102 protein-coding genes, 4 tRNA genes, 2 pseudogenes and 1 riboswitch (1 of these 109 running past the window's edge) are annotated in these 115,343 nt (G+C 35.0%); of the genes and pseudogenes, 37 read left to right on the top strand and 71 right to left on the bottom strand.

Going from position 1 to position 115,343, the window contains the following annotated elements; translation table 11 throughout:
- The 3 genes from FH036_RS17780 to FH036_RS17770 all read left to right on the top strand — a co-directional run.
- Window positions 1-1,171, top strand: partial view of a purine/pyrimidine permease gene (locus FH036_RS17780; RefSeq protein ID WP_044791896.1) — the 3' portion only. The gene continues 113 nt to the left of window position 1, outside the view; 1,171 of the gene's 1,284 nt are visible here — the last part of the coding sequence; its start codon lies off the left edge, out of view; it ends in the stop codon at window positions 1,169-1,171.
- A 236-nt stretch (window positions 1,172-1,407) separates the two neighbouring features.
- Window positions 1,408-2,229: a Cof-type HAD-IIB family hydrolase gene (locus FH036_RS17775; protein WP_000221384.1), complete on the top strand. Its 822-nt coding sequence runs from the start codon at window positions 1,408-1,410 to the stop codon at window positions 2,227-2,229.
- Between the two features lie 211 nt (window positions 2,230-2,440).
- Window positions 2,441-2,734 (top strand): DUF3817 domain-containing protein, encoded by a 294-nt coding sequence (locus FH036_RS17770; protein ID WP_138320654.1) that lies wholly within the window; start codon window positions 2,441-2,443, stop codon window positions 2,732-2,734.
- 38 nt (window positions 2,735-2,772) lie between these two features.
- Here the strand turns inward: FH036_RS17770 and FH036_RS17765 are convergent, their stop codons facing one another.
- The 5 genes from FH036_RS17765 to FH036_RS17745 are packed head-to-tail and all read right to left on the bottom strand — an operon-like array spanning window position 2,773 to window position 7,238.
- Window positions 2,773-3,450, bottom strand: a complete 678-nt coding sequence (locus FH036_RS17765; protein ID WP_000432535.1) for a uracil-DNA glycosylase — start codon at window positions 3,448-3,450, stop codon at window positions 2,773-2,775.
- A gap of 19 nt (window positions 3,451-3,469) precedes the next feature.
- Window positions 3,470-4,462, bottom strand: a complete 993-nt coding sequence (locus tag FH036_RS17760) for an ABC transporter permease subunit (RefSeq protein ID WP_001206495.1) — start codon at window positions 4,460-4,462, stop codon at window positions 3,470-3,472.
- Window positions 4,455-5,372, bottom strand: coding sequence for an ABC transporter ATP-binding protein (locus FH036_RS17755; protein ID WP_000207715.1), 918 nt, complete (start codon window positions 5,370-5,372; stop codon window positions 4,455-4,457). Before FH036_RS17755 ends, FH036_RS17760 begins: the two co-directional genes overlap by 8 nt.
- On the bottom strand, window positions 5,369-6,250 hold the full coding sequence (locus FH036_RS17750; protein ID WP_130983674.1) for an SGNH/GDSL hydrolase family protein: 882 nt from the start codon (window positions 6,248-6,250) through the stop codon (window positions 5,369-5,371). Before FH036_RS17750 ends, FH036_RS17755 begins: the two co-directional genes overlap by 4 nt.
- 10 nt (window positions 6,251-6,260) lie before the next feature.
- Window positions 6,261-7,238 carry a LacI family DNA-binding transcriptional regulator gene (locus FH036_RS17745; protein ID WP_139896036.1) on the bottom strand — a complete coding sequence of 326 codons (978 nt, stop codon included), beginning with the start codon at window positions 7,236-7,238 and terminating at the stop codon, window positions 6,261-6,263.
- Between the two features lie 97 nt (window positions 7,239-7,335).
- On the opposite strand from FH036_RS17745, the gene FH036_RS17740 reads away from it, so the two are divergent.
- Entirely contained in the window at window positions 7,336-7,962 is a 627-nt protein-coding gene (locus FH036_RS17740; RefSeq protein ID WP_044791891.1) for a YczE/YyaS/YitT family protein, read from the top strand.
- A 23-nt stretch (window positions 7,963-7,985) separates the two neighbouring features.
- On the opposite strand, the gene FH036_RS17735 is transcribed toward FH036_RS17740, so the two are convergent.
- The 3 genes from FH036_RS17735 to FH036_RS17725 all read right to left on the bottom strand — a co-directional run bounded on the left by FH036_RS17735 (window position 7,986) and on the right by FH036_RS17725 (window position 11,610).
- Entirely contained in the window at window positions 7,986-9,281 is a 1,296-nt protein-coding gene (locus tag FH036_RS17735; protein ID WP_000659112.1) for a homoserine dehydrogenase, read from the bottom strand.
- Window positions 9,282-9,422: 141 nt separating this feature from the next.
- Window positions 9,423-10,328, bottom strand: a complete 906-nt coding sequence (metA, locus tag FH036_RS17730; protein WP_001121522.1) for a homoserine O-acetyltransferase MetA — start codon at window positions 10,326-10,328, stop codon at window positions 9,423-9,425.
- Entirely contained in the window at window positions 10,312-11,610 is a 1,299-nt protein-coding gene (locus FH036_RS17725) for a bifunctional O-acetylhomoserine aminocarboxypropyltransferase/cysteine synthase (RefSeq protein ID WP_000504758.1), read from the bottom strand. The genes metA and FH036_RS17725 overlap by 17 nt, the downstream gene beginning before the upstream one ends.
- A 92-nt stretch (window positions 11,611-11,702) precedes the next feature.
- A riboswitch (SAM riboswitch) is annotated at window positions 11,703-11,807 on the bottom strand.
- Window positions 11,808-12,122: 315 nt separating this feature from the next.
- Between FH036_RS17725 and FH036_RS17720 the strand changes: the two genes are divergently transcribed.
- Complete coding sequence (locus FH036_RS17720; protein WP_070807248.1) at window positions 12,123-13,355, top strand: chloride channel protein; 1,233 nt, start codon at window positions 12,123-12,125, stop codon at window positions 13,353-13,355.
- Window positions 13,356-13,395: 40 nt separating this feature from the next.
- On the opposite strand, the gene FH036_RS17715 is transcribed toward FH036_RS17720, so the two are convergent.
- Window positions 13,396-14,091, bottom strand: coding sequence for a YjjG family noncanonical pyrimidine nucleotidase (locus FH036_RS17715; protein WP_070807249.1), 696 nt, complete (start codon window positions 14,089-14,091; stop codon window positions 13,396-13,398).
- 106 nt (window positions 14,092-14,197) lie between these two features.
- Here FH036_RS17715 and FH036_RS17710 point away from each other — a divergent pair, with 106 nt between their 5' ends.
- The gene (locus FH036_RS17710; protein ID WP_138320650.1) at window positions 14,198-14,869 is read left to right on the top strand and encodes a transcriptional regulator YeiL; all 672 of its coding nucleotides are present in this window, start codon (window positions 14,198-14,200) and stop codon (window positions 14,867-14,869) included.
- A 61-nt stretch (window positions 14,870-14,930) separates the two neighbouring features.
- On the opposite strand, the gene FH036_RS17705 is transcribed toward FH036_RS17710, so the two are convergent.
- The 3 genes from FH036_RS17705 to FH036_RS17695 all read right to left on the bottom strand — a co-directional run bounded on the left by FH036_RS17705 (window position 14,931) and on the right by FH036_RS17695 (window position 17,988).
- Entirely contained in the window at window positions 14,931-15,557 is a 627-nt protein-coding gene (locus FH036_RS17705; protein WP_000170050.1) for an FMN-dependent NADH-azoreductase, read from the bottom strand.
- 191 nt (window positions 15,558-15,748) lie between these two features.
- Entirely contained in the window at window positions 15,749-16,396 is a 648-nt protein-coding gene (locus FH036_RS17700) for a response regulator (RefSeq protein WP_000695783.1), read from the bottom strand.
- Between the two features lie 20 nt (window positions 16,397-16,416).
- The gene (locus FH036_RS17695; protein ID WP_000485103.1) at window positions 16,417-17,988 is read right to left on the bottom strand and encodes a GAF domain-containing sensor histidine kinase; all 1,572 of its coding nucleotides are present in this window, start codon (window positions 17,986-17,988) and stop codon (window positions 16,417-16,419) included.
- A gap of 135 nt (window positions 17,989-18,123) precedes the next feature.
- On the opposite strand from FH036_RS17695, the gene pdxK reads away from it, so the two are divergent.
- On the top strand, window positions 18,124-18,948 hold the full coding sequence (gene pdxK, locus FH036_RS17690) for a pyridoxine/pyridoxal/pyridoxamine kinase (protein WP_000174249.1): 825 nt from the start codon (window positions 18,124-18,126) through the stop codon (window positions 18,946-18,948).
- 84 nt (window positions 18,949-19,032) lie between these two features.
- On the opposite strand, the gene FH036_RS17685 is transcribed toward pdxK, so the two are convergent.
- The 8 genes from FH036_RS17685 to FH036_RS17645 all read right to left on the bottom strand — a co-directional run bounded on the left by FH036_RS17685 (window position 19,033) and on the right by FH036_RS17645 (window position 28,541).
- Window positions 19,033-20,088, bottom strand: coding sequence for a GGDEF domain-containing protein (locus tag FH036_RS17685; RefSeq protein ID WP_139896035.1), 1,056 nt, complete (start codon window positions 20,086-20,088; stop codon window positions 19,033-19,035).
- Window positions 20,089-20,234: 146 nt separating this feature from the next.
- Window positions 20,235-20,438: a YbdD/YjiX family protein gene (locus tag FH036_RS17680; RefSeq protein WP_000919824.1), complete on the bottom strand. Its 204-nt coding sequence runs from the start codon at window positions 20,436-20,438 to the stop codon at window positions 20,235-20,237.
- Window positions 20,431-22,506, bottom strand: coding sequence for a carbon starvation protein CstA (cstA, locus tag FH036_RS17675; protein WP_076869383.1), 2,076 nt, complete (start codon window positions 22,504-22,506; stop codon window positions 20,431-20,433). Before cstA ends, FH036_RS17680 begins: the two co-directional genes overlap by 8 nt.
- A 121-nt stretch (window positions 22,507-22,627) precedes the next feature.
- Entirely contained in the window at window positions 22,628-23,344 is a 717-nt protein-coding gene (locus tag FH036_RS17670; RefSeq protein ID WP_000698252.1) for a LytR/AlgR family response regulator transcription factor, read from the bottom strand.
- Window positions 23,345-23,609: 265 nt separating this feature from the next.
- On the bottom strand, window positions 23,610-24,809 hold the full coding sequence (locus tag FH036_RS17665) for an MFS transporter (protein ID WP_000521096.1): 1,200 nt from the start codon (window positions 24,807-24,809) through the stop codon (window positions 23,610-23,612).
- Window positions 24,810-25,101: 292 nt separating this feature from the next.
- On the bottom strand, window positions 25,102-25,842 hold the full coding sequence (locus FH036_RS17655; protein ID WP_000290759.1) for a WecB/TagA/CpsF family glycosyltransferase: 741 nt from the start codon (window positions 25,840-25,842) through the stop codon (window positions 25,102-25,104).
- Between the two features lie 21 nt (window positions 25,843-25,863).
- The gene (locus FH036_RS17650; protein WP_001221233.1) at window positions 25,864-26,973 is read right to left on the bottom strand and encodes a glycosyltransferase family 4 protein; all 1,110 of its coding nucleotides are present in this window, start codon (window positions 26,971-26,973) and stop codon (window positions 25,864-25,866) included.
- A 95-nt stretch (window positions 26,974-27,068) separates the two neighbouring features.
- The gene (locus tag FH036_RS17645) at window positions 27,069-28,541 is read right to left on the bottom strand and encodes an O-antigen ligase family protein (protein WP_000880770.1); all 1,473 of its coding nucleotides are present in this window, start codon (window positions 28,539-28,541) and stop codon (window positions 27,069-27,071) included.
- 494 nt (window positions 28,542-29,035) lie between these two features.
- Between FH036_RS17645 and FH036_RS17640 the strand changes: the two genes are divergently transcribed.
- From FH036_RS17640 to FH036_RS27650, 3 genes and pseudogenes are all read left to right on the top strand, one after another.
- Window positions 29,036-29,668, top strand: a complete 633-nt coding sequence (locus FH036_RS17640; protein WP_000924376.1) for a trimeric intracellular cation channel family protein — start codon at window positions 29,036-29,038, stop codon at window positions 29,666-29,668.
- 130 nt (window positions 29,669-29,798) lie between these two features.
- A pseudogene (locus tag FH036_RS27655) lies at window positions 29,799-30,296 on the top strand (protoglobin family protein); the annotation flags it as partial.
- Window positions 30,297-30,359: 63 nt separating this feature from the next.
- Window positions 30,360-31,100, top strand: coding sequence for a methyl-accepting chemotaxis protein (locus tag FH036_RS27650; RefSeq protein WP_370530095.1), 741 nt, complete (start codon window positions 30,360-30,362; stop codon window positions 31,098-31,100).
- 86 nt (window positions 31,101-31,186) lie between these two features.
- Here FH036_RS27650 and FH036_RS17630 read toward each other — a convergent pair whose 3' ends face one another.
- Window positions 31,187-32,500, bottom strand: a complete 1,314-nt coding sequence (locus FH036_RS17630; RefSeq protein ID WP_001015643.1) for an ArnT family glycosyltransferase — start codon at window positions 32,498-32,500, stop codon at window positions 31,187-31,189.
- Window positions 32,501-32,798: 298 nt separating this feature from the next.
- Between FH036_RS17630 and FH036_RS17625 the strand changes: the two genes are divergently transcribed.
- From FH036_RS17625 to FH036_RS17605, 5 genes are all read left to right on the top strand, one after another.
- On the top strand, window positions 32,799-33,311 hold the full coding sequence (locus tag FH036_RS17625; protein WP_139896034.1) for an acyl-CoA thioesterase: 513 nt from the start codon (window positions 32,799-32,801) through the stop codon (window positions 33,309-33,311).
- Window positions 33,312-33,523: 212 nt separating this feature from the next.
- Window positions 33,524-34,252, top strand: a complete 729-nt coding sequence (locus FH036_RS17620) for a glycosyltransferase family 2 protein (protein ID WP_000151537.1) — start codon at window positions 33,524-33,526, stop codon at window positions 34,250-34,252.
- 6 nt (window positions 34,253-34,258) lie between these two features.
- The gene (locus FH036_RS17615; RefSeq protein ID WP_001121772.1) at window positions 34,259-34,609 is read left to right on the top strand and encodes a DUF2304 domain-containing protein; all 351 of its coding nucleotides are present in this window, start codon (window positions 34,259-34,261) and stop codon (window positions 34,607-34,609) included.
- 343 nt (window positions 34,610-34,952) lie between these two features.
- Window positions 34,953-35,933, top strand: coding sequence for a glycosyltransferase family 2 protein (locus FH036_RS17610; RefSeq protein ID WP_000970533.1), 981 nt, complete (start codon window positions 34,953-34,955; stop codon window positions 35,931-35,933).
- A gap of 95 nt (window positions 35,934-36,028) precedes the next feature.
- Entirely contained in the window at window positions 36,029-37,441 is a 1,413-nt protein-coding gene (locus FH036_RS17605) for an oligosaccharide flippase family protein (RefSeq protein WP_016719048.1), read from the top strand.
- Here the strand turns inward: FH036_RS17605 and FH036_RS27460 are convergent.
- Window positions 37,430-37,962, bottom strand: a pseudogene (locus tag FH036_RS27460) (Rossmann-fold NAD(P)-binding domain-containing protein); the annotation flags it as partial. The gene FH036_RS17605 and the pseudogene FH036_RS27460 sit on opposite strands and share 12 nt — an antisense overlap.
- A gap of 97 nt (window positions 37,963-38,059) precedes the next feature.
- Here FH036_RS27460 and FH036_RS17595 point away from each other — a divergent pair.
- The 4 genes from FH036_RS17595 to FH036_RS17580 all read left to right on the top strand — a co-directional run bounded on the left by FH036_RS17595 (window position 38,060) and on the right by FH036_RS17580 (window position 42,749).
- Window positions 38,060-39,613, top strand: coding sequence for an ABC-F family ATP-binding cassette domain-containing protein (locus FH036_RS17595; RefSeq protein ID WP_014481802.1), 1,554 nt, complete (start codon window positions 38,060-38,062; stop codon window positions 39,611-39,613).
- Window positions 39,614-39,705: 92 nt separating this feature from the next.
- The gene (locus FH036_RS17590; RefSeq protein ID WP_000446227.1) at window positions 39,706-41,157 is read left to right on the top strand and encodes an ArnT family glycosyltransferase; all 1,452 of its coding nucleotides are present in this window, start codon (window positions 39,706-39,708) and stop codon (window positions 41,155-41,157) included.
- A 200-nt stretch (window positions 41,158-41,357) separates the two neighbouring features.
- Window positions 41,358-41,741, top strand: a complete 384-nt coding sequence (locus FH036_RS17585) for a GtrA family protein (protein WP_000413286.1) — start codon at window positions 41,358-41,360, stop codon at window positions 41,739-41,741.
- Window positions 41,742-41,777: 36 nt separating this feature from the next.
- On the top strand, window positions 41,778-42,749 hold the full coding sequence (locus FH036_RS17580; RefSeq protein ID WP_001170717.1) for a glycosyltransferase family 2 protein: 972 nt from the start codon (window positions 41,778-41,780) through the stop codon (window positions 42,747-42,749).
- 29 nt (window positions 42,750-42,778) lie between these two features.
- On the opposite strand, the gene FH036_RS17575 is transcribed toward FH036_RS17580, so the two are convergent.
- A complete protein-coding gene (locus FH036_RS17575; RefSeq protein WP_044791879.1) occupies window positions 42,779-43,651 on the bottom strand; it encodes a TetR/AcrR family transcriptional regulator in 873 nt (290 codons plus the stop codon).
- A 142-nt stretch (window positions 43,652-43,793) separates the two neighbouring features.
- On the opposite strand from FH036_RS17575, the gene FH036_RS17570 reads away from it, so the two are divergent.
- Entirely contained in the window at window positions 43,794-46,910 is a 3,117-nt protein-coding gene (locus FH036_RS17570) for an efflux RND transporter permease subunit (RefSeq protein WP_001033533.1), read from the top strand.
- A 28-nt stretch (window positions 46,911-46,938) separates the two neighbouring features.
- On the opposite strand, the gene msrB is transcribed toward FH036_RS17570, so the two are convergent.
- The 6 genes from msrB to lytS all read right to left on the bottom strand — a co-directional run bounded on the left by msrB (window position 46,939) and on the right by lytS (window position 53,142).
- The gene (msrB, locus tag FH036_RS17565; RefSeq protein ID WP_000290160.1) at window positions 46,939-47,904 is read right to left on the bottom strand and encodes a peptide-methionine (R)-S-oxide reductase MsrB; all 966 of its coding nucleotides are present in this window, start codon (window positions 47,902-47,904) and stop codon (window positions 46,939-46,941) included.
- A gap of 99 nt (window positions 47,905-48,003) precedes the next feature.
- Window positions 48,004-49,038, bottom strand: coding sequence for an AI-2E family transporter (locus FH036_RS17560; protein WP_001166015.1), 1,035 nt, complete (start codon window positions 49,036-49,038; stop codon window positions 48,004-48,006).
- A 325-nt stretch (window positions 49,039-49,363) separates the two neighbouring features.
- On the bottom strand, window positions 49,364-50,056 hold the full coding sequence (gene lrgB, locus FH036_RS17555; RefSeq protein ID WP_000168869.1) for an antiholin-like protein LrgB: 693 nt from the start codon (window positions 50,054-50,056) through the stop codon (window positions 49,364-49,366).
- Between the two features lie 34 nt (window positions 50,057-50,090).
- Complete coding sequence (gene lrgA, locus FH036_RS17550) at window positions 50,091-50,522, bottom strand: antiholin-like murein hydrolase modulator LrgA (protein ID WP_000104902.1); 432 nt, start codon at window positions 50,520-50,522, stop codon at window positions 50,091-50,093.
- Window positions 50,523-50,654: 132 nt separating this feature from the next.
- Window positions 50,655-51,395, bottom strand: a complete 741-nt coding sequence (locus FH036_RS17545) for a LytR/AlgR family response regulator transcription factor (protein WP_000921834.1) — start codon at window positions 51,393-51,395, stop codon at window positions 50,655-50,657.
- On the bottom strand, window positions 51,373-53,142 hold the full coding sequence (gene lytS, locus FH036_RS17540) for a two-component system sensor histidine kinase LytS (RefSeq protein ID WP_000933578.1): 1,770 nt from the start codon (window positions 53,140-53,142) through the stop codon (window positions 51,373-51,375). Before lytS ends, FH036_RS17545 begins: the two co-directional genes overlap by 23 nt.
- Before the next feature lie 328 nt (window positions 53,143-53,470).
- Here lytS and FH036_RS17535 point away from each other — a divergent pair, with 328 nt between their 5' ends.
- Window positions 53,471-54,769 (top strand): MFS transporter, encoded by a 1,299-nt coding sequence (locus FH036_RS17535; RefSeq protein WP_001103428.1) that lies wholly within the window; start codon window positions 53,471-53,473, stop codon window positions 54,767-54,769.
- Between the two features lie 95 nt (window positions 54,770-54,864).
- Here FH036_RS17535 and FH036_RS17530 read toward each other — a convergent pair whose 3' ends face one another.
- Together FH036_RS17530 and FH036_RS17525 are read right to left on the bottom strand one after the other, a co-directional pair.
- On the bottom strand, window positions 54,865-56,433 hold the full coding sequence (locus tag FH036_RS17530) for a BCCT family transporter (protein ID WP_139896033.1): 1,569 nt from the start codon (window positions 56,431-56,433) through the stop codon (window positions 54,865-54,867).
- 364 nt (window positions 56,434-56,797) lie between these two features.
- Window positions 56,798-57,868 carry a nitric oxide synthase oxygenase gene (locus tag FH036_RS17525; RefSeq protein ID WP_139896032.1) on the bottom strand — a complete coding sequence of 357 codons (1,071 nt, stop codon included), beginning with the start codon at window positions 57,866-57,868 and terminating at the stop codon, window positions 56,798-56,800.
- Window positions 57,869-58,083: 215 nt separating this feature from the next.
- On the opposite strand from FH036_RS17525, the gene sodA reads away from it, so the two are divergent.
- The gene (sodA, locus tag FH036_RS17515; RefSeq protein ID WP_139896031.1) at window positions 58,084-58,710 is read left to right on the top strand and encodes a superoxide dismutase [Mn]; all 627 of its coding nucleotides are present in this window, start codon (window positions 58,084-58,086) and stop codon (window positions 58,708-58,710) included.
- Between the two features lie 88 nt (window positions 58,711-58,798).
- On the opposite strand, the gene FH036_RS17510 is transcribed toward sodA, so the two are convergent.
- The 3 genes from FH036_RS17510 to FH036_RS17500 form a co-directional block, all read right to left on the bottom strand.
- On the bottom strand, window positions 58,799-59,680 hold the full coding sequence (locus FH036_RS17510) for an NAD-dependent epimerase/dehydratase family protein (RefSeq protein WP_070807340.1): 882 nt from the start codon (window positions 59,678-59,680) through the stop codon (window positions 58,799-58,801).
- A gap of 105 nt (window positions 59,681-59,785) precedes the next feature.
- A complete protein-coding gene (locus FH036_RS17505) occupies window positions 59,786-60,376 on the bottom strand; it encodes an AmiS/UreI family transporter (RefSeq protein ID WP_000542569.1) in 591 nt (196 codons plus the stop codon).
- A gap of 435 nt (window positions 60,377-60,811) precedes the next feature.
- Window positions 60,812-61,630, bottom strand: a complete 819-nt coding sequence (locus FH036_RS17500; protein ID WP_000454995.1) for an endo alpha-1,4 polygalactosaminidase — start codon at window positions 61,628-61,630, stop codon at window positions 60,812-60,814.
- Between the two features lie 290 nt (window positions 61,631-61,920).
- Here FH036_RS17500 and FH036_RS17495 point away from each other — a divergent pair, with 290 nt between their 5' ends.
- Genes FH036_RS17495 through pelG form a run of 5 tightly spaced genes read left to right on the top strand, consistent with a single transcriptional unit; the run spans window position 61,921 to window position 68,747 of the window.
- Entirely contained in the window at window positions 61,921-63,144 is a 1,224-nt protein-coding gene (locus FH036_RS17495) for a GAF domain-containing protein (RefSeq protein ID WP_139896030.1), read from the top strand.
- A complete protein-coding gene (locus FH036_RS17490; protein WP_044791870.1) occupies window positions 63,144-64,064 on the top strand; it encodes a tetratricopeptide repeat protein in 921 nt (306 codons plus the stop codon). Before FH036_RS17495 ends, FH036_RS17490 begins: the two co-directional genes overlap by 1 nt.
- The gene (locus tag FH036_RS17485) at window positions 64,048-65,880 is read left to right on the top strand and encodes a DUF2194 domain-containing protein (protein ID WP_139896029.1); all 1,833 of its coding nucleotides are present in this window, start codon (window positions 64,048-64,050) and stop codon (window positions 65,878-65,880) included. The genes FH036_RS17490 and FH036_RS17485 overlap by 17 nt, the downstream gene beginning before the upstream one ends.
- Before the next feature lie 3 nt (window positions 65,881-65,883).
- Window positions 65,884-67,305: a GT4 family glycosyltransferase PelF gene (pelF, locus tag FH036_RS17480; RefSeq protein ID WP_044791866.1), complete on the top strand. Its 1,422-nt coding sequence runs from the start codon at window positions 65,884-65,886 to the stop codon at window positions 67,303-67,305.
- Complete coding sequence (gene pelG / locus FH036_RS17475) at window positions 67,293-68,747, top strand: exopolysaccharide Pel transporter PelG (protein ID WP_070807265.1); 1,455 nt, start codon at window positions 67,293-67,295, stop codon at window positions 68,745-68,747. Before pelF ends, pelG begins: the two co-directional genes overlap by 13 nt.
- 50 nt (window positions 68,748-68,797) lie before the next feature.
- Here pelG and galE read toward each other — a convergent pair whose 3' ends face one another.
- Both galE and trhA read right to left on the bottom strand, forming a co-directional pair.
- Complete coding sequence (galE, locus tag FH036_RS17470) at window positions 68,798-69,814, bottom strand: UDP-glucose 4-epimerase GalE (RefSeq protein ID WP_000996533.1); 1,017 nt, start codon at window positions 69,812-69,814, stop codon at window positions 68,798-68,800.
- A gap of 186 nt (window positions 69,815-70,000) precedes the next feature.
- Window positions 70,001-70,648: a PAQR family membrane homeostasis protein TrhA gene (gene trhA / locus FH036_RS17465; RefSeq protein ID WP_001099729.1), complete on the bottom strand. Its 648-nt coding sequence runs from the start codon at window positions 70,646-70,648 to the stop codon at window positions 70,001-70,003.
- Window positions 70,649-70,812: 164 nt separating this feature from the next.
- Between trhA and FH036_RS17460 the strand changes: the two genes are divergently transcribed.
- Window positions 70,813-71,373: a DUF1836 domain-containing protein gene (locus FH036_RS17460; protein ID WP_000427879.1), complete on the top strand. Its 561-nt coding sequence runs from the start codon at window positions 70,813-70,815 to the stop codon at window positions 71,371-71,373.
- A 39-nt stretch (window positions 71,374-71,412) separates the two neighbouring features.
- Here the strand turns inward: FH036_RS17460 and FH036_RS17455 are convergent, their stop codons facing one another.
- A complete protein-coding gene (locus FH036_RS17455; protein ID WP_000015592.1) occupies window positions 71,413-72,858 on the bottom strand; it encodes a DEAD/DEAH box helicase in 1,446 nt (481 codons plus the stop codon).
- Window positions 72,859-73,335: 477 nt separating this feature from the next.
- On the opposite strand from FH036_RS17455, the gene guaC reads away from it, so the two are divergent.
- Window positions 73,336-74,319 (top strand): GMP reductase, encoded by a 984-nt coding sequence (gene guaC / locus FH036_RS17450; RefSeq protein ID WP_000432434.1) that lies wholly within the window; start codon window positions 73,336-73,338, stop codon window positions 74,317-74,319.
- A 137-nt stretch (window positions 74,320-74,456) separates the two neighbouring features.
- A complete protein-coding gene (pepF, locus tag FH036_RS17445) occupies window positions 74,457-76,274 on the top strand; it encodes an oligoendopeptidase F (RefSeq protein ID WP_139896028.1) in 1,818 nt (605 codons plus the stop codon).
- A 190-nt stretch (window positions 76,275-76,464) separates the two neighbouring features.
- Here pepF and FH036_RS17440 read toward each other — a convergent pair whose 3' ends face one another.
- From FH036_RS17440 to FH036_RS17325, 24 genes are all read right to left on the bottom strand, one after another.
- Window positions 76,465-77,343, bottom strand: a complete 879-nt coding sequence (locus FH036_RS17440) for a radical SAM/SPASM domain-containing protein (protein ID WP_000713634.1) — start codon at window positions 77,341-77,343, stop codon at window positions 76,465-76,467.
- Between the two features lie 136 nt (window positions 77,344-77,479).
- The gene (gene rlmH, locus FH036_RS17435; protein ID WP_001027003.1) at window positions 77,480-77,959 is read right to left on the bottom strand and encodes a 23S rRNA (pseudouridine(1915)-N(3))-methyltransferase RlmH; all 480 of its coding nucleotides are present in this window, start codon (window positions 77,957-77,959) and stop codon (window positions 77,480-77,482) included.
- A gap of 59 nt (window positions 77,960-78,018) precedes the next feature.
- Entirely contained in the window at window positions 78,019-78,204 is a 186-nt protein-coding gene (locus FH036_RS17430) for a CxxH/CxxC protein (RefSeq protein WP_001052827.1), read from the bottom strand.
- A gap of 53 nt (window positions 78,205-78,257) precedes the next feature.
- The gene (locus FH036_RS17425) at window positions 78,258-79,433 is read right to left on the bottom strand and encodes a S1C family serine protease (RefSeq protein WP_000008038.1); all 1,176 of its coding nucleotides are present in this window, start codon (window positions 79,431-79,433) and stop codon (window positions 78,258-78,260) included.
- Window positions 79,434-79,496: 63 nt separating this feature from the next.
- On the bottom strand, window positions 79,497-80,291 hold the full coding sequence (locus FH036_RS17420; protein WP_000522836.1) for an MBL fold metallo-hydrolase: 795 nt from the start codon (window positions 80,289-80,291) through the stop codon (window positions 79,497-79,499).
- Window positions 80,275-81,117: a two-component system regulatory protein YycI gene (locus FH036_RS17415; protein ID WP_000383723.1), complete on the bottom strand. Its 843-nt coding sequence runs from the start codon at window positions 81,115-81,117 to the stop codon at window positions 80,275-80,277. The genes FH036_RS17420 and FH036_RS17415 overlap by 17 nt, the downstream gene beginning before the upstream one ends.
- The gene (locus FH036_RS17410; RefSeq protein WP_014481804.1) at window positions 81,098-82,414 is read right to left on the bottom strand and encodes a YycH family regulatory protein; all 1,317 of its coding nucleotides are present in this window, start codon (window positions 82,412-82,414) and stop codon (window positions 81,098-81,100) included. The genes FH036_RS17415 and FH036_RS17410 overlap by 20 nt, the downstream gene beginning before the upstream one ends.
- Entirely contained in the window at window positions 82,411-84,252 is a 1,842-nt protein-coding gene (gene walK, locus FH036_RS17405) for a cell wall metabolism sensor histidine kinase WalK (protein ID WP_000755380.1), read from the bottom strand. The genes FH036_RS17410 and walK overlap by 4 nt, the downstream gene beginning before the upstream one ends.
- 3 nt (window positions 84,253-84,255) lie before the next feature.
- Window positions 84,256-84,963: a cell wall metabolism DNA-binding response regulator WalR gene (gene walR, locus FH036_RS17400; RefSeq protein ID WP_000971872.1), complete on the bottom strand. Its 708-nt coding sequence runs from the start codon at window positions 84,961-84,963 to the stop codon at window positions 84,256-84,258.
- A gap of 403 nt (window positions 84,964-85,366) precedes the next feature.
- Window positions 85,367-85,439: transfer RNA gene (locus FH036_RS17395), tRNA-Phe, on the bottom strand.
- Window positions 85,440-85,480: 41 nt separating this feature from the next.
- Window positions 85,481-85,556: transfer RNA gene (locus tag FH036_RS17390), tRNA-Asp, on the bottom strand.
- 21 nt (window positions 85,557-85,577) lie between these two features.
- Window positions 85,578-85,649 (bottom strand) — tRNA-Glu (locus FH036_RS17385).
- Between the two features lie 13 nt (window positions 85,650-85,662).
- Window positions 85,663-85,738, bottom strand: a tRNA-Lys gene (locus FH036_RS17380).
- A 140-nt stretch (window positions 85,739-85,878) separates the two neighbouring features.
- A complete protein-coding gene (locus tag FH036_RS17375) occupies window positions 85,879-87,168 on the bottom strand; it encodes an adenylosuccinate synthase (RefSeq protein ID WP_000100224.1) in 1,290 nt (429 codons plus the stop codon).
- 215 nt (window positions 87,169-87,383) lie between these two features.
- Window positions 87,384-88,745 carry a replicative DNA helicase gene (dnaB, locus tag FH036_RS17370; RefSeq protein WP_001286244.1) on the bottom strand — a complete coding sequence of 454 codons (1,362 nt, stop codon included), beginning with the start codon at window positions 88,743-88,745 and terminating at the stop codon, window positions 87,384-87,386.
- Between the two features lie 27 nt (window positions 88,746-88,772).
- Window positions 88,773-89,219 carry a 50S ribosomal protein L9 gene (rplI, locus tag FH036_RS17365; protein WP_000864231.1) on the bottom strand — a complete coding sequence of 149 codons (447 nt, stop codon included), beginning with the start codon at window positions 89,217-89,219 and terminating at the stop codon, window positions 88,773-88,775.
- A complete protein-coding gene (locus tag FH036_RS17360) occupies window positions 89,216-91,189 on the bottom strand; it encodes a DHH family phosphoesterase (protein ID WP_001113897.1) in 1,974 nt (657 codons plus the stop codon). Before FH036_RS17360 ends, rplI begins: the two co-directional genes overlap by 4 nt.
- A gap of 78 nt (window positions 91,190-91,267) precedes the next feature.
- On the bottom strand, window positions 91,268-92,203 hold the full coding sequence (locus FH036_RS17355) for a YybS family protein (RefSeq protein WP_000806428.1): 936 nt from the start codon (window positions 92,201-92,203) through the stop codon (window positions 91,268-91,270).
- 80 nt (window positions 92,204-92,283) lie between these two features.
- On the bottom strand, window positions 92,284-92,517 hold the full coding sequence (rpsR, locus tag FH036_RS17350; RefSeq protein WP_000918873.1) for a 30S ribosomal protein S18: 234 nt from the start codon (window positions 92,515-92,517) through the stop codon (window positions 92,284-92,286).
- A gap of 45 nt (window positions 92,518-92,562) precedes the next feature.
- Window positions 92,563-93,075 carry a single-stranded DNA-binding protein gene (ssb, locus tag FH036_RS17345; protein WP_000981966.1) on the bottom strand — a complete coding sequence of 171 codons (513 nt, stop codon included), beginning with the start codon at window positions 93,073-93,075 and terminating at the stop codon, window positions 92,563-92,565.
- Window positions 93,076-93,101: 26 nt separating this feature from the next.
- A complete protein-coding gene (gene rpsF, locus FH036_RS17340) occupies window positions 93,102-93,392 on the bottom strand; it encodes a 30S ribosomal protein S6 (protein WP_001233778.1) in 291 nt (96 codons plus the stop codon).
- A gap of 191 nt (window positions 93,393-93,583) precedes the next feature.
- Window positions 93,584-94,684: a redox-regulated ATPase YchF gene (gene ychF / locus FH036_RS17335; RefSeq protein ID WP_000524669.1), complete on the bottom strand. Its 1,101-nt coding sequence runs from the start codon at window positions 94,682-94,684 to the stop codon at window positions 93,584-93,586.
- A gap of 115 nt (window positions 94,685-94,799) precedes the next feature.
- The gene (locus FH036_RS17330) at window positions 94,800-94,997 is read right to left on the bottom strand and encodes a DUF951 domain-containing protein (protein WP_000436051.1); all 198 of its coding nucleotides are present in this window, start codon (window positions 94,995-94,997) and stop codon (window positions 94,800-94,802) included.
- Between the two features lie 20 nt (window positions 94,998-95,017).
- On the bottom strand, window positions 95,018-95,899 hold the full coding sequence (locus FH036_RS17325; RefSeq protein ID WP_000365107.1) for a mechanosensitive ion channel family protein: 882 nt from the start codon (window positions 95,897-95,899) through the stop codon (window positions 95,018-95,020).
- 259 nt (window positions 95,900-96,158) lie between these two features.
- Here FH036_RS17325 and yyaC point away from each other — a divergent pair, with 259 nt between their 5' ends.
- Complete coding sequence (yyaC, locus tag FH036_RS17320; RefSeq protein ID WP_001020728.1) at window positions 96,159-96,755, top strand: spore protease YyaC; 597 nt, start codon at window positions 96,159-96,161, stop codon at window positions 96,753-96,755.
- 20 nt (window positions 96,756-96,775) lie between these two features.
- On the opposite strand, the gene spo0J is transcribed toward yyaC, so the two are convergent.
- The 10 genes from spo0J to rpmH form a co-directional block, all read right to left on the bottom strand.
- Window positions 96,776-97,627 carry a stage 0 sporulation protein Spo0J gene (gene spo0J / locus FH036_RS17315; RefSeq protein ID WP_001051838.1) on the bottom strand — a complete coding sequence of 284 codons (852 nt, stop codon included), beginning with the start codon at window positions 97,625-97,627 and terminating at the stop codon, window positions 96,776-96,778.
- A complete protein-coding gene (gene soj / locus FH036_RS17310; protein ID WP_000516114.1) occupies window positions 97,620-98,381 on the bottom strand; it encodes a sporulation initiation inhibitor protein Soj in 762 nt (253 codons plus the stop codon). Before soj ends, spo0J begins: the two co-directional genes overlap by 8 nt.
- Window positions 98,382-98,570: 189 nt before the next feature.
- Complete coding sequence (noc, locus tag FH036_RS17305; protein ID WP_000799023.1) at window positions 98,571-99,443, bottom strand: nucleoid occlusion protein; 873 nt, start codon at window positions 99,441-99,443, stop codon at window positions 98,571-98,573.
- Window positions 99,444-99,547: 104 nt separating this feature from the next.
- The gene (gene rsmG / locus FH036_RS17300; protein WP_001019621.1) at window positions 99,548-100,267 is read right to left on the bottom strand and encodes a 16S rRNA (guanine(527)-N(7))-methyltransferase RsmG; all 720 of its coding nucleotides are present in this window, start codon (window positions 100,265-100,267) and stop codon (window positions 99,548-99,550) included.
- Window positions 100,268-100,288: 21 nt separating this feature from the next.
- Window positions 100,289-102,178 carry a tRNA uridine-5-carboxymethylaminomethyl(34) synthesis enzyme MnmG gene (gene mnmG, locus FH036_RS17295; protein WP_000541033.1) on the bottom strand — a complete coding sequence of 630 codons (1,890 nt, stop codon included), beginning with the start codon at window positions 102,176-102,178 and terminating at the stop codon, window positions 100,289-100,291.
- Window positions 102,179-102,224: 46 nt separating this feature from the next.
- Complete coding sequence (mnmE, locus tag FH036_RS17290) at window positions 102,225-103,601, bottom strand: tRNA uridine-5-carboxymethylaminomethyl(34) synthesis GTPase MnmE (protein ID WP_000393772.1); 1,377 nt, start codon at window positions 103,599-103,601, stop codon at window positions 102,225-102,227.
- A gap of 225 nt (window positions 103,602-103,826) precedes the next feature.
- Window positions 103,827-104,444 (bottom strand): RNA-binding cell elongation regulator Jag/EloR, encoded by a 618-nt coding sequence (jag, locus tag FH036_RS17285; RefSeq protein ID WP_139896027.1) that lies wholly within the window; start codon window positions 104,442-104,444, stop codon window positions 103,827-103,829.
- On the bottom strand, window positions 104,441-105,208 hold the full coding sequence (gene spoIIIJ / locus FH036_RS17280; protein WP_000727745.1) for a YidC family membrane integrase SpoIIIJ: 768 nt from the start codon (window positions 105,206-105,208) through the stop codon (window positions 104,441-104,443). Before spoIIIJ ends, jag begins: the two co-directional genes overlap by 4 nt.
- A gap of 52 nt (window positions 105,209-105,260) precedes the next feature.
- Window positions 105,261-105,608, bottom strand: coding sequence for a ribonuclease P protein component (gene rnpA, locus FH036_RS17275; protein WP_000726629.1), 348 nt, complete (start codon window positions 105,606-105,608; stop codon window positions 105,261-105,263).
- A 76-nt stretch (window positions 105,609-105,684) separates the two neighbouring features.
- Window positions 105,685-105,819 carry a 50S ribosomal protein L34 gene (gene rpmH, locus FH036_RS17270; protein ID WP_000831901.1) on the bottom strand — a complete coding sequence of 45 codons (135 nt, stop codon included), beginning with the start codon at window positions 105,817-105,819 and terminating at the stop codon, window positions 105,685-105,687.
- 565 nt (window positions 105,820-106,384) lie between these two features.
- Here rpmH and dnaA point away from each other — a divergent pair.
- The 6 genes from dnaA (at window position 106,385) to gyrA (ending at window position 115,044) form a co-directional block, all read left to right on the top strand.
- The gene (gene dnaA, locus FH036_RS17265; protein WP_000428025.1) at window positions 106,385-107,725 is read left to right on the top strand and encodes a chromosomal replication initiator protein DnaA; all 1,341 of its coding nucleotides are present in this window, start codon (window positions 106,385-106,387) and stop codon (window positions 107,723-107,725) included.
- Between the two features lie 178 nt (window positions 107,726-107,903).
- Window positions 107,904-109,043, top strand: coding sequence for a DNA polymerase III subunit beta (dnaN, locus tag FH036_RS17260; RefSeq protein WP_001212896.1), 1,140 nt, complete (start codon window positions 107,904-107,906; stop codon window positions 109,041-109,043).
- Window positions 109,044-109,170: 127 nt separating this feature from the next.
- Window positions 109,171-109,383, top strand: a complete 213-nt coding sequence (gene yaaA / locus FH036_RS17255; RefSeq protein WP_000821367.1) for a S4 domain-containing protein YaaA — start codon at window positions 109,171-109,173, stop codon at window positions 109,381-109,383.
- A 12-nt stretch (window positions 109,384-109,395) separates the two neighbouring features.
- On the top strand, window positions 109,396-110,523 hold the full coding sequence (gene recF / locus FH036_RS17250) for a DNA replication/repair protein RecF (protein WP_000470750.1): 1,128 nt from the start codon (window positions 109,396-109,398) through the stop codon (window positions 110,521-110,523).
- A gap of 38 nt (window positions 110,524-110,561) precedes the next feature.
- Complete coding sequence (gene gyrB / locus FH036_RS17245; protein WP_000435991.1) at window positions 110,562-112,484, top strand: DNA topoisomerase (ATP-hydrolyzing) subunit B; 1,923 nt, start codon at window positions 110,562-110,564, stop codon at window positions 112,482-112,484.
- A gap of 88 nt (window positions 112,485-112,572) precedes the next feature.
- A complete protein-coding gene (gene gyrA, locus FH036_RS17240; RefSeq protein ID WP_001282850.1) occupies window positions 112,573-115,044 on the top strand; it encodes a DNA gyrase subunit A in 2,472 nt (823 codons plus the stop codon).
- Window positions 115,045-115,343 lie beyond the last annotated feature (299 nt).

The following is a 115,343-nucleotide window of genomic DNA, read 5'->3' as shown; positions in this document are numbered from 1 at the left end:
ATTCGTACAAAGAACATTATTTGTTCTAGGCTTTGCTGGTCTACTGCAAGCTATATTTGGGCATAAACTTCCTATTCAAGAAGGTCCTGCTGGCCTTTGGTGGGGAATTTTCTCCCTATATGCAAGTTTAGGTGTCGTATTATTTGGATCAAACAATGAGACACTTAAAGTTCTTCAATATGCTTTCTTATTAAGCGGTATCATTTGTATTATTCTTAGCGTTTTTGGACTTATTGATAAACTCGTTCGCTATTTTACACCGACAGTCATTGGAACGTACTTATTTCTTCTTGTTGCACAACTTAGTGGTTCCTTCTTAAAAGGAATGTTCGGCCTGGATGGAAAACATACAGAAGTACAACCTAACGTATTTATTCTTTCACTCATTGTTATTTTACTATCCTTTTTCATCATGAAGCTACCTATTATCGGACAATATTCTGTTCTTTTCAGTATCGTCTGTGGCTGGATATTATTCGCATGCTTCGGATTATCTAATCCAATAACACCAGTGACAGATATAATCCGTTTTCCATCCCTATTTGTTTTCGGAATGCCTCGTGTTGAATGGAACATGGTAATTACGGTCATTTTCGTTACACTCTTACTTCTAACAAATATGTTAGCAAGTATTCGCGTTGTACAAAAGGTTGTCTCTAAATATGAAGAAAATGCTGCATCAGATCGTTTTAAACAGGCCGGTATTATAACAGGAATCAATCAATTACTAGGGGGCCTGTTTTCGGCTATCGGACCTGTCGCTATTTCTGGATCAGCAGGTTTTATTGCAACGACTAATATTTATAAACGCCTCCCATTTATATTAGGGTCAAGCTTTATTATTGTCGTTAGTATATTCCCAAAGATCACTTCATTCTTTGCGGCAATCCCAGTTGCAGTTGGTTATGCTGCCATTTATCCTGTATTTGCAAGCATGATCGGTCTCGCCTTTCGAGAATACGAAACGGTACAGGATAAAGAACGATTATTTAAAGTAGCAGGTCTGTCAATCTTCACAGGAATTGGGGTTATGTTCGTTCCAGCAGAAGCATATTCCACGCTTCCACCATTTCTAGCTTCATTCCTAAGTAATGGTCTCGTTCTTGGGGCTGTAATGGCAATCTTACTAGAAATACTATTTTCTCGTTCGACAACAAAACAAGTATCGTAAATTGGAAAACTTCCATTATTGCACTCTATCTTTAGAGTTGTTACGATAATGGTAAAGTGAAAACTAATTAGGCATTAGCGGTATAAATTATCATGGGCAGCACGCTCATGGTAATTTATACTATCAATATAGAACTTCTCCTAATTTCACATAAAGAAGTTCGATGTCTTACTATATATTCCCCAATATCTTCATAAAACTTTATTTCTATTTCAACAAAGAGAGGAATTTTCAATATGACTTATAAAATGATTGTTTTAGATTTAGATGATACTTTATTACGTGACGACCATACTATTTCACCTCGTACGAAAGAAGCACTAATGACTGCACAAGAACAAGGTGTAAAAGTTGTACTTGCTTCCGGACGTCCAACGTTTGGTATGCGCAATGTAGCGAAAGAACTTCGTTTAGAAGAATACGGCAGTTTCATTCTATCTTTTAATGGCGCAAAAATTATTAACTGTAAAACAAACGAAGAAATCTTTAGTAGTACGCTATCTCCTGAAATCGTTCACAACCTATTTGAAATTAGTAAAACTGAAGATGTATGGATTCATACTTATATGGGCGATGATATCGTAACAGAAGAAAATAATCCTTATACTGAAATTGAGGGCGATATTACTGGTATGCCAATTGTTGTAGTAGATGACTTTAAAGCTGCTGTTAAAGAGCCTGTAGTAAAAGTATTAATGAATAAAGAAGCTGAACGCCTTGTTGAAGTAGAAAAGAAATTACAAAAACAACTAGAAGGACAATTAAGCGTTATGCGTTCTAAACCATTCTTCTTAGAATTTACTGAAGCCGGTGTTACAAAAGGAACGAGCTTAAACCAATTAATCCAAAAACTTGGCATTAAGCGCGAAGAAGTTATCGCAATGGGCGATAGCTATAACGATCAGGCGATGATTGAATTCGCCGGTCTTGGTGTTGCAATGGGCAATGCACCTGATGATATTAAGGAAATTGCAAACTATGTAACAGATACAAATATGAACGATGGTGTAGCAAAGGTTGTAGAGAAGTTCGTACTAAAAAAAGAAGCACTTGTTTAATATTTCCACTCATAAAACCTATTTGAAGTCAAACACTTCAAATAGGTTTTTATTTAAATTACCATGCTTTTGTGACTATATTTTGAACTTTACACTATTCTCGTAGTGTAAAGTTTCTTTTTGTATATAATGAAACAAAATAGACTATTTTATTTTAAAAAAGAATACAAATTTACTATAAACAAGCATACGTTAAGGGAGGCTATTTTACATGTTATCTACACCAATCGGACGATTAAGAGCAATTGGACTTATTGAGGGGATTTCTTTTCTACTACTATTATTTGTAGCAATGCCATTAAAATATTTCGCAGGATTTGCAGCAGCTGTTAAAATTACAGGCATGGCTCACGGTGTTTTATTTATTTTATTTATCTTCGCAGTAATTCAAGTAACAATCGTACACCGTAAATCAATTTTATGGGCACTTGGGGCATTCGTTTCATCAGTTATCCCATTTGGCACGTTTGTACTAGATGCAAAATTAAAGAACGAGCAACAATAATGAAAAGGTAGTTAACGACTGTTAACTACCTTTTTTATTTACAAATTTGGAATTTCCCAATCAATTTCCCTCTCGCCCATATTAGCTAAAATCGTATTTACTTTAGAGTATGGCTTACTTCCGAAGAAACCACGTCTTGCTGATAGTGGGCTTGGATGTACAGATTCGATAATGTGGTGCTTCGTATTTGTAATTAATTTTTTCTTCGCCTGTGCATGGCGTCCCCACAATATGAAAATAACTGGCTTTTCACGTTCATTTAATAGCTCAATTACGCGATCTGTGAAATGCTCCCATCCTTTTCCCTTATGAGAATTTGCTTCACCTTGTCGAACTGTTAATACAGTATTTAATAATAAAACGCCTTGCTCTGCCCACTTTACTAAATAACCGTTATTTGGAATATCATACCCATATTCATCTCGAAGTTCTTTATACATATTTAACAACGACGGTGGCGTTTTAATACCGGGTTGCACAGAAAAGCTTAAACCATGCGCTTGATTCGGTCCATGATATGGATCTTGTCCTAAAATAACGACCTTTGTATTTTCATAACTTGTATACTCTAGAGCGTTAAAAATATCTTCTTTCTTTGGGTAAACAACATGTGTACTGTACTCTTCTTTCAAAAAATCAGCTAGCTTACGATAATATTCTTTCTCAAATTCTGGTGCCAATAATGGCCCCCAATCATTTTTTAAAACATTTTCCATGCTTTCACTTCCCGTCTAATTAATTCACCATATCCTGTTTTGTAAATACTACAAATGAAATGATAAGGGAAACAACTGCCCAAACCGTTAAATTCATTAAAGAAAACTCCATCGATAAACCTTGTAATGCAGGTAGTTTTCCTGATAGATAATCTGTTAATGATAAATTCACACTAAAAATATATTTCGCACCTTCCCAAGATGTTGCGAACGAGCTTAAAATACCGCCTGCAATTAATGCAGCTAGCATAACGCCCATACCAGCTGGTGTATTACGAATTAAAACAGAGACCATAAATGATATAGTTCCGACAACGATAGCAACAAACCAGGCTAGTCCATACGCCATTAGGATGTATTGCCACTGCGGAATAAGATGTACAAAATTCGTATTTAACGTTTCCTTATCAATAACAAATCCAGTTAAAACAGGTAAATTCCATCCCGAGTATCCAAATACAAGCCCTGATAATACGTAAGCAAACACACCTACAAGGAGCAGTATGAGCGAAATGAAAAATAACATCGTTACGTATTTACTAAGGAGTATTTTCCAGCGCCGAATCGGCCGCGTAAGTAACATCTTCATCGTTCCATCACTTCGTTCTCCTGAAACAATATCAATGGCGACAATCATTACGAGAAGTGGAATAAATAATGTAATTCCTTGCTCAATAAACGCCCTTACAAAAGTTGGTGCGCCCGGTGCCATCGGGTTAATATCATGATCTAAATAATATTGTTGCTGCTCAACTCTTACCTTTAACCAATCACGCCATTCTTCTGGCAACCTAGAATTGTTCAAACGGTTTTGAGAATCAACGATTTGTTGCTGCAGCGAAACTTTCCAATCCGTTGTACCTAGCCTTTTTTGTGTTGTTTCTATTTCACGATACTGCGCATACACGAAGAGCGGGATTAAGATTGCTAAAATAAGCATAACAACAAAAATACGCTTCTTACGATAAATCTTCTCCGATTCGTTTAAAACTAGATTCGCAAATTCACGCATGCTGCTCACCCCTTGTGAGTTCAATAAATAAATCTTCTAGCGTAAATACAAGTTCCTTAACACTATGTACATCTATCCCGTTTTCTACAAAATGTTTATTCCAATTACTTATAGATGCGATATTCATGCGGCATAGTAATCGATCACCTTCTATACTCACTTCTCTTACTTCCTCAGCATCTTCTAGCATATCTTTTGCCTTCCCAATCGGCGTAACAATCCATTCTACGCGGTCACTTGCTGTTTTAATTAATTCTTCAACCTTGGCAACTGTTATCATCTTTCCTTTATGAATAATAGCAACGCGATCGCATATCATTTGCACTTCACTTAGCAAATGACTTGAAATAAACACGCTCATATTTTCTTCTTTCACAAGCTTATGTATAAATTCCCTAAGTTCCCTAATCCCTGCTGGATCTAAACCATTCGTTGGCTCATCTAATATGAGCAATTTTGGATTCCCAAGGAGCGCCTGCGCAATTCCAAGTCGTTGTTTCATACCAAGTGAGTACGTTTTTACCTTGTCATGAATTCTTTCATCCAAATGAACCATTTCAGCAATTTCAATAATACGTTCATCTGATATATCACCTAACATACGAGCAAATTGCTTTAAATTTTCCCATCCCGTTAAATATGTATACAACTCTGGGTTTTCAACGATACTCCCAATTTGACGCATCGCTTCTCTAAAATTTTCCTTAATCGAATAACCACCGATAGAAATCGTACCTTCTGTCGCCTTAATCAATCCGACTAACATTCGAATGGTAGTCGTCTTTCCAGCACCATTTGGTCCTAAGAACCCGAACACTTCTCCTTGCTTTACATCAAAGGAAATATTCTCTACAAGAGTCTTCTTTCCAATTACCTTCTTCAAGTCTCGTACGGAAAGTATCGTCGTCATTTTACCCCTCCTTGTTCTAGTTTTAATTTACTTGCTACATTTTGAACTAATCGGTCCGCCATATATGTATACCCTACTTCATTCGGATGAAAATGATCGGAGTATAATAAATCTTTCCCACGGTTTTGGAATAAATCAAATGTCGGTGTAATATACACATTTTTATTATTTATCGCCAATTTTTCTAAAGATGCATTCCAGTCTACAACAATGTTTGAAGACCCTTTTAAATCTTCTACATCTTCAAAAGGATTATATAAACCTAGCCAAAAAATTGGGCTATCTGTATTTAACTTACGAACTTCTTCTATAATTTTCTTCGCTTCATTTTGGAATGTTTCTGTATCAGGACGGTATGTTTCTAAATCTATCTTTCCAAGCGAGTCCCAACCTGGAAATAAATCATTTCCTCCAATCGTTAAAACGATTACATCTGCTTGCTTAATTGAATATTGAGCGCCACTACTCTCAATTTGTTTTAATAAGTCAGGCATTTTCGCACCACTAACCGCTAAGTTAGTTAAAGCAACCTTTTGCTTATAATCTTTTTGTAAATCTTCTTTCATCCGTCCAACATAACCAATTCCTTCTTTATCACCAACACCGCGTGTTAATGAATCACCTAAACTAACGATTTGTAATGTTCCCGTTTTCTTTTTCTCTTTTGCCACTACATCGGTCTTTTTAATTAAATTTGAAGCTTTCGGATTTAATACATCATTTACACCTGAAACAAAGCCATATGCAAATAAACAGAAAGATGCAATTGTAATGAGTAGAATTACTTTTACTACTTTTGATCTCATATCAAAACCCCTTTTAGTCCCCATAGATTGTCCATAATTATACCAAACGCAATTTTGAAAAGCGATTTTCATACCTTATCTATTATGTTGTTTCCCTTTGTACGAATTCTGGCAATAACTCTACGTGCTTTACATCTATTTGCTCATCATTAATCTTTTCATATAATAATTCAAATGCCTTCACGCCAACATTTTTACTAGAATATGAAATCGTCGTAATACCTAAAATGTCTGCTACATCTTGATCATCACAACTGATAATCGTAACATCTTCTGGAATACGAATTCTTTGTTTTTTCGCCTCCGTTACCATTCCCGCTGCAATATGGTTACAAGATACAAGAAACGCAGTTGGCTTTACTGACATACAGGCCCATTCCCTAATTACATTACGCCCATCTTCCACCGTAAAACAGCCTTTAAACTTCCAGTCCTCTATTGGTGTTACAGCAATTGTTTGAAGCGCATCCTCATATGCTTGTTTTCTTCTCTGGCTATTAATGCTATTACTTCTTCCAATGCAATACCCAATACTTGTATGACCGGCATCTATTAAGCTTTTCATCCCTTGTGAAAACACTTTATAGTAATCAACATGTACACTTGAAATGTAGTTTGAATCTATTTCCTCACACATAATAATTGGACCAAATTTCGTATATTCTTCAAGCTTTTCCTTACTATTTGTTCGGGAACATATAATAACCCCATCAAGCTTTTTCATTTTTAACATATTCAAAATTTCTAATTCTCTTTCCTCGCTATAATTCGTCTGACAAAGCATCATATTATAATTATTCTTTGCTGTTTCCTTTGATATTCCTTCAATAATAGCGCTATAATATTGATCATTTACGTGTGGTAATAAAACGCCAATTACATTCGTTTTTCCTTTCACTAAATGAATTGCATTCACATTTTGCGTATAATTTAACTCTTCTATAATCGCTAAAATTTCTTTTCGCTTCTGTTCATTCACATATGGATGATTATTTAGTACACGTGAAACAGTTGAAATAGATACTCCAGCGAGTTCCGCAATCTTTCTTATATTCGTCATCTCATTTTCCCCTTCTCACAAAAATTCTCCCTTGACCTGGTAAGCTTTCCACAATATATCCTTTCCTAGCAAATACATTTTGAAAGGATATACAACTATGGTTCGCCTCAAATTAGAACATATATTTTTCATTAGCGGTCTACTTATTCTCGCCATCGGCATTAATATGATGACGACAATTACTTCCTTTGGACTTAGTCCTTATGATTCCTTCTTTATTGCACTATATCAAAACTTTGGGATAAGTATCGGTTTTTGGATTTTCATGATTAACTTTGCTTTTACCCTTATCGTACTCTTTTGGAATAAAAAACAAATTACGATCGGTACAATTGTAACAATGGTTCTTATTTCTCTTTTTGTTGATTGGATCGGTTCCATTACAACTATTATGGACGCTATCCGTTCTCTTCCAAAATATATAACACTTATTTGCGGAAATCTATTCGTTGGAGCTGGAATTGGTCTTTACGTCTCTACAAATCTTTGCGCAGCACCTCAAGAAGCCTTCGTTTTAACAGTTGCTGAGAAAAAGAAATGGACATTTAGAAGAACGGAAATTTCGTTAGCATTCTTATTTTTAACATTAAGCTTCTTATTAGATGGACCTATCTATTTTGGGACAATCATTTTATCCTTTACAACAGGCTGGATTATACAAGCATTTATTCAAGTTGGTACGCACATTTTAAATAGAAAAAAACCTATTAAGCAAGCCGCTTAATAGGTTTTTTATTAGTGGAGATACTACTTTGCATCCCCTTCAATTCGATAGTTTGCTTTCAAACAATCTATTTCTTCATAACCTTGCAACGTATGTAGAATATAATCATAATCAGCAAGAGAAGCACGATGCGTTACAATTACAATTTCAGCTTTTCCTTTCTCTTCAAGTGGCATTTGAATAATTTTTTCAAAGCTAACACCACGCTCAGAGAATAACGAAGTAATTTTTGCAAATACACCAATTTCATCTTTCACATGAAGTCTTAAAAATTTCTTCACAACAATTTCGTCTGGCTCTTTTAATACTTTTTGATATTGCGGGACTACAGCACTATTTCCTGTTACCCCTAATCTAATATTTTGCATTACAGCTACTAAATCAGAAACAACAGCGGTTGCTGTCGGTAAACTTCCTGCACCTGGTCCATAAAACATCGTTTCTCCAACTGCTTCACCATACACATATACAGCGTTATATTCATTTTGCACGGCCGCAAGAGGATGTGTATTTGGAAGTAAAGTCGGTTCAACTGTAACCTCTAATTTTTCACCATCTCGCTTCGCAAGACCGATTAGTTTAATCGTGTAACCTAAACTCTTACTGTATTCGATATCTTCCTCTGTAATAGAAGTAATCCCTTTTACCTTGACATCTCCAAGCTCTACATTTGTAGAGAAACCAAGGGTAGCCAAAATTGTCATTTTTCTTGCTGCATCTAAACCTTCTACATCTGATGTTGGATCCGCTTCTGCAAATCCAAGTTGCTGGGCTTCTTTTAACACGTCGTTATATGCTCTCCCTTCATCTGACATTTTCGTCAAAATAAAATTTGTCGTTCCATTTACAATTCCCATTACTTTCGTAATAAGATCTGAAGAAAGTCCCTCTACAATACTTCGTAAAATCGGAATCCCTCCGGCTACACTTGCTTCATAAAACAAATCTGCTTTATTATCTTTTGCTACCGCTAATAGTTCCGCTCCATGTAACGCCATTAAATCTTTATTAGCAGTCACAACATGCTTCCCGCTTTGTAAAGCTTGCAAAATATATGCTTTTGCATCATCAATGCCACCCATTACTTCGATGACAACGTCGATGTTTGGATTGTCTAAAATTTCATTTGCATTTTGCGTTAATAGAGTAGAAGGTACCTCTACTTCTCTCTCTTTTTCAATATTTTGTACTAGCACTTTCGTTACTTTTACAGGACAACCTACTTGGTGTATAAGTCGCTCTTGGTGATCTGTAATGATACGAACTACACCGCTACCAACTGTCCCAAGACCTAATAAGCCAACTTGAATTTCTTTCATAATACTGTCCACCCCTCAAAAATTGTGTTTAGATGAAATTATATGAGCAAAAAATCTGAAAAACAATGTTTTTAGAACATTCGGAAAAATAAAAGTTAATCTTTACAAAGAAAACGTTGCCACGTGCGACACAATCTTTTTTTATAATACATAAGGGGTTTCTTGATACACGTAATAATTTAGCCAATTAGAGAATAATAGATTTCCATGGCTTCTCCACCTTACAAGCGGCTTCTCATTTGGATTATCATGCTTAAAATAGTTTTTCGGCACATCAATATTTAACCCTTTGTCACGATCTCGTTCGTATTCTTGCTTTAACGTATCACAACTATATTCACTATGACCGAGCGCAAACACTTGTCTTCCTTCCTGCCCAATAACAAGATGAACGCCCGCTTCCTCAGAGTTGGCTAATAACGTTAACTCCTTCACTTCTCTAATGTCACTCTCTCGTACTTCCGTATGACGAGAATGCGGGGCAAAAAATAACTCATCAAACCCTTGTAACAATTTCACATGTTGCTCACGAACTTCATGTTCAAATACACCAAACATTTTTTCCTTAAGAGGATACTTTTGAACGCCATAATGATGATACAAACCAGCCTGTGCCCCCCAGCAAATATGAAGCGTAGATGTTACATTCGTTTTTGAATACTCCATAATACGTTTAAGCTCTTCCCAATAATCTACCTCTTCAAAAGAAAGGGTTTCAACTGGTGCTCCTGTAATAATGAGTCCATCAAATTTCTCATTCTCAATATCACGGAATGTTTTATAGAAACTCGTTAAATGTTCCTGTGCAACATTACGAGACAAATGCGATTCCATATGAAGTAAATGAACATCTAATTGCAACGGTGTATTTCCAATTAAACGAAGTAATTGCGCTTCTGTTTCTTGCTTTGTAGGCATTAAATTTAATATAGCAATTTTCAATGCCCGGATATCTTGTGTTTCTGCTCGCTCTTTTGTCATTACAAAAATATTTTCCTCCTGCAACACTTTGCGAGCTGGCAAATCTTTATCAATTATGATCGGCATGTTGTTTGCCTCCGACTAACGCTGCTTCTAAATCGGCAATAATATCCGAAACATCTTCTATACCAACCGATAAACGAATTAAATCTGATGTGACGCCAGCTAAGCGCTGATCTTCAGCACTTAATTGTCTATGCGTTGTACTAGCGGGATGTATAACGCAAGTTCGCGCATCAGCTACATGTGTTACGAGAGTTGCTAGTTTTACATTTGCGATAAATTCTTTCGCTGCTTCTAATCCTCCCTTAATGCCGAATGTTAAAACACCACTAGCACCTTTCTTCAAATACTTTTGTGCTAACGAATAATTTTCATTACTATCTAATCCCGGATAATTCACCCATTCAATACGATCGTGGTTAGCAAGCCACTTAGCAACTGCAAGAGCATTTTCACTATGACGCTCCATTCGTAAATGCAATGTTTCTAAGCCGATATTGCTAATATACGCATTAAATGGGCTCATACAGTTTCCGTAGTCCCTTAATAATTGAACACGTGCCTTCACAATATAAGCTGCTGCACCAAAATTTTGAACGTAACTTACGCCGTGATAACTTGGATCCGGTTCAACTAGTTCAGGATATTTACCGTTTGTCCAATCGAAGTTCCCTCCGTCAATTACAATGCCACCTAACGAACTTGCATGACCATCAATATATTTCGTCGTAGAATGAACGATAATATTTGCTCCATGTTCAAATGCTTGGCATAAATAAGGAGTTGCTAATGTATTATCCACGATAAAAGGTACTTCCAACTCTTTCGCTGCATCTGAAAGTTCTTTGAAATTTAAAACGTTCATCGCCGGATTTCCTAGCGATTCTGCATAAACGAGTTTCGTCTTATCATTAGCAAGGGCCACAATTTCATCAGCAGTTAAATTCGGATTAAAGAATGTAACATCGATACCAAGTTTACGCAAACTCACTCCAAATAAATTAAACGTCCCGCCATAAACTGTGGAAGAACAAAGCAAGTGGTCTCCGCTACTACAAATATTTAAAACAGCAAGCATAATAGCAGCCTGCCCAGAGGCCGTTGCAACAGCTCCTACACCGCCTTCTAAATCCGCCAGCTTTTGCTCAAATGCAGCTAAAGTAGGATTACCAATACGCGTATATATATATCCTTCTGCCTCTAAATTAAATAACGCTGCTAAATCATCCGAAGTATCGTATTTATACGTTGTACTTTGATAAAGCGGTAAAACACGCGGTTCTCCATTCTTTGGCGTATAGCCACCTTGCACACAAATCGTTCCTTTCCCCCATGATTCTCCCATTTCTCATTCTCCTTTCTTTTATACAAAATAAAAAACTGCCCCTTTCCTGAAAACAAGAAAGGAGCAGTTTGAAAACACGCTCTAAAGGCTCTTTCTTATCTTTCAGGATTATTACCTGCAGGATTTGGCACAATTCCGTTATACGGCTGTTGCCAAGGTTTCATCGGGCCTGTCCCTCCACCTTTTCTTGATAAGACTATGCAATTACCGTTGATTTTATAGCAATAATTTCCTAATGTCAATTAGTTTTTCTGAATGTTCTAAATTAAATACAAAGAATTTGACATGCATAACAAAAGAAATATATTCCATATCCATTTGAAAAAGACCTTTTAAAACCTACGATTACTATATAGAATTAAGTAAGTGGTTTAACTGTATACATTTCAAATTCTCACGAGACCCCAATATATTGAATAAGCCAACCTCTCAAAAAGATACTATACATATTCATTTCACAGTAGCATATTTAATCCTTTCGACATTACAACTTACATTAACGGAGGTATAACATGACAAACATAAAGGACATGCACTATATACTCGTCCTATACGGCATTCTTTTAGGCTCTATAGTAGGAGCAACAGTCTGGTTATTTTTAGTTACAATAAATATCGGCATTCACTTTATTTGGGAATACTTACCTACTATTTTCGCTTCTCCCCCTTACTACACTATTTGCGTCACAACTATCGGTGGTATTCTCGTTGGTTTAACTCAAAAGTATTTCGGTACATATCCACGTCTTATGCCAGAAGTGATGGGTGAATATAAAAAAACAGGTAGAATTGAATACCGCTTTGTACATAAAGCTACTTTAACTGCGATTATCGTTTTAATCTTTGGAGCCAGTTTAGGTCCCGAGGCAGCACTTGTTGGCATTATCGGTGGACTTTGTACATGGGTAGGGGATCGTTTTACATTCGCATTAAAGGGGATGAATGAACTAACAGAGGTTGGAATTGGTGCTACTTTAAGCGTAATTTTTAACGCGCCATTATTCGGTTATTTAGCTCCAAATGAAAATGAGGGTGACCAAATTAACGAATTTTCTAAAGGAAAAAAAGCAATTGTATATTTAGCTACTACTTTCGCTGGTTTTTCCATTTATTTATTACTTAGTAAATTCGATAATCGCGGATCCTTTATCGTTGATTTCGGAGAAGGTTCTCTTTCTCTTAACGAATGGATTGCCTTTCTCCCACTTGCTAGTATTGGCGCTATAGTTGGATTCTTTTATTTCAAATTAGAATTCACATTAGAGAAATTACTCCATCCCTTAAAAGAATACAAACTATCACTTGGTATTATCGGTGGTATTTTATTAGGAATTACAGGAACTTTTCTCCCGTACACGTTATTTTCAGGAGAACACCAATTAAAAGATTTAGTTGTTGAATGGAACCACTTATCCTTCTGGGTATTACTTCTTTCAGGAGTTTTAAAATTATGCATTACTGCCGTTTGTTTAAATACAGGTTGGCGCGGCGGACATATTTTCCCAATCATATTTGCTGGATCTAGTATCGGATATGCTATAGCTTCCATTATCCCGATAGATCCAATCGCTTCGGTAGCCATCGTAACGACAGCAATTTCAAGCTATGCATTAAGAAAACCAATTGCTATAACATTACTATTACTCATGTTTTTCCCGCTCAATTTACTATTACCGATGCTTGGAGCGGCAGCGATTGGTAATGCATTTCCACTTCCTAAAAACAACGAAGCTACAAACGAATAAAAATAGGCAGTAGGGACAAAAGTTCCACTGCCTATTTTTATTACACATGTTGCTTCAATAGTGCGTGTAATTCCTCAAAATTTTGCACTTCATACGTTGGCACAATCTCGCTATGATTGGATTTTTTTTCTGGATTAAACCAACAAGTATCAATTCCCGCTACATATCCACCTTTCATATCAGCGCTTAACGAATCCCCAATAATGAGCCCTTCTTCAGGAGCAAAATTAGGAATCCTTTCAAAAACATAATCAAAATACTCTTTCATCGGCTTTTGATAACCTGTATCTTCAGAAACGAAAATATCTTGAAACAAGGCATGTAACCCTGCATTACGTAATCGTTTATCTTGCGTCTTAGAAATACCGTTTGTCACTATATATAAATCGTACTCACTTTGAATTTGATTTATAAATTGTAAAGCACCTTCCATGAGCTGATTTCCTTCTTCTAAGTAACTGCGATAATTATTTTCGAATAATATCCCATCTACTTCTTCCCCGTATTCTTTAAACAAAATTGAAAATCGTGTATTTACAACTTCATCACGATTTATTTCACCTTCTTCAAAAGCAGTCCAAAGACTTTTATTAATTTTTTTATATTGCGCTTCAATCTCGCTAGTTAGAGACATCCCTTTCTCTTCAAAAAGCATACGTAATGCCGATTTTTCTGCCTTTTGAAAATCCAACAATGTATCATCTACATCGAATAATAATGTTTTATATTTTTTCATAAGCCCTTCACACTCTCTTTTCTACAAAAACAAATTTACGTAAATCGTATCATTCTTTCTTGTAAAAATAATAGGAGATATCTCATACTAAATATGAGGTGAAAACATGAAAGTCAGCAGAAATAGCGAAGAAATCTCTCATTACATACAAACTTACAAATTCCATACTCTTTTTTCTTTTGATATCTTACCGTATGCTGAACTACATTCCTTTCAGAAGAGAGAAAAGATATGTAATGAAGGGGTCGATGTTCCTTATCTTTATTACTTAATTTCTGGGAAAGCAAAAATATATATGAGTCACAAAAACGGAAAGGTCTCCTTGATTAACTTTATTCAGGCACCTTCGTTCATTGGGGAATTAGGATTAATTGGCGTAGAATCTGTTACGAAAACGGTGGAAGTAATTGAAGAGTGTATATGCTTAGCGCTTCCTCTTAAAGATTGTCAGCATCTTTTGTTACAAGATGCTACCTTTCTACAGAAACTATGCAAATTTATCGGTGAGAAAACCATTACCCGAACAGAAAGTTATGCTAAAAATAATAGTTATCCGTTCGAAAATCGATTAGCGGCGTTTATTCTATTAACAGAACAAAATAACAGTTATATAGAAAAACATACTGAGGTTTCGGAATACTTAAATGTTAGCTACCGTCACCTTTTATATGTATTAAACCAATTTTGCCAACAAAATTACTTAAAGAAAGATGGAAGAACCTATTACATACAAGATCGAATTCAGTTAGAAAAACTAGCTGACGAACTTAAAATATAAAAAAGTAGCATTAACGTTTATCTGTTAATGCTACTTTTTTGAGTGACGATTCTATTTTCAATTAAAATTTACTTGCTACTTTAGCTGCTTCTTCAAGACCAGCTGTAATGATTTCTTCTGCTTTATCTGGGAATTGGTTATGTCCTTCAATAACTACTGTTTCCATGTTTGTTGCGCCGAAGAAGCCCATCATGCTTGCTACATATTTAACAGCCATTTCTACTTCTGCTGCTGGACCTTCAGAATATACACCGCCGCGCGCGTTTAATAATGCAATCTTCTTATCTCCAATTAGACCAACTGGACCTTCTGGCGTATATTTAAATGTTTTACCAGCACGGTTTAAATAATCAATATATGTGTGTAGTACAGCTGGAATCGTTAAGTTCCATAATGGGAAACCGAAAACGACTTTATCAGCTTCTAGGAATTGATTTAAATACTTATCAGCAACTGCTACTGCTTTTGCTTCCTCTTCAGTTAAATCAAACCCTTTACCAGCTTTGAATGTACCATTAATCATATCTACGCCTACATATGGTAATTCTTCTTTATATAAATCAAGTTCTACTACTGTATCGTTTGGATGCGCTTCTTTGTAACTTGCTAAAAACGCTTCATATAATTTTACACTAACTGCTTGTTCCGCTGGACGGTTGTTTGCTTTTACGAATAAAACTTTTGTCATTATGTTTTCCTCCTAGTACTAACTCTTCTGTTGTTATATGCTTTCAAAAAAGGTATCCCTTGTAATTGTTGTTTTGTTGCTTACAAACATATTTTATCTTTATATCAAGACAATTTCGTCCTCACATAGACGTATTTTTCCATAAAAAAAGTCCACCTTCTAAAGGCGAACTAGGTCTTACGACTTTCGTCTTATACAATTCCATTTTTTACTGCATATAATGCCGCTTGCGTGCGATCAGATAAATGCAACTTACTCAAAATACTACTTACATGAGCTTTTACTGTTTTTTCTGTAATAACTAAAACAGAAGCGATTTCTTTATTACTCATCCCTTTCGCTAATAGCTGCAATACTTCATTTTCTCTCGCTGTTAACACATCCACTTGAATAGAAGGCTCTTCTTCCTTTTCTTCTACAGGTAATGTTTGAGAGAGAAGAGCATTTGCTATATCAGGATGTAATTGAATATTACCTTTATATGCACTTCGAATAGCCTCAACAAGCTGATCCGGTTCTACATCTTTTAAAATATACCCGCTTGCTCCAGCCCTTAATGCTGGTAACACATGCGCCTGATCAGAAAAGCTAGTTAATACAATTACTTTCACATCCGGATATTCTTTTTTAATACACGCTGTCGCCTCAACACCATCCATTTCGGGCATATATAAATCCATTAGTACAACATCAGGATTCGTCTCCCCTACTTTCATTAGTGCCTCTTTCCCATTACTTGCTTCTCCAACTAACTCTATATCTTCCTGTGTACTTAAGAAAAATGCTAATCCTTTTAAAACGACTGTATGATCATCAACTAACAATACTTTTATTTTCACAAACTTCCCTCATTTTCACATCATAATGGTACGTTTACTTTTACACTTGTCCTTTTCTTATCACTTACAATTTTAATTGTTCCACCGACTAATTCTACTCTTTCTCGCATCGTAGTCATGCCAAGTGATTTCTTCTCTTTTATATCCTTTTCTACGAAGCCGGTTCCTTGATCGACTATTTCTAATGATACATTCTTCTCCGTCACTTTGAAATAAATCGTCGCTTCTCTAACATTTGCATGCTTACTTACATTATTTAAAGCTTCTTGTCCAATTCTCCATAGCGCTTCCTCTACTACGCGTGGCAAATCACGGACACCTGTAACTTGTTCTCGAATTTTCAATCCCAAACTTTCACCATATTGCTTTAAAGCTGGTAATAATCCTTTCTCCAAACCCGCTGGACGTAATTGCCAAATTAACGTCCTCATTTCTTTTAAAGCTCCTTGTGCTAGTTCACGCATGTCATGCAAAGATCGATCCACTTTTTCGTTTTGACCTTTTAAAACCGCCTCAGCGCCTTTGGTCATAAAGGTTAACGAAAATAACTTTTGTGAAACAGAGTCATGTAAGTCCCTTGCTAATCGATTTCTTTCTTCCATTCGTACGAGTTCACGTCGTTGCTCATTTAACCTTAAATTTTCTATCACGAAAGAAATATGATTTGTTATTGCTTGAAGTACATCTAACGTATTTACATCAAATTCACCATTATTTGAACTAACACATAAAACACCAAATATGTGAGTTTGAATCTGTATTGGGGTGGCGATAACCGTCCTATTAGAGGCAATCTTATGACTGATTTGATCGTTTAATAAAATAGGTTCACCTTTTTCTAACGCTTCTTTCGCTGCTTCTTTTATATCCTCCTGCCATTCTTCCTGGCAATAAGATGCCCGCAAGGATAATTCTTTCTCTTCCCTAATAAAGAACGCGACTTGATTCCACTGAAACACTTCACCTAATTGATCTACAACTTTTTCAGGTAATATATTAAATTGATGAATCGTTCTTAAAACTTGAATAAATCGTTCTAATTTCACATAATAATGCGCTCTTCGCTTTTCATTTTCATATAACTTTGCTCGTTTTAAAGCCGTTCCAATTTGGAAGGCAACTGATTGAAGCAATACTAATTCTTCTTCTGAAAAATGTGTTTTACCTGGGCTTGCCACATTTAACAAACCAAATTTCTCTCCCCCAGCCTTTAAAGGAACAGTAGCATGATGAAGAATTCCTTCTGTATCTCCCCAATTATATTCAATTGCATTATTAATTCTTTTACATTCAATAATATTAACAGCTCGCTCTAGTTTTCCTTCCACAAAGCCACGTAAACACCAACATTCCCCTTCACACATCGGGCGTTTGTTTTCATATGTAAGTGCCTCTGGTAATTGATAATCAATTAATTTTGTATATCTACCATTTTCATCAGCAAGAAATATCCATCCTGTCGTTAAACCTGTTACACTAAGTAATTTTTCTAGCACTGCTTGCAATACATGGTATGTATCATTTGATGTATTTAGCGTTTCTGCAATTTCTTTTAATATAACTAATTCATTTGTACGATTCTCTTGAAACATAATTCGTCTCCTACATACAAGATTTTACATAGTTCCTAACATAAATCATCTACTTTTCACTTTGTACTTATTCATAACATTGATATAATGGTGAAAACATAGTTTTCATTATATCACCTGAGGGGGCTTTTCATAATGACATTAAATAAAGCACTTACTATAGCTGGTTCTGACACAAGTGGCGGTGCTGGTATACAAGCAGATTTAAAAACATTCCAAGAACTTGGTGTATACGGAATGACATCACTTACGACAATCGTAACGATGGATCCACATAACGGTTGGGCCCATAACGTATTCCCAATCCCAGCTTCTACATTAAAACCACAATTAGAAACGACAATTGAGGGCGTTGGCGTAGATGCTTTAAAAACAGGTATGCTTGGATCGGTAGAAATTATTGAAATGGTTGCAGAAACAATCGAAAAACATAATTTCAAAAATGTAGTAGTTGACCCTGTTATGGTATGTAAAGGTGCTGATGAAGCATTACACCCTGAAACGAATGATTGCTTACGTGACGTTCTTGTTCCAAAGGCATTAGTTGTAACACCAAACTTATTTGAAGCTTACCAATTAAGTGGCGTAAAGATTAATTCTCTTGAAGACATGAAAGAAGCAGCGAAAAAGATCCACGCTTTAGGTGCGAAATACGTCCTAATTAAAGGCGGTAGCAAGCTTGGTACCGAAACTGCAATCGACGTCCTATATGATGGAGAGACATTCGACATTCTAGAATCAGAAAAAATTGATACGACAAATACACACGGCGCAGGTTGCACATATTCTGCTGCAATTACAGCAGAACTTGCAAAAGGAAAACCTGTGAAAGAAGCAGTAAAAACTGCTAAAGAATTTATCACAGCTGCTATCCGTTATTCATTCAAGATCAACGAATACGTAGGCCCAACACATCACGGTGCATATCGTAAATTCGTTGTATCAAAAGAGCTTGTCTAACCTATAAATAAAAACACCCACAGAGTGTGTATTTTCCCTCCCTGTGGGTGTTTTTATTTATAAGCTCTTCTGGTCATCTTATCTTTAAGATGCAGAACTAACCTGATTTCTACCATTTCTTTTGGAGTAATATAATGCATCATCAGCAGCTTGAATAAATTGCTCTGGTGATTGTTCATATACTGAAATCCCTACTGAAACTGTAATTTTTATTTTTGTTCCATCTAACAATTGGAATGAATGTTTTTCAACAGCTGCGCGAACTTTTTCCCCCATACGCATTCCGTAAGCTAATCCCTTCTGCGGTATAAGAAGCGCGAACTCCTCTCCACCCTTTCGAAAAGCCAAATCTGGAAACGTTGAAACTTCTCGTAAAATACGCCCTATTTGTTTTAATACTTCATCTCCTGCAGGATGCCCGTACGTATCGTTTACAGACTTAAAATGATCAATATCTATAAGTAGTAAACAAAGTGAATCATTTTTCATGCGCTTATTACCAATATGATGATTCATTTCTAAATCAAACTGCCTTACGTTTCCTAACCCTGTCAATGCATCTATCGTTGCATATTGCTTCATCTTTTGAAATAACTCATTGGATTGCAATACATAATTCGCGCTTATAAATGTGATATATGCTGCAACACTACTACAAACTAAATATAATGCTACTATAGACATATCCTTAAACAGCATAGAAAGTGGCACCGCTAAAATAAATAAACTATATACATTAAACCAGGTCCATCTTGTAAACATAGAAACTTTCATCCGCCAAATGAAAGTAACCCCAATACCTATCAATACAATAGTATAACAAGCCAATTCAGAGGCTAAAGAGTACTCTGTTAAAAATAATCGGGTAATTAAAATAATCGTAACTGTTATACTACTAGCTATCGGCCCTCCGATTATAATTGCCAAAATAACTGCTAAATAACGTAGATCCAACATAATATTTTCAATATGTACACCAAAATACATCAACAGTACACTTAATATTCCAGTAAGAATACCTACTACACATTTCTGCCAAAAAGAGAACCCTTCTTCTAACGGTTTATCTCTTAAAAGCTGACCTCCAATAAAAATAAAGGAAAGAATAATGGTTGTGTTTACAAATAAGTCCCTTAACATAAAATAATCTCCCTACTTTTCTATCTATCCCTTTCCTTATTTTATTGTATACGAAATACCTATAATTCCCAAAGCTTTTTATTTATTTTTTGCTGTTCCACGTGAAACAGCAAAAAAATAAAAAGGACGAAAATTCGTCCTTTTCACTAACAACAGCGCGAGATTTTTCCGCCCTTTGCATTAAATCTTGCTTCTTGCGCTTCTGCAAAAAATTGTTTTTGACATACAACTTCTTCTTCTGGATGATGCTTTTTCATATGCTCTACATATGTTTCATAGCTTGGTACCCCAACAAGTAAGCTAATAAAGTGTTTCCTTTGTCCCCATACTTGCCGTAGTCTTTTAAGCATAGTTCCTCGACTCACTTTCATCTTTAGGGATATATGGTGCCTCTTTTAGCGGCATCGGCTTATTTCTTAATACTTGAATCCAAATTCGAATTGCAGAAATTAATACAGCGATTACAACGATCATAAAAATTCCACAAAGTGCCGCATCAATATAATCATTGAAAATAATTTGCTTCATTTGGGCAACATTTTTAGCTGGCGCTAACACTTTCCCTTCATCTAACGCTCCTTGAAACACCTTTGCGTGGGATAGAAATCCTATTTTTGGGTTTTCATGAAATAGCTTTTGATACCCCGCTGTCATCGTTACAATAAGCAATCCGACAGTTGGAATAAGCGTCACCCAAACATATGCCTTTTTTCCCATTTTGAATAAAATTGTCGTTCCAAGTAATAATGCAATACCTGCTAACATTTGATTTGCAATACCGAAAAGTGGCCATAATGTATTAATTCCACCAAGCGGATCAACTACCCCTTGATATAAGAAATAACCCCATCCTAACACACATAACGTTGTAGCTATTACATTCGCTAATGTAGAATCCGTTTTCCCAAATGGCTTATATACATGCCCTAAAATATCTTGAATCATAAATCGGCCGACACGCGTTCCAGCATCAATTGTTGTTAAAATGAATAGTGCTTCAAAGAGAATCGCAAAATGATACCAAAATGCCATCATGGCCGTTCCACCTATTACTTGTGAGAAAATATATGCCATACCTATCGCTAACGTTGGCGCACCACCTGTACGTGATAAAATCGTTTGCTCTCCAACGTTTACAGCGAGATCTTTTAGTTCATTTGGTGTAATAGCAAATCCCCATGAGGAAATAACTTGAGCTGCCTGCGAGACATCTGTACCGATAAGTGCTGCAGGACTATTAATTGCAAAATACGTTCCCGGTGTTAATACACAAGCTGCAATCATCGCCATGGCTGCTACAAACGACTCCATTAACATTGCTCCATAACCGATTGGCTGTGCGTGTCCCTCTTGCTCAATCATCTTCGGCGTCGTACCTGATGAAACAAGAGCATGGAATCCAGACACTGCACCACAAGCAATAGTAATAAATAAGAACGGGAATAAGTTTCCAGAGAACACAGGACCAGTTCCATCAATAAATTTTGAAACTGCTGGCATTTGTAAATCTGGTGCTACAATTAAAATACCGATTGCTAATCCTACAATTGTTCCGACTTTTAAAAATGTACTTAAATAATCACGTGGTGCTAAAAGCATCCAAACTGGTAATGCCGATGCGATAAATCCATATACAATAAGCATTATAGCAATTGTTTCTCCGCTAAACGTGAACATGCTTGCAAGCGCTGGATTTTCCGCTACATACTGCCCTCCAATAAGAGACAGTATAAGTAGGATAATTCCAATTACTGACCCTTCACCAACCCGTCCAGGCCTAATGTAGCGCATATATACTCCCATTAAAATAGCAATAGGAATCGTTGCTGCTATCGTAAACATTCCCCAAGGGCTTCCGACAAGCGCCTTTACTACTACTAATGCTAATACTGCTAATAAAATAATCATAATGCCTAAAATACCAATCATTGCAATAAGTCCTGTAACAGGACCAATCTCATCTTTAATCATTTCACCGAGAGATTTACCATTACGTCTCATCGAAGCAAATAAAATGACAAAATCTTGCACAGCTCCAGCGACAACTACCCCTACAATAATCCATATTGTCCCTGGCAAATATCCCATTTGTGCCGCCAAAATCGGTCCTACTAAAGGACCAGCCCCAGCGATTGCTGCAAAATGATGCCCAAATAATACCCATTTATTTGTCGGAACATAATCTTTTCCATCATTTAATGTATGAGCTGGCGTTTGTCGATTATTATCTAAACCGAATACCTTTCTCGCTATAAATCTACTATAAAAGCGATAAGCAACTGCATACACACATACCGCAGCAACTAAGAGCCATACAGCATTAATAGTTTCACCTTGTGATAAAGCTATTACACCAAAAGCCCCGGCTCCTACTGCTGCAATAACTCCCCAAAGTAAAATCGACTTCAATGTTCTCACATACAATCCCCCCAATACTATTTCTTAGTGGGATTGTACTAAATTTTCTGAATATTTAACTTGAATCCTCCCTATCATGAAGGATTTTTAGTTTATCATGTTAAAAAATTCGCATTATCTGCTATAATTCAATTTTATTTCGAAGTCGTTTCACATAATTACGACTTACTGGAATCGGTTGCTCATCATATTTATCTAAATACAGATTATATGTGCCATTATAGTAAGGCTTTAACTCTTGTACATATGACATATTAATTAAATAACTTTTATGCACACGTAAAAAATCATATGCATTTAGCTTATTTTCTAGCTCCTGGAGTGTATATGTTGAAATATACTGATTATTTGTTGTATAAATTGAAACTGTTTTGTTTTCCTTATTTTTGCTTACATATACAATATCTTCAGGGAAAATATACCGAATCCCCTCTTGACCTTCTATCGGTAGTTTACGCAAATAGCTCTTTGCTTTCTCACCTTGCTCTTTAGCCATTCTATATAAAAGGAATTGCAAATCTTCCTCGCGAAATGGGCGTAGTAAATAATAAACCGCTTGAAAACGAAATGCTGTAATGGACTCTTCTATATCTTCACCCATAAAAATAAATTTCGTATAACAATTTACTTCCCGTAATAAACTCGCATATTCAAAACCCGTTCCATCTAGTAATTTTGAATTTAAAAAAACAAAATCTGGTGTATGCTTCTTCATCATAAATAATGATTCTGTTCCTGTATTTGCTTCAAAACATTCTACATTCCTTATATTTTCAGTAAATTTTTCAACTAAACTTCTTCGCTCTTCTGCATCTTCCATGATCAGTAAAATTTTCATTTCTTCAACCACCTAATTCTTTTGTCCGTATGTCCTGTTGTATACATTCGCTTTTATAAGGAACATTCCCTTTTTCTTACTATACCATTATTTATCTAAAAAAACAGAAAAAAGGGAACCATCATGGTTCCCCCTGCCCTTTTTTCCGTTATTTGTAGGCAGTAAAACCCACTGAATGAGAAAACATGGGCTCTTAGTTTTACTACTCTAAAACATAATTGGTACGGACCAATAATTGAGATCACTTACCGATTAAAGTTTTACCTTATACTAATTCTCGTTGTTTCGTTTCTTGCCCAAGTATAATTACAGCAAATACGCCTATTAAAATTGATCCACAGAAAATCGTAAATATTAGTGATAGTGAAGCCTGTAAAGCAACTAAATATCCTACTAATAGCGGTCCAAGAATACCACCAATACGACCGAATGCTGCCGCCATCCCTGCACCTGTACCACGAATAACTGTTGGGTATTGTTCAGGTGTATAAGCATATAATGCACCCCAAGCACCTAAATTAAAGAATGATAGTAACATGCCTGCTACGATTAATACCGTTAATGACTCTGCCACTCCAAATAAGTAAGCACTGCAAGCTGTACCAATTAAATACGTAACTAAAACAAACTTACGACCAAGACGTTCAATAAACCAAGCAGCTGTGAAATAACCTGGTAATTGAGCTAACGTCATAATAAGTACGTATTGGAAACTTTTTATTAAACTAAATCCTTTTAATACCATTACACTAGGTAACCAAAGGAACATGCCATAATAGGAGAAGACAACAGAAAACCATAAAATCCATAACATAATTGTTGCCTTACGATATTCCCCAGACCAAACTGACTTTATATTTTCGATAACGGATGGCCTTTTTTCAACCTTTTGGAATCTTGGAGAATCCGGTAAATTCCATCTTAAATATAAAGCATATAGCGCCGGAACCGCACTCAATATCATCGCAACTTCCCAACCATATTTCGGTATAACAAAATACGAGATAAGAGCTGCGATTAGCCATCCACCTGCCCAAAAACTTTCTAATAGCACAACTATTTTGCCACGTTCATGTGCTTCAACACTCTCCGATACTAATGTAGAAGCAACTGGAAGTTCTCCACCAAGCCCCATACCAATTAAAAATCGTAAAACAAGGAACATAGCAAGTGTCGTCGTTAAAGCCGTTAAACCACTACCGATAGAAAATAATAATAATGTAATAATAAAGACTGATTTCCGCCCTATTTTATCTGATAGTATTCCAAAAACGAGCGCCCCGACCGCCATACCAATTGAATTAATGCTGCCTATCCAGCCCATTTCTTGGGTACTTAATCCCCAATCTTTTTGCAGCGCTACCATTACAAATGAAAGCATTCCAACATCCATTGCATCAAATAACCATCCAAGCCCCGCTATACCAAGTAGCTTTCGCTTCGAAATTTCTTTCACCTTGCCCACAAGAAGTCCTCCTTACACAGCTGTCTTTACACATCATTTTACATGTGTGAATTGTATAAGTAAAATACTTTCGTGTAAAAAATTCTCCTTCATCATTCCCAAAAAGTAAAATACTTATCCGACTATTTGAGGGCAGTAAGACCCCTCACCTCAAAATTCAGCTGAAGCAAAAAGAGATAGATAAAAAAACATGGCCATTAAACGCCCGATTAGTGAGTGTCCGCAATCGGTAGTAGATGAATAAAAACGCACTTTATTAAAAATGGACAAATAAAAAAGTAGCGATAGAACGCTACTTTTTTGAACGCATGACTTCTTTTAAAAATTCCGCTAATACTAACTGACGACGCCAACGCGTTGGATTGCTACACAATCTATAAAACCACTCTAAATGGATCGCTTGAATCCATTTTGGTGCACGTTTTACCTCTCCAGCCCATACATCTAAACTTCCGCCTACTCCAACGGCCATTTTCGTTTCTAAACGATGCTTATTCGTTTGGATAAAGTTCTCTTGTCTCGGGAAACCAAGTGCAACAAGCAATAAGTCTGGTTTTGCCTTTTGAATACGAGAAACAATATTCTCTTCTTCTTCTTGTTTAAAATATCCATCTTGTATACCCACAATAGATACAGCTGAATACGTCTTCGTTAAATGATCTGCTGCAGCTTGTACAACATGCGGTTTTGCACCTAATAAGAAAACTGATACTGGTTTATTGTCTTCTGATAACGCCGCAAGTAAATTACACATTAAATCAAAACCTGCTACACGTTCCTTTACAGGTGTACCTAACATACCACTTGCTTTTACGACTCCAATACCATCAGGTGTAATTAAATCTGCATTTAATAATGTTTGATGGAATGCTTCATCCTTTTTTGCACACATAACAATTTCAGGATTTGCTGTTACTACCTGAAAAGTATGTGTTCGCTCCACTTCTAGTTGTTCTTTTAAATATTGGACCGTTTCATCCATTGTCATTGTAGAAAAAGGAACGCCTAGAATATCAACTGTTTGTACTGCCATAGTTAACTATCCTCTCTATCATTACAAGTTTTTCGCTATTAATTGCTTATATGTTTCCTTTGTATCTTCATATAGTTTTTGAAGTGAGAAGTTCATAATAGCATGCTCATAAATATGTTTCCCCATTGCTGCTAATTCTCCAGTTTTCCACTTATCATACGCTTCTTCTAAAGCTAATGCTAATGCCCTTCCATCATCTGTTGGCACAATCCATCCATACGTTTCATCTACAATTAATGGTTCAATCTCTCCAGCCCTAGTCACAATTGATGGTACGCGTTGATTTGCCGCTTCTAATAAAACTAGTGGGAACCCTTCACTATGGGAGGTTAATAAATTCACATGTGACGACGCAAATAATTGTTTTACATCTTGACGATGCCCTAAAAACTCAACTTTATTATTAATCCCTTTTTCAGTAGCCAATGACTTTAGATTTTCTTCTAACGGGCCATCGCCAACTAACAATACTTTAATTTTCTCTAATTTTGTTCGTTGTAACGCATCAAATAGAACTTCATGTCCTTTCACAGGATGCAATCGTGCTACTTGGATTGCCGTAAATACATCTTCATCAATATTGAACATTTCTTTTTTATTATAGCCTTCTGCTTTTTCCTTATCGTATTCAATTCCATTATAAATAACATGCATCTTTTCATTAGAAATACCTAAAGCAGCTAAACTTTTCTTTAATCTATTTGTTACAACAAAAAATAAATCTATATTTTTTAAGGCTTTCAAATTCAATTTCGTAAAAATCCAACCTTTTAAGCCTTGTTTAGTAAAGTCTTCAAATGGATCACTATGAATAGTCGTTACCCATTTTGCCGTTATTCTCTTTTTCATTAAAGAAACATAGAAATTAGCCCTAGGACCATGCGTATGAACTATATCAAATTTTTCATTATTAATGAATTCGCTTATATTCTTTAAAATAGATAAATCATAGCGGGATTTTTGTGAAAACACATGGACTTTTATCCCTAACTCTCTTGCTTCTTTCGCAACAATTCCATCTTCAAATACCGCTAATTCTACTTCACCAGTTGGAAACTGATCGAGAAGTGAAATAATATGTGTTTTCCCTCCCCCATCTTCTGCTCCTGCATTCATATGCAATATCCTCATATTTTTTCCTCCTTTAAATCCTCGCCACATTTCCATCTATCTTTATTTTACTGTACTAAAAAATAAAAGCTAACAAAAGTTAGCTTTTATTTTAATCATTCAATTTCTAAGTCTACAATTAGATAAGCTAACACCACTACAAAGTAGATCCCAACTCCTGGTGCTGTTAAAATATGTCCTGCAATATAAGCAATACCTAATGCTAACAATAAGCTTGCTGCAATCATTCCATATTTTATATTAAATATCTCTTTAAACCTTGTAATAAATACTAGTAGGATTCTTAAGCCGTAATAAATAAATGGAATCATTAGTAATGCAAAACCAATAATCCCAAAGTCATAAAACCAATCATGGAAGTCCATTTCAATTAGCTTTGGATCTGGCTGCTTTTGTTCATTATATTTAAAATTACCTGCATAACCCATTCCTAATAACTTTTGTGACGTTGGCGCTTCTTTAAAGAACTGCTTATGTCTTTCTTCATATACTTGACGTCCGCTGAAAATAAGATTTTCTTGATTTTCTTTCTTTTGCTCTTTCTCAAGCTCTTTCTTAACTTCCTCTTCTATCTTTGCCTTTTCTTCTGGCTTTTCAACTTTATGATGTTTTTCTTCTTTTGCTTTAAGTTCTTGCTCTTTTTTCAGCTTCTCTTTAATTTCTTTTTCTTTTTGACCTTGCTGTGCCACATTTTGCTCTGATAAATAGTTATTGTGAATGCCCATATTTTGTGCTAATGGCGTTTGTTTAAACGTTCCAACTACACCAGCTAATAGGACAATAGCAATTACTGCATTAAGCGCAAGGGATTTTTTGTTCGGATTTTTTCTATCAAATAATAATTGTAGTACAATGATCCCGATTGCTGCCGCTAACGTAGCACCAATTGAGCCCATTCCTACTTTCGTACCGACCTGAATTAATGAGTAAATCATTAAAAGCGATGGAATCCAATATAAAACGTGTTTCCAGCTCTTTGTTTTTTGAATAGAATATAGTACCACAATAGGGAAAATAATAGCTAAGATTGAACCTAGTTCATTCCCTGCATAGAACCAACCTCGAGAACCTACCTTCATCCATTCATAACTACCAAAGTCAGTAGATGTTGAAATAGAAATAACCATAATTGCGTTAATGATTAATGTAGAATATACAATACTATTTCGAACCTTATCACTAATATTAACTTTCTTTTTCAATGATTTTAAAGCTAAAATGTATGACCCCAGCATGATATATATATATAATGCTTTCGCAACGAATTTAACTTCTTCACCAAGTACAATAGGATTCTTAACTAGTTTGTTATTAATAAATCCTACCCCTAAAACTCCGGCTAATAATATAAGATAAATTAAAAACTTTCTATTTTCCTTCTCTTTTGCCTGAATTAAAATATAAATACCACCAACAGCCATAATAAGGAATCTTACTAAAATTCCAACGGTAGCACTTGACTTTAATAAAGTGATGCTAAGAGACGTTAATAAATCTAAAACAGGCTGTAAAATAATAAAAAAGAGCAAAAACCGCTCAAATCTAACCCTAGCTTGATTTGCTAACATTCCAAGACCTCCATACAAAATCTTAACATTATCTTTTAATCATAATTTTTTATCATTCAAACATACCTAGCAATTATAACATAACTCATATTCAAATCGAGAACTATTTTTCCAGCTAAAACTAGCCAGGACAAGTATTAATCAGTAATAGAAATTACTGTCCTTTCGCTATACTCCCTATTTTTACAAAAACTATCTAACAACCATCCCCTTATTTTTGTCAGTATATACATATTTTTTTATCATTTTATACAGATGTAAACAACATACCTAACATTGTAACATTTTACCAACTAGGTAACACCAAAAAAATGTAAAATTAATCTTTTCATATCTTTTTCAAATTACTTTATAGCTATTTTCCAAACATTTTCAAACGCTTTCTTTATGAATTTTATCCGTTTTTCTACATGTAGCGAAAAGTAATTGTTATTTCCAATACTTTAGTGTATATTTTTTCTCTGGAACATCTTTAAGAGGAAGGGATTAAGGCCATGTTATTAATCGATATATTTACGTTTCTTGGCATTATCGCCGCTGCCATTTCTGGTACATTAGTTGGTTTAAAAAAAGATTTAGATTTATTCGGTGTCCTTTGTTTAGCTGTAGCTACTGCGCTCGGCGGCGGTATTATTCGTGATATTATGATCGGTAACCTGCCTCCCGTCGCATTTGTTAAACCCATTTACTTTTTCGTAAGCGTATTATCAGCATTATTTACTTGTATGTTTTTTGAGCGTATCAATAAACTTCAAGTTGTTATTATGCTTTCTGACGCTGTTGGCTTAGGCGTTTTTACAGCTATTGGTGCAAATGCGGCAATGTCACATCATGTTGACGCCTCATTTTTAGTTGTTTCAATGGGAGTCATTACAGGTATTGGAGGCGGTATTTTGCGTGACATTTGCGCTCAAGATATCCCCTACGTCTTCCGAAAAGAAATTTACGCCATCGCTTCTATTTTAGGGGCAATTAGTTTCCTAATCACATATGCAATGGGGGCACACGTATTGGCTTTCTATGTTTGTTTATTAGTAACATTCATTATTCGTGTTGTCACTGTCATATATAATGTACATTTCCCAGTTTTCTTTAAAACACATGCTAAAATTAATAAAGGTCATTAAGAGAATTCTATATGGAATTCTCTTAATTTATATACTATTCTACACACTAACATAGAGTAATTGCATATAAAAATATATAATTATATTAGAACCAAAAAATGAAAACGCTTTACAAACAGGGGGAAGAACGATGCTTGGGGTTTTTAAAAAACATAACAATAAAACAAACGTAAGTATACTTGAATTAAGTAAGAATCAACAAATCACTTTTAACGTTCCTACTAATTCTGAACTGAAAATTCAAATGGATATGCTACATATTTCAAAAGAAGATTTACAAATCGTAAAGGTACTACAGCCTTTTATTTATGAAGAAATTGATTGGATTACTGAAAAATTCTATTCCAATATTACAAAACAGCCTAATTTAATTACGATTATCGAACGTTATAGCTCTATTCCAAAACTAAAGCAAACTTTAAAAACACATATAAAAGAATTATTTAGTGGAGATATGCATGAAGACTTTATTGAACAACGTGTTAGAATTGCAAAAAGACATGTACAAATTGGGTTACATAGAAAATGGTATACTGCCGCTTATCAAGAATTATTCCGCTCTATCATGAAGATTTTAAAAACGAAAATTACAACAATTGACGATTTTTCTTATTCTATAAACGTAATAAACAAATTACTTACTCTTGAACAAGAACTCGTTATTGCGTCTTATGAATCTGAATATGAAAGAATGCAAAAAGAACTTGAAAAAGAAAAAGAAATAACAGCTATGACCATTACACACATTGCAACAGAACTAGCATCTGTATCTGAAAAAACAAGCGCTTCTATTCAGCAGTTAACCGCTAAATCTGAAACGATTGTAGAAATTGCTAAAACAGGTACGTCATTAGCTACAACATCAGAAGAAAAAGCAAATAAAGGTAAAGAACAATTAAATGAGCAAAATAAACGAATGGAATACATTCAAACGAACATGGAAACGATTATTACAGATACACATGAACTTCTAGATATTTCCAACAAAATTAACGAAATTATAGATATTGTAAAATCAATTGCCGAGCAAACAAATTTACTTGCACTAAACGCTGCAATTGAATCTGCGCGTGCTGGGGAATTTGGCAAAGGCTTTTCTGTTGTAGCTGGAGAAATTAGAAAGTTATCAGAGCAAACGAAAGAATCTATATTTAACGTTACAAAGCTCGTTGAAAAAACAAATGAACAGATTGTTCGTGTCTCTTCTTCCGTGAAACAAATTAGCTCTCTCGTATCTGAAGGAACTGATAGTATGTCTGCAACGGATCAATACTTCCAAGAAATCGTAAAAGACATGTCTAACTCAAAAGAACAGAATAAAAAAATTGAAAATGAGTTAGAAACCATTTCACAAGTAATGAAAGGAATTCAAGATGATTCCTCAAAAATGGCTCTAACAGCTGATAGTTTACAACTAGAACTGAACCGATAGAGCGATTATGTCAGTAGAGATTCTTTATCTCTACTAGCTCTTAGTATTCATCTTCCATCAAAAAAAGAATCCAAATTGGATTCTTTTTATTTTCTAAAGAATATTTTTTGACAATACACATAACTCATATAAACACCAAAGCTTTGCAAAATAAACAATGCTGGCACAATAAGATTGTAATAGGTCATATCTACTTGGAAAAGTCTTAACAATACGTATCCGCTAATTAACAATAAGAACAACATATATCCCTCATTTTGTTGTTTCTTAATAAGAAAGTGTAATAGAGCTATAGTCATAAACAATGTTACCGCTATATATATCAGTTTTTCACATTTGAAAAGAGTAGAATTTATCCCCTCATCTGAAAACTGATTTATCACCGGTTCTAAAAGTTTAAATCTTTCTCCCTCAATCTCTTTTAACTTCTGATCAATATGCTCTGTTACACTTTGATTTTTCGATACTTTTTCCTCACGTTGCGCTTTTCCAATTAAGACAGATTGAACATACGTCTCATTCGAAATCGTATATTGGGACAGTCCCATTGTCTGAATTCCATAATTCACACTAAAATGAGCACTATAAAATAGAATAAGTATCCCTATCATCTTTAGTAACACTTTTTGTTTCGTTGCTGATTGAAACACTTCAATTAATAATACATATATCGTGATAAAAATAGGAAGAAATAGTCCCATTGGGAAAATCATATTACTACATGCAAATAAAACCGCTGAAAACACCCACATATAAGGATGATCTAATCCTTTATATAAAAGTATGTAGCAAGCAAAATAAAATAAAAATATTGCAAGTGACTCAGGAGTTAATACGGAACTCATGAATATATTTGGAATATACAGAGCATAAAATGTGGAAGCAATACGACCGCATTCTTCTCCAAAAACCATTGCCGCAATACGATAAATAAAAAATGCAGTTCCTGCGCAAAATAACACATTAAATAGTTGTAAAGCGAATAATGAATCACCAAATATACGAATAATTACCGACTCATATATAAGAAAAGGCAAATGAGTTACAGTCCCTATATTATTACCAATTGCAATCTCCTTTGCAGACTCATACATCACTTTCATATCACCAATTATTGGAGCATCTACAAATAACAGCATACTAAGTCTCACAACTATAGATATACTTATAAGAAAAATAAGAAATTGTTTGTCTGTAAAACGATATTGTAGAATTGATGCCACTAACAAAATGAGTATGACGAAAATTGCCAATATGATTGTTACACTTGTTGTACTTCCCCCAAAAAATTGCTTACTTGTCTCAAATGCTGTCCAACAACTATAAACAAAAAATGCAAGCATCGCACCAATCGTAATTTTATTGAAGAAAGATGAAAAATTTGTTTGTATATGATTCATATGTCCATTGCACCTCTATTTCCATTCATAACAAAACGATTCTATCATGAATGGGTACACGGCTGATAGGGAATTTCTATGACAAATACATAGTCATTACTTTTTGCTTGCAATGTAAGCGAATCCTCTTTTACACTACATTTTAGATAAAATAAATTTTCTTTCAGTTACATGAATACAAATACAAAAGTTTAAATAATCCTCTTTTGGAATACGCTTTACTTTATTAAATATCTAATATGAGTAATCCACTTACACATATTATTCTGATTGAAAACAGACTATAGGGGCTGAATATATGGAAAAGAAATTCATGCGAGAATCAAAAGCAATTAAAACAACACGTGTTTTTCCTAACGATTTAAATAATCACCAAACACTTTTTGGAGGGAAATTATTAGCAGAAATTGATAGTATTGCTTCAATTGCGGCTGCAAGACATAGTCGTAAACATTGCGTAACAGCATCTATTGATTCAGTTGATTTTTTAACTCCAATTCACCAAGCTGATTCTGTTTGTTATGAAGCATTTGTATGTTATACAGGGAAATCTTCAATGGAAGTTTTCGTAAAAGTAATCGCAGAAAATTTATTAACAGGCGAGCGTAGAATTGCCGCCACTTGCTTCATTACATTTGTGGCAATAAAAGATGGAAAACCTTCGTCCGTACCACAAGTACTTCCTGAAACTGAAGAAGAACATTGGTTACACACAACCGGTTCAGAACGCGCGGAAAATAGAAAAAAAGGACGTTTAAAAAGTAAAGAAATGGCTGAGGTTTTAACTTTAAATAAACCTTGGAATATTTAATACGATACTCTTCCATATACATGCATAGGTTCTTTCTTCCTTGCATGTATTTTTTATGCAAAATATTCCCTCTTATCCTTTTATTCTCAATCTGTCCTCTTAAATCATGCACCAGCTTTTCCTTTATTTTGTTATACTGTTAATGGTATATTAAAGAAAGTTCGTTTAAAAATAACCATAATATGATTAAGTATATAAGGGATGGTGCGGTAATGACTATTGAAGTACCAATTTCAATACCAAAAACGTTAATTATTATTCCAGCGTATAACGAGGAAGAGGCAATTGCAGATACATTAACAAGATTATTAAAACTAAAACAGCATTTTACTGGATTAAGCATTTGCGTTATTAATGATGGATCACACGATAAAACAGCTCAAATCGTAAAAGAATTTCCTGTTCACCTTGTGAATTTACCGTATAATCTAGGTATTGGCTCAGCTGTACAAACTGGATATAAATACGCATATGAGAATGGATATGATATTGCGATTCAGTTCGATGCTGATGGACAACATAACCCAGATGATTTATATAAAATTATAAAGCCTATCGCTGAAGATGAATGCGATATGGTACTAGGGTCACGTTTTACAGAAAAAACAGCATATAAAGGTAGTATTTCCAGAAGAATCGGTATTTTTTATTTTACTGCCCTATTGAAAGTACTAACAAAACAAACATTTATGGATCCAACTTCTGGATATCGTGCTATCAATCGAGAAGTAATTAAAATTTTTGCACACAATTATCCAAAAGATTATCCAGAACCAGAAGTTCTTATTCATTTAAAAAAGAAAAAACTTCGCATTAATGAAATATCTGTAAATATGCAAGAGCGACAAGGTGGACAATCTTCTATCACACCTTTTAAATCTGCATATTACATGATTAAGGTAAGTCTTGCTATATTGATGCAAAAAATCGTGAAAGGTTGATAATAAATGCCTATAATTACCTTTTCATTCATCTTTATTTTATTATTATTATTATTAATTATTAATTCTATTCGTCGCGGAACTTTAGAAACGAAATATGCTGTTTTGTGGATTTTTGTTTGTATTGCAATGGCTATTTTAAGTTCTACCGATAAAATTATAAACTGGATTGGAAAACTATTAAAAGTAGAATATCCCCCTTCCATTTTATTTTTATTTGGATTATTATTCTGTTTCATCTTAATTTTTGATCTAACAAGAAAAATTTCTAAACAACATCATCAACTTGTAACATTAACGCAAGATTATGCGTTACTAAAGCAAAAATTACATGCAACTGAGCCAGACAAAGATTAACCTAATAGTTCAAAACCAATATAAAAAACCTCTTAATTTATTTCAAAAATTAAGAGGTTTTTTATTCTCAATAATAATTTATTCCCCTTCACAATCGTTACGATAAATATATCCTACTTACTAACTAAGTAAAAATAGTATAAATAAGAATTTATATGCAATAAACATATTAAAGCCGTTTGAAATACGAGAATTAACCATAAGCCACCACCTTTTTAATAGAAAGTTGATTTACAAAGTTTATATGCGTTAAAATTATACAGATGTTCTTGTAATCTTCTTCCTTTCAAAAGGCTTGTATATATGGTGCAAGACATAAAAAACTTGAGGAGATAAAAATTCTATGATGGAACAAAAACAACTTGTTTCTGTTGTCATACCTCTGTATAACACGGAAAAATATATTGAAGAAACGATGCAGTCAATATTAGATCAAACATATAAAAATATCGAAATTGTAATTGTAGATGATGGGAGTAAAGATCAGTCACCTTCTATCGTAAAAAATCTTGCTGAAAAATACCCAGGGCAAGTAAAATACGTTCATCAAAAAAACCAAGGCGTTTCAGTAGCCCGTAATACAGGTATGGAAAATGCTAGCGGAGAATATGTCGCTTTCCTTGATAGCGATGACTTATGGCATCCAACTAAAATTGAGAAGCAAGTCGAAAGTATGCATAAAAACGAAATGGACGCGTGCTATTGTGGTTATATGAATTTCTACGAAGAAACAGGCGAGAAGGTTGAACATACAACAAACTTTATTAAAGGTGATATGACAAAAGCATTCCTAACACATCAAGTTGTTGCTCAAACAAGTACTTGGATTTTCAAAAGATCTATCGTAATAGATCATAACATTCGTTTTACACCAGGATGTAGTTGGGGCGAAGACTTGGAGTTTTTATTTAAACTTATGAGTGTGACAAATGTATGTTATGTCGATGAATACTTAACATATTACAGAATCTTATCAGAAGGAAATCTTTCTTCTAAATATAAAGATTATGAATTAAAAACGGCAAAAGAGCTGGAAGTATTCAATCGTATGAAAGACTGGATACATAATAAATCTCAAGATTTCATTACAAAAGATCCTCAGTCACTTATTGAGATTCTTGAGACTTATTTATTTCCTTATACAGTCATCAATAACTCTTGTATATATATTAAAGAAAACTCTCAATTAGATAAATCACAAGTTCAATTAATCAAAAAAGATATAAAGAAATATTGCCGTAAAATCTATTCAAAGAATGGAAAGCGTAGTAAAAAACTATATGCAATGCTTTGGTTTGTACGAATTAAATTTCTGTTTTCTTAAACTGAAAATATAACGATACTCTCTTTCTGTGAACAAATCAAAATTACAAATAGGACAAGCTAACCGGGTCCTAAAGAATAGAAAGGTCTTTTCTCATGAAAACAAATAAAATTCTAAAAAATGCATCCTACCTCTTTGTAGGAAACATTACTGTTCGTTTTGTACTGGCTATTGCAACAATTCTCTTTGCAAGATATGTTTCACCAGATGAGTACGGGATGTTTACAGTTGCATTAGCAGTTTCCGCTGTCATTTGCTATTTTACGGATGCAGGTTTGACACATACGTTTATGCGTGAAGGAACAAGAAGCAACGCTAACATTAGCGTATTAATAAGCAGTTATTTACGAATTCGTTTAGTATTAGCTATCGTAATTTCTGTGCTCTTCGCCATTTTCGCTCAGTTCTTCTACACTGATGCTTACTTACGTGCCATGGTATATTGGGTCGTACTACCAACCATGTTTGGAGCTACTTTACAAGGGGTCGGGATGGCCTATTTCCAAGTAACAGAGCGTATGCAATTCACGGCGATTATTTCTGTACTACAAGGTGTGACGGCCGCAGCCGCTCTTCTGCTAGGGATGTCATTTAAATGGTCACTTATGATGGTTGCTGCTATGTATGGAATATCTAGCCTTGTAACAGGAGTCATTGCCTTTATAATGACAATCCGCTATACAACAATTCATAAGGGTTGGAATAAAGGCATTTTAGATCAATTACTTATTTTCACAGTCAATGGCGTTATCATTATGCTTTTACCGCAGTTAGGTCCTATTATCTTAGAAAAAGTTTCAACGAAAGCACAAGTTGGATTCTTTGGGGCCGCCTATAAAATACCTGCTGTACTTTACCAAATACCTGGTGTAATTGCAGCAGCCTTTTATCCAAAATTGTTTGCTTTTGGAAACGAAAATAATATTGATGAACATAGAAAGCTATCTCAATTCGAATTAAAGCTTATGTCTTTCTTAGGGATGGGAATTTCTATCCCGTTTATTGCCGATCCAAGTTTTTGGATTGTAACTCTATTAGGTGAAAAATATGCACCAGCTGGTGATGCCCTTGCAATTTTAGCCTTTATGGTCATTTTACAATCTATCAACTATCCGCTTGCTGATAATTTAACAACAGCTGGTCAACAATGGAAACGTGCAACAACTATGGCAATTGGATTGGCTGTCGCTATCATAAGTTACATCATATTAGGTAGCCAATTTGGAATGATGGGAGCTGCTGTAGCTGCTATCCTTACTGAGATTACATTATTAATCGGATTTTCATTATTCGTTCGTAAAGGATTTTCATTGCTATTCAAAGGAATAATATTCAATACACTAGCATTTATAATTAGTTATGCAATATACCGCACAGTATTAATTAGCTTACCACCACTAGTAGCTTTAGTACTTACTGGTATATTGTATGGCATTATTGGCCTTGCAATTGATCCACAAATACGCGGATTAATTTTAGGATTTGTAAATAAAAAGCTAGGTAGATAAACAATAACAAGGCAAGCTTCTAGATTGTAAATAGAAGCTTGTTTTTTTACTTATATACAATTCCCCTTCATAATAAAAGGTTCTAGGTACAACCCCAATATATTTCTCGTACTTCTCTCCACTTAATACAACTGGCTTTTCCGTCAAATATAGTATTTCCACAAATTCTTTCATCTACTTATCAAACAGACCAATGAACTGGATCATTCTTTTTTTACAGTTATTATTCGTTTGGTATATCCCGTTAATTCTCGTATGTGTTAAATCAATTCCTCACCTGTAATGGCACCATAACCTGATATGTTCCAATTTTGTCCATAGGCCTCGTCATGTGAAGCTAATTCAACTATTGCTTTTGCACCATCTGGTGTAAAAATATATTCACGGGCGATCTTTTTATCTCCAATAAAGCTAGACATTTTATTTGCAAGTATTCCTTTTAATGTATGATGGACAAGTGTGTTTTCTGCATTTGGACCATAAAAGTTTGGGAAATGAGCAATAAACATTCGTACATTAGCTTATTTTGAAAATATATACATTTTGAAATGATGGCATTATATGAAAGAATTTAGTATCATGATTCAAGGTACTATTTCAAGTTGGACGGAGGATACTATGAGCTTATTAACAGTTGAAAAATTAGGACATACATTTGGCGATCGTACATTATTTAAAGATGTATCTATGCGATTACTAGCAGGTGAACACGTTGGATTAGTTGGTGCAAACGGTGTTGGTAAATCAACATTTATGAATATCATTACTGGTCAACTTATTCATGACCAAGGTCGTGTAGAATGGACACCGGGCACACATTACGGCTACTTAGATCAGCATACTGTTTTAACGCCTGGACGTACAATTCGTGACGTACTAGCGGATGCATTTTTACCGTTATTCGAAAAGGAAAAAGCTTTAAATGAAGTTACAGAAAAAATGGGAACTGCTACACCAGAAGAGCTAGAAGAACTTCTTGAGCAAATGGCAGAAATACAAGATGCACTTGAAGCAGGTGGTTTCTATTTACTAGATATGAAAATTGAAGAGGCTGCACGTGGTCTTGGAATTGATGCAATTGGTTTAGATCGTGATGTTTCAGCACTAAGCGGTGGACAACGTACAAAAGTATTGCTTGCAAAGCTATTACTTGAACAACCAGAAGTGTTATTACTTGATGAGCCTACTAACTATTTAGACGTTGAACATATTCATTGGTTAACAAATTATTTAAAAGAATACCCACATGCATTCTTATTAATTTCTCATGATACGGAATTTATGAACAAATGTGTTGATGTTATTTTCCATCTGGAATTCACAAAAATGACACGCTATACAGCAACATATGAAAAATTCCTAGAACTAGCAGAAATCAATAAAAATCAACATATAAACGCTTATGAAAAGCAGCGCGAGTTTATCAAAAAGCAAGAAGATTTCATTGCAAAGAACAAAGCCCGTTATTCAACAACAGGTCGTGCAAAGAGTCGTCAAAAACAACTTGATCGCATGGAACTTATTGATCGCCCGGAAACAGCAATTAAACCTGAATTCTCATTTAAAGAAAGTCGTGCAAGTAGTCGCTTCGTCTTTGAAGGTGAAAATGTAGAAATTGGATATACACATCCGCTACTACCAAAGCTATCAATGACAATTGAACGCGGTGAAAAAATTGCTATCGTTGGATGTAATGGTGTTGGTAAATCAACGTTACTAAAAACAATTTTAGGTAAAATTAAACCTTTAAGTGGTAAAACAAGTCTTGGTGACTTCTTAGAGCCAGCATACTTTGAGCAAGAAGTTAAAGCTGATAATATAACACCAATTGATGATGTATGGAATACATTCCCTGGCCTAGACCAGCATCAAATTCGTGCGATGTTAGCAAAATGCGGATTAAAAAATGAACATATTTCTCGCCCATTAAGTCAATTAAGTGGTGGAGAACAAGCAAAGGTTCGTTTATGTAAGCTAATGGGTGAAGAAAGTAACTGGCTACTATTTGATGAGCCGACAAACCATCTTGATGTTACAGCAAAAGCGGAACTTAAGAAGGCTATGAAAGCATACAAAGGAACAATTCTTCTTGTATGTCACGAACCGGACTTTTATGAAGATTGGATTACAAAGGTTTGGAACATAGAAGAATGGGCACAACAAAACTCTTAATTATCTAACCTGCCCTTTATACTGTAACTTAACGTACAAAGGGCAGTTAAGTTGAATCAGTAATATATTTTGATAAGGAGTTTTCAAATATAATGGAAAGTACATTCTCTCTCAAACTTAATACGTTTTTTGTGAAAATTTTATTAGTACTATGTCTAATCATTTCTGGTGCTATCACATGGCATTCGGTAGCAGTTATTAAAGAACATGATGAGACTAGCCTCTTAGTTTTAATACCAGTCCTTATTCTAATAGGTCTTGTATTTTTACTTTTTGGCTACATTTCTAATAAATATATGTCAAAATTGACATTTTCTATCTCACTAATCATTTTGGCTTTTTCTATTCGATTAATTTGGATGCTCAATATTCAAACTCCTGTAGAAACAGACTTTTCAATGATGTACCATAGCGCTATACAAGCTGCTAAAGGAGACTTTAGTTTCGCACAAAATACTTATTATACTTCATGGGTTTACCAACTTGGCTTTACAATGTACCAAGCCTTTATTATTAAGTTATTTGGTGAAGGGACGTTTCTCTTAAAATTTTTAAATATAATCTATTGTACAGGAACAACATTACTAATTTATAAAATAACTTCTTATATATTTAATGAATGGTCTGGACGAATAGCTGGATTACTATATGCATTTTATATCCCAAGTATTGTATTGAGTTCTGTACTAACAAATCAACACCTTGCTGTATTTTTATTTTATCTAGGCTTCTATTTATTAATTACAAAAGGCCTAAGCAATAAATATACGTGGATTTTTATAGGGGCTATCCTAGCTTTAGGAGACATCATGCGTCCACTTGGTGCTATAATCTTAATTGCAATAACTATATACGTCTTTTTGCAAGGTATATTAGGAAAATCAAGAAAAGAGATTTTTACTTCTGTAAAAAAACTTAGTGGCATTTTGATTGTATTTTTCCTTTTACATCAAATTGTAAGTTACTCATTTATATATTCCGGAATTACACAATACCCTCTCTCTAATCGTGATCCACTTTGGAAATTCACGTTAGGATTTAATCATGAAACAAAAGGTAGCTATTCTGGTGCAGATGCGGAATATATTATGTCCCTTAAACTTGGCGAAGAACGAACTGCGGCCCAAAAAAAGCTAATTCAAGAGCGACTATCTGATCCACAGAAAGTTTTATCTTTATTTGGGGATAAATTTGTACTCATGTGGGCTGATTATGACTCCGCACCATTATGGAGCCTAGTAACATTGGAAAAGACAGATAAGGATATGGTGTCATTAAAAGAAGATCTTACAAAATATGAAAAGTATATGTATACTGCAGCTATGATATTTGGCACATTATCACTCCTTTATCTCATCCTAACTAAACAAAATAAAACACATTACACTCTATTTTTATTACTAATAATTGGTTACGTAGCTATTCATTTCTTAATCGAATACCAAACAAGGTACCGATACTTCATTATCCCTAGCTTTACAATAATTCAAGGCTACGGAATATATATTTTTTATAGTCTAATATCGAAAAAGAAATTGTCATAAAAAGAAAATAAGAAACTACCTTTCAAAATATTTATAATTGCCCTCAATTTTACTTATAATTTACATTTTGAGGGCAATTTTTTATGATTAATTTCATTTGAGACTTGAAAATATGGTATAATTTTTATTTGTTGTATATGAATAACACTTCTATATTTTTTGTTTTACTTATATATTATTATAAACATGAGGATATTATTATGGAAAAACTCTTAAAGTTTGGCTTAGTAGGGATCTTTAATACACTCATTACAATTATTAGCTTTTGGATATTATTAAAATTCGGTATGAACTACCTTATTGCGAATACCATTGCCTATTCAATTGGTGTTGCCAATAGCTACTATTGGAATAAAAATTGGGTATTTAAACCTAATAATAAAGGCTCGTCAATGTTCTTTAAATTTCTAACTGTAAATTTAATTGTATATGCTTTTAATACATTATGTTTATTTATATTAGTAAATAAACTTACCTTTAATGCATTAATTGCACAGATCTTCGCAATTGGTTTCGGAATGGTTATAAATTTTGTCCTTAATAAAATTTGGACATTCAACCAAACTAAAAAGGTGACTAATTAAATTTGAACAACTTATTAAAAATACGGAGGATGCAACATGCAAAAATTAATTTCGGTTGTAGTTCCTATGTACTTCGAGGAAGAAGTAGCACAAGAATGTTATAACCGTTTAAAGTCCGTTATGCTTCAAAATAACATTAATTACGAGTTTGTCTTTGTAAACGACGGTAGTACAGATCGCACAATGGAAATCTTATCTGAAATTGCAGCAAATGATTACCGTACAAAAATTGTTAATTTCGCACGTAACTTTGGTCACCAAGTAGCTGTTACAGCTGGTATTGCTGCCGCAAAAGGTGACGCTATTGTAATTATAGATGCAGACTTACAAGATCCACCTGAAGTTATTCCTGAACTTATTGCAAAATGGGAAGAAGGATATGAAGTTGTTTATGCAAAACGTAAGCAACGTAAAGGTGAAACTTGGTTCAAACTTTTAACAGCTAAGTATTTCTATAAATTCTTAAACTATATGTCTGATATCGATATCCCAAAAGATACTGGGGATTTCCGAATCATCGACCGTAAAATAGCTGATGTTTTCAATCAAATGACTGAGCGAAATCGCTTCATCCGCGGTATGATGTCTTGGGTTGGCTTTCGCCAAACATATGTTGAATATGAACGTGATGAGCGCTTTGCTGGTGAAACAAAATATCCATTAAAGAAAATGATTAAATTTGCATCTGACGGCATTATTGCATTTTCGACAAAGCCATTACGCATCGTTATGTCTTTAGGTTTATTATCAGTTCTTATTTCTATAATTGTCTTACTATATACAATTACTGTGAAAGTCTTTGGACATGGCACGCAAACAGGTTGGGCGTCCATTATGGTTGCTATTACATTCTTTAGTGGTATTCAATTACTTGGTCTTGGAATCGTTGGCCAGTATATTGCTCGTATTTATGACGAAAGTAAAAACCGTCCGATTTATATCGTAAAAGAAACAATTAACATTGATGAAGAAGAGACAGCACTGCAAAAAGAAAAAGTGAATGCATAATAAAAAGGTAACAATGAAAACTATCATTGTTACCTTTTTATATTGTAATAGCCCATAAGCCTCAAACGAAATTCTTTTAAAGTTGGATATGCCTCTAAATTAAACAACATCCCTTGGATAACCGGAATTCTTGGATTTTGCATCCTCATTTCTGCCTCCAAAACATCTAATGTAACAAGCAATTCCTCATCTTCTAATTGATCCGCTAAAGTACGTTTAAACACAATAATTTCTTTTAAAAAATGTTCCTTAACCTGCTCCTTAATAAGCTCTGATTTACAAAGAAATTCTCCAAGCTTTTCTTCATGTAATACAGGTTCTTCTGAAGATTCTACCAATCCATCTACTAAATGATCCACTCTTTTCAAAATAAAAGCAGAGACGTAAGATAAGTCTATTTCTGGCGCTTGTAAAATAATTAGTTCTAAATATCCACGGCATATGCCTTCTACCATAATGACTAAATCTAATAAATATGGCATAACCTTATCACCATAAATAGACAGTAAACTATTCCGATAAAATGCGTGAGACTCTAACTTCATCCGCATCATAAATTCTTCTACTTCTTTATTAAAAGGAATCGCATTTTCCCTTGCATGCATAATAATAAATTCTTTATGCTTTTGTATATCATTAAACTGGCAATGCAATTGTTTTGCAAATTTTTCACGTGGCAATAACGATTCTTTTTCAATATCCATCATTTTGTTTTGAATCTTGTCATAGTAATATCGAAGTGTCGCTAATAAAAGTTCCTCTTTTGATTTAAAGTATAAATAAAAGGCTCCCTTAGATATGCCACAAGCTGTCACAATTTCCTGCACCGATGTCGCATTTACACCCTTAGTCGCAAATAACTTCATAGCCATCTCTATAATTAAGCGCTCTTTTTCTTTCATATCATGTCTCTCCTAAATTTAATCTCGCATCTTATTATGAATGTATTATACCATCCCTTTTCATTGACGGCTGACCAATCAGTCAGTTATATTATGTATTAGACTGACCAGTTGGTCAATATAATACAAAGGGAGCGCAAACATGAACAAAATTATTAATTTTTCGTTAAAAAATAAGTTCGCAGTTTGGCTACTAACCATTATCGTTACCATTGCAGGTATTTATTCTGGGCTGAATATGAAGCTGGAAACAATTCCTGATATTACAACACCTGTTGTAACAGTAACCACGGTTTATCCTGGTGCTACACCAGAAGAAGTAGCTGATAAAGTTTCAAAACCGATGGAAGAGCAACTGCAAAATTTAAGTGGTGTAAACGTTGTTAGTTCATCATCTTTTCAAAATGCATCTTCTATTCAGGTAGAATATGATTTTGATAAAAATATGGAAAAGGCTGAAACAGAAATAAAAGAAGCTCTCGCAAATGTGAAACTGCCAGAAGGCGTAAAGGACCCGAAAGTTTCACGTGTAAACTTCAATGCCTTTCCTGTTATTTCATTAAGCGTAGCAAGTAAAAATGAATCTTTAGCTACCTTAACTGAAAATGTAGAAAAAAATGTTGTGCCAGGATTAAAAGGACTTGATGGAGTCGCATCTGTTCAAATTTCAGGTCAACAAGTAGATGAAGTACAACTTGTCTTTAAAAAAGATAAGATGAAAGAATTAGGTTTAAGTGAAGATACTGTAAAAAATGTAATTAAAGGATCGGACGTATCTTTACCACTTGGCCTATATACATTTAAAGACACAGAAAAATCAGTTGTTGTAGATGGAAATATTACAACAATGAAAGCATTAAAAGAATTAAAAATCCCTGCTGTTCCTTCATCAGCAAGCGGTCAAGGTAGTCAAACTGCTGGAACTGGTGCACAAATGCCACAAATGAATCCAGCTGCTATGAACGGGATTCCGACAGTTACATTAGACGAAATTGCTGACATTAAGGAAGTCGGAAAAGCAGAATCTATTTCTCGAACAAATGGAAAAGAAGCAATTGGAATTCAAATTGTCAAAGCTGCTGACGCCAACACAGTTGATGTTGTAAATGCAGTGAAAGATAAAGTAAAAGAACTTGAGAAAAAATATAAAGACTTAGAGATTATTTCAACATTCGACCAAGGTGCACCTATTGAGAAATCAGTAGAAACAATGCTGAGCAAAGCTATTTTTGGTGCTATTTTTGCGATTGTTATTATTATGCTGTTCCTACGAAATATCCGAACAACATTAATCTCTGTCGTTTCCATACCACTTTCTTTATTAATTGCTGTATTAGTCATAAAGCAAATGGATATTACACTTAACATTATGACACTCGGAGCAATGACAGTCGCTATCGGGCGCGTTGTGGATGACTCCATTGTTGTTATTGAAAATATTTACCGACGTATGTCGTTATCAGGAGAGAAACTACGCGGGAAAGATTTAATTCGTGAAGCTACGAAAGAAATGTTTATTCCGATTATGTCTTCTACCATTGTAACAATTGCTGTATTTTTACCGCTTGGACTAGTAAAAGGTATGATTGGTGAAATGTTCTTACCATTCGCCTTAACTATCGTCTTCGCTTTATTAGCGTCGTTACTAGTAGCAGTTACAATCGTACCGATGCTAGCTCATTCTTTATTTAAAAAAGAGAGCATGAGAGAAAAAGAAGTACATCATGAAGAAAAACCAAGTAAATTAGCAAACGGTTATAAACGTATACTTGCATGGGCTTTAAATCATAAAATCATCACATCAAGTATTGCTGTCCTTCTATTAGTTGGTAGTCTTGCACTTGTTCCAATTATCGGTGTAAGTTTCTTACCATCTGAAGAAGAAAAAATGATTATTGCAACGTACAACCCTGAACCAGGTCAAACGTTAGAAGACGTTGAAAAAATTGCAACGAAAGCTGAGAAGCACTTCCAAGATAATAAAGACGTCAAAACAATTCAATTCTCATTAGGTGGCGAAAACCCAATGAGTCCTGGTCAATCAAATCAGGCAATGTTCTTCGTACAATATGATAACGACACGAAAAACTTCGAAAAAGAGAAAGAACAAGTCGTTAAAGATTTACAGAAAATGTCTGGAAAAGGCGAATGGAAAAACCAAGACTTCGGAGCAAGTAGCGGTAGTAACGAAATCAAGTTATACGTTTACGGAGATAGCTCAGAAGACATTAAGCCTGTCGTAAAAGATATTCAAAACATAATGAAGAAAAACAAAGACTTAAAAGATATAGACTCTAGTATTGCAAAAACATACGCAGAATACACTTTAGTCGCAGATCAGGAAAAGCTAAGTAAAATGGGTCTAACGGCTGCACAAATTGGAATGGGACTTTCTAATCAACATGATCGCCCTGTTCTGACAACAATTAAAAAAGACGGTAAAGATATCAATGTATATGTAGAAGCTGAAAAACAAAATTATGAAACAATCGATGACTTAACAAATCGTAAAATTACAACGCCGCTTGGTAATGAAGTGGCTGTAAAAGATGTGATGACTGTAAAAGAAGGAGAAACTTCGAATACAGTGAAACACCGCGATGGCCGTGTTTATGCGGAAGTAAGTGCAAAACTAACATCTGATGACGTTTCAAAAGCATCCGCCGCGGTTCAAAAAGAAGTAGATAAAATGGATCTTCCTTCTGGCGTAGATGTTTCTATGGGAGGCGTTACAAAAGATATTGAAGAATCATTCAAGCAACTTGGCTTAGCGATGTTAGCTGCGATTGCTATTGTATACTTCGTTCTTGTCGTTACATTTGGCGGTGCTCTTGCACCATTCGCAATTTTATTCTCGCTACCATTTACAATCATTGGAGCCCTTGTTGCCTTATTAATCTCTGGTGAAACGTTAAGTGTCTCTGCAATGATCGGTGCCCTTATGTTAATCGGTATCGTTGTAACAAACGCAATCGTGCTTATCGACCGCGTTATTCATAAAGAAAATGAAGGTCTATCAACACGTGAAGCTTTATTAGAAGCTGGTGCAACACGCCTTCGCCCGATTTTAATGACTGCAATTGCAACAATCGGTGCTCTTATCCCGCTCGCATTAGGATTTGAAGGTAGCGGCTTAATTTCTAAAGGACTTGGTGTAACAGTAATTGGTGGATTAACAAGTTCAACATTATTAACACTTCTTATTGTTCCAATCGTTTATGAAGTATTAAGCAAGTTTAAAAAGAAAAAAGTAAAGTAACAAAAAAATAACCTCGCTAACTGCGAGGTTATTTTTTATTTCCAAACAAGATTAGGAAATCACCATAGCCTTCTTTTTCTAATTCCTCTGTTGGAATAAATCGAAGAGCTGCTGAATTTATACAATAGCGAAGTCCATTTGGTCCTGGACCATCTGGAAATACGTGGCCGAGATGTGAATCTCCTTCCTTACTTCTCACTTCTGTACGCGTCATATTATGACTCACATCCATTTTTTCCTTCACACTAGCTGACATAACTGGCTTCGTAAAACTAGGCCATCCACATCCACTATCAAATTTATCTAGAGAAGTAAACAAAGGTTCACCTGAAACGATATCTACATAAAGACCTTCTTCTTTATGATTCCAATACTCATTTCGAAATGGTGGTTCTGTACCATTTTCCTGTGTTACATAAAATTGCATCTCATTCAGTTTTTCCTTTAAATGAGCATTATCCTTTGGCCAATGTTGCTTAATAAACGCATCTCGCCCTGAGCCCTTACGGTATAACTCGTAGCGGAATTCATTTTTCTTATGATATCCTTGGTGATATTCCTCTGCGGGATAAAACGTAGCAGCTGGCAATATTTTTGTCGCAATCGGCTTTGAAAAGCGCCCACTCCTTGCAAGCGCTTCTTTTGAAGCCTCTGCTTTTTTATGTTGTTCTTCATTATGATAAAAAATCACTGTTTCGTAAGACTGCCCGCGATCGTGGAATTGCCCACCTACATCAGTCGGATCAATTTGTCTCCAATATATATTTAATAACTCCTCATACGGCATTTTATTTGCATCAAATGTAATTTGTACTGCCTCATAATGTCCCGTCGTTTCTGAACATACTTCTTTATATGTTGGATTCTCTTTATGACCACCTGTATAGCCAGAAACAACCTTTATAATTCCTTCCATCTCTTCAAATGGCGAAACCATACACCAGAAGCACCCTCCAGCAAATGTAGCTAATTCTACCTTTTCATTTACAGCCATTCTTTCACCCCTATTCTATCTTCTCCTTACAGTATGGCATAAGAAACATCATGTTATAAAAGAAAAAGCATCGAACATCGATGCTTTTTTCTCTTCACTTTATTTTTTTCCAGCGTCCTTCTCCATTTCATCACTTGTCACATCTAAGACATCTAATAAGAAAATGAAGATTGGAATACCGATAATTAATCCCCATACACCTAAGAAGTGTTCCGAGAAGATTAATACCATAAACGTATAGAAAATTGGTAAGTTTGTTTTTTGCGACATAAACTTCGGATTTAACACGTAACTTTCAAGCGCATGAATGACTGTTACGATAACTAAAATATAAACAACGTACATAATACCGCCGATATTGTAAGCAATCATACAAAGCGGGAATAACGAAATGATAACCCCAGCTACTGGAATTAAACCAAGTAAGAAGATCATTAACGCTAAACCTAATAATTGTGGGAATCCTAATATCCATAATGCAATAACGGATAAAACGCAGTTAACAACTGCAATTAAAAATTGTGCCTCAATTACTTTTCCGAATGAACGTGCAAATTTCTTACCGAAGTACTCAATTTCAGTATAGAAAATTGCCAGTCTGCTCTCTTTAAATTTTGCAGTAAAAGCAACGATACGAGCTTTCTCCAATAAGAAAAATAAACTTAAAATTAAAGAAAGTAACACTTGAAGGCCAAATTTCCCAACATTCGTAATCGATTTATATAAAATGTCAACGCCTTGTCCTACATACTTCGAAAGTTCCATATGATTAACAGCATTAACTGCATACTTAATTAATTCACTGTCCGGTGGGTTTCTTAAAAATACGTTAAATTGATAAATCAATTGTGAAATTTGTATCGTTAATACTGGTAAATATTTAAATAGCGTAATAGCAATTCCACCAATTAACATGACATATAGAAATGCTATAATGAGTTTTCGATTAATGGGCATGAAATGATCTAATTTGCGGGAAATAAACTTTTGGAATCGATCCATTAAATACGTAAGAATAAACGTAATTAAAATTAAATTCAACATACTTTGCAGCCCGTATAACACGAGGGCAAGTATTACTAATACGAGTAACCTCTGAAATCCTTTGCTTTGAAACAGGTTTTTTATTTGCATAATCGACGAGTACTCTCTCCTGTCCTATAAAGTAAAACGTTAATAAGTAGATTTTTCTCTCTTTTCTACTTTTAATTATTCATTCATATTAAGATTTTTATAAGCTCATTATACGTCTACCTTAGCAGATCTATAGTAGCTTACTTCTTATTTTACAATACAATGACCTAATTCAAAACGTATTCTACACAGTATTAATGAAGATTTAAGGAAACTTACATTTTGTCACAATAGGTCTTACCACTACTGTAACATAAAAAGCAAGCTATCAGTAGAAATCTGTCCTACAAATAGCTTGCTTTTCTCATTTTTCAAGTAAGTTTTACTATCCAATGAATGGCATGAACATCGGTATGACAACTACCGTTACAACTCCAACTACTGTTACAGCAATACTTGCCATAGCTGCCTCTACTTCACCCATTTCAATTCCTACTGCCACTCCTAATGCATGACCTGCTGTTCCAAGTGCTAAACCTTTTGCAATTGGATGTTTCACTCTAAATGTTTTTAAGAATAACGCTCCTAATGCGTATACGATGACTGCATTAAAGATTACTGCAAATGATGTAATTGCTGGTATACCACCAATGCTTTCAGAGATTGGTAATGCAATTGCTGTTGTTGCTGCTTGTGGTAACATTGAATTCATTACTGCTGTATCTAAACCAATTGCTTTTGCAACAATGAACACGACAATTACTGAACAAATAGATCCAACCACGATAGCTGATAAAATTTGCCACCAATATTTTTTCAACTTATCCACTTGTTTATATAATGGAATTGCAAACGCGATTGTTGCTGGCTCTAAGAAAAAGCTAATCATTTTTCCACCAGTATTATATTCTTCGAAAGTAAAGTTACCTACTTTTAAAAAGACAATCCCTAATACCATCGCTACGAATAATGGTGTGAATAAGAAGAACCCTTTTGAATGCTTGAATAATAATGTTCCGATTCCGTATGCGATTAATGAAACGACGATTCCGAAATATGGAGTCATTGTGCTTGCCATGTTCATTCCCTCCTAACAATATATACTAAAATGGTTACGCAACTTTTCCGTGCTTGCGTCCTTTATTTACTACTTTCAATTCTTTTGTATCTTCTGTTTCTTTTTTATCTTTTCCTAAAATAAATTGTGCAAATAATCCTGTTACAGCGAGTAAAATAACTGTTGCGACAACAATTACAGTTAAAATTTGTACAAAATATTGTCCCATTACACCAAGAGAATTAATAACCGAAATACCTGATGGGACGAAAAGGAATCCGATAATACCTGTTAAAGCTGTTCCAAGTGATTCAACTTGTTCCAATTTAATAACCTTTAAACATAATAGACTAAATAAAATGACTAACCCGATTACCGATGAAGGCATCGGAATTGGTAAATGTGTTGCAATAATATTAGAAATTAACATAATAGCTGAGAATATGAATGCTTGTGATAAGAAACTATATACTTTTTTCGTACTCATTTTGGCCACCTCTTTCGATTTGGTACCTTTATTGTATAGGATATAATCGCCTTAGTAAGCGTTTACATAACAGAACGTCAAATATACAGAATCAGTTACAAATATAAAAGGATGAAATACAAAAGCTGCTCCTTAAATACGAAGCAGCTTCTTGAGTTCTTTTGCATATGTACGACTAACAGGTACTTTTGATCCTTCTTTCATAATTAAATTATAAGTAGAATTGAACCACGGCTGGATTTCTGTAATATGATTAATATTTGCAATGAAGCTACGATGTACACGCATAAAACTTACTTGCGGCAACTTCTTTTCCAAAATCACAAGTGTATCGTGTGTTATATATGTGTCCCTCATTGTTTTTACTGTTACTTTTCCATCCACAAGTCCTACATATATAATATCTTCAATATTCACAAGTACGATTGATTCTTCAATTGGTAATGCTAATTTATGCATATCTGCCGTTACATCTGCCCCTTTTATTTCTTGCTTCGTTTCTATTTGCGACTGCTTTTGTTTTTTATACTTCTTTAATGTTTGTACAATACGTTCTTCATCAAATGGCTTTAAAATATAGTCTAACGCATCTACTTCAAATGCTTGCAACGCGTATTGATCATAGGCAGTCGCAAATACAATGGCAGGTGGATTTTTCATCTTCTTTAATATATTCGCGATTTCAAATCCGTTATCATCAGATAACTGAATATCTAGGAAAACAATATCTGGTTTGTTTTTCATTAGCTCTTCTAATGCGTCCTCTACACAATCAGCCTCACCAATTATCTCAACTTCCTTCGTTCTTTCTAATAAATACTTTAGTTCATCGCGTGCTAACATTTCATCATCAACTACTAGTACTTTTAACAATCTGCTCTTCCTCCCCTACTTTTTTTGGAATAACAAAAGTAATCTCTGTCCCCTCGTTTAATTTACTTTCGATATGAAGCATCGTTTCTTTCCCAAATAGCCCAATAAGACGTTCATTAATATTATATAAAGCTGTTCCAGTCCCTTTCTTGGACGAAACTACCATCTTTCCTAATTGTTCTAAACGTTCTTCCTCAATTCCTTGCCCATTATCTTTTACTTCAAAATGAACCATACCCTCTTTTTCAAAAACATGCACTTCCACTTGGCACACTGGTTGCTTCTTCGGGAAAGCGTGTCGCAACGCATTTTCAACCAATAGTTGAAGAACAAATGGTGGTACTAAAGTTGTCTTTAGCTCATCCTCAATATACACCTTTACTTCATACTTATTTGGAAACCTTGCTTGTTCTAGCGATAAGTATGCCTGTACATGGTTTAATTCTTGTTCTAGTGGAATCAATAACTGACGTGCCCCTTGTAAATTACAACGGAAATACACACTAAGCTGTAATAATAACTTCCTTGCTTTTTCTACATCTGTTCGGCATAAAGCTGATACTGTATTAATCGCATTAAATAAAAAGTGTGGGTTAATTTGTGCTTGTAATGCCTTTATTTCCGCATCTTGCAATAATTTACTTTGCAACTCAGCTTCCCCTAATTCAAGTTGTGTAGAGAATATTTTTGCTAACCCTTCTGCTAATTCCTCTTCCACACGACTTAACTGGTTAGGATTTTTGAAATACAGTTTTAATGTTCCTATCGTATTTCCATGTGAAGTTAGTGGAATAACAATCGCCGCTTGCAAAGGGCATCCTTCATGTTGACAATTAATGACCTCACGTGATTTTGCTTTCATTATTTTTCCTGTGTGTAACACTTCTTTCGACAAACCAGTTATTAAACTATGTGAAGGAATATGGTGATCTGATGCTAATCCAACATGAGCTAATATTTTCTCTGTATCTGTTAAGGATACCGCATCAGTTCCTGTAAAGCGGTGAATAATTTGTGCCACATGCTTACACGATTCTTCTGTTAAGCCTTGGCGAAAATACGGTAACGTTTTATCTGCAATACGTAATACCTTATGAGTCTGAAGTGCCTTTGCATTCTCTTCCTGGCGCAAAATAGCTTGTATCATAGAAAGTAAAATAAAACTTCCAAAGCTATTTACAAGGATCATTGGTATCGCAATTGTTTTCACAATACTCATTCCATCCTCTACAATTAATAAGATCATAATCATTTCTAAAGAAACGATAAACACACTTAAAACCGCTGAAAATTTAGGCGTAATTGTACGATTATACTTTTTGAAAATGTATCCAATATAACCTGTTATAACCCCCGCTAAAATTGAAGAGATTGCACAACTTAGTGCAGTCGTCCCGCCAAGCATATAACGGTGAATACCAGCAATCGATCCTACTCCAATTCCAACGATAGGTCCGCCAAGCAATCCACTAATTCCAACACCCATAATACGTGTATTCGCGATTGTGCTCGATGAAGAAACACCCTGTAGCCAATTTTCATTCATAATCGTATTACCCGCTATTTCAATCCCAGTGTAATTGCTTACAATTGTAAACACCGAAAAAATACAAATAAGCTTAAGCTTATCTACATAACCATCTTGCTTATGAAGAAGACGCCTGAACGTTTTAATATGCGAAAGTAAAAACCCTAAAATAACAATAAGTCCGACACGTTCAATCATCATAAGTACTAAATTTAGCATCTGTGATTCATTCCTTTTTATATGAGTTAGTTTTATTATGGGAAAATAATGAAGTGGACGTCAAGAAGAATGAAATATCTTTTGAAATATTTTACACATAACAATTCCCTCATTATTTGACAATGTAATAGAAGAGTGCTAAAAATAAAGTAATATAATACAGTCCTTTAACCCAACCCCGTGAGGTTGAGAAGGAAGTCGGAATACAATATACGTATGTTCTTTTCTAGGAATACGTATGCTTTTTTGGCCTTCTCATCATATCAGGTGAGAAGGCCTTTTGTTATTCTTCCATAGCGACTGTAGAAGAAAATAAGGAGGAATAATGATGAACGTCACTACTGATGTACAATCAACAACAGAGGAGACGAAAGAGAAAAGATATAAAACACTATTTGGGTCTGCGCTAGGATATGCAGCAGAAGGCTTAGATATGTTGCTCTTATCTTTCGTACTCGTCTACATTTTAAAAGAATTTCATTTAAGCCCTGTTGAAGGTGGAAACTTAACATTAGCCACCACAATAGGAATGCTAATCGGATCTTATTTATTTGGATTTATTGCTGATTTATTTGGTCGTATCCGTACGATGGCCTTCACAATCTTACTATTTTCACTCGCAACAGCACTCATTTATTTCGCAACAGATTATTGGCAATTATTAATTCTTCGCTTTTTAGTTGGAATGGGAGTTGGTGGTGAATTCGGAATTGGGATGGCCATCGTAACTGAAACATGGTCGAAAGAAATGCGCGCAAAGGCAACATCCGTTGTGGCACTTGGATGGCAATTCGGCGTACTAGTCGCTTCACTCCTACCAGCATTTATCGTTCCACACTTTGGATGGAGAGCCGTTTTCTTATTTGGACTCATTCCCGCACTACTAGCTGTCTATGTCCGAAAAAGTTTAAGTGAACCGAAAATATGGGAACAAAAACAACGATACAAAAAAGAATTGTTACAAAAAGAAGCTGAAGGTAATTTAACAACTACTGAGGCAGAGCAACTAAAGCAAATGAAAAAATTCCCACTCCGAAAATTATTTGCAAATAAAAAAGTAACGATAACAACAATTGGTCTTATTATTATGTCATTCATCCAAAACTTCGGATATTATGGAATTTTCACATGGATGCCAACTATTTTAGCGAATAAATATAACTACACATTAGCAAAGGCGAGCGGCTGGATGTTCATCTCTACGATTGGTATGCTAATTGGTATTGCAACTTTTGGTATTCTAGCTGATAAAATTGGTCGCCGTAAAACTTTTACAATCTATTATGTCGGTGGTACTATATACTGTCTCATTTACTTCTTCTTATTCACAGACTCAACATTATTGTTATGGGGAAGTGCATTGCTTGGATTCTTTGCCAATGGCATGATGGGAGGATTCGGGGCAGTTTTAGCCGAAAACTATCCTGCTGAAGCTCGCTCTACAGCAGAAAACTTTATTTTCGGTACAGGACGTGGTTTAGCTGGATTTGGGCCTGTTATTATCGGCTTACTTGCTGCAGGTGGTAATTTAATGGGAGCATTATCCCTCATCTTCATTATCTATCCAATTGGTTTAGTTACGATGTTATTATGTGTTCCAGAGACGAAAGATAAAGTATTAGAATAGATTGAAACTGTATCCTTCAAAAAAATAGGTGGATAAATAGGAAAGAGGAAGTATCTCAAATGAGATGCTTCCTCTTTTTATATAAATACAATTATTTACTTTGATTTACTAGCTTTTTGGAACAAGAAGGAGGTTTTCTCTTCTTCTTTTACAATACCTTGCTTTAAAGCTAATTCCCCCGCAACTTTTGGCGCTAGCCATAGCATTGGGAACAACAGAATGGATACCGGGACAGCTGTTACTACGATAAATGATTGCAGCGCATTAATACTTCCCTCACCCATGTATAAAAGAATCGCTGCAACTGTTCCCATAATAAGCGACCAAAACACTCGTAAGCTAATTCTAGGGTCTCCATCTCCAGTCACTGCCATTGAAATCGAATACGCCATTGAATCCCCTGTTGTTACTACAAATAAAATTGTTAATAAAAGAAATGCCGGTCCAATAATGTGAGAGAGTGGCAGTTGCTCTGTAATTGCAATCATAGCCGCTGGCATACCAGATTCACTTAATGCTGCCGATATAGAACCAGGATTCATTAACTCATAAAACACACCTGATCCTCCCAAAATAGTAAACCAAAACGTTGTAATAATAGGTGCAATAATTCCAATTGCAACGATGATTTCTCGGATTGTTCTTCCTCTTGAAATGCGGCTCACTAAAATTGCCATCATCGGTCCATACCCAATAAACCATCCCCAGAAAAAGATTGTCCACGATCCTAACCAAGTTGTATCACCACGATATGTGCTCATTGGAATAAATTCATTTATATAAAATCCAAACGAAGAAACAAATGAATCAATAATAAATCCACCTGGTCCAAATAGTAATACGAATAGCATTAATAAAACTGCTAACCTAACATTTAAATTACTTATAATTTGAATCCCTTTATCAATTCCTGTTACCGCAGATATAGTAGAAACAGCTACTACACAAACAATAATGGCTAATTGAGTCGTAAACACATCCGGGATGTTAAACAATGCTTGTAGGCCATAACTTGCTTGTAGGCCTAAAAATCCAATTGGACCAATCGTGCCTGCCGCTACCGCAATAATGGCAAATACATCGATCATTGTTCCAAGCCAACTCTTTCGCAATTTCTCTCCAAAAATAGGATATAAAAGCGTTCGAGGTTTTAATGGCATACCTTTATGATAATGCCCATACATCATAACTACCGCACTAATTGTACCTAAAATTGTCCAAGCCAGGAAACCCCAGTGCATATAACTTTGTGCTAAAGCAGGCATTACTGCTTCTTTCGTTCCAGCAGTTATACCTTCATGTATTGGTGGCACCGTCATTAAATGGTACATCGGCTCTGCCGCTGCCCAGAAAACACCACCTCCGGCCAATAATGTAGACATTATAATAGCAAGCCATTTTGTCGTACTAATCTCAGGTTTTTCTAATCCCCCAAGTTTAACTCTCCCATACTTCGAGAACGCCATACACATTGCAACAATAAATGTACCAATTAATAAAACTTGCCAGAAGGCACCAAAATATTTAATTGAAGCTGCAAAACTGCTATTAATGACTCCCTCTACATAATTTTTATTTAAGAAAACCGCAATTACAAATAATAAAAGCGAACCACCACTCATAAGAAATACAGGCCAATCCGTTTTTCGACTCTTCATCCTCATTTACACTTCCTCCTTCCTCAGCAATCTAAAAAAACAACTTTATTATGTTTTATTGTTTACACCCAAAACACAATGATTATATAAGCATAATAATTTATCTATTTCCTACACACTTATGTTGTCCCTAAAAATATGCTAAATCCCTTATTTAAAAGAAAATTTCTATTCCTCTTACATAAAAAAGCAAAATAAAAGACCTTATATTTCTATAAGGTCTTCGAAACAGAAATTTGATTATAACATAAGGAACTCCTTGGTTCAAAAAGCTCCTTCCAAAAATAACCGAGGGTAAAGGCTTCCATTTGCTACGTAACAGTAGTTAAAAAAAAATTATATTTTTACAGAAAATGCCCTATACTACAAACTATTTATGAAAAAAATTCGGCTTCAAAATTTCATTCGGATACGGTTTATGATAAATATGAGTGGTAGCTGGAGATAACGGCGGAATGAGCCACACCCAATTGCCCGTTACAACACGACCACAAGCAGCTTCTTGCTTCTCAAATTGCTGAAATTGTTGCGCCGCAGTATGATGGTCAACAATACTGACTCCTTGTTTTTTAAAAGAATGTAAAACAGCCACGTTTAATTCAACTAATGCCTTATCTTTCCATAACGTACCGTTTCTTGATGTATCCAAATCCATCATTTCCGCAACTGCTGGAAGTAAATTATAGCGATCATGATCCGCTAAGTTACGTGCCCCAATCTCTGTTCCCATATACCATCCATTAAACGGAGCTGCTGTATAGGAAATACCGCCAATTTCTAAGCGCATATCTGAAATCATTGGAACCCCGTACCATTTTGCTCCAAGTGACGAAATTGGGTATTCTGGGTGTTCAATTGGCACCTCTTTTACTTCTTCTTTCGGAATTTCTTTATATATCGGCGCTTTTCCATCTATAGAAAACACAAGTGGCAATACATCGAAATTCGTACCTTCTCCTTGCCAGCCAAGTTCTTGACAAAAATCTGTAAACACAGCGGAATGAGAGTCACCAATCACTCCCATTTCCGTTTTATATCCTGCATATCGAATTAATTGATGATTATAAATTCGTATATTATTTTCTTCACCTTGATATTGCTTAAAAATTGTAATGGTCGGTTTTACTTTTCCGTCGTTCGTTGCATATTTAATATGATGAATTAATGCATGATATACACCTTCCTCATCATTTACTTCACGTGCATCTAATATGTGCATCTTACTCCAAAATAGTCTTCCGATACATCGATTACTATTGCGCCATGCCATTCGCGATCCGTGAACAAGTTCTTCAAATGTATGTTCATACGTCCCCGTCTTCTCTATTTCAACTCGAATTTCTTTCATGCGTTCTTCTATGAATTGTTCTTTATTAAGCTCTTTATAGCAAATCGTAATAAAATGACTCGCTTCCTCTATTAATTGCTTCGTTTTACTCATAAGCGATCTCCTTCTATTTCAACAAAACGTTACTACTTTACAGTATAAGCAAAAAGAATAAGAGTCACAAACGAAAGTCTAAGTGTTACTTTTATTGTACTATCTTTCAGAAAATTAAGAGATTACTATTGACTTTCATGAAAAATAGGTGTATTTTTTACTCAGGTAAATTATTTTTACCTAGACCAACTTTTAGAGAGAAAGGAGGAAATGTCATGTCTTCATTTCAATTGCCAAAGCTTTCATATGACTATGATGAACTAGAGCCATATATCGATAGCAATACACTTTCTATTCATCATGGAAAGCACCATGCGACATACGTAAATAATTTGAATGCCGCACTAGAAAACTATTCGGAATTACACAATAAATCTTTAGAAGAGTTACTATGTAATTTAGAAGCTTTACCAAAGGAAATTGTTACAGCTGTCAGAAATAACGGTGGTGGACATTATTGTCATAGTCTTTTTTGGGAAGTAATGAGCCCACGAGGTGGCGGCGAGCCTAATGGAGACGTTGCAAAAGTAGTTGATTATTATTTCAATACCTTTGACAACTTAAAAGATCAACTGTCTAAAGCAGCAATTAGCCGTTTTGGAAGTGGTTATGGATGGCTTGTCCTTGATGGTGAAGAACTTACTGTAATGAGTACACCTAATCAAGATACACCTTTGCAAGAAGGCAAAATTCCATTACTTGTCATTGATGTATGGGAACATGCCTATTATTTAAAGTACCAAAATCGTCGCCCAGAATTTGTTACCAACTGGTGGCATACAGTGAACTGGGACCGGGTAAATGAAAAATATTTACAAGCAATTCAATCACAAAAACATTAGTCGTGCGTATAAGGTAAGTTTGGTAATGTAAAATTAGTATTGTCGAAATCCTCCAGAATCCCCCGGATTGCCACCGGGGGATTTATGATTATTTCATTGCATGTATGTAATAACGTAATACTTTTTCCATTTCTATTTTCAACCCTCGGAACGGGAATCCTAATTCATTAGCTTTTCCATTATGTAATGTACAATTAGTCACTTCATTATAAGGTGCTACATGATCTCCTACTTCTTGAATGAGTGATTTTATTCCCGTATTTTCTTCTATAAAATGAATAATTTCCCGAGTAGAAACTACCCCGTTGCTACAAGCATTAATTGGCCCTTCTATTTCTTTCATCCCACACCAAGCTAAAAATTCCCCGGCTTCTTCTTCATGTATAAACGACAATTTTCCATCTAGATCATTCACTGCGACAGGTTCTTCTCTCACAATATGTTCAACATAAAATTGTAACCTTTTCGTATAATCGTTTTTTCCAATAACAACTGGAAAACGAACTGCAACAACTGGAAATGTTGCTTGTTGAAATACAACTGCTTCGGCTAATCTCTTCCCTTCACCATAATTGAAGTCATTCCTATCTCCATACGCAATTGCATACTCGTACGGATTGAAGTCCTCTTCTAATAAACTTAGTGTTGGTTCATAGACAGCCATTGAAGATGTCATAACGTATTTCTTCGTTTTCCCTCGTAACACTTCACATATTATCTTCGCTGCGTTCGAGCTATAGCATAAATTATCGAATACAATATCATAACTTTTATCTGCTAGACGCTCTGCTAGTTGTTTTTCATCTTCTCTATCTACAATAAGTCTTTTTACTCTACTCCCAAAAGAATCTTCCGTAATTCCTCTCGTCGCAATCGTTACATCGTGCCCATCTTGCAAAAGTGCTTCTACTAAATGTTTACCAAAAAATCTAGTTCCCCCTAGCACCAATACCTTCTTCAACTTTATCATCCCCATTTCGATAAATTGTAAAATACTACCTCTCTATTATAAATGCTAACATATAAAAAGCATGGAACTCGTTTAACGATTCCATGCTTTTCTACAAAAAATATATTAACGTACTCGATATTTATAAATACAATAACAGAAGTATAAAATAGAAATTACAGATACATAAACCCATAATTCATATACGAATCCCTCTCCCCATACTCCCATAAAATAAAAGAGTGAAGGTAACGTCAATGTTACCCATGATTGTACGAAGGCAATCCTTCCAAGATATTGATTGATGTTCTTTTTTTGTGTATTTAATACAAAGAATAAATACCAAAGTAATGCCCACATAAACCACGTTAACGCATTCACAACATCGTGGAATTGAACAAATGAAACAACCATATAGAATAAAGCAATAATTGCTACCCAAATGCAGAACCAACCTAAACCGCTACTATCCATTCCTTTTATAAAAGTAACACCTACATATAAATAGGTTAATCCGAATAAGAAAGTAGCTGCATATGAATATACCGTCCAATTACTTTGATCAGAAATCATGATTAAATAGAACGGGATAATAATTTGTAGTGCACCCACAAATAAATTAAAAACACCTGCACTTTTCATCTCTGCTTTTCCTAATATAACAAGACTATTTAAAAATAAAGCTGCACCCGAAAGTAATAATCCTACGTAACCCATATGTATTCGTGTGAAAGTCTTTCCCTTTCACACTTTTAACCTCCCCACAATATAAAGTGATTCTTTATTATTTTTCTTCCTATTTAAAACTACATACATAATTTTTAATCCAAATAGGTCAGACTTCCTACCTTGAAGAACACCAAATTTAAAACGCTTTCAATCATAAATAACCCTATCAGAACATTAATAGGATTCCTTGATTATAAACGTACTCTAACCATGACACAAGTATTGATGTTATTTTAAATATTACGTTTTTTATTTCTATAAAAATTAATAGGATAATGCACTTTTTCTATCTTATTCTACTAATTTCTAACATGGAATATTATAAAATGAGCTAGTCAGTAATACATTCATCTTTATAAGATAATCGTATACTGACCTAAACTTTCATAGTCAATATTGATAGTTTCTCATCCCTAATAATTGCTATTTATCATAAATATCATTCGGATTAATTGTAGGAATAAATCCATTTATAGAACTATATTTTTTAGATACGGTATTTGGAGTAACGGTAAACGTTACAATCTTATTACTTTGTTGTTTAAAATAGCGCATCCAATTTTGACTCCATTCATCTTTCGTAATAACTTGTTTATTGAAGTCCTCCCACAATACACCATGTATAAAATTCAAGGATGTATTTTTGATTGTGTCAAATCCCCAATTCTGTATAAGAAGCAAATCAGAATCAACACCTTTTATTTCTTTTAATAAATTTACATATGCTTCGCGAAATTTCCCTTGTGTAACTGGCTGATCATAAAAATAGTCGTCAATATCACCAGCGGTATCTAAAAACACACCGTCTATTCCTTTTCCAATAACTTGCTGTTTCACTTTATTTACAACAATCCGCCGGTAATGTTCATCAGCTAAATTCATAATATATGTATCCCACTGCTCAATCTTCATTTTCTTACCGTCTCGATAATAATAGTCTGATTCAACTACTTGCGATTTATGCCACGATTCTAATTCTAAAACACTAACATACCCAAGGACTACTGTTCCTGATTTTTTTAATTGCTGAACTTGCTCTTTCGAAAATGCATATGGCTCTATAATGACCATGTCATACTTTGAAAGTCCCTCAATTACTTGCTCATTTGCTTCACCATAATAAATTTTATAACTTCGTACATTTTTTAAAACTGGTTCCACGACATTTGCTTGGGCGAATGTACTTGAGGAAAAAATAAAAGAAAATATAGCTAAAAAGCATATGGAACGTTTCCACTCCATAATAATATTCCCCCCCTATAAAACTGTAATTTTTTATCATTTTAAATATTAATACAAGTATAGTAATACAATAACATTTTACATTTTTTCAAGCTCGATATTTAATAAAAATTCCAATAAATACAATACATTAACAAAAATTAGAATTTATTTCACTTGAATTTACTACATCTCTGTTGATAAAATGATTTGGGCTTTATATATTTTAAAATAATTCTTTTAAATTATGTATTTTATTTCAGTGTACTATTCCTCAAAATTAAATTCGCAAACGAAAGAAGGGATTTTTTATGCACTATAGACAATCTAATTTATTACAAAAAATGATTGAACCTACGATTCTCTTTATTGCTCTATTTTTTCTCTCAATACTAACTGATTTTCTAACACCAACGTATGAATACTTCTTACTCTTATTTATTACATTAATTATTTCTAGCCGGTATGGCATATCTATCGCCCTTTTCACCTTTCTAGAAGCAATGATTTATATTTTTGTAAGCGGTATATATAAGGAAGATGATATATTACTGTACTTTTATTCATTAGATTACTGGATTAATTGGATTTTCTTACTTGTTATTAGTTTATGTTGTGGACTAATGAGTACTGCACAAAAGGAACGGTATGAAGATGTACATATGATAAATAATGAGCTAAAAGCCGAAAATAAAGAATTAAAATATGTTGTGAAACAATTGGATGAAACACGTATTACACTACGTTCTCGTGTACTTGAATCAAATAATCACTTATCTAAAATGTATCATATGTTTAAAGCTTTAAATCATACACATCCTGAAATTGTACTCGATGAGGGGATAAATGTATTAAAAATGTATTTCGGAGCAAAAAAAATTGGTATCTATCACGTCGATAACAATAAACAATCACTTCGTATTAAATTAAGAGCAGAAACTGGTAAAAATACATTACCTCAATCCATTTTTGTTAAAAATGCTTCGCTAGTCATCAAAAATGCCCTAGCACATAATCGACCTTTTTTCCGTACAGAAGAGGATTTTCAAGACGCTCCACTTTTAGTTGGTCCCGTCCTATTCCAAGATGATGTACAATACGTCATTATATTAGACGAAATTGAATTTTCAAAAGTAACTTCTGAGCAATTCGAACTTTTCACATGGTATTTACGCTGGATGGGTGATCGTTTACAAAATGCTTCTAATCTTTGGCTATCAAGTCAAGAGGATCGTACATTCCCTAAAACGAGCATTTATTATGAAGATGAATTTGAACATTTACTAAAAATAGAAAAGAAACGTTACGAAACATTATCTTATCCATATTCCTATTTTGAATTTACTGTTCCACAAGATTCCTTAGAAATGATAAATTCTATTTTAAAAGATCATTTGCGTGATATTGATATATTCGGTTATAGCACGCTCGAGCAAAAAATTATGATTCTATTACCTGGCACTGAAGAAAAATTTTTATTACCAGTCAAAACTCGTATACAAAACGCTCTTTCTTCTAAAGGAGTGGTATTCTAATGATTTTACTCCTTCTTTACTTTATTTATGCTATTTTGGTTTTTCTTTTATTTCGATTTACGAAAGGTTTGATTACTGAAGATAAGAAAGGAATTATTGAGTTTTGCTTAATTATCTCTCTCCTTTTCCCGCTTGTCGGACTTATTGTATCAGCAATCATGTTATTACTGAATATAAGACGCTCCAAGACCGAGTGGTTACAGCAATACTCTGAGTATGTTTCCTTTCAAGTTGATCATTATGAAGATATTTTGGCATCAGCAAAACAAGATATGGACCTAATTTCATTTTCTTCTGGATTAGAACTAGATAAGCCTGAGTTACATAAACAACTCATTGTACAGTTAAGCTCCTCCCCTATTTCCAATGAAGGAGGCTTATTGAAAGAAGCCATTCACCATAAAGATCCTGAAACTGTACATTACGCAGCAACTACTATTAATTTACTAAATGAACGGTACGAAAAACAGATCGAATACTTAAATAAGCAATTTCTACAAAATCCACAAAATGAAATTGCAAAAGAATTGGTTTCTAACTATTTAAGATATATAGACAGTGGTCTTCTTTCTAATCAGCAAAAAGAAAAAATAATCGCCGAATTTATGAATTTTATTACACAAAGTGTAGAACTATTCCCTACCGAACCTCTTTATCCTTTCCACCTTGGAAATCTGTTTCTACATACAAAACAATATGCAAAGTCTGAAGAACAATTTTTAAATCTTATTCATTTCTATCCTGAATCATATTACGGTTATGTTGGGTTACTTGAAATATATTATGAGCAAAAGTTATGGGACGAGCTCTATAACTTAATCAATAATCTAGCAGCTGCAAAAAGAGTTCATATACTACCGCGTAAATATCAATTATTTGTAAGGCAGTTTGGAGGCGCACACATTGAAAAAGGGGATTAATATATATATCGGAATTGTTAGTATCATTTTATTTCTCTTAATTATATCTATCCTTATATATCGAACAGAAAATTTCTATCAAAAGTTTTCTGTTCCTAAAACTAAAAAAACAGATATTGTTAAAACACTCAAAGCAAAAGATGTAGCCCAAAATGGACAAAAAATGCAATTATACGTTTTAAAAACGGATAATACATTAGGGCAACAAGTCGAATTTAATACGAAAAAGGCAATGGATTACGCACACCTACACTATAAAAATATTACAGCTAATGAAATTAAGGGACTTACTCCCTCTCCCTATACAGGAATTATTATTACAGGTGAAATAATGGCGCAACTTCCACAAGCTGATATTCAAAATTTTGTACAAATGGGCGGAAGGATTATTATCGCAAACCGACTTGATTCAGATTCTTCCTGGAACACATTATTTGGTATTACAAAAAAAGAAGGCTTCAAAGATGTGAAAGGATTAACCTTTGAAGAAGTTTTATTCCCTGGTTATCCTGATCTCTCAAGTTCTTCTCCATTGTTCACTCATAGCTCAATGAATATTACGCTAGATGAGAATACAACTAATACTTTGATTACTGCAGAAGATACTCCCATCCTTTGGACCAATGACTACGGTGAAGGAAAAGTCTTATATTGGAATACAACAGCATTGAACGATAAATTAGGTAGAGGTATGTTCGTTCAATCACTGGGTACTATTTTCCCGACTTTCGCTACAGTACAACTTGGAGCGGAGATTATGTATATCGATGACTTCCCATCTCCAATTCCAAGTGGAGAACTAAAAAACTTAACAACAGAAAAAATTTCTGTTGAAGAATTTTATAAAAAACATTGGTGGAAAAATATGAAGGATATCTCTGAAGAGCTTGATATTAAATATACAGGGGTTGCAATTGGGACATATCAAAATAAAGTAACGCCACCCTTTGAAAATTTTACAGGTAAAAATAGAAATACCTATTTATTATTTGGGAGAGAATTATTAAGTCACGGTGGAGAAATCGGTATTCATGGCTATAACCATCAACCTTTATTATTACCACCAGACCCAGTAGATAAAGCGCTTGAATATGTTCCATGGAATTCAAAAGAGGACATGGAGAGATCCTTAGATGCTTTACAAAAACTCGTGTATAACTTCTTTCCAAACGAAAAACTAAAAACCTATGTACCACCATCCAATATTATAAATACAACTGGATTAAGTGCATTAAACGACGCGGTTCCAACTATGGAAACAGTTGCTTCTCTATATGTGGGAAGTAAAAGTAACGGCAGTTTAATTCAAGAATTTGGACCAGACGAGCACAACAAAAATATTTATCACTTCCCACGTATTACGAGTGGCTATGCTATTTCAGATGAAGAACAATTTATTTTAGCTGATGTTACTGCAAATTTAGGGGTTATCTCACATTTCGTCCATCCAGATGATATCCTTGATGAAAAACGTTCGGGTAATTTAACGTGGGAAGAATTATTTAAAGCTTATAAAACGACAATTAAAGAAATACGAGAAAGATATCCTTATATAAAAAGTATGACACAAAGTGAAGCAACTGCTTCCATGAAAATTTATCAAACCGGTGATTTAGCTGTTTCTTATGAAGATGATGCTGTTCACATTGCATATAAAGGATTACCAAACCACACTGCAACGATTATACGTGTGGAAGAAGGGAAAAAATTGAAAACCGGTTCATTCCCATACGGCACAGTTACAAAGCTAGATTCACAAATTTATAGCGTTATATTAAAACAAGCTAACGCTACAATTCCAATTAAAGGGGTATAGCAGATGAGAATAGGTTTAGTCGTTGAAGGAAGTTATCCTTTTGTCAGTGGCGGAGTAGCAAGTTGGGTACAAATGATTATCCAACAATTTAAAGAACATGAATTCACCATTTTTGCGATCGTACCGCAAATAAAAACAGAAGAGGAATATCAATATGAAATTCCTAACAATGTAAAAGATATCATTATGATTCCCTTACAATCAGAAAGTGACTCAAACCATATAAAAACCAATTTAACGACTGATGAAGTACAAACACTTCAAAAATGGTTTACATTCCAAGCTAACGACACAGAAGCATTACAAATATTAGGGAACAAGCAAAAGCTAGGAACACTACATTCCTTCTTCGAAAGTCGTGAATTTTATGAAATAGTAAAAGAAAGCTATTTGTATGAAGAAAGTAGTGGCTCTTTCTTAAATTACTTTTGGATGTGGAGATCTATGTTCACACCAATCATTCAAATTTTACAAATTGATTTTCCTGAATTAGATCTTATCCATTCTGTATCTACAGGCTATGGTGGGCTTCTTGGTGCTGCAATTGGTGCCAAATCTGATATACCATTTATTCTAACGGAGCATGGTATTTATTCCCGGGAACGTGAAGAGGAAATACTCCAATCAACTTGGATACCAATTGAATATAAAAAAAGGTGGGTTTCTTTCTTCCATCATTTATCTCACCAAGCATATGAACAAGCTGCTGATGTGATTACGTTATTCGGACGGAATAGTGCATATCAAAAAGAACTAGGAGCTCCGGCCCATAAACTAAACATTATTCCAAATGGTGTTACTTTATCTGACTATAAAGGGCTACGTAAGCCAAAACATAATTCAGATAAACTCATTATTTCTGCTATTATACGAGTTGTGCCAATTAAAGACGTAAAAACAATGATTTATGCAGCTAAATTATTATTAGAAAAAGATATTCCATTTATCTTCTACTTATTAGGTCCTGATACAGAAGAACCAGAGTATGCCCAAGAATGTCGTGATTTAATTCAGCAACTTGGATTAAAAGAACATGTAATAATGACTGGCAGAGTAAACATTAAAGATTACTTAAAACAAACGGATATTCTCGTATTAACTAGCATATCTGAAGGGCAACCACTAGCTATGTTAGAAGGAATGGCATCGGGATTACCATGGGTTGTTACAGACGTTGGTTCTTGTAAGGAGTTAATTTATGGACAAGATGAAGATCCTTACGGCCAATGTGGCTTTGTTGTACCACCTGTATCTCCTGAACAAGTTGCCACCCACTTAGAATGGTATTATCGCCACCCTGAATCCATTCAACAATTCGGAAACAATGGGCGTAATCGTATTGAAGCATATTATCAATTATCAGGTGTTGTTGATAGTTATCGTAAGCTTTATTTAGAAAGGGGTGCGAAAACATGGCAGGTATAGGATTTCGATTACAAAAATTATTTCAGGAAGACTACTATTCTTCAAGGGTAAAAGCTTATGGATTTTCGTTATTTGTTACAGCTGGTCCTTGGTTAGTCGTTATTTTAGCAGTAACAACTATTCGATTCATTTTGAGTTTATTTCATTCTATTTCAATTGAAGAACAGCGTCTTTTCACTATTTCAATTTCATATTGCTTTATTTTTTCTCAAATTATTTACGGAGCATTGCAGCTCATTGTAACTAGATATGTAGCTGACCTTTTATACGAACAAAAAGCTGATAAAGTATTTTCTTCATTTTTAGGAATGACGAAGATTACACTTTTTTTAGCTATTATGTTATGGCTTTTGTTTGCATTTTTCACACCGTTAGCTTTATATTATAAAATCGTGATGCTATTTTTATTTTTAGCTTTAAATATCATCTGGATTCAGTCCATTTATTTAACAGCAGCTAAAGATTATCAATCAATTGCACTGGCATTTTTAATTGGATCCATTTTTTCCCTATTAGGAATTATCCTAGTAGCTTACTGGCACCCTACACTTGGGTTAGAACATGGATCTGCCCTATTGCTTTTAATTTCTTTTACACTCGGTACTTTCATTACACTAGTATGGTTAAGTATCGTTATTGTACGAATGTTTCCAAATAGTGATGCTACTGAACAATTTACCTTTCTGTCTTATTTAGATAAATATCCAGAATTATTTTGGTCAAGCCTCTTTTACAATGTGGGTATTTGGGTATGTAATTTTGTTATTTGGTTTGGAGACGGTCGAGGAAATATTGAAAACACATTTATTTATCATCAAATTTATGATACTTCTGTTTTCTGGGCGTATTTAAGTATTATCCCAACCTATATTTTCTTTGTAGTATCCATTGAAACCAGGTTTTATGAAAGATATAAAAAGTTCTTCGGTTCGGTAAATAATGGCGGAACATTACATACGCTTTTACAATTGAAAGATTCCATGAACTTTGTCTTAAAGCAGGAAATGGAACGTATACTTCGTAATCAAGGTATTTTTTCCTTACTTATTATTTTTATAATATGGATGTTTAGTTCGCAATCTGGAAAGACAACACTTAATTACTCTATTCTGCAACTAACTATAGTTGGTGCTTATGCAAATGGAATGGTGCTCGTTATTACATTACTACTCCTATACTTTGAGGATCGTAAAGGGGCATTTCGAACATCAGCTATTTTCTTTTTTGCAAACTTGTTATTAAGCCTTATCCTACTTCCATTTGGATTCAATGGTTACGGCATTAGTTTCGCCGTTGGATCTTCTATTACATTCCTATATGCTATTTCTAGGCTCTTTACTTACATTAAAGATATTGATTATTATACATTTTGCCAGTCAAATATTCCTATAAAACAGCGGACCTTTTTTACCAAATTAGCTAATAAACTTAACGGGAAATAAATACAAAAATGACCTTTGCTCATGCAAAGGTCATTTTTTGTATCTACATATTAAACTTCCAAATAGCCATTTTTATTATTTGATTGCCATCTCCAAGAATCTGCACACATTTCTTCTAATCCACGTTTTGCTTCCCATCCTAGTTCACGTTTTGCCTTTGATGCATCTGCAAAACATATTGCCACATCGCCAGGACGACGCTCTGTAATTTTATAAGGAACTTTTTTTCCTGAAACCCTTTCAAATGCTTCAACCATCTCAAGTACACTATACCCTGTACCTGTGCCCAAATTATAAGCATCTACTCCTGTTGTATTCAGTACTTTCTCTAGCGCTTTTACGTGACCTTTTGCTAAGTCTACAACATGTATGTAGTCACGGATGCCTGTTCCATCTTTCGTTGGGTAGTCATTTCCAAATACACTTAATTCTTTTAGCTTACCTACTGCCACTTGTGTGACATATGGCATTAAGTTATTTGGAATTCCATTTGGATCCTCTCCAATACGTCCACTTTCATGTGCACCAAATGGGTTGAAATAGCGAAGTAACGCGATACTCCATTCTCTATCTGCAAACGCTACATCACGCATAATTTGCTCAATCATTAATTTTGTTTGACCATATGGATTTGTTGCACTTAATGGAAACTCCTCTGTAATCGGTGACGTTTCCGGGATACCATATACAGTTGCGGATGAACTAAAAATCATCTTCTTTACATTATGTTTCTGCATTACTTCACATAGCACTAAAGTGCTCGTAATGTTGTTATGATAATATGTTAATGGAATTGCTACTGATTCCCCTACAGCTTTAAATCCTGCAAAGTGAATAACTGCTTCGATTGCATTTTCTTCAAAAATTGCGTCAAGTGCTTCTTGATTTAAAACATCTTCTTTATAAAACTTAAATTGTTTTCCTGTTATTTCTTTCACTCGATTTATAGATTCTACCGAGCTATTCGAAAGATTATCAACTACTATAATTTCGTAACCGCTATTTAGTAATTCTACACATGTATGACTACCAATATACCCTGCTCCACCTGTTACAAGTATTGCCATAATTATAGTCCTCCATATTTCATTCATTATAAACTTCTCAAAGTATATCACATATTTCTTATCCTATGTTTAATATGCGAACACAGAAACTTACATTTTATCCCATAATAATTTTATAACATATACGATTCCAATCAAATAATAAGAAAAACGCCACATAATTTTTGTTATGTGGCATTTTTCTTATTAAATTACGTAACAATATACACTTAGAAAATGTGCAAGACTACCTAATAATACAAAAACGTGAAAAATTTCATGATGTCCCATATATTTAAACTCTAGCCACTTTGGCTTTGTTCCATAAATAAATCCACCAATTGTATAAAAAATGCCCCCAAGTACTAAGAAAACAATGCCCCCTGTACTTAAATTCTCAGCTAACGGTGCAAAGAATAAAACAATTAACCAACCCATCGTAATATAAATTGCTGTCGATAACCATCTTGGACAATTAAACCAAAACATTTTAAACACAATGCCACAAATCGCAGTTGCATAGACTAAACAAAATAATAGCAAACCACTTGCTGAATTTAATGTAATTAAGCAAAAGGGTGCATATGTACCTGCAATTAATATAAAAATCATAGAATGATCTAGCTTCCTAAAGAAGTAAATAACACGTTCATTGGCCACAACACTATGATATACAGCTGATGCCGTATAAAGGACCATCATTCCAATCCCAAACAAAATAACAGCTGTAATTGCAGCAAATGATGGCATCTTGATAGAAACTTTCACAAGCATAGCTAATAAGGCAATAAATGATAATATCGCTCCACCTAAGTGAGTAAATGCATTAACTGGTTCTCTTACGTAAGTATTCATAATAACACCCCTCATATAATTACATGTAGTTTTAATAACTACGTGTAATTATATACACATTTCTTTTTAAGGTCAACATTTACAATTTATTTGTTTCGTAATACCATATTTAAGGATGTATTAGACATTAAGTTCCACTAAGTTATAAAAGTGAGGGATTCTACGTGGAAAATATAAATGAATTACTTGAGACATTGCATTTAGAAAAAAATATTAAACTTGAGGATATTCCAAATGTGGACTTATATGTAGATCAAGTTGTCCAACTATTTGAGAATACTTATGCAGATACAACGAGAACTGATGATGAAAAAGTATTAACAAAAACGATGATTAATAATTACGCAAAAGGGAAACTATTCATCCCTATCAAAAATAAAAAGTATTCAAAAGAGCATATGATTTTAATTAGCCTAATTTATCAATTAAAAGGTGCTCTTTCCATTAACGACATAAAAAGTTCATTAGAAACTATAAATGACTCCTTATTAAATGATGATTCATTCGAATTAAATACGTTATACAAAAATTATCTTGCTCTTACTGAAAGCAATGTCGAAAGCTTTAAACAAGACGTAAATAACCGTGTTACAGAAGTAAATGAGATTTCTTCCTTAGAAGACACAAAGCTAGAAAAATTTCTACTACTAACATCCTTCGTGACTATGAGTAATATGTATAGACGTTTAGCGGAGCAACTAGTGGATGATTTAAAAGAATCATAAATAAAAAACTATCCACCTATTAAAGTGGATAGTTTTTATTTACTTAATTGCTTCATGAACTTTTAGTTGTTTCCCTTTAATCGTTGTAGTCTTCATGACTTTCAAGACAAGTGGTCCTTTTCCATTTAATATTTCAACGTAAGAAACATTATCTTGTATCGTAATAATGCCTATATCTTCTGCTGTAATACCTTTAATTTTAGCGATTGTACCGACGAAATCTACCGCCCTAATTTTCTTTTTCTTCCCGCCATTAAAGTAAAGCTTCATAATGCCTTTGTTGATGTCTGCATTTTTATCTTTCTTTATAATTGGTTTAGCATGTATCTTTTCTTCAAATGCAGCTTTCCCTTTCATAACTTCTTCTTTTGAAGGTCCAATTGCCTTTGGAATTTCAAAGCCAATATACTCCTCAATCTCTTCTAAAAATCTATTTTCATATGGTGTTATAAATGTAATAGCTTTTCCACTATTTCCAGCTCGTCCCGTTCTTCCAGTACGATGTACATAGCTTTCTTTTTCAAGTGGAATATCATAATTAATAACATGTGTAATATTATCAATATCAATTCCCCTTGCAGCCACGTCTGTTGCTACTAAATAACGGAATTTTCCTTTTCTAAAATCATCCATGACCTCAAAACGATCTTCTTGTACCATACCGCCATGTATTTTGTCACAAGGATAGTTAGCTCGTTTTAATTGTCTATATACATGATCTACATTATCTTGTGTACGGCAGAAAATAATACAACTATCCGGATTCTCAATCGTTGTTACATCTTTAAGTAATGAAAGCTTCTCGTCTTCTATCACCTCAAAAAGAACATGTTCAATTTTATCCGTCGTAACCCCAGCCGCTTTAATTTCAATATGAGTTGGTGAATTCATATATGTACGAGACAATTTCTCAACATCTTCTGGGAGTGTTGCTGAAAATAACATTGTCATTCTTTTTGTAGGTAATTCATCAATAATTGCCTCTACTTGATCGATAAAGCCCATATTTAGCATCTCATCTGCTTCATCAATAACTAAATACTTCAAACACTCTAAAGAAAGGGTACCCTTCTCAATATGATCCAACACACGACCAGGAGTCCCAACTACAATATGTGTCTTTTGTTTTAATTCTAATTTTTGACGTGCAAATGGGGATTTCCCATAAACTGCCGCAGCTTTGATTCTTTTGAATCGACCTATATTTGTAATATCTTCTTTTACCTGTACCGCAAGCTCTCTCGTTGGTGTTAAAACTAATGCTTGTGGTTTATTCTCTTCCCACTCCACCATTTCACAAAGTGGAATACCAAATGAAGCTGTTTTTCCACTTCCCGTCTGGGACTTCACAACAAGATCCTTCTTTTGTAATGCGACTGGAATAACCTCACCTTGTACTTCTGTTGGATGATCATACCCTAACCCAGTAAGTGCCCTTACAATTTCTTTACTTAATTTATACTCAAAAAAAACTTTTCCACTCATATATTAACCTCATTTTATTCTGTATTATTTTCTTATTTATCTTTTGTATACGTTACTATCGCCCTACTTATTATACTTGAAACCTCACACAAAAAGATGGATTATGCCAGATTCATCTTTTTACATAGAAATAAACCTTATCATTTCATATATTGTTCAACTACTTGATAACATCTTTTGCTCGTATTGTTAGCATTAACCTTTTCATAGAATCCTACATCCACTCAAAAAAAAATAAAAAGAATACATACATCCTTGTGTAATCATCTTAATTTTCAAATCTTTTTATAGACGAACAATATAAACAAAAAAACGTTTTAAATTCGTTTTTAACGGTGTTTTTTAGATATAAAATCTACTTTTTAAAAAAACGTTAAGAAATCCTTTGACTTTTTAATGAAAACAATGTAAATTATCATATGGACGAACATTTTTTATTAATAAAAATAAAATATTCGTATTTTAGGGGTGTAAATGATGGAAAACGTATTCGACTATGAAGATATTCAATTAATTCCTGCAAAATGTATTGTGAACAGCCGCTCTGAATGTGATACAACTGTCACTTTAGGTAAACATAAATTTAAATTACCTGTCGTACCTGCAAATATGCAAACGATTATTGATGAAAGAATTGCAACGTATTTAGCTGAAAATAATTACTTCTATATCATGCATCGTTTCCAACCAGAGAAACGAATCTCATTCATTAGAGATATGCAATCACGTGGATTAATCGCTTCTATTAGCGTTGGTGTAAAAGAAGACGAGTATGAATTCGTACAACAATTAGCTGCTGAGCATCTTACGCCTGAATACATCACGATTGATATCGCGCATGGACATTCTAATGCTGTAATCAACATGATTCAACATATTAAAAAGCATTTACCAGAAAGCTTCGTTATCGCTGGAAACGTTGGAACTCCAGAAGCGGTAAGAGAATTAGAAAACGCTGGTGCTGACGCAACAAAAGTTGGTATTGGACCTGGTAAAGTTTGTATCACTAAAATTAAAACAGGATTTGGAACTGGCGGTTGGCAGCTAGCTGCACTTCGCTGGTGTGCAAAAGCTGCAAGTAAACCAATTATCGCTGACGGTGGTATTCGTACACATGGCGACGTAGCTAAATCTATTCGATTTGGGGCGACTATGGTTATGATCGGTTCTCTATTCGCTGGTCATGAAGAGTCTCCAGGGGAAACAATCGAAAAAGACGGCAAACTTTATAAAGAGTACTTCGGTTCAGCTTCTGAATTCCAAAAAGGTGAGAAGAAAAACGTTGAAGGTAAGAAAATGTTCGTTGAGCATAAAGGTTCTTTAGAAGACACTTTAATCGAAATGGAACAAGATCTTCAATCTTCTATCTCTTACGCTGGTGGAACAAAATTAGACTCTATTCGTACTGTAGATTATGTAGTCGTGAAAAACTCTATTTTCAACGGTGATAAAGTATATTAATTTTTAAATTTAACTCGAAGGACAAGCAGTTTTATGCTTGTCCTTCTTTTTCATATATAGAAATGTAAAATATTTTCATTTTACTGAATTTTCTAGTATCATGTTTTTAGATACTTATAATAAGGGGGATATAATATATGAAAGATGTAATTGAGAAACGCCATATTCGTGCAGAAGTTCCTACTGAATTAACATGGGACCTCTCTGATTTATACGAATCTGATAAAGAGTGGGAAACTGCATTACGTGTATTAACAGATGATATAAAAAAACTTGATGCGTTTAAAGGTCAATTACACACTAGCCCCACTATCTTATTACATTGCCTACTTTTAGAAGAAGAGCTTTTAATGAAGTTAACAAAACTATACTCCTACGCAAATTTAAAAGAATCTACCGACCGTACAAATCCAGTTATTCAAGCGAACTCTTCCAAAGTTGCTGCTTTATGGACGAAAGTACATACGGCGCTATCCTTTATTCATAATGAAATTCTCTCATTAGAAGAAGGCACAATTGAAAAATATTTAACTGAAGAAACAAAACTCGAACCTTTCCGTAAATCATTACTAGACATACTACAAAAAAGGCCGCACACGCTCTCTCCTGAAACTGAAGAAGCACTTGCTGCACTTGGCGAGGTACATAGTTCTCCATACAAAATTTACGGTATGACTAAATTAGCCGATATGGATTTTAACTCCATACAAGACGAACAAGGAAATGAACTTCCTGTCTCATTTGCATTATTTGAAAGTAAATATGAGTTTTCTCCAAGCGTAGACATACGCAGAAAGGCATACTCATCATTTGTGTCCACTTTGAAGCGATATAAAAATACCGTGGCAACAACATATGCTACCGAGGTCAAAAAACAAGTAACACTCTCTCGTTTACGCAAATTCGAATCTGTTACTCATATGCTTTTAGAACCTCAAAAAGTTCCACTTGAAATGTATAACAATCAACTCGATATTATTTATAAAGAATTGGCGCCTCATATGCGCCGTTTTGCAGATTTAAAAAAGAAAGTGTTAGGACTCGATCAAATGCTGTTCTGCGACTTACATGCACCTTTAGATCCCGAATTTAATCCAGCAATTACTTACGAAGAAGCTGGAAAACTCATTCAAGAATCTTTACAAGTACTTGGCGATGAATATAGTGCCATTATCGAAAAAGGATTCAAAGAAAGATGGGTCGACCTTGCAGATAACGTAGGCAAATCAACTGGGGCATTTTGTTCAAGTCCATACGGTTCTCATCCATACATTTTAATTACATGGCAAAATACGATGCGTGGCTGCTTCACATTAGCTCATGAATTTGGGCATGCTGGTCATTTTTATTTAGCAAATAAAAACCAGCGTATTATGAATGTACGTCCATCTATGTACTTTGTTGAAGCACCATCTACAATGAATGAATTACTATTAGCTCAGCATTTATTAGCGACCACTGACGATAAGAGAATGCGTAGATGGGTCATTCTGCAACTACTCGGCACATATTATCATAACTTTGTTACTCACTTACTTGAGGGAGAATATCAAAGAAGAGTATACAGCCTAGCAGAAGAAGATGGAGCACTTACAGCTACAACTTTAACTGAAATAAAAGCAAATGTACTTTCAACATTCTGGGGAGATTCCGTAGAAATTGATGAAGGTGCTGGCTTAACCTGGATGCGTCAACCTCATTATTATATGGGCTTATATTCTTACACATATTCCGCAGGCCTCACTGCATCTACTGCGGTGGCTCAAATGATTAAAGAAGAAGGACAACCTGCCGTTGATCGCTGGTTAGATGTACTTCGCGCTGGTGGTACGATGAAACCACTTGAATTAATGAAACATGCCGGAGTCGATATGTCAAAACCAGACGCAATCCGCAGGGCTGTTTCTTACGTTGGTTCCTTAATTGATGAATTAGAGCGCTCTTATCAAGAATAAAGTGAAACTTTAATCAGTGGGGGGTGTCCATCCCCCACTGATTATTAGCCCTCACCAATCGGGCTTTTACGGGCAGCCCGCTCCCTACCTAACTTCTTTGCTTCCGCTGAATTTTGAGGTGGGGATCTTACTGCCCGGCAAATAGCGGGATAAAAAATAAGCCCTCACTTTATGAGGGTTTATTTTTTATTTACTTTCCAAACCTTTTACGGTATCCACATTTTCTACATAGCTCTTCAACTGCAACTCTTCTCGAAAATCCATCAACAATGTTTGTTGCTCTTTCACCTTCTATAATGTTAGAGAATGAATCATTATTAATATTTCCAAGGTTAATAATCCCTTCACCATCTAAACAACAAGGAATAACCGTTCCGTTCGCTAAAATACCAGCTTGATTTCGAAGACCATGACAGAATCCTTTTCCATCATCCTCTTCTTCATGCAACGCTGGCCACTGGAATTCATAGTCTTGATTAATAAAGACGCGTTCGGCAATTTTTATACCTTTTCCTGGTGTAAGCTTCTCTTCAATTTGATAAGATAGATCAAACTCATTTTCAATGATGGATAATAACTCTCTATTTTTCTGGATTTCAGCATTCGTTTTATTATCCTGCGTTAAATTCCATAATCTTAGTGAAACAATTAAATCTGATTGGCTTGTTGCCTCTCTAATGAAGGAAAGTATACTTCTTACATACCCCTCTTTGTCTTGTGAGCCTGGGTGCCCATCAAAACTATGCAGTGAAAAATTCATTTGTCTTAAAGCAGGCTTATTTAACAATCTATGCCTTCTCTTATTAATTAACGTTCCGTTCGTTGTAATATTAACTTTAAACCCTTTTTCATGGCTTAAATCTAACAATTGATCTATTTTTGGATGCAGCAACGGCTCACCCTTCACGTGCAAATAAATGTAGTCTGTGTGTGGTTTAATTTGGTCTAACCTTTTTGCAAAATCCTCCACAGAAATGAATTGCTTCTGTCTTTCCGTCGGCGGACAAAAGCTGCACGCAAGATTACATACACTCGTAATCTCCAAGTAAAATTTCTTAAACTTCTTCACCTTTAACTCCTCACTTCTATGACTACTTATACTTTTTCCTCTTCATATTACAGCATACTTTTTTAGAAATAGAAACATACTTATTTTAGGAAATATAGAAAACGGCCACATCTGTAGCCGTTTGAATGTACTATTACTATTTATGATACGGTTCCCCACGATTAATACGAAACGCTCTATACACTTGCTCAAGCAATACTAATCGCATTAATTGGTGTGGTAACGTCATCTTTGAAAAAGAAAGTGATTCATTTGAACGCTTCATTACTTCTGAACTTAGTCCAAGTGATCCACCAATTACGAATGCAACTTTACTCTTCCCATATGTAGCAAGACGATCTAAGCTTACTGCAAATTCTTCTGATGATTTTTGCTTTCCTTCTATCGCTAACGCAATGACATGCGTATCATCAGAAATTTTATCTAGTATACGTATACCTTCTTTTTCTTTTACAATTAACATTTCTGCTTCACTTAAATTTTCTGGTGCCTTTTCATCTGGCAATTCAATTACTTCTACTTTTGCGTATGCAGATAATCGTTTTAAGTATTCTGCTATACCTTGTTTTAAATATTTTTCTTTTAATTTCCCAATTGAAATAATCGAGATATTCACACGTATTCCCCACCTTACAAACATGTTATCCACATAACTTATCCACATATCCACAATTGTTACCCACATATTGTGTGAGAATCTGTGTTCGATACAACATATGTCGCCTCATTTTGACAAAATTCACATGTTTTTTTCTCTTTTTCCGAGTTATCCACATTGTTAATAACCGGCGCGACTTCACACTCATCCACAATAATATCTAACGCTAATTCAACATGTTCTAAACAACAAGGTAAGTTCATATTCTTCACCTCACTTTTCTACAATAGAAAACAGGAGGTAGGCCCTCCTGTTTTTAATACTTTTGAATGCCTAGTTTAACCGTTGTTGTTGCTCGTTTTGTACCACGATAAAACGTAAGAGTCATTTTATCATTAATTTTTTTATCATATAAGGCCGTACGGAATCCGATAATATCGCGAACTGGTTTTCCATCTACTGCTACAATCACATCGTGTTCTCGCAAACCAGCATCTGTACCTGGCGAAGGACTTTTCACATCTAAAATGCAAACTCCCTCTGTTACATTGCCTGGTAAATGCAACGTTTTTGACCAATAGTAGTTTGGAATTTCATTTAATGATCTAAGTTCAATTCCAACATACGGTCTTCTTACTTTTCCGTACTTCTCTAATTCATTCATAATTGGAACAGCTCTAGTAACAGGAATAGCTAGTCCAATTCCTTCTACTTCTTTTGCCGCAATTTTCATTGAGTTAATACCAATTAATTGACCAGCTGCGTTTACAAGCGCCCCACCACTATTACCCGGATTAATTGCTGCGTCTGTTTGCAATACTTCTACTTGCCAATCATAATGTCCATCTTGATCTAAATCTACAGGGACAATACGCTCATTAGCCGAGATAATACCTTGTGTGACGGTTCCAGAAAATTGTAGCCCGAGCGGGTTTCCAATCGCAATGACTGGTTCTCCTCTACGAACAGTATTAGAATCGCCAATCTCAATTACTTTTTTCACATGCTTTGCATCTATCTCCAGTACAGCCAAATCTGTGACCACATCGGTTCCTAATACCTTTCCAGGGACCTTCTTACCATCACTTAAACTTACTTCAATACGATTTGCTCCAGCAACAACATGATTATTCGTTACAATATAAGCTTGACCATCTGTCTTCTTATAAATTACACCTGATCCCGTACCTGCTTCTGAATCTGCCTCTGAAAAATTATCTCGTTGAATATTAATAACTCCAACAACAGCTTCAGATGCACGATCAACAGCATCGACAAAGCTAATCTGTTTAATTCCTTGCGCTTGGGCCATATTACTTCCACTTGCTTCTGCTTGTGGAAACGCGCCTGCATCATTTGAAAACAAAGGAGCTCCAAATGCAAATAACGAAGCTCCTACAATTGTTCCAGCTATACTAGAAATAACAATACCTTTATGCTTCTTTTTTCTTGCACGTTTCATACGATAATTTTCTTCATCAATAAAGGACATATTTGTTCACCTATCTTCCTGAAAACAACTATATTCACCTTTATTGTTTACTAAAATGAAGAATTATACGTATTGAATTTTTGTCGGCATTTTTGGATCTGTATCGTGAATTTCGAAGGCTTCTCCTACTCCAAATCCCTTTTCCTCTAATACTTGTGATACTGACATACGTGCTAGTTCTTTCATGTTATTATCTAAACTTAAATGGGCTAAATAAATATGTTTTGTCTCATCTGTAATTACATCCGCCATCGCTAATGCAGCATCTTCATTACAAACGTGCCCCACATCACTTAAAATACGTCGTTTAATACTCCATGGATAACGTCCCATACGAAGCATTTCTACGTCATGATTACTTTCAAATACGAAAGCATTAGCTCCCTTAATAACACCTTTCATACGGTCACTCACGTACCCTGTATCTGTAATAAGGGCTAACTTTCTATTATTGTTATGAAAAGCATAGAACATCGGCTCTGCCGCATCATGAGACACCCCAAATGACTCGACCTCAATATCACCAAATGTTTTCACATCCCCAACTGAGAAAATAAACTTTTGCTCAGTTGGGATATTTCCTATTAAGTGTTCCATTGCATTCCATGTTTTCTCATTTGCATAAACAGGTAAATCATATTTACGTGCCAATACACCTAAGCCTTTAATATGGTCACTATGTTCATGTGTTACAAGAATACCCGATACATCATTTATATTTAATTCTGCCTGTTTAAATAAAGCCTCTGTTGCTTTACCACTTAAACCTGCATCGACAAGTAACTTCTTTTCATCTGTTCCTACATATAGCATATTCCCTGTACTTCCACTTGCAAGTACGCTAAAATGCAAACCCATTCTTTCTCACTCCAGTATGTTCATCAACCACTTGATTTTCCTTTTCCCCTAATTCCATAACTTGTCCTTCAATTGCATTTACAAAGAAGTCCTGCTTCTGCTCCGTCTTTAAGTTCCACGTTGGAGCAAGTACTTGGTTATTAGAAGTAGATGCGGTAAGGTTGGCATAACCAATTTGCGCTTCTTTTACATGTGTATTCCCATGAATTTTATTTTTTAAATACAGATTTTCTAAAGCGGTTTGGGCAGTAATAATTTCTTGCTGTTTCGTTTTTTCACTTTCGCCCATTTCTTTTAAATCTGTTAACATCGTCTGCGTGTACGACACAAGTTCATTTTTCTCATTTAATTCCACAACAATCATTGCCTGATCGTTATAGAAAATAGGCTTATCTTTATATTTTTGGAAGAAGTAAATTTTAGAGTCTTTCATCGCTCCAAACTCATACTTTTGTCCATCTAATACATAGTTCTTCAAAAAATCATTATACTTATCTTTTGATAAAGATTTTGTATTTAAAAAGGGCTCTTTTAGCTTACTTTCTATTTTGTACATATTTTGTATATGCGCCGTTTGATTTTTTAAAGACTGTATGTCTTCTTCTTTAAATGCCTTGTTTTCAGCCCTAATAAATGACTCTTTTTTCGGTTCTTTAGGGAAATTACCCATCGTAATTTTGTTTGCTTTTAATTCTTGATCTATCTTCGTTTCTGCAATAAGCTCCAATTGATTACTATCTTGCTTTTGAATGAATTGAAAAATGAGAAAGAGGTCCAAAACAAAAAAGGTCACAATAAATATGGTTTTAATCCGATCCCAATCCATTTAGTCCCCCCTCATTCCACTCATATATTTTTTGTTTGCCAGCTTCATCTTCAACAAACTTTACATACCAAATTGGCTGTAGTCGCGCTACTTGCCCATCTAGTGATAATTTGTATCCAATCCCAATGTCTTTAATGGATCTTTTATCTACCGCGGCATTATTTTCTAAGGATGCTATTACAACATGACCTGACGGAAGAGTAACCTTCTGCTCTATACCTTTCGTATTTAAAGAAAGCAACGGTCTTTCATATTCCATTACTTCTTCTGATCCCCATACTTGTCTCAATTCAGCTAATCCATCAGTATTGAATACGGGATATCCATCTTCCTGTAAGCGGAATACTGTCTGTCCTTTATTCATATAGTCCAAACGATATGAATCCAAACTCCCACTATGACCATTTACAAAATCAAAACTTTTTTGTAAAAGCATTAAATTATCTGGCTTTTTCTCACTTAAAACAGAAGAATTTTTATACTTTAGCATATGCTGATCATTTTCAATCTCCATAGACCTAATACCATCTGTAAATATTTCTTTCGATTGCTCGGTAATCGGGCTTAAATAACGTGGGTCACTAAAAAGAGCATTCTTAAATGTATCAACCGCCAAATTAGATGAAATATATGTTATATTACTTAATTCTGTCGTTCCATCTGGTAAAAATAGCTTTTTCATATCATTAATTTGATAGTCAAAATAAGGTTTCGCTGATACTATAAATTGATTTTGTGCATTTACAATATCTTTTAAATACACACCACTTAATTTTGCTTCATATATTCTAGAGTTATCACCATCGGAAACAAAATTAATTTTAATTTCTTGATCCCTACTTCTAGAAGGGTCAAGAATAATTCGATTAAAGTGTTTAGGCTTATCTATACTTTTTTCTTTCATACTAAACATAGATTTAACTGCATCAAATGGGATGTTGGTAGGGAAAATAAGTTCAATTTTCCCTTCACCATGCACATAAGAAAGAAAGTCAGCCTTAGCAATCGATATCTCTTTGAACTCATGTAATTCCCCTGCTTCCAAAGTTCTATAGATTGATTCTATATCTCCCTCTCTTTTGCTCCCGTAATGATTTTTATCTTTATGCACAATGATAGAAGTAGGGCGGACAACATCAGCGATTTTCGTTTGAGTATTTCCCTCATTCCCCTGTACAAATTTTGCGTTTTGCATAGATGTGGAATCTGGCACATACGTCCATAAGTTAAAAGTAAGAAATAGACTAATTACAACTAAATTAATTAAAACTATCGTTTTAACATTCTCCATACTCATTCCCATTCGTCCTCTTCATCTGCTGCCATAGGCAATGTGAAATAAATCGTTGTCCCTTTTCCTTCCTCACTCTTTGCCCAAATCGAGCCACCATGTGCCTCAATCATTTCTTTCGCAATTGCTAATCCAAGTCCTGTACCGCCCATTTGTCTTGAACGTGCTTTATCTACGCGATAAAAACGTTCAAAGATTTTATCGACGTTTTCTTTCGGAATACCCATTCCTTGATCACTTACACTAATCTCCAATAATTCTCCGCGATCACGTAAACGATATGTTACTGTTCCACCTTCTGGTGAATACTTTAATGCATTCGAAATAATGTTATACAATACTTGCGTAATTTTATCCGTATCCATATCAATAAATCGAGATTTTTTAGAGAAAGATCGTTTGAAGCTTACGTTTTGCTCTTTAGACATTTCAAAACGATCAATAATGTTATTAAAGAAGTCAGTAAAGTCGACCCATTCTTTCATTAAACGATGTTCTGTACTATCGAGTTTAGATAGTTGCAATAACGCATTTACAAGTCTAATCATTCTTTCTGTTTCTTCTTGTGTAACTGTTAAAAATTGTGGTGCAATATTTGGATCTTGCCACGCACCGTCTGTAAGTGCCTCTAAGTAACTGCGCATTGTCGTTAATGGCGTTCTTAATTCATGAGAGACGTTTGCTACAAACTCGCGTCGTTCTCTTTCTATACGCTCCTGCTCAGTCACATCATATAATACGGCAATTAAACCATTTGCTTTCCCTGTCTCTTTTTGAATAACAGAGAAACTAGCGCGTAAAATATATGGCTCATTTCTCGTACTAAAATCTAATAAAACAGAATCCGGCTCTTCGTATAAATGATCGAGCGTAAATTCTTCTTGTATTCCCAACACTTCTAAAACAGATTGATCGAGCGCCGTTTCACGCGAAACATTTAGCATCTTTTCCGCAGGATCATTTAATAAAATAATGTCCCCTTTTCGGTCAGTAGCAATTACTCCATCTGTCATATGTGATAATACGGATGACAATTTACGTCTTTCACTTTCTGTTGAAGAACGAGCTTGTTGTAATTTTTTTGATAAATTATTGAAAGATAATGCTAATTGTCCAATTTCATCATGGCTATGCACTTTTACTTTTCTTGAATAGTTTCCTTTTGCCATTTCAATTGCTTGTCTTCGCATATCAGAGATTGGTCTCGTAATCGTTTGAGCTAACAAAATTCCAAGTACAGCTGTTACGAGTAATGCAATAACGGTTCCGGTCGCAAAGATTTGATTAATATCCTTCATCTGCTTATAAACATCTTCCATGGATGCAACAACGTAAATAGCACCAAGTGCATCTTTGTTATTATCATCCATAATAGGAGTAATCATAACTTGTACACGGTGACCTGTACGACCATCCTTCTCAATTTTCACTTCTGGTTTTTTTTGTACCAATACCCGCTGAACAGCTATATCAGTTGACGTTCTATTTACCTTGTTTTGCTTTGACTCATCTGAAATAGCGAGCAGCTTTCTATTGGCATCAAATACACTTACCTCTTGAATATCCTTCTTTCGATCAGAGGCAAATTTTCGAATGGAAGTTTTAATCGTTTCACCTGTTGATTCTGTCTCTGCTTTTGTATAACTTTTTTTAAACTCTTGTTTCAAGTTATACGATAATAAGTTCGTTTGTTGCGTTAAAGAATCTCTAAAACCTTGTACAAGACTCTTTTCTAACTCTCTTACGAAATATACTCCAATAACTTGCATAGCTATCAATATTAATAGCATATATATGAGTACAAATTTTAAATGAATAGATTGAAAAAAACCGACTTTCTTCATATACTATTCCTGCTCTGGGTCACGCAAGTAATACCCTACTCCACGTCTAGTGACAATTAATGTAGGATGACTTGGATTATCTTCAATTTTTTCACGTAGACGACGTACTGTTACATCCACTGTACGTACATCTCCAAAATAGTCATAACCCCAAACTGTTTGCAATAAATGTTCACGTGTCATAACTTGTCCTAAATGTTTTGCTAAATAATGTAATAGCTCAAATTCACGGTGTGTAAGCTCAATATTTTCCTCACGTTTCGTTACACTATACGCATTTGGATTGATAACAATTGGTCCAATAACCATTTCCGTATTTTCTTCTTTTTCTGCCGCACCACCTTGCTGATGGCGACGTAAATTCGCCTTCACGCGAGCAAGTAATTCCCTCGTACTAAATGGCTTCGTTACATAATCATCTGCCCCAAGCTCAAGTCCTAATACTTTATCGATTTCAGAGTCCTTCGCTGTAAGCATAATAATCGGCATTTCTGAGCTTTTACGTATTTCCCGGCAAACCTCTAAGCCATCCTTACCTGGTAGCATAATATCTAATAAAACCATATCTGGTTGTTCTTCAGTTGCTTTTTCAATTGCTTCATCACCATCATGCGCCATTACAATTTCGAAACCTTCTTTTTCTAGGTTGAACTTCAAAATATCTGCAATCGGCTTTTCATCATCAACTACTAAAATTTTCTTTCCCATCATCGTTTATTTCCTCCTTATAAAGTGAAGCTTTAATTAGCCCTCACTAATTGGGCTTTCACGGGCAGCCCTCCCCCCACCTAACTTCTTTGCTTTCGCTGAATTTTAAAGTGGAGGCCTTACTGCCCATTAAATAGCGGGGTAAAAATATGGTCAATATCCCTAAACACATTGATGTCTACATAGTATGTCCCTATATGACCGCATCTTTTGCTTAAGTACTTTCTCCTCTATTCTCACAGACTCATGTATGATCCACTTTTACACGGAATCCTATACGATCTATAGAAAAACCTCTAGCTTCAACTGCTAGAGGCTCCTCATTCTATTTTAAAATAACTACTCAATTTTGTAAAATTACACAAATAAAAAGGATATTAAGTGGGCCCACTTAATATCCTGAGAGTGGCTCGGGACGGAATCGAACCGCCGACACGAGGATTTTCAGTCCTCTGCTCTACCGACTGAGCTACCGAGCCAAAACTATATATAAAACCACTAATGGTGGTATAAACAAAAGTGGCGGTCCCGACCGGGGTCGAACCGGCGATCTCCTGCGTGACAGGCAGGCATGTTAACCACTACACCACGGGACCAAAAATGAACATAAAAAAACATGACCCGTACGGGATTCGAACCCGTGTTACCGCCGTGAAAGGGCGGTGTCTTAACCACTTGACCAACGGGCCACGAAAAATAAAATGGTGAGCCATGAAGGACTCGAACCTTCGACCCTCTGATTAAAAGTCAGATGCTCTACCAACTGAGCTAATGGCTCATACTCACCAACGTCATATTTTCGTGACGACAAGATGTATCATAACATGTTTTATTTATTTTTTGCAATACCTTTTTTTATTTTTTATAAAAAACAAGAAAAAACTCATGCGGACATGAGTTTTTTCTTAAAAATATCAATTAAGCTTCGTATACGTTACGAACGATATTCGTTTGATTACGATCTGGTCCAACTGAGAACATAGATAATTGAATTCCTGTTAACTCAGAAACACGTTCTACGTATTTTCTTGCATTCTCAGGAAGTTCGTCTAATGATCTTACACCAGTAATATCTTCTGTCCAACCTGGAAGCTCTTCGTATACAGGCTCACATTTCGCTAAAATGTTTAAGTTTGCTGGAACTTCGTCGATAACTTCGCCATTGTATTTGTAAGCAACACAAATTTTAAGAGTTGGAATACCAGTTAGAACGTCGATAGAGTTTAATGATAAATCTGTTAAACCACTAACACGACGCGCATGTCTTACAACAACGCTATCAAACCAACCTACGCGGCGTGGACGACCAGTTGTCGTTCCATACTCACGACCAACTTCACGAATTTGATGACCAATTTCGTCATGAAGCTCAGTAGGGAACGGACCATCACCTACGCGGCTTGTATATGCTTTACATACACCTACAACGCGAGTAACTTTTGCAGGGCCAACTCCAGTTCCAACTGTTACACCACCAGCAATTGGGTTAGAAGATGTAACGAACGGATACGTACCGTGGTCGATATCAAGCATAACACCTTGTGCACCTTCAAATAATACACGGTGATTATTATCTAATGCATCATTTAATACAACAGACGTATCACACACATATTGCGCGATTTGTTGTCCGTACTCGAAGTACTCTTCGAAGATTTCTTCTACACTGAAACCTTCTGTATCGTACATTTTTTCAAACAAACGATTTTTTTGTGCTAAATTGCGCTCAAGCTTCTCTTTAAATGCTTCACGGTCTAAAAGATCAGCCATACGAATACCAATACGAGCAGCTTTGTCCATGTATGCAGGACCGATACCTTTTTTCGTTGTACCGATTTTGTTATCACCTTTACTTGCTTCTTCTAACTCATCTTGTTTTAAGTGATAAGGCAAAATAACGTGAGCACGGTTACTTACGCGTAAATTATCAGTACTTACACCACGATCGTGTAAGTATTTTAACTCTTCAAGTAATGCTTTCGGATCTACTACTAAGCCGTTTCCGATTACACAAATTTTCTCTTTATAGAAAATACCAGATGGAATTAAGTGTAATTTATATTTAACTCCGCCAAAAACAATTGTATGTCCTGCGTTATTTCCACCTTGATATCTTGCAACTACTTCCGCATGCTCAGAAAGAAAATCAGTGATTTTACCTTTTCCTTCGTCGCCCCATTGTGTTCCTACAACTACTACTGAAGACATTATTAAAGCACCTCCGCAATTTTCAAACGATCTATTCAAACAATATAATTGTACCAAAACCGAAAAAGAAGTCAACCAAAAAGCGAACATTTTTTTATCAAAAAACTTTTTCGTTCGTAAGAATTATATTTTCACACTATGAAAGCCTTATCTTTTCTATAAAAAAAAAGAAACACATCTTATTATAAGAAATGCGTTTCTTTTTTATACTATCGTTATGCCGGCGGCGCATGTCCATCTTCGAAACGACGTTCTAAGTTAACGAACTTATTGAACTCTTTAACGAATGCAAGCTCTACTGAGCCTACTGGACCATTACGCTGCTTTGCAATAATAATTTCAATCGTATTTTTATTTTCCGTTTCTCGGTCATAGTAATCTTCACGATATAGGAAGGCTACGATATCGGCATCCTGCTCGATACTTCCCGATTCACGAATATCAGACATCATCGGACGTTTATCTTGACGAGATTCTACACCACGAGATAACTGTGACAAGGCAATAACAGGAACTTGTAATTCACGCGCAATCCCTTTTAGTGTACGAGAAATCTCAGATACTTCCTGCTGACGGTTCTCTCCTGATTTCCCACTTCCTTGAATAAGCTGTAAGTAGTCAATCAAGATCATACCAAGACCCTGTTCTTGTTTTAATCTACGACATTTTGCTCGAATCTCATTTACTTTAATCCCCGGCGTATCATCAATATAAATACCAGCATTAGAAAGGCTACCCATTGCCATCGTTAATTTCGCCCAATCATCAGAAGTTAACGATCCGGTACGAAGTCTTTGTGCATCAATATTCCCTTCTGCACAAAGCATACGCATAACAAGCTGATCAGCACCCATCTCTAGACTAAAAATCGCTACATTTTCATCCGTTTTCGTCGCTACGTTTTGTGCGATATTTAATGAAAATGCCGTTTTACCTACCGACGGACGTGCCGCCACGATGATTAAATCATTTCGCTGAAACCCTGCCGTCATCTTATCTAATTCAGTAAATCCAGTTGGTATCCCGGTCACTTCACCTTTTTGATTATGCAAAAGTTCGATTTTATCGTAAGCATCTACAAGAACGTCTTTAATATTTTGGAATGCTTTCGCATTCGTCTGATGAGATACTTCTAATATTTTTTTCTCAGCCTCATTTAAAAGACCATCCACATCATCTTCTCTCTCATATCCATCAGACACAATATGAGTCGCCGTTCGAATTAAACGACGTAACAGAGCTTTTTCAGCGATGATTCTTGCATAATACTCTACGTTAGCGGCAGTCGGAACAACTTCTGCTAATTCTGCTAAGTAAGAAACCCCACCAACTTCTTCTAGTAATCCTTGATCAGCCATTGCTGACGTCATCATTACTAAGTCAATTGGCTCCCCCTTATCAGATAAACCAAGCATGACTTCAAAAATCTTTTGATGTTTCGTTCGATAAAATGAGTCAGGTACTAATAGTTCCGATGCCGATGTTAACGCATCCTGATCAATCAATATAGCACCTAAGACTGCCTGCTCAGCTTCTATATTATGCGGAGGGGTACGATCAGCCATTACATCACTCATACGCAATCCTCCTTGCTTAACTTAGTTTTATTGTTCACTAACATGAACTTTTACTGTTGCTGTTACTTGCGGATGCAATTTCACAGTAACGTTTGTATAGCCTAATGCACGAATTGCATCATCCATTTCAAATTTACGCTTATCAAGTTTAATATTGTGAGATTTTTGCATTGCATCTACGATTTGTTTACTTGTGATTGAACCGAATAGACGGCCGCCTTCTCCAGATTTAGCCTTTAATTCTACAGTTAGTTTCTCTAACGTTTCTTTTAATTGTTTTGCATTTTCAAGCTCTGCTGCTGCATCTTTTTCTTCTTTGCGCTTTTGAGCTTCTAAAGTTTTCATACTGCTATTCGTCGCTTCAGCAGCTAATCCTTGTTTTAGTAAGAAGTTATTTGCATAACCATCTGGTACGTTTTTTACTTCCCCTTTTTTCCCTTTACCTTTTACGTCTTTTAGAAAAATTACTTTCATGATTGTGTGCCTCCCTGTAAATAGTCATCAATAACAAATCGAAGCTTCTCCTCAGCTTCATCTACTGTAACATTTTTCATTTGTGTGGCTGCATTCGTTAAATGCCCGCCACCACCTAAGTTTTCCATAATTAGCTGCACATTCACTTCACCTAAAGACCTGCCGCTAATTCCAATGAAATTCTCGCCACGTTTTGCAATAACAAATGATGCAATAATTCCTGTCATTGTTAATAATGTGTCCGCTGATTGCGCAATAAGCACTTGATCGTAGTAATCATCGCTATCAACTTTTGCAATCGCAATTCCATTTTTATAAATGTACGCATTTTTAATAGCTTTTGCAACCCGTAAATACTGATCCATATCTTCTTTTAAAAGCTCTTGTACAAGTACAGTATCTGCACCGTGTGAGCGTAAATAAGAAGCAGCATCAAACGTACGAGCACCTGTCCGGAATGTAAAGCTTTTCGTATCAACAATAATACCTGCTAATAATGCTGTTGCTTCTAACATTGTCATTTTTAAATTTTTCGGTTGGTATTCAAGTAATTCCGTAACAAGTTCCGCCGTGGAAGAAGCGTATGGCTCCATGTAAACAAGCAATGGATCTTCAATAAAATCTTCTCCTCGGCGATGATGGTCAATAACAACTACATTTTCAATTTTGCGTAACAGCTTTTCTTCCATCACCATTGAAGGCTTATGCGTATCAACAACAACAAGTAATGAATCATCATTTGCAAATTCCATCGCTTGTTCTGGTGTAATAAAGTGAGACCATAACTCTTCATTTTGTTTCACTTTATCCATTAAACGCTTAATTCCCTTATCAGAATCATTTTCATCGAGCACAATATATCCTTTGCGCTCATTTAATTGCGCTACCTTTAAAATACCAATCGCAGCACCAATTGCGTCCATATCAGGAGCCCTATGCCCCATTATAATGACATTGCTACTTTCTAATACTAAATCCTTTAATGCATGTGAAATCACTCTAGCACGTACACGAGTACGTTTTTCCACCGGATTTGTCTTACCACCATAAAACTTAACTTTACCTGTCGCTTGTTTAATAGCTACTTGATCTCCACCACGCCCAAGCGCAAGGTCTAGACCTGATTGAGCCATCGCCCCAAGCTCGGATAAAGGTAAATCACCTGATCCAACACCTACACTTAATGTAAGTGGTATATTTCTTTTGGATGTTTCTTCACGTACTTGGTCTAAAATACTAAATTTCCCTTTCTCCATCTGCGCTAAAATACTTTCATTTAGTACAACGAAGAATCTTTCCGAAGATGCACGTTTTAAATATGCCCCATACTTAACGGCCCATTCATTTAGACGGGATGTCACAAGACTTGTTATATTCGTACGTAATTGATCATCTAATCCTTGTGTAACTTCATCATAATTATCTAAATAAATGACAGCTAAAACAGTACGTTGATCCTCGTACATCTTTTCAATCTCTGTTTGTTCTGTTACATCAAAGAAATAAATTAACTTTTCTTCTTTCCTTACAAAGACACGAAACTTTCGATTATTTAAAGAGACTATATCATCGGATGTTTCTCCCTTAATAAAAAGAAGTAACGTTTCTGATACATCATAAAGGTGCCATCCAGCTAATGCATGCTGCCCCAGACATGAAGATAAATAAGGATTTGCCCAATCAATCCCATAATCCTTATTGTATAACAAAATACCAATCGGCATCTGGTTAAATGCCTCATTACTCACTTTCTTTACCCTTGTAATCATATCTGTCGTATGTTTTTCAAAATTCTTTTGGAAAGTAAGTTCAAATCGTACAACAACAAAAAGGACGATACAAAAAATAAAGAAGGAGACTATCCCCATTAGTAAATGAAAATAACAGAGGATTGAAATGAGCACAAACACAAAAAATGCCAATACGTAAACAGGATATAAAAACCACTGTTTCTTATAAAATTCAGGCATGTATACAACTCCTATAAAGTAAAACTAACTTATCTTCCAGTTAGTTTTACAGATTAAAATAGTATAAGGAATATTATTTTATCCTCCTATTTTAGAACGCAATGAAATCCCTAAATCAATTATACCTAAGATTGTCACAAGAGGAAACAGCATCGGGATAAACATGCAGGCGATAAAACTAATAATAGGAACCCCTTTCGTAAAACCTTTGCTATGCGCTAAAAAAGTGATAAACGTCAGGCCTTGCAGCACTAGTAATAAAGCAAATATGACATATAGGTTAGAAAATACCATATGTAAATATGATGTCGGTTCTACTTTTATAAAAGTTGATAGCAAAATAAATATAACGTAATACCAAACAATACTCTTTGGTAATTGTATATCTTTGAACTTAGGCCAAGGTATAACATCATGCTTTAGCTTTCTTAAAGCACTACCTGATATTATTATGGTAATCCAAGAAAGACATACAGAAACCATCACAAGTATACTCGGGAATACCGCTTGTAATATATCATTCATTTGTACAAATAACTCTTTTTGCTCTTTACTAATCGGCATACCGGCAACACTTGCTATCTTTTCACTTTGCACTATGCTTTTATTAAACATATTTTGTATTTGCTTTATAAAATCTATGTTAAAAAACTTTATACTGGCAACATAAATTAGCATAATACTGATTAAGTATGCAAGTGAACCGGTTATTAAAATCTCCAATGGCTTTCTTTGTTTTTTATACATGCACCCTAAAACAATACCCATCAACCCAAATACGACCGTCTTTACTAGACCTATCGGCTGACTTACAAAAACAGCAATTAAAAATGCAGCCGTAAAAATTACAAATACATTCGATAATTTATATCTTATCGTTAACAATATAAATGGCAACGGCAACGCAAACGTTACAACTGTACCTAAAATCGGAACATACATAGATATAAACAATAACATTACATATATAGCCAACAACGCGGCTCCTTCAGTAATAAATCTCGCTTGCTTCACATTTTAACCTCTCTTTCAAAAAAGAAAAGCATAGCAAAATGCACAGTAGAGTCCGACTCTACTGTGCATTTCATACGCTATTATTCACCAACATATGGTAAAAGTGCCATTTGACGAGCACGTTTAATTGCAACTGTAAGTTTGCGTTGGTATTTTGCGCTTGTTCCTGTTACACGACGAGGTAAAATTTTACCACGCTCAGAAACGAAACGTTTTAATAAATCAACATCTTTATAATCGATGCGAGTGATGCCGTTAGCTGTGAAGAAACACACCTTACGACGTTTCGCACGTCCACCTTTGCGTCCTGCCATGTCTATTTCCCTCCATTCTTTGTTAAAACTAACAAATTTACTGTATTAGAACGGTAAATCGTCGTCGGAAATGTCGATCGGTTGACCTACATTTGAAAATGGATCGTCATTCTTCGTAAATCCAGAGTTACCTTGGTTACCTGAATTACTAGATTGACCAAATGGGTTAGAGCCTTGGTTACCGAAACCAGCTCCTGATGGTTGCTGATTAAATGAACCGCGTTGCTCCCCACCGCCATTACGCGGCTCTAAAAATTGTACGCTTTCCGCAAGAACTTCTGTTACGTATACACGTTTACCATCTTGTCCCTCGTAATTACGAGTTTGAAGACGCCCATCTACGCCTGCTAAGCTACCTTTTTTCAAATAATTTGCTACGTTTTCTGCTTGTTTACGCCATATAACACAATTAATAAAGTCAGCTTCACGCTCACCTTGTTGATTGGCAAATGCGCGATTCACAGCTAACGTAAAAGTAGCTACTGCAACACCATTGGGCGTGTAACGTAAGTCAGGGTCCTTAGTTAAACGACCAACGAGGATAACACGATTCATCAATCGAACCACTCTCCCTTATATATCAATTATTTTTCTTCTTCTTTAACAACGATATGACGAAGGATGTCTTCGTTGATCTTAGCTAAACGGTCGAATTCGTTAATCGCTTCTGCGTTAGATTTCACGTTTAAGATCATGTAGAAACCTTCACGTAAGTCGTTGATTTCGTAAGCTAAACGACGCTTACCCCACTCTTTCGTGTTAATGATTTCTGCACCATTGTTTGTTAAAACACCTGCAAAACGTTCAACTAAAGCTTTTTGAGCTTCTTCTTCAACGCCAGGACGAATGATGTACATAATTTCGTACTTTCTCATTACACTTTCACCTCCTTTTGGTCTAAACGGCCCATAATGGGCAAGGAGCAATTAATTTTTAGTAATTACTCACGAGTTTAGATTATATCATAGTAAGTTAGATGAATCAACTCACCCATACATAAAAAACTTGGCAAACATATAATATATTTGCCAAGCTCATATCTTTATTTTTCCTAGGAAATATTAAATTAAACGTTGAAACGGAAGTGCATAACATCTCCGTCTTTTACGATATACTCTTTTCCTTCTAAACGAACTTTACCAGCTTCTTTTGCAGCTGTCATAGAACCGTTTGTCATTAAGTCTTCGTAAGAAACTGTTTCTGCACGAATAAATCCACGCTCAAAGTCTGTATGAATTACACCAGCACATTGTGGTGCTTTCATACCTTGTTTGAATGTCCATGCACGTACTTCTTGTACACCAGCTGTGAAATAAGTAGCAAGTCCTAATAAATCATATGCAGCACGAATTAATTGATCTAAACCAGATTCTTCAATGCCTAGTTCTTCAAGGAATACCTTTTTCTCTTCTTCGTCTAACTCAGCGATTTCTGATTCGATTTTTGCACATACAACAATTACTTGAGAATTTTCATTTGCAGCAAATTCTTTTACCATTTGTACGTATTTGTTTTCAGAAGGATCGATTACATCGTCCTCGCTTACGTTTGCTACGTATAACATTTCTTTCGTTGTCAATAAATGAAGACCTTTCACAATCTTCATTTGCTCTTCTGTAAATTCAACGGTACGAGCTGGTTTTCCCTCTTCGAAAGCTTCTTTTAAACGTACTAAAATTTCATGTTCATATACTGCTTCTTTATCTTTTTGTCTTGCTAATTTCGCAACACGTTCGATACGTTTATCAACTGATTCTAAATCGGCTAAGATTAGTTCTAGGTTGATTGTTTCAATATCATCAATTGGATCTACTTTCCCTGAAACGTGCGTAATATTTTCGTCTTCAAAACAACGAACAACTTGGCAAATTGCATCTACTTGGCGAATGTGAGATAAGAATTTATTTCCTAAACCTTCGCCTTTACTAGCACCTTTTACGATACCTGCAATATCAGTAAACTCAAATACAGTCGGAACAGTTTTTTTCGGTTCTACTAATTCCGTTAATTTATTTAAACGCTCATCTGGTACTTCTACAATTCCTACGTTTGGATCAATTGTACAGAATGGATAGTTTGCAGATTCTGCTCCTGCTTGTGTAATTGCATTAAATAAAGTGGACTTCCCTACGTTAGGTAATCCAACAATCCCAGCCGTTAATCCCATATTTTTCACTCCTATGTCTCAATCTTTCATCATTATAGATAGTAACGAAAAAAATGACAAGTTTCCTCCAAACGAAAAAAAGTAACAGCTACCCACTGCAACTGTTACTTTCTCTCTATTCTTCGTGCTTCACAAGTATTTTTTTTACCTTACGATCGAACTCTCTTCGAGGAATCATTACTGAATGGTCACATCCCTCGCACTTAATGCGGATATCCATTCCCATACGAATAATCTTCCAACGATTCTCCCCACATGGGTGGGCTTTCTTCATTTCCACAACATCATACAAGTTATACTGCTTTTGCTCCATTCTCCAAACCCCTCTCCATACTAAATTGCTTTTTCACTCACTAATTCTTCACGATTATATAAAACCATACGTGGATATGGAATTTCAATACCATGTAAATCTAGACGATTTTTAATTTCTTTACGAAGTGCCCTTGCAATAACTGCATGTTGCATTGGCTCTACTTCAGCAATAACACGTAGTATAACTTCTGAAGCAGCTAATGTTTGTACACCTAACAACTGAGGTGTTGTTACCATTTGTTCATACTTTGCAGGTAATTCCTCTAATAACTCTTCAATGACTTGCTCTGCTTTTGCAATATCCGCCTCATATGAAATAGATACATCCACAAATGCTACACTATTACTTACCGAGAAGTTCGTAACTTGAACAATACTTCCATTTGGTAAAGTATGAATTTCACCTGTCCAACTTTTTACTTTTGTTGTACGAAGTCCAATTTCTAAAACGACACCTTCAAACTGCCCAATTCTTACATAGTCACCTACTGAAAATTGATCTTCTAGCAAGATAAATAATCCTGTAATAACATCTTTCACTAAACTTTGAGCACCAAATCCGACTGCTAAACCAATTACCCCAGCACCGGCTAATAAACCTGATGCATTAATATCGAACACACCTAAAATCGCAATTAACATAATAAACATAACAACGTATGCCACAATATTCTCAAGTAATTTTGCTACTGTAACTGTACGACGTTCTGAAATTTGAATTGGAGAACGACTTCCCATGCGAAACGCATTTCGTACAACCGCTCTTGCAATTCGTACTACAATTGCACCAATTGTTAAAATGATACATATTTTTAATGTCGCAATTCCAATATGAGCCCAACGATCAGCATCTAATAAATACTGTCTCGTAGCATTAAACCACTTCGTTAATAAATCCATGTACCTCTACCTCTCCAGCCAAAATTTCTTTTTAGTTATCCTTCTTATTGTATCAGAAGTCTCCTAATTGCTGAAAAAATTTTATGTCTTTAATTACATTTATTAACTTCCGTGCAGGTATAAAATGGAACGAATATATATATACTAGTACTATTATTTCCGTTCTCACTTAAGTTTTACAGCAAGTACGCACTTATAGTTTTCCATTTTACTCACCATATAACATATTTTGAAAATTTATTAAAAGGATGGGTGCTTCATGAATATTGGAAGTTTTCGCTTACCTTTTTTCGAAAAAGAAACTCAAAACGTTATGCACCAAGATTTAGAAGCCTCTGAGACAATTAGTAACTTCTTACTTTCCCACATCCCTATTAAGACTCATATACCAATTATTCTCGTTTGTATCGGAACAGATCGTTCTACAGGCGATGCACTCGGGCCATTAGTCGGTACGAAACTAGAACAAGTAGGAATTACAAACTTCCAAGTGTTCGGCACACTAGATGAACCAGTACATGCGCTAAATTTAGAAGAAAAAATTCAGAATATACAGAAAGATAATCCTACTTCATTTATAATTGCGGTTGATGCTTGTTTAGGAAAATCTCAAAATATCGGTTCCATCACTACCGGAATGGGACCTAGTAAACCTGGAGCTGCGATGAATAAGAAATTACCAGCAGTTGGTGATTTACATATTCATGGCATCGTAAATCTAAATGGTTTTATGGAGTTTTTCGTCCTGCAAAATACAAGATTAAGTTTAGTTATGAAAATGGCTGACGTAATTGCACAAAGCATAATAGAAACAGACCAAAAATTATCTGTATTAAAAAAAGCAAACCATCTATAAATAATAAGATGGTTTGCTTTTTAGTTTTGCTGCGCTAATAATTCTAAAATACGATTTAAATCTTCTTTATTGAAAAATTCAATTTCGATTTTACCTTTTTCCTTTTTTGTTTCTTTAATTTTTACCTCTGTGCCAAACTTTTCTCTTAAGAACGTTTCGCGTTCTACGAAAAATATGTTTCTCTCTTTTTTTACTTGTTTTGTTTCACGTGAAACGCGTTGATTAATCTCCTGAACAATTTTCTCTAATTGACGAACATTTAATCCTTCTTTTTCAATTCGTTTCAGTAAAGATTTCAACTGCTCTTCATCTTTTATCGTAAGTAAAGTTCTCCCATGAGCCATTGAAAGTTGACCGTTTGCAATCATATCTTGCACAAAAGAAGGGAGGCTTAATAATCGCGTATAGTTTGCAATGTAAGGTCTACTCTTACCAAGACGTTTTGCTAATTGTTCTTGCGTCACATTTAGCTCATTCATTAACATTTGATATGCCATTGCTTCTTCCATTGGATTTAAATCTTCTCGTTGTAAGTTTTCAAGCAATGCAAACTCCATCATTTGCTGTTCATTTAATTGTCTTACAACGGCAGGTACTTTTTCGAGTCCCGCCTCTTTAGCAGCACGATATCTTCTTTCACCTGCAACAATTTCATATCCTTTAATACTCTTTCTAGCAATCAATGGTTGTAATATGCCGTGCTCTTTAATAGAGGCCGATAATTCCTGAATCGCCTCTTTATTAAAGTGTTTACGTGGTTGATATGGATTCGGTCTTAATTCAGTTATCGTAATCTCCTGAATTGTCTCTTCTTCTTTCACATCTAAATCAGGAAAAAACACATTGATTCCTCTTCCTAATCCTTTAGCCACCTGCAATCACTTCCTCTGCTAAATCTATATATACTTCTGCCCCTCTTGATTTAGCGTCATACTGCATAATTGGTTTCCCATGACTTGGTGCTTCACTCAAGCGAACATTACGAGGGATAATCGAACGGTATACTTTATCTCTAAAGTATTTTTTCACTTCATCTATAACCTGAATCCCTAAATTTGTACGGGCATCTAACATTGTTAGCAATACGCCTTGAATTGCTAGATTTTTATTTAAGTGCTTTTGCACAAGTCGAACTGTATTTAATAGCTGACTTAACCCTTCTAGTGCGTAATATTCGCATTGAACAGGAATAATAACAGAATCTGCTGCAGTTAATGCATTAATCGTTAATAACCCTAAGGACGGGGGACAGTCGATAATAATATAATCATATTCATCACGAACTGGCTGTAATGCCCTTTGCAAACGTACTTCCCGGGAAATAGTCGGTACCAATTCAATTTCAGCACCTGCTAATTGAATTGTAGCGGGTAGAACATCTAAGTTTTCAGTTGCGGTTTTCTGTATAACCCCTTGAACATCTGCATCTTCCACAAGAACATTGTAAATACATTGATCTAATTCGGATTTTTCAATTCCCACACCCGTCGTTGCATTTCCTTGAGCATCAATATCTACAAGAAGGACCTTTTTACCTACTTGTGCCAATCCAGCCCCTAAATTAACAGATGTTGTTGTTTTTCCAACGCCACCCTTTTGATTGGCTATAGCAATGATTTTTCCCATGATGTCACCTACTTTCAACCTTTCTATCTTATTCTAGTAACAATTACGTTTATTGTAACATGAAATAAAAGTTTTTCTTTTACGTCCTTATTAAACTTCAAAATTTATTTGTAAACTCCTTCTTCATCTAACAAGAAAATATAGTAAAAGAGACCTATCCAATAGGATCAGGTCTCTAACACGCCATTATTATTTTTTCTTCGGAATTTGAATTGTAATTTGATAGTACTCGTCAAACTCTTCTTCCTCAGAATTAACATTTAAACCACTGTCAGCAACCATTTGTAATGACTGCCTAATTGTATTCATGGCAATTCTCGTATCTCGACTTACTGCTTTTTGCTTTGCCTTACGCTTCGGTTTTGCTTCCTCTAGTAATTTCGCAATTCGTTCCTCTGTTTGCTTTACATTCAGTTGTTTCTCCACAATTTCCTGTAAAACCTTCAGTTGTAATTCCTCATTCTTTAAAGGGATGAGCGCACGGGCATGGCGTTCTGTAATACTTTTTTCTAATAACGCATTTTTTATTTCTTCAGGCAACTTTAACAATCGCAACTTATTTGCGATTGTGGATTGTCCTTTTCCGAGTCTTTGTGCCAATGCTTCTTGCGTTAAATTATGTAACTCAATTAGCTTTTGATATGCCACAGCTTCCTCGATTGCTGTTAGTTCCTCACGTTGCAAGTTTTCAATTAAAGCCACAGAAGCTGTTTCTGTATCATTTAAGTTTTTTATAATTGCAGGAACCTTTTCCCACCCTAACTTTGTTGCTGCACGGAAACGCCTTTCTCCAGCAATAATCTCGTACTTATCATCCTCATATTGCCTCACAACAATTGGCTGAATAAGTCCATGTGTACGAATCGTTAATGCTAGTTCCTCAATACGCGCGTCATCAAAAACTGTTCGTGGTTGATAACGGTTAGGGGTAATATTTACTATCGGAATTTCTTGTATTTCTTCATATACCTTTTTATCTATTTCTTCATGGCTTTCGTCTTGTAATTCGAATTCGCTCTCTTTATCTCCAAAGCCAAATAAACGAGAAAACGTATTTTTCATACATATTCCACCACCTTTAGGCCTATTGACTATTCTCCATAAAATGTTTCCTATGAAACATTTACGTTTTCATTTATATAATTTAATCTTACGTCTAATAAGATTTATTTTTCAATAGGTAATTTATTGGGTGTTCCCGGTTTGCGTGGATATTTCTTTGGTGTCTTGCGCTTTTTCTCGATTAATAAAATATTACGTTCACTTTCTTCAAACGGTAATTGGAACGTAGACATTTCTTTTAAATCTCCGCCTAGCACCTCTAAAGCATACTTGCCATTTTCAATTTCTTCGTTTGCTGCAGCACCTTTCATTGCAATGAATGTTCCCCCAACTTTTACAAGTGGTAAACACAGCTCACTTAATACTGAAAGACGTGCGACTGCACGTGCCATTACAATGTCGTACGCTTCACGTACACCTTCTTTTTTTCCAAATGTTTCAGCACGATCATGACAAAACGCGACGTCACTCAATTCCAACTTTTGTGCTAAATGATTTAAGAAATTAATACGTTTTTGCAATGAGTCTACAATCGTCACTTTTAAATGCGGGAAACAGATTTTTAAAGGAATACTTGGGAATCCAGCTCCTGCGCCAACATCACAAATTGAGAATGGTTTTGAAAAATCGTAATAAAAAGCAGCTGTAATGGAATCAAAAAAGTGTTTTAAATATACTTCCTCTTTTTCCGTAATAGCCGTTAAATTCATTTTTTCATTCCATTCTACTAATGTTTCGAAGTAGATTTCGAACTGCTCTAACTGTCTAGAAGAGAGGGTGATACCCTTCTCTTCTAGCATAGATTGAAATTGTTCTATGTTCATCTAACAATATCTCCTTACTATTTATTGGTTCGATACTCGCGCAATTTTTCCTTGTTCAATATACACAAGTAAAATGGAAATGTCCGCTGGATTTACGCCCGATATACGTGAAGCCTGCCCCACTGAAAGTGGACGAACATCTTTCAATTTCTGTCTAGCTTCTGATGCAAGGCTAGAAATCGCATCATAATCAATATCGACAGGAATTTTTTTACTTTCCATCTTTTTCATACGCTCTACTTGCTGTAAAGATTTTTCGATATATCCTTCGTACTTAATCTGAATTTCAACTTGTTCTGTAACTTCATCACTTAATTCTACTTCACTTGGTACTAAAAGATGGATATGCTCATATGTCATCTCTGGACGACGTAATAAGTCACTTGCACGTATTCCATCTTTCAATTCACTTCCACCAATATTGCGAATTAATTCTTGAACTTCAGGACGTGGTTTAATAATAATGCTACTTAAACGTTCCTTTTCCTGTTCAATTTGTAATTTTTTATTTGTAAATCGCTCATAGCGTTCTTCTTTAATTAATCCAATTTCATGACCAATTTCAGTTAAACGAAGATCCGCATTATCATGGCGTAATAATAGACGATACTCTGCACGAGACGTTAATAAACGATATGGTTCATTCGTACCTTTCGTTACAAGATCATCAATTAAGACACCAATATAAGCATCCTCACGACCTAAAATCACTTCTTTTTTACCTAAAGAACGACATGCTGCATTAATTCCGGCCATAAGCCCTTGTCCTGCCGCCTCTTCGTAACCAGAAGTTCCGTTAATTTGTCCTGCTGTATATAAATTTTTAATTTTTTTCGTTTCAAGTGTTGGCCATAGTTGCGTTGGCACAATTGCATCATATTCAATTGCATAACCTGTACGCATCATTTCAACATTTTCTAGACCAGGGATTGTTCTAAGCATATCACGCTGTACGTCTTCTGGTAAGCTTGTGGATAAACCTTGTACGTACACTTCTTGTGTGTTACGTCCTTCTGGCTCTAAGAAAATTTGATGACGTGGTTTATCATTAAACCTTACTACCTTGTCTTCAATTGAAGGACAATATCTAGGACCTGTTCCCTTAATCATACCAGAATACATAGCTGAGCGATGTAGGTTTTCATCTATTAAACGATGTGTTTCCGTACTCGTATACGTTAACCAACATGGAATTTGATCCATAATAAACTTTGTCGTTTCAAAAGAGAAAGCTCGTGGCTTATCATCACCTGGCTGAATTTCTGTTTTACTGTAATCAATCGTATTACTATTTACGCGCGGAGGTGTACCTGTTTTAAATCTAACAAGATCAAATCCAAGCTCCTCTAAATGTTCCGATAAAGTAATAGATGGTTGTTGATTATTTGGACCACTCGAATATTTTAAATCTCCCATAATAATCTCACCACGTAAAAACGTTCCAGTCGTAATTACGACTGTCTTTGCTGTATATTCAGCACCAGCTTGCGTAATTACCCCTTTACATTCGCCGTCTTCAACGATTAAACGCTCTACCATTCCTTGGAACAACGTTAAGTTTGGTGTTTCTTCAATTGTTTTCTTTAATTCATGCTGGTAAGAGAACTTATCTGCTTGTGCTCGAAGTGCACGTACAGCTGGCCCTTTACCTGTATTTAACATACGCATTTGAATATGCGTTTTATCAATGTTGCGTCCCATTTCTCCGCCTAATGCATCAATTTCACGAACAACAATCCCTTTTGCTGGTCCACCAACAGAAGGGTTACATGGCATAAACGCTACCATATCTAAGTTAATTGTTAACATTAATGTTTTGGAGCCCATTCGTGCTGCCGCAAGACCAGCTTCACATCCTGCATGACCTGCACCGATTACTATGACATCGTATGAACCGGCATTGTATCCCATTGTTTATTCCTCCTAATAATCTCTATCTTTCTGAAACATCACTATATTATTTTCCTAAACAAAATTGAGAGAACAACTGGTCAATTAAGCTTTCATGAACGGTGTCACCAGTAATTTCACCAAGTATTTCCCACGTTCTTGTTAAATCAATCTGCACCATATCAATTGGAACACCATTTTCTATCGCCTCAATTGCATCTCCAATTGTTTTTCCTGCTTGTGTTAATAATCCAATATGTCTCGCGTTAGAAACATATGTTACATCTGCAGAATCAATTGTTCCTTCAAAGAATAAATCAGCGATTGCCGTTTCAAGCTCATCTATCCCCTGTTCCTCAATTAACGACGTTGTAATAATACGATTACCCGCTGCCAATTCTATAACACGTTCCATATCAATTGCTTGCGGTAAATCTGTCTTATTTACAATAACAATGAAATCTTTTCCTTGTACGGCACGGAATAGATCTTCATCCTCATTCGTTAAAGCTTCGCTATAATTAACGACAACTAACACTAAATCAGCTTGACTCATCATTTCTTTTGAACGCTCTACACCAATTCGTTCAACAACATCTTCTGTTTCACGAATTCCGGCCGTATCTATAAGTTTAAGTGGTACACCACGCACATTAACGTACTCTTCAATAACATCACGAGTTGTTCCTGCAATATCAGTTACAATTGCCTTTTTCTCCTGAACGAGACTATTTAATAGCGATGATTTCCCAACATTAGGTCTACCGATGATTGCAGTAGCAATACCCTCACGTAAAATCTTTCCTTGCTTTGATGTTTCTAATATTTTTGCAATTTCAGCACGAACATGTGTAGCTTTCTCAATTAAAATATTATGTGTCATTTCTTCCACATCATCATATTCCGGGTAATCTATGTTTACCTCAACATGAGCTAACGTTTCTAATATGTCCTGACGCAGACGGCCGATTAATTTAGATAATCGTCCCTCCATTTGATTAATCGCTACGTTCATTGCACGATCTGTTTTTGCACGGATTAAGTCCATAACAGCTTCTGCTTGTGATAAATCAATACGGCCATTTAAAAAAGCACGTTTTGTAAATTCACCAGGTTCCGCTAATCGTACTCCTTGCGCTAAAATAAGCTGCAATACTTTATTTACTGAAACAAGTCCACCATGACAGTTAATTTCTACTATATTTTCACGTGTAAAAGTCCTTGGTGCACGCATAATGGACACCATTACTTCTTCAATAACCTGATTTGTATCTAAATCAACAATATGACCATAATGAATTGTATGAGAAGGAACCTCTGTTAAATCCTTCCCTTTAAAAATACGATTAACTTTTTCAACCGCATCATCCCCACTTACTCGAACAATGGCAATTGCACCCTCTCCAAGCGCTGTGGAAATCGCGGCAATTGTATCAAATTCCATGTCCTTTCACCTCACTTGCTTATTTATCTCTATTTCAACATGATTATTTTCTTCACTAAATTATTAGAATACCATAACGAACCTATCTACAAAAGAATAATAACTCATTTTATTATGTCCTCATGTAAAAAACACTAAACTTATTCACAGTGGATAAGTTTAGTGTTTTTAGTTATCCACACCTATTTTCCCCTCAAAAAAACCGGCACTCAATTGAGTAACCGGTCACTTGGAAGATATTACAACATGTCGATGTGGTTCTTTTCCTTCAGAAGTTGTAATGATATTTTGATGATTAGATAATGCTTGGTGGATAATCTTTCGTTCAAAAGATGGCATAGGCTCCAATACAACTCTTTTTTTCGTACTTATCACTTGTTTTGCTAATCGATAAGAAAGTGCTTCTAACGTAGCTTTTCTTTTACTACGATAATTTTCAGCATCTAATGTGATACCAATGTACTGCTTCGTATTACGATTCGCCACAAGTTTTGTTAAATACTGTAAAGAATTCAAGGTGTTTCCTCTTTTCCCAATTAAAACACCTACATTTTCGCCGTAAATTGTAAATTCAACTTCTCGTCCTTTTACAATTTTACTAATCTCAGCTTCCACACCCATATCGTGAATAACATTTTTTAAATATTCTTCACATTCTTGAATTGGATCTTTCTTCAATACAACTTCTACTACTGCAGGTCGGTTCCCAAATAAGCCTAAGAACCCTCTCTTACCCTCATCGATAATATTTATATATACTCGGTCTTTTGAAACATTTAATTGCCTTAAAGCATCCTGTACTGCCAGCTCGACTGTTTGTCCTTTAGCAGTAATTATACTCACTTGCTTGATCCTCCTGCCTTACTAGCCTTAATTTCCGGCCCTTTGATCAAGTACATTTGAGCGATACCAAAGATATTACCAACAACCCAGTAAAGTGATAATGCAGCTGGGAAGTTAATTGCAAAGATTAAAATCATGATTGGCATTAACCAAATCATCATTGCCATTTGCGGATTTTGACCAGCAGTTCCTGCCATAGCAAGTTTTTGCTGAATAAATGTCGTAATTGCTGCAACAACCGGTAAAATATATAACGGATCTGCTTGTCCTAAGTCGAACCATAAGAATGTATGCTTACTAATTTCTGATGTTCTCATAATCGCATGGTAAAACGCGAATAAAATAGGCATCTGAACAAAGATTGGTAAACATCCTGCTAATGGATTTACACCATTTTTTTGATACAACTGCATCATTTCTTGTTGTAGTTTTTGCTGCGTTGCTTGATCTTTAGAACTATATTTCTCTTTTAACTTCACCATTTCTGGTTGTAACGCTTGCATTGCTTTCGTACTCTTCGTTTGTTTAATCATTAATGGTAATAATGCAAAACGAATAATAAGAGTTGTAACAACAATCGCTAAACCGTAATTACTACCAAATAAGTTGGCAAAATACGTAATTAACTGAGAAAGCGGGTATACGAAGTATTCATTCCAAATTCCAGTGCTTTTTGGTGTAATTGGCTGATTTACTTCACTACAGCCAGCAGTAATCGCCATTAATGCAACAACCATGGCTAGTAAACCTAATTTCTTTTTCAAAGCCTACTCCTCCTTGTATCGGTATGTATATAGTGTAATTCATTTCCTTACGCTACTTTTTTATTCTTTTCATACCAGAGCGTTTAAAGACATGAATTAAGCTTTTCTTCAATTCTTCATATGTCATCTCTGCACAAGGCTTCCTTGCTATTATAACAAAATCTTTTCCAGAATCTATCTCATCTTTTAATTCTGTGATCGACTGGCGAATCATACGTTTAATTCGGTTACGCACTACTGCATTTCCTATTTTCTTGCTGACAGAAAGGCCAATACGAAAGTTTGGCTGCTCTTCTTTATCTAGTTGATACACAACAAATTGACGATTCGCAGTCGATTTTCCTTTTTGAAAAACCGTCTGGAATTCATCATTCTTTTTTATACGATGTTTTTTCTTCATATCAATTGACACTCCTGTAGTTCATCAGCGGAAATTCACTATTATTAGAAAAAAAGACCACTGAACGATCAGTGGTCTACGCAGATAATACTTTTCTTCCTTTACGACGACGAGCTGCTAGCACTTTACGTCCGTTCGCTGTGCTCATACGGCTGCGGAAACCATGTACTTTGCTGCGCTTACGTTTATTTGGTTGGTAAGTTCTTTTCATTATATGACACCTCCCTGAGGAATATCTGTTAAAGACAGTCTTATAAATTATAGTTAATCAACTAGGAAAATGTCAATGGTTCTAGAAATTTTCATCAAATATTCATTTTGAACCTATTCACATACTTTTTCACAGACGCTATATTTCCTTGTGGATAAATATTTTTTCTTGTTTTTTATATCCACAAACTCTTTTCGTACTTTTACACAGTATATCGTGTTGTGGACAAGTTTATTCCACAAGGTATTGATTTTGTGGATAACTTTCTTAATTTCATTGCTATAGCTACTTTTTTTTGATATTATAGTTGTGTTTTCACTTTGAATAAGTTTTCCACATCTTTATCTTATCCACAATTTGTGTATAACATGTGGACAGTTTTAATCACATGTGGGTAAATGATTATCCACATTTGCTTTTTTTGTCGAAAACCCTATCTCATATACAAACGACGTTTTTAGGTTTTAAAATACGTTTCGTATAAATATACATTTTATATTTATTTAGGTTGTACATTTGTTGCGCAACCTTATTCTTTTACCATCTTAGTAAAGGAGGGACACCTTTGGAAAACATCTCTGATTTATGGAACAGCGCCTTAAAAGAACTAGAAAAAAAGGTCAGTAAACCAAGTTATGAAACATGGTTAAAATCAACGACCGCACATAATTTAAAGAAAGATGTATTAACAATTACGGCTCCAAATGAATTCGCCCGCGATTGGCTAGAATCTCATTATTCAGAGCTAATTTCAGAAACACTTTATGATTTAACAGGGGCAAAATTAGCTATTCGCTTTATTATTCCCCAAAGTCAAGCTGAAGAGGAGATCGATCTTCCTCCTTCTAAACCGAATTCAGCACAAGATGATTCTAATCATTTACCACAGAGTATGCTAAATCCAAAATATACGTTTGATACGTTTGTTATTGGCTCTGGTAACCGTTTTGCTCACGCTGCTTCATTGGCCGTAGCCGAAGCGCCAGCTAAAGCATATAATCCCCTCTTTATTTATGGGGGAGTTGGACTTGGAAAGACCCATTTAATGCATGCAATTGGTCATTATGTAATTGAACATAACCCAAATGCCAAAGTTGTATATTTATCATCAGAAAAATTTACAAATGAATTCATTAATTCTATTCGTGATAATAAAGCTGTCGATTTTCGTAATAAATACCGCAATGTGGATGTTTTATTGATAGATGATATTCAATTTTTAGCGGGAAAAGAACAAACTCAAGAAGAGTTTTTCCATACATTCAATGCATTACACGAAGAAAGTAAACAAATTGTAATTTCCAGTGATCGGCCACCAAAAGAAATTCCAACTTTAGAAGATCGTCTTCGTTCTCGCTTTGAATGGGGACTCATTACGGATATTACGCCACCAGATTTAGAAACGCGGATTGCAATTTTGCGCAAAAAGGCAAAGGCTGAAGGACTTGATATACCAAATGAGGTCATGCTTTATATTGCAAATCAAATCGATTCAAATATTCGTGAACTAGAAGGTGCACTCATCCGAGTTGTAGCTTATTCATCTTTAATTAACAAAGATATTAATGCTGATTTAGCAGCCGAAGCACTTAAAGATATTATTCCAAATTCTAAACCAAAAATTATCTCCATTTATGATATTCAAAAAGCTGTAGGAGATGTTTATCAAGTAAAATTGGAAGATTTCAAGGCGAAAAAGCGAACGAAATCAGTTGCCTTTCCTCGCCAAATTGCAATGTATTTATCACGTGAACTGACAGACTCCTCCTTACCTAAAATAGGTGAAGAATTCGGTGGACGTGATCATACAACAGTTATCCATGCTCATGAAAAAATTTCTAAGCTACTTAAGACGGATACGCAATTACAAAAGCAAGTTGAAGAAATTAACGATATTTTAAAGTAGTAGCTGAATAGTGTGAATAACTTTCCTTGTTTTACGCACAGTCTATCCACATGTAGATAGACTGTTTTTACATCCTTTAACAGGGTTATCCACATATCCACAAGCCCTATTACTATTACTACTATTTTTTATCTTTATTAATTAAATAAAATCTTATACTTACCGGAGGTTTTTCTTTATGCGTTTTACAATACAAAAAGACTATCTTGTAAGAAGTGTACAAGATGTAATGAAGGCTGTTTCTTCTCGTACAACAATTCCGATCCTTACGGGGATTAAAGTTGTCGCTACGGAAGAAGGAGTTACATTAACAGGAAGCGATGCTGATATTTCAATTGAATCTTTCATTCCAGTTGAAGAGAATGGAAAAGAAATCGTAGAAGTGAATCAATCAGGAAGTATTGTTTTACAGGCTAAATATTTTAGTGAAATTGTAAAGAAGTTGCCTAAAGAAACTGTAGAAATTTCTGTGGAAAATCATTTGATGACAAAAATAACTTCTGGAAAATCAGAGTTTAATTTAAATGGTTTAGATTCTGCAGAATATCCATTGTTACCACAAATTGAAGAACATCATGTTTTTAAGATTCCAACGGATTTACTTAAACATATGATTAGACAAACTGTATTTGCAGTTTCCACTTCTGAAACAAGACCAATCTTGACAGGTGTAAACTGGAAGGTATATAACAGCGAACTAACTGGCATTGCTACAGATAGTCACAGACTAGCTCTTCGAAAAGCAAAAATCGAAGGCATTGCAGATGAGTTCCAAGCAAATGTTGTTATTCCAGGAAAAAGTTTAAATGAATTAAGCAAAATTCTAGATGAGTCTGAAGAAATGGTAGATATCGTTATTACGGAGTATCAAGTATTATTCCGTACAAAACATTTATTATTCTTCTCAAGATTGTTAGAAGGAAATTACCCTGATACAACTCGCTTAATTCCAGCGGAGAGCAAAACAGATATTTTTGTAAATACAAAAGAATTTTTACAAGCAATTGATCGTGCATCTCTTTTAGCAAGAGATGGTCGTAATAATGTTGTAAAATTATCAACTTTAGAGCAAGCAATGCTAGAAATTTCCTCGAATTCACCAGAAATCGGAAAAGTAGTAGAAGAAGTTCAATGTGAAAAAGTAGATGGAGAAGAGTTAAAAATATCTTTTAGTGCAAAATATATGATGGATGCACTAAAAGCATTAGATAGTACTGAAATTAAGATTAGCTTTACTGGAGCAATGAGACCATTCTTAATTCGTACAGTAAATGATGAATCCATTATTCAATTAATTTTACCGGTTCGTACTTACTAAGTAAGAAATAAGGGTTGCTAGTTTTCAGATGCTAGTAGCCCTTATTTGATTTTTGGGTATTACTTTCCTAATGCTAGTTTATTTAGTACAATGAAAGAATGAACACTTTCAGAAAGTGAGCGATTTTATGAAACGTATTAAAATTTCAACAGAGTATATTACACTAGGGCAATTTTTAAAGTTAGCCGATGTAATTGATACAGGTGGCGCTGTAAAATGGTTTTTACAAGAATATGAAGTGTACGTGAATCAAGAACTTGAAAATAGAAGAGGTCGCAAACTATATGCGAACGATATTATTGAAATTCCAGGAAGCGGAAGTTTCCAAGTTCAGTCATAAAGGGGGAGCCCTTTGTTTATTTCAGAAATACAATTAAAAAACTATCGCAATTATGAAAAGTTAGAGCTTTCCTTTGAAGATAAGGTAAATGTAATTATCGGCGAGAATGCGCAAGGGAAAACGAATTTGATGGAAGCTATTTATGTTTTAGCGATGGCGAAATCTCATAGAACCTCTAATGATCGCGAGCTTATCCGTTGGGATGAAGATTTCGGTCAAATTAAAGGAAAGCTACAAAAGAGAAATAGTTCTTTGTCTTTGGAATTAAATATCTCGAAAAAAGGTAAAAAGGCAAAATTAAATCAACTTGAACAACAAAAACTGAGTCAATATATTGGCGTGATGAATGTTGTCATGTTTGCCCCAGAAGATTTAAATCTTGTAAAAGGAAGCCCTCAAGTAAGAAGACGCTTTTTAGATATGGAATTAGGCCAAATAGCTCCGGTCTATTTGTATGAATTGAGTCAATATCAAAAGGTGCTCACACAACGAAATCACTTGCTAAAAAAGATGCAAGGGAATAGTAAGAATGAGGAAACGATGTTGGATGTATTTACACTTCAACTTATTGAGCATGGTACAAAAATTTTGCAAAAACGCTTTGAATTTTTGCATTTACTACAAGAATGGGCAGCTCCAATTCATCGTGGTATAAGCCGTGGGTTAGAAGAATTAGAAATTGTCTATAAACCGAGTGTAGATGTATCAGAATCAATGGATTTGTCGAAAATAAAAGAAGTATACTATGAAAGTTTTCAATCCGTGAAACAACGTGAAATTTTCCGTGGTACGACTTTAATTGGTCCTCATCGTGATGATTTACAATTCTTCGTTAATAGTAAAAATGTTCAAGTCTTTGGTTCGCAAGGACAACAACGAACGACCGCACTGTCCCTAAAATTAGCTGAAATTGAATTGATTTACTCAGAAGTTAAAGAATATCCGATTCTTCTATTGGATGATGTATTATCAGAATTAGATGATTATCGTCAATCGCATCTGTTAAATACAATTCAAGGAAAAGTGCAAACATTTGTGACAACGACGAGTGTCGACGGAATTGAACACGAAACATTAAAAGAAGCGAAAACAATTCATGTAACGAACGGCACGGTAGATTGTGAAATAGATAGGGCGTAATCCCTGTTTAAATGGAAAAGTAGGTGATCTTTGTGTCAATGGAACAAAAGCAAATGCAAGAAAATTCATATGATGAAAGTCAAATACAGGTACTTGAAGGGCTAGAAGCAGTTCGAAAACGCCCTGGTATGTATATTGGATCTACAAGCGGAAAAGGACTTCACCATCTTGTATGGGAAATCGTCGATAATAGTATTGATGAGGCACTTGCAGGGTACTGTGATGAAATTAACGTTAGTATCGAAGAAGATAATAGTATTCGTGTAACGGATAATGGACGTGGTATTCCAGTTGGTATACAAGAAAAAATGGGACGTCCTGCTGTAGAAGTTATTATGACCGTTCTTCATGCTGGTGGTAAGTTTGGCGGCGGCGGTTATAAAGTTTCTGGTGGTTTGCATGGTGTTGGGGCATCTGTAGTAAATGCCCTATCAACAGAACTAGAGGTATTTGTACATCGTGAAGGTAAAATCCATTATCAAAAATACGAAAGAGGTATTCCGGTTGCGGATTTAAAAGTCATTGGTGACACAGATCAAACAGGAACGATAACTCGATTTAAACCAGATCCAGAAATTTTTCAGGAAACAACAGTATACGAATTTGATACGCTCGCAACTCGTATGCGTGAATTAGCATTTTTAAATCGTAATATTAAATTAACAATTGAAGATAAACGTGAACATAAGCAAAAGAAAGAATTCCATTATGAAGGTGGAATTAAATCATACGTCGAGCATTTAAATCGCTCAAAACAACCAATCCATGAAGAACCTGTATACGTAGAAGGATCAAAAGATGGTATTCAAGTTGAGGTTTCCTTACAGTATAACGAAGGATATACAAATAATATCTACTCATTTACGAATAACATTCATACGTATGAAGGTGGAACACATGAAGTAGGGTTTAAAACAGCTTTAACTCGTGTGATTAACGATTATGGACGTAAAAATAGTATTTTAAAAGATGCAGACAGTAACTTAACGGGTGAGGATGTTCGTGAAGGTTTAACTGCAATTGTATCAATTAAACATCCAAACCCACAATTTGAAGGACAAACGAAGACGAAACTTGGGAATAGTGAAGCAAGAACGATTACAGAGTCTGTGTTTTCAGAGGCATTTGAAAAGTTCTTACTAGAAAACCCGAATGTTGCACGAAAAATCGTAGAAAAAGGTACGATGGCAGCACGTGCACGTGTTGCAGCGAAAAAAGCACGTGAATTGACACGCCGCAAGAGCGCATTAGAAGTTTCAAGTTTACCTGGTAAATTAGCAGATTGCTCTTCGAAAGATCCAGCAATTAGTGAAATTTACATTGTAGAGGGTGACTCTGCCGGTGGATCAGCAAAACAAGGGCGTGATCGTCACTTCCAAGCGATTTTACCGCTAAAAGGTAAAATTATTAACGTTGAAAAAGCAAGATTGGATAAAATTTTATCTAACGATGAAGTGCGTACAATTATTACTGCAATTGGTACGAACATTGGCGGCGATTTTGATATCGAGAAAGCTCGTTATCATAAAGTTATTATTATGACGGATGCCGACGTAGATGGTGCGCATATTCGTACCCTATTATTAACGTTCTTCTATCGTTATATGCGTCAAATTATTGAACACGGTTATATCTATATTGCACAGCCACCGTTGTTTAAAATACAACAAGGTAAAAAAATTCAATATGCTTATAATGAAAAAGAGCTTGAAAAGATTTTAGCTGAATTACCAGCTCAACCTAAACCTGGTATCCAACGTTACAAAGGTTTAGGAGAAATGAACCCAACCCAGCTTTGGGAAACAACAATGGACCCAGAAGTGCGTTCATTACTCCAAGTTTCCCTTCAAGATGCAATTGAAGCAGATGAAACATTTGAAATTTTAATGGGGGATAAAGTAGAGCCACGTCGTAACTTTATCCAAGAAAATGCAAAATACGTGAAAAACCTTGATATTTAAATGAGTAATGACAGGAATCTGAGTATTCCTGTCTTCTACATATAAATCAATGTATGTGTAACGGAAATGTAAGAGGAGGTGCTCGTTGATGTCAGACAATCAACAACAAGCACGAATTCGAGAAATTAATATTAGTCATGAAATGCGTACCTCATTTTTAGATTACGCAATGAGTGTTATCGTATCTCGTGCATTACCAGATGTTCGTGATGGATTAAAACCTGTGCATCGTAGGGTTTTATATGCGATGAATGATTTAGGAATTACAGCTGATAAAGCGTATAAGAAATCAGCACGTATTGTTGGTGAAGTAATCGGTAAGTATCACCCTCATGGTGATTCAGCTGTTTATGAAACAATGGTACGTATGGCGCAAGATTTCAGTCAACGTTATATGCTTGTTGATGGGCATGGTAACTTTGGATCTGTCGATGGAGATTCAGCGGCAGCAATGCGTTATACAGAAGCAAGAATGTCTAAAATCTCTATGGAATTAATACGTGATATTTCAAAAAATACGATTGATTATCAAGATAACTACGATGGTTCTGAAAGAGAGCCGATTGTATTACCAGCGCGCTTTCCTAATTTACTAGTAAATGGTACGACAGGTATTGCAGTTGGTATGGCAACGAATATTCCGCCCCATCAACTTGGCGAAGTAATTGATGGCGTATTGGCATTAAGTCATAATCCCGATATTACTATTGCAGAATTAATGGAGTGCATTCCAGGACCAGATTTCCCGACGGCAGGTTTAATTTTAGGAAGAAGTGGTATTCGTAGAGCTTATGAAACAGGACGCGGTTCTATTATACTTCGTGCTAAAGTTGAAATTGAAGAGAAGTCAAATGGCAAACAATCTATTATCGTAACGGAACTACCTTATCAAGTAAATAAGGCGCGATTAATTGAAAAAATTGCAGAATTAGTTCGCGATAAGAAAATTGAAGGTATTACAGATTTACGTGATGAATCAGATCGAAATGGTATGCGTATTGTTATGGAAGTACGTCGTGATGCCAATGCTAATGTATTATTAAACAACTTATATAAACATACAGCACTTCAAACAAGTTTCGGTATTAACATGCTGTCTCTTGTAAATGGAGAGCCACAAGTGCTGAACTTAAAACAAAATTTATATCATTACTTGGAACATCAAAAGGTAGTAATTCGTAGACGTACAGCTTATGAACTAGAAAAAGCAGAAGCGCGTGCTCATATTTTAGAAGGATTACGAATTGCCTTAGATCATCTGGATGAAGTTATTACATTAATTCGTAGTTCGAAAACAGCGGAAATTGCAAAGCAAGGTTTAATGGAACGTTTCGGCTTAAGTGAAAAACAAGCGCAAGCTATTTTAGATATGCGTTTGCAACGTTTAACAGGTTTAGAACGCGAAAAGATTGAACAAGAATATCAGGACTTAATGAAGTTAATCGCTGAATTAAAAGCAATCTTAGCAGATGAAGAAAAGGTTCTTGAGATTATTCGTGAAGAATTAACGGAAGTAAAAGAGCGCTTCAATGATAAGAGACGCACAGAAATTACAATTGGTGGTATGGAGTCTATTGAAGATGAAGACTTGATTCCAGAACAAAATATCGCCATTACGTTAACTCATAATGGTTATATTAAGAGGTTACCAGCTTCCACGTATAAAACACAGAACCGTGGTGGACGTGGTGTGCAAGGAATGGGGACAAATGATGATGATTTCGTAGAGCATTTATTAACTACTTCTACGCATGATCATATTCTATTCTTCACTAATAAGGGGAAAGTATACCGTACGAAAGGATATGAAATCCCAGAGTATAGTCGTACAGCGAAAGGTATACCTATTATTAACCTATTAGGTGTAGATAAGGGTGAATGGATTAACGCCATTATTCCAATTCGTGAATTTGGTGACGATGAATTCTTATTCTTCACAACAAAACAAGGTATCTCTAAGAGAACACCACTTTCATCATTTGCAAATATCCGTACGAATGGCTTAATTGCAATCTCTCTTCGTGAAGAGGATGAAGTAATATCTGTACGTTTAACATCTGGTGATAAGGATATTATTGTAGGAACAAGCAATGGTATGTTAATTCGTTTTAACGAGCAAGATGTGCGTTCTATGGGACGTAACGCGGCTGGTGTAAAAGCAATTACATTAGGTGAAGAAGATCAAGTTGTAGGTATGGAAATTGTCGAAGAGGATGTAAATGTTTTAATTGTAACGAAAAATGGTTATGGAAAACGTACGCCGATTGATGAATACCGTCTACAAAGCCGTGGTGGTAAAGGTCTGAAGACTTGTAATATTACAGATAAAAACGGGAAATTAGTAGCTGTTAAATCTGTAACAGGTGATGAAGATATTATGTTAATTACAGCAGCGGGTGTTATTATTCGTATGCCAGTTGATCAAATCTCTCAAATGGGACGTAATACACAAGGTGTTCGTCTAATTCGATTAGAGGATGAGCAAGAGGTAGCGACAGTAGCAAAAGCACAAAAAGATGATGAGGAAGAAACGAGCGAAGAGGTTTCTTCAGAAGAATAAGAGGGGAGATATCTCCCCTCTTTATTTTTTTATAATAATACTTGCATAGGGACGGGAAAGCCTATATAATAGGCAGAGTCAGTAAATGAGAGATATAAGTTATCGAAAAAACTTGTTGACGAAAATAATATACTATGATATATTATAAAAGTCGCTGAAACGCGATGTTGAACTTTGAAAACTAAACGAAACAAACAACGTGAAACGTCAATTTTTATTTTAGATGCTAGACAAACTAACTTTATTGGAGAGTTTGATCCTGGCTCAGGATGAACGCTGGCGGCGTGCCTAATACATGC

Source organism: Bacillus sp. CD3-5 (assembly GCF_006349665.1).
Classification (GTDB): Bacteria; Bacillota; Bacilli; order Bacillales; family Bacillaceae_G; genus Bacillus_A; species Bacillus_A paranthracis.
Note: the sequence above shows the minus strand (reverse complement) of the source record. Positions and strands in the feature narration are given on the sequence as shown.

Coding starts and splice junctions, on each gene's coding strand:
- FH036_RS17775 (WP_000221384.1), top strand. CDS start 1,408: ATGACTTATAAAATGATTGTTTTAGATTTAGATGATACTTTATTACGT.
- FH036_RS17770 (WP_138320654.1), top strand. CDS start 2,441: ATGTTATCTACACCAATCGGACGATTAAGAGCAATTGGACTTATTGAG.
- FH036_RS17765 (WP_000432535.1), bottom strand. CDS start 3,450: ATGGAAAATGTTTTAAAAAATGATTGGGGGCCATTATTGGCACCAGAA.
- FH036_RS17760 (WP_001206495.1), bottom strand. CDS start 4,462: ATGCGTGAATTTGCGAATCTAGTTTTAAACGAATCGGAGAAGATTTAT.
- FH036_RS17755 (WP_000207715.1), bottom strand. CDS start 5,372: ATGACGACGATACTTTCCGTACGAGACTTGAAGAAGGTAATTGGAAAG.
- FH036_RS17750 (WP_130983674.1), bottom strand. CDS start 6,250: ATGAAAATCGCTTTTCAAAATTGCGTTTGGTATAATTATGGACAATCT.
- FH036_RS17745 (WP_139896036.1), bottom strand. CDS start 7,238: ATGACGAATATAAGAAAGATTGCGGAACTCGCTGGAGTATCTATTTCA.
- FH036_RS17740 (WP_044791891.1), top strand. CDS start 7,336: ATGGTTCGCCTCAAATTAGAACATATATTTTTCATTAGCGGTCTACTT.
- FH036_RS17735 (WP_000659112.1), bottom strand. CDS start 9,281: ATGAAAGAAATTCAAGTTGGCTTATTAGGTCTTGGGACAGTTGGTAGC.
- metA (WP_001121522.1), bottom strand. CDS start 10,328: ATGCCGATCATAATTGATAAAGATTTGCCAGCTCGCAAAGTGTTGCAG.
- FH036_RS17725 (WP_000504758.1), bottom strand. CDS start 11,610: ATGGGAGAATCATGGGGGAAAGGAACGATTTGTGTGCAAGGTGGCTAT.
- FH036_RS17720 (WP_070807248.1), top strand. CDS start 12,123: ATGACAAACATAAAGGACATGCACTATATACTCGTCCTATACGGCATT.
- FH036_RS17715 (WP_070807249.1), bottom strand. CDS start 14,091: ATGAAAAAATATAAAACATTATTATTCGATGTAGATGATACATTGTTG.
- FH036_RS17710 (WP_138320650.1), top strand. CDS start 14,198: ATGAAAGTCAGCAGAAATAGCGAAGAAATCTCTCATTACATACAAACT.
- FH036_RS17705 (WP_000170050.1), bottom strand. CDS start 15,557: ATGACAAAAGTTTTATTCGTAAAAGCAAACAACCGTCCAGCGGAACAA.
- FH036_RS17695 (WP_000485103.1), bottom strand. CDS start 17,988: ATGTTTCAAGAGAATCGTACAAATGAATTAGTTATATTAAAAGAAATT.
- pdxK (WP_000174249.1), top strand. CDS start 18,124: ATGACATTAAATAAAGCACTTACTATAGCTGGTTCTGACACAAGTGGC.
- FH036_RS17685 (WP_139896035.1), bottom strand. CDS start 20,088: ATGTTAAGGGACTTATTTGTAAACACAACCATTATTCTTTCCTTTATT.
- FH036_RS17680 (WP_000919824.1), bottom strand. CDS start 20,438: ATGCTTAAAAGACTACGGCAAGTATGGGGACAAAGGAAACACTTTATT.
- FH036_RS17670 (WP_000698252.1), bottom strand. CDS start 23,344: ATGAAAATTTTACTGATCATGGAAGATGCAGAAGAGCGAAGAAGTTTA.
- FH036_RS17655 (WP_000290759.1), bottom strand. CDS start 25,842: ATGGCAGTACAAACAGTTGATATTCTAGGCGTTCCTTTTTCTACAATG.
- FH036_RS17650 (WP_001221233.1), bottom strand. CDS start 26,973: ATGAGGATATTGCATATGAATGCAGGAGCAGAAGATGGGGGAGGGAAA.
- FH036_RS17645 (WP_000880770.1), bottom strand. CDS start 28,541: ATGTTAGCAAATCAAGCTAGGGTTAGATTTGAGCGGTTTTTGCTCTTT.
- FH036_RS17640 (WP_000924376.1), top strand. CDS start 29,036: ATGTTATTAATCGATATATTTACGTTTCTTGGCATTATCGCCGCTGCC.
- FH036_RS27650 (WP_370530095.1), top strand. CDS start 30,360: ATGCAAAAAGAACTTGAAAAAGAAAAAGAAATAACAGCTATGACCATT.
- FH036_RS17630 (WP_001015643.1), bottom strand. CDS start 32,500: ATGAATCATATACAAACAAATTTTTCATCTTTCTTCAATAAAATTACG.
- FH036_RS17625 (WP_139896034.1), top strand. CDS start 32,799: ATGGAAAAGAAATTCATGCGAGAATCAAAAGCAATTAAAACAACACGT.
- FH036_RS17620 (WP_000151537.1), top strand. CDS start 33,524: ATGACTATTGAAGTACCAATTTCAATACCAAAAACGTTAATTATTATT.
- FH036_RS17615 (WP_001121772.1), top strand. CDS start 34,259: ATGCCTATAATTACCTTTTCATTCATCTTTATTTTATTATTATTATTA.
- FH036_RS17610 (WP_000970533.1), top strand. CDS start 34,953: ATGATGGAACAAAAACAACTTGTTTCTGTTGTCATACCTCTGTATAAC.
- FH036_RS17605 (WP_016719048.1), top strand. CDS start 36,029: ATGAAAACAAATAAAATTCTAAAAAATGCATCCTACCTCTTTGTAGGA.
- FH036_RS17595 (WP_014481802.1), top strand. CDS start 38,060: ATGAGCTTATTAACAGTTGAAAAATTAGGACATACATTTGGCGATCGT.
- FH036_RS17590 (WP_000446227.1), top strand. CDS start 39,706: ATGGAAAGTACATTCTCTCTCAAACTTAATACGTTTTTTGTGAAAATT.
- FH036_RS17585 (WP_000413286.1), top strand. CDS start 41,358: ATGGAAAAACTCTTAAAGTTTGGCTTAGTAGGGATCTTTAATACACTC.
- FH036_RS17580 (WP_001170717.1), top strand. CDS start 41,778: ATGCAAAAATTAATTTCGGTTGTAGTTCCTATGTACTTCGAGGAAGAA.
- FH036_RS17575 (WP_044791879.1), bottom strand. CDS start 43,651: ATGAAAGAAAAAGAGCGCTTAATTATAGAGATGGCTATGAAGTTATTT.
- FH036_RS17570 (WP_001033533.1), top strand. CDS start 43,794: ATGAACAAAATTATTAATTTTTCGTTAAAAAATAAGTTCGCAGTTTGG.
- msrB (WP_000290160.1), bottom strand. CDS start 47,904: ATGGCTGTAAATGAAAAGGTAGAATTAGCTACATTTGCTGGAGGGTGC.
- FH036_RS17560 (WP_001166015.1), bottom strand. CDS start 49,038: ATGCAAATAAAAAACCTGTTTCAAAGCAAAGGATTTCAGAGGTTACTC.
- lrgB (WP_000168869.1), bottom strand. CDS start 50,056: ATGGCAAGCACAATGACTCCATATTTCGGAATCGTCGTTTCATTAATC.
- lrgA (WP_000104902.1), bottom strand. CDS start 50,522: ATGAGTACGAAAAAAGTATATAGTTTCTTATCACAAGCATTCATATTC.
- lytS (WP_000933578.1), bottom strand. CDS start 53,142: ATGCTAAATTTAGTACTTATGATGATTGAACGTGTCGGACTTATTGTT.
- FH036_RS17535 (WP_001103428.1), top strand. CDS start 53,471: ATGAACGTCACTACTGATGTACAATCAACAACAGAGGAGACGAAAGAG.
- FH036_RS17530 (WP_139896033.1), bottom strand. CDS start 56,433: ATGAGGATGAAGAGTCGAAAAACGGATTGGCCTGTATTTCTTATGAGT.
- FH036_RS17525 (WP_139896032.1), bottom strand. CDS start 57,868: ATGAGTAAAACGAAGCAATTAATAGAGGAAGCGAGTCATTTTATTACG.
- sodA (WP_139896031.1), top strand. CDS start 58,084: ATGTCTTCATTTCAATTGCCAAAGCTTTCATATGACTATGATGAACTA.
- FH036_RS17510 (WP_070807340.1), bottom strand. CDS start 59,680: ATGATAAAGTTGAAGAAGGTATTGGTGCTAGGGGGAACTAGATTTTTT.
- FH036_RS17505 (WP_000542569.1), bottom strand. CDS start 60,376: ATGGGTTACGTAGGATTATTACTTTCGGGTGCAGCTTTATTTTTAAAT.
- FH036_RS17500 (WP_000454995.1), bottom strand. CDS start 61,630: ATGGAGTGGAAACGTTCCATATGCTTTTTAGCTATATTTTCTTTTATT.
- FH036_RS17495 (WP_139896030.1), top strand. CDS start 61,921: ATGCACTATAGACAATCTAATTTATTACAAAAAATGATTGAACCTACG.
- FH036_RS17490 (WP_044791870.1), top strand. CDS start 63,144: ATGATTTTACTCCTTCTTTACTTTATTTATGCTATTTTGGTTTTTCTT.
- pelF (WP_044791866.1), top strand. CDS start 65,884: ATGAGAATAGGTTTAGTCGTTGAAGGAAGTTATCCTTTTGTCAGTGGC.
- pelG (WP_070807265.1), top strand. CDS start 67,293: ATGGCAGGTATAGGATTTCGATTACAAAAATTATTTCAGGAAGACTAC.
- galE (WP_000996533.1), bottom strand. CDS start 69,814: ATGGCAATACTTGTAACAGGTGGAGCAGGGTATATTGGTAGTCATACA.
- trhA (WP_001099729.1), bottom strand. CDS start 70,648: ATGAATACTTACGTAAGAGAACCAGTTAATGCATTTACTCACTTAGGT.
- FH036_RS17455 (WP_000015592.1), bottom strand. CDS start 72,858: ATGAGTGGAAAAGTTTTTTTTGAGTATAAATTAAGTAAAGAAATTGTA.
- guaC (WP_000432434.1), top strand. CDS start 73,336: ATGGAAAACGTATTCGACTATGAAGATATTCAATTAATTCCTGCAAAA.
- pepF (WP_139896028.1), top strand. CDS start 74,457: ATGAAAGATGTAATTGAGAAACGCCATATTCGTGCAGAAGTTCCTACT.
- FH036_RS17430 (WP_001052827.1), bottom strand. CDS start 78,204: ATGAACTTACCTTGTTGTTTAGAACATGTTGAATTAGCGTTAGATATT.
- FH036_RS17425 (WP_000008038.1), bottom strand. CDS start 79,433: ATGTCCTTTATTGATGAAGAAAATTATCGTATGAAACGTGCAAGAAAA.
- FH036_RS17420 (WP_000522836.1), bottom strand. CDS start 80,291: ATGGGTTTGCATTTTAGCGTACTTGCAAGTGGAAGTACAGGGAATATG.
- FH036_RS17415 (WP_000383723.1), bottom strand. CDS start 81,117: ATGGATTGGGATCGGATTAAAACCATATTTATTGTGACCTTTTTTGTT.
- FH036_RS17410 (WP_014481804.1), bottom strand. CDS start 82,414: ATGAGTATGGAGAATGTTAAAACGATAGTTTTAATTAATTTAGTTGTA.
- walK (WP_000755380.1), bottom strand. CDS start 84,252: ATGAAGAAAGTCGGTTTTTTTCAATCTATTCATTTAAAATTTGTACTC.
- walR (WP_000971872.1), bottom strand. CDS start 84,963: ATGATGGGAAAGAAAATTTTAGTAGTTGATGATGAAAAGCCGATTGCA.
- FH036_RS17375 (WP_000100224.1), bottom strand. CDS start 87,168: ATGTCTTCAGTAGTAGTTGTAGGAACACAATGGGGCGACGAAGGAAAA.
- dnaB (WP_001286244.1), bottom strand. CDS start 88,745: ATGAGTGATGTAATGGCTGATCGTACCCCTCCGCATAATATAGAAGCT.
- rplI (WP_000864231.1), bottom strand. CDS start 89,219: ATGAAAGTAATTTTTCTAAAAGACGTAAAAGGTAAAGGGAAAAAAGGG.
- FH036_RS17360 (WP_001113897.1), bottom strand. CDS start 91,189: ATGCCTGAATTTTATAAGAAACAGTGGTTTTTATATCCTGTTTACGTA.
- rpsR (WP_000918873.1), bottom strand. CDS start 92,517: ATGGCAGGACGCAAAGGTGGACGTGCGAAACGTCGTAAGGTGTGTTTC.
- rpsF (WP_001233778.1), bottom strand. CDS start 93,392: ATGAGAAAGTACGAAATTATGTACATCATTCGTCCTGGCGTTGAAGAA.
- ychF (WP_000524669.1), bottom strand. CDS start 94,684: ATGGGATTAACGGCTGGGATTGTTGGATTACCTAACGTAGGGAAGTCC.
- FH036_RS17330 (WP_000436051.1), bottom strand. CDS start 94,997: ATGGAGCAAAAGCAGTATAACTTGTATGATGTTGTGGAAATGAAGAAA.
- FH036_RS17325 (WP_000365107.1), bottom strand. CDS start 95,899: ATGGATTTATTAACGAAGTGGTTTAATGCTACGAGACAGTATTTATTA.
- yyaC (WP_001020728.1), top strand. CDS start 96,159: ATGAATATTGGAAGTTTTCGCTTACCTTTTTTCGAAAAAGAAACTCAA.
- soj (WP_000516114.1), bottom strand. CDS start 98,381: ATGGGAAAAATCATTGCTATAGCCAATCAAAAGGGTGGCGTTGGAAAA.
- noc (WP_000799023.1), bottom strand. CDS start 99,443: ATGAAAAATACGTTTTCTCGTTTATTTGGCTTTGGAGATAAAGAGAGC.
- rsmG (WP_001019621.1), bottom strand. CDS start 100,267: ATGAACATAGAACAATTTCAATCTATGCTAGAAGAGAAGGGTATCACC.
- mnmG (WP_000541033.1), bottom strand. CDS start 102,178: ATGGGATACAATGCCGGTTCATACGATGTCATAGTAATCGGTGCAGGT.
- mnmE (WP_000393772.1), bottom strand. CDS start 103,601: ATGGAATTTGATACAATTGCCGCGATTTCCACAGCGCTTGGAGAGGGT.
- rnpA (WP_000726629.1), bottom strand. CDS start 105,608: ATGAAGAAAAAACATCGTATAAAAAAGAATGATGAATTCCAGACGGTT.
- rpmH (WP_000831901.1), bottom strand. CDS start 105,819: ATGAAAAGAACTTACCAACCAAATAAACGTAAGCGCAGCAAAGTACAT.
- dnaN (WP_001212896.1), top strand. CDS start 107,904: ATGCGTTTTACAATACAAAAAGACTATCTTGTAAGAAGTGTACAAGAT.
- yaaA (WP_000821367.1), top strand. CDS start 109,171: ATGAAACGTATTAAAATTTCAACAGAGTATATTACACTAGGGCAATTT.
- gyrB (WP_000435991.1), top strand. CDS start 110,562: ATGGAACAAAAGCAAATGCAAGAAAATTCATATGATGAAAGTCAAATA.
- gyrA (WP_001282850.1), top strand. CDS start 112,573: ATGTCAGACAATCAACAACAAGCACGAATTCGAGAAATTAATATTAGT.